The organism is Microbacterium esteraromaticum, assembly GCF_016907315.1.
GTDB lineage: Bacteria > Actinomycetota > Actinomycetes > Actinomycetales > Microbacteriaceae > Microbacterium > Microbacterium esteraromaticum.
Map to the genome: position 1 here is coordinate 2,541,991 of NZ_JAFBBS010000001.1, position 114,864 is coordinate 2,656,854.

Here is a 114,864-nt window from a genome sequence, read left to right on the forward strand (position 1 = left end):
AGACGACGGCCGCCCCTCGATGACCGACGCTCAGCGCAGGACACTGGTGCAGCTCGACGCGTCGGACGAGTTCGATCCGGGCTCTGTCGTGCTGACCGGCGCGAAGCATGGCGTCGAGGCCTGGTACGCGACCAAGACGGCCGACGACAGCGAATGCCTCGTGCTCATCGCGGCACAGGGGGCCGACGCCGCCAGCACATCGGATGGCGCGGCGGATGCCGAGGGCCGGCAGACCGTCTGCCAGAAGACGGGTGAGCCCGACACGTACGGCCTGCAGGCGAACGTCGAGCTGACGATCGACGGTGAGCGGGCGATCGTATGGGCGGTGCTGCTGGAGGACATCGACGGAGAGCGCGTGACGATCATCCAGCGCGAGGTGCTCGCCGATGACGGCACCTACGACTGGCGGGAGCAGTACTCAGGACGCGAGCTCGAGATCGCAGAGTTCCTCGACAGGTCCGGTTACGACGGGAACGCCCTCCAGCTCATCGGGTGGGACGAGACCATACCCGTGTGGATGACCTTCGACGGCGCGCAGTTCTGCCTGCTGGTCGCCGAGCCCACCGCTCTGATCGCCGAGGGCTGCGCGGAGTTCGACTCCTCGAACGGCGGACGCCTGGAGGTCGGCACCGATCGCGGCATCTACCAGCTCAACCTCACGCAGAACGTCGATCCGCGACTGACGATCATCCGCACGCCGGAGTCGATCGTCTGCGACGTCGACTCGGGATACTGCGGGGTCGACGACAAGACCGGCGAGACCGGCGGCTGATCAGACGCGATCGGCGAGGATCGCCACCCGGCCGGCCGGAGTGCGGGTGAGGATCAGCGTCGCGGCCGTCGAGCCCTTGAGGGAGAGCTTCTTGCGGAACGCCGCCGGATCGATGTCCATGCCGCGCTTCTTGATCTCGAGACGGCCGATGTCGGCCCTGCGCAGCGCCTGATTGATCGTCTTGACGTGCGCGGGCATGGTCTCGCGCACGCGGAACGACTGCACGAACGGCGATGTCAGCGCCGCATCGCCCGTGAGATACGCGATCTGCTCGTCGACCATCCCGGCGTCGAGCGAGCGGGCGACTTCGCCGATGAGACGCGCGCGGATGACGGCGCCGTCTGGCTCGTGCAGGAAGGCGCCGAGCTCGCGCACCGGCTCGTCGGCGGCGTCCGCCGCGGCCGTGATCTCGTGCGTCTCGCCACCCTGCGTCACGAGAGCCGAGCGCCGGATGCCGGGGCGGGCCAGCTCGCCGCTCCACAGCACGAGCTCGACCACGCTTCCGTCGGCGCTCACCCACTGCGCCTCGACGTCGTCGGGGATGAGGTCGCGGTCGAGCCCCGGTCCGAGCTTGATGCCGGTCGGATGCCGGCGCGCGACGTCGAAGCACCAGTCGAGCGACGGCGACCAGTCGGCGGGCGAGGTGCGGGTGGTCTCGCTGTGCCCCGCGGTGCGGCGGGCGGGGTCGAGCCAGACGGCGCCGTCGGTCGGAACAGAGGCCTCGGCGGTTCCGTGATGCACGGTCGCGTCGGGGAAGGGGGCCAGGTTGTATGCGGCGATCGCCGAAGTCACCTGATCGGCATCCACTGCCTCGACCATCAGCCCGGCGCCGGCGAAGGCGAGACTGTCGCCGCCGATCCCGCAGCCGAGATCCGAGACGCGCGTGATGCCGGCGCGGCGCAGCCGCACGGCGTGCAGGGTGGCCACGTTCAGGCGCGTGGCCTGCTCGAGACCGGCACGGGTGAACAGCATCCGGTCGGCGAACTCGCCGAACTTCGCCCGCGCCTTCACGCGCAGACGCGCCTGTCCTACAACGGCCGAGACGAGGTCGGGGGAGTGGCCGGCTGCACGCAGCCGCGACACCGAGCGGGCGACGTCCGCAGACGACTCGACGGCGCCCACCTCGTCGAGCAGCGCGAGACCATCGCGCGTGAGCAGTGCGGTCAGCTCAGACATCTCCACAGGAAGAGCCTACGGTCCGCGATCGGGCTGGCACTCGCATTGCATGAGTGCCAACGCTCGGCATACACTGGAGTTAGCACCCTCACCACGAGAGTGCTAACAGTCTTCTGATCTCAAGCACGAAAGAAGAGGTACACCGTGTCGGTTTCCATCAAGCCGCTCGAGGACCGCATCGTCATCCAGCAGGTCGAGGCAGAGCAGACCACCGCAAGCGGTCTGGTCATCCCCGACACCGCGAAGGAGAAGCCCCAGGAGGGCCAGGTCGTGGCAGTGGGCCCCGGCCGCATCGACGACAACGGCAACCGCGTTCCGCTCGACGTCGCCGTGGGCGACCGCGTGCTCTACAGCAAGTACGGCGGCACCGAGGTGAAGTTCGGCGCTGACGAGTACCTGGTGCTCTCGGCTCGCGACGTGCTCGCCGTCGTCGTCCGCTGACGCAGGTCGACAACAGCTCCCAGAGGGCCCGGATGCCACGGCATCCGGGCCCTCTGCCGTACCCCCGCGACGCGTCTCGACCGCCGGCGCCGCCACTAGGCTGAATCGGTGAGCACGAGAAACGGCGGGATCGCCTACACGATCGGCGCCTACCTGATCTGGGGCGTGCTGCCGCTGTACTTCCTCGCGCTCGTTCCCACCGGGGCGTGGGAGGTCGTGGCCTGGCGCGTGCTGCTCTCGTTCGTGTTCTGCCTGCTGCTGCTGACCGTCATGCGCGGCTGGCCGGCCCTCATCGCGATCATGCGTCAGCCTCGGCTGCTCGGCTGGACCGCGCTCGCCGGCGTGCTCATCTACGTCAACTGGCAGACCTTCCTCATCGGCACCCTGACCGGCCACGTGATCGAGACGAGCCTCGGCTATTTCATCAACCCGATCTTCACCGTCCTGCTCGGCGTCTTCGTACTCCGCGAGCGCGTGCGGCGCATGCAGTGGGTGGCGATCGGCATCGCCATGCTGGCCGTGATCGTGATCATCGTCGCCTACGGGAAGTTCCCCTGGATCGCCCTGACGCTCACGGCATCGTTCGGCATCTACGGACTGGTCAAGAAGCAGATCGGGGCGGCGGTCGACGCCACGAGCGGCCTCACCCTCGAATCGTTCTGGCTCATCCCGATCGCCATCGTGACGCTCATCGTCGTCGGGCAGACCGACGGCATCACCTTCGGTCAGGTCTCGCCGCTGCACACCGTACTCGTCGCCGGGGCCGGCATCGCGACCGCCGTGCCGCTGCTGCTGTTCGCCGCCGGCACCAGGCGCATCGACCTCAGTCTCGTCGGGCTGCTGCAGTTCATCACCCCGGTCATGCAGTTCATCGTGGGCTGGGCGCTGCTCGGAGAGCCCATGCCCTTCGAGCGCTGGATCGGCTTCATCCTCGTCTGGATCGCGATCGTCGTGTTCGTCGCCGATCTCCTGCTGCACAGCCGGCGAGCGCACGCCGGATCGCCGATCACCGCGCCCGTCGACCTGGTCTGACCGGCGCTTCTGTGCCCTGACCGGATCGTTAGGCGACCGAGATGGAAGCGATACCACGGGCGGCATATCACCCAATAGGGTGAGAGCACCCGAAGTGGAAATCCACGTTCAGTTACGCAAGGGAGCAACATGAACGCAATGAAGGGCTCGCGTCCCGCGAGGATCTTCGCGGCGGCTGCGATGGTCAGCGCCTCCGCACTCATCATCGCGGGCTGCAGCAGCACGCCCGCCGAGAAGCCCTCCGGTGACGGCGACGGCGGCAAGAAGCCGGCCGCCGACCTCACGCTCAAGCTGGGCTCGCTGCTGCCGCAGACCGGTGCACTCGCCTTCCTCGGCCCGCCCATGGAGTCGGGTGTCGGCCTCGCCGTCAAGGAGATCAACGAGGCGGACGCCGGCATCCAGATCGAGCTCACCGCAGAAGATGAGGGCGACACCGACACCAAGGCGTACGAGACCTCGATCACCAAGCTGCAGGGTGCTGGTGTCACCGCGATGATCGGTGCCGCGGCATCCGGCGTCTCCCGACTGATCCTCGACGGAAACGTCAACGCGGGCGTGCTGCAGATCTCGGCATCGAACACCGGCCCCGACTTCACCGACTGGGACGACAAGGGCCTGTACTTCCGGACCGCTCCCAGCGACCTGCTGCAGGGCGAGGTCCTCGGCAACCTGATCGCCGAGGACAACCGCAAGACGCTCGGAATCATCTACCAGAACGACGCGTACGGCACGGGTCTCGACGCCGCCATCAAGGAGACGTTCGAGGCGGCAGGTGGCGAGGTCGTCGCCGAGGCCTCGTTCAACGTCGGCGACGCGCAGTTCGACGCCCAGGTCGAGACCATCAAGGCCGAGAACCCCGACGCCGTCGCGATCGTCTCGTTCGACCAGTTCAAGACCATCGGTCCGCTGCTGGTCAACGCCGGCATCTCGGCCGACAAGTTCTACATGGTCGACGGAAACCTGTCGGACTACGGTGACGAGATGCAGGTTCCGCTCGAGGGCGCGCAGGGCACCAAGGCCGGCCCGGTTCTCGAAGACGACTTCGTCGAGCGCCTGCAGGCGTACTGGACGGGCGAGGGCAACGCCGAGGTGAAGGACTTCACCTACGCCGGCGAGGCCTACGACGCCGCGATCCTCGTCGCACTCGCGTCGCTGGCCGCCGGCTCGACCGAGGGCGCTGACATCGCCTCGAAGATGCAGGAGGTCTCGGGCGGCTCGGGCGACGGTGAGAAGTGCACCTCGTTCAAGGAGTGCGCCAAGATCATCAACGACGGAGGCACCGCCGACTACGACGGCTACTCCGGCGAGGTGACCTTCGACGAGAACGGCGACCCGCAGGGCGCCACGATCGGCATCTACAAGTACAAGGCAGACAACACCATCGAGCGCACCAACTGACGCTCGCTCACAGAAGGCCCCGGATGCTGGCATCCGGGGCCTTCTCGCTGCCCGTGGCCGTGCATGGCCCGAACGGAGAACGGGGTGGATGCCTGCCGGCATCCACCCCGTCGCTCGATCGGTGCGTCAGGCGGCGTCCTGGCCGAGGGTGCCCAGGTACAGGCCGATGACCTTCGGGTCGTTCAGCAGGTCGCGGCCGGTGCCTTCATAGGCGTCCCGGCCCTGGTCGAGCACGTAGCCGCGGTCGCAGATCTGCAGGCAGCGCCGGGCGTTCTGCTCGACCATGATCGTCGTCACGCCGGCCTGGTTGATGTCGGAGACGCGGATGAACGCGTCGTCCTGCCGCACCGGGGAGAGCCCGGCAGACGGCTCGTCGAGCAGCAGCACCGACGGGTCCATCATCAGGGCACGCGACATCGCGACCATCTGGCGCTCACCACCCGAGAGCGAGCCCGCGCGCTGGTTCAGGCGCTTGCCGAGTTCGGCGAAGATGCTGCTGACGAACTCGAGCCTCTCGGCGTAGATCCTGGGGTTCTGATAGAGCCCCATCTGCAGGTTCTCGGCGATGGTCAGCGAGGGGAAGACGTTGTTCGTCTGCGGTACGAAGGCCACGCCGCGCTTGACGAGCTTGTCGGCCTTGAGCCCGACGATGCTCTCGCCGTTGACGGTGATGTCGCCCTCGCGCACGTTCACCATGCCGAAGATCGACTTCAGCAGCGTCGACTTGCCCGCGCCGTTCGGCCCGATGATGCCGATCAGCTCGCCCTTGCGGGCGACGAGGTTCGCGCCGTTGAGGATGTTCACGCCAGGCAGGTAGCCGGCGTGCACGTTGGTCAGCTCGACGACGACATCGCGCGCGTCGTCCACGGCGTCGCGTGCGGGGGAGGAGTTCTCGGCATCCATCACTTCTTCTCCTCTTCGGCTTCGGCTCCGGGTTCGTCTGCTTCGGCCTCGAGCTCTGCTTCGGCTTCGGCCTCGATCTTCTCGCGGATGCGGGTGGCGGTGACCGCCGCGGCCGCGTCGCCTGCCATCACGGGGATGCGGCCGGTCACGACCCCGAGATCGACGTCCTGGTGTGCGCCCAGGTAGGCGTCGACGACGGCAGGGTCTTCCATGACGGTGTCGGGCGGGCCCTCGGCGACCACTCGACCCTCGGCCATGACGATCACCCAGTCGGCGATGTGGCGCACCATGTGCATGTCGTGCTCGACGAAGAGCACGGTCATGCCCTGCTCCTTCAGGTCGAGGATGTGGTCGAGCAGCGACTGCGTGAGGGCGGGGTTGACGCCCGCCATCGGCTCGTCGAGCATGACCAGCTGCGGGTCGCTCATCAGCGCTCGTGCCATCTCGAGCAGCTTGCGCTGACCGCCGGACAGCGACGCCGCGAAGTCCTTCTCCTTCGCGTCGAGCTTGAACCGGCGCAGCAGCTCGCGGGCGCGCTCCTCGATCTCCGCCTCCTGCCGCCTCCAGAGGGCGGGGAAGAGACTCGCCCAGAAGCCCTCGCCCTTCTGCTTCGTGGCCCCGAGCTTCATGTTCTCGAGCACCGTCAGCAGCGACAGCGACTTGGTGAGCTGGAAGGTGCGCACCTGGCCCATGCGGGCGACCTTGAATGACGGGATGCCCGACAGGTTCTTCCCGTCGAAGCTCCACGTGCCGCTGTTCGGCTTGTCGAAGCCGCACAGCAGGTTGAACAGGGTGGTCTTGCCGGCGCCGTTCGGACCGATCAGTGCGGTGATCGCGCCTCGGGGCACCTCGACGTGCTCGACGTTGACCGCGGTCAGGCCGCCGAAGTGGCGCTCGACCGCATCGACCACGAGGATCGGGTCGACCTTCGCGACGCCGGGGGCGGCTGGTCCCTTCGCGAGACCCGTCGTCTTCGGGCGCCTGACGCTGCCGGTCACCGGTGCGGGTTCCGCGGCGGGAACCTGCTCGGGGGTGTTCTCACTTGACAAAGGTCATCTCCCTCTTGTCTCCGAGGATGCCCTGCGGGCGGAAGATCACGAGCAGCATCAGCGCCACACCCACGAAGATGAACACCAGGGTCGAGGCCTGGCTGTCAGACATGGGCAGGATGCCGTTGCGAGCCATGCTCGGCAGCAGGTTGGCGAGGAACGCGAACACGACCCAGAACAGGATCGCGCCGAGCGTGGGCCCGAAGACGGTCGCAGCGCCGCCGAGCAGCAGGATCGTCCACAGGAAGAAGGTGAGCGAGGTCGTGTAGCTGCCAGGAACGACCGCCGAGGGGAGCACGAAGACGATGCCGCCGGCCGCGCCGATCACCCCGCCGACCACGAGAGCCTGCATCTTGTAGGCGAAGACGTTCTTGCCGAGCGAGCGCACCGCGTCCTCGTCTTCGCGGATGCCCTTGAGCACGCGCCCCCACGGGCTGCGCATGAGCGCCCAGACCAGCAGCACCGCGACAGCCAGGAGGATCACGCCGAACACGCGGTTCCACAGGTCGTTCGCCGTGTAGGTCCACGGGCCGAAGCCGTAGGTGCCGTCGGGGAACGGGTTGGCGTCACGGAATCCGCCGTTGTACTGCGCGAGGCCGTCGGCCGAGTTGGTCCACTCGTCGAACAGCTGCGTCGTGAACAGCAGACGGACGATCTCGCCCGCCGCGATCGTCGCGATGGCGAGGTAGTCGGCGCGCAGGCGCAGGGTCGGGATGCCGAGCAGCACGGCGAACAGCGCTCCGCCCAGCAGTCCGATGAGCATGCCCACCCACCACGGCAGCCCGAAGCTGAGCACCGAGATGGCGTAGCCGTAGCCGCCGATGGCCATGAACGCCGCCATGCCGAAGTTCAGCAGGCCGGCGTAGCCGAAGTGCACGGCTAGTCCCGTGGCGGCCAGGGCGTACGCGATGGTGACCGGGCTGAACAGGTAGACGGCCGTGTTCGAGAAGATGCTTCCGAAGTCCATGGTCAGCCGAGCCTTTCCTTGCGTCCGAGCAGGCCCTGCGGCCTCACCAGCAGGATCACGATGAGCACGACCAGGGCGCTCGCGTACTTGAGATCGGACGGGATCCACAGAGTCGAGATCTCGACCGCGATGCCGACGATGAGCGAGCCGACAAGGGCGCCGAACGCGGTGCCCAGGCCGCCCAGGGTGATCGCGGCGAAGATCAGCAGCAGCATCTGCATGCCCATGTCCCACTTCACTCCGGGGCGGAAGTACGCCCACAGGATGCCCGAGATGGCCGCCAGCACACCCGACAGGATCCACACGTAGCGGATGACCCGGTCGACGTCGATGCCCGAGGCGGCGGCGAGCTGCGGGTTGTCGGAGATCGCCCTTGTGGCCTTTCCGATGCGGGTGCGGGTCAGGAACCACGCCACGGCCAGGATGACGACGATGCTGACGCCCATGGCGACCAGATCGATGTACGACAGCGAGACGGGACCGAACTGGATGGGTGCGGGGCTCGAACCGGGCAGCTGGCGTGTGCCGCCGCCGATCAGGTACTGGAAGAGGTACCGCAGCGCGAGCGAGAGCCCGATGCTGACGATCATCAGCTGCACCACTCCGAGGCCGCGGCGGCGCAGGGGGCGCCAGAGTGCGGCATCCATCGCCCAGCCGAAGAGGCCGCCGGCGATCACAGCGGCAGTGATGCCCACCCAGAGGGGCGCCTGCCAGACGGTCGTCGTGACCAGGGCGACGAGGCCGCCCCACGTCACCATCTCGGCATGCGCGAAGTTCGACAGCCGCGTGGTGCCGTAGATGAGCGCGGCGCCCATCGACGCCAGGGCCAGCAGCAGACCGAAGTTCAGGCCGCCGACGAGGCGCGAGGCGAGCTGGTCGAGCAGCGAGATCGTGATGCGCTCTCCCTCTCCCAGGAAGAGGTTGACGATCTTCGTGCCGGTCAGGCCGAACTCGGCCTCGAACTCACCGCTCGTGCCCGAGACCGGCTCGACGCCGTCTGGCAGGTTCTCGACGTCGACGATGACGCCCTCGGGCAGCGTGTCCTCGTCGACCGCGATCGTGTACTTGTCCTTCTCGGGCACGTACAGACGCCACTTGCCCTCGGCATCGGTCTTGGTCTCGCCCTCGAACCCACCGCCCTTCACCGACAGCTCGACGCCCTCGATGGGCTCGTCGTCGTAGGTGATGTTGCCGGCGAAGTAGAAGTCGGTGACCTCCTGCCCGTCCGGCGTCGTCTCAGCGTGCGCCGCACCGGCTGGCACACCGAAGACGAGGAAAGCGGCGAGCAGGGTCGCGAGCACCGCGACCACGCCGTTTCGGGGGCGCTGAAGCGCCATAGTTCTGAGTCCCACGCATCCTCCACATCGAGTGCATCCAGCGACTTCGGGTCGTCGCTCGGCTTGGACGTCGGACTGAGCGTATCCCGTCGCGGCGTGGGAGCGCACCCATCGTGGCCGGATCGGAATATCGGGAGTGTCACACCGGGCGGTTCTCGGCGTTCTCGGAATAACAGGCCGCGCGGGGCGCTTAGAATCTATACACCCGCGGGGCACGCTCCGTCAGGCCGCAGACGTCCCCGCGCACTCGCCATTCGATCGCGCCTCCGGCGCAGAGGAGCAAGCTTCCATGCAGCAGCACGACCCGTTCGGTTTCGTCGGACTCACCTACGATGACGTGCTCCTGCTTCCCGGGCACACCGACGTCATCCCGAGCGAGGCCGACACCTCCTCGCGGATCACGCGCCGCATCTCGGTCGCGACCCCGCTGCTCTCCAGCGCCATGGACACCGTCACCGAGGCCCGCATGGCCATCGCCATGGCTCGCGAGGGCGGCATCGGCATCCTGCACCGAAACCTGTCGATCGCCGACCAGGCCGCGCAGGTCGACCGCGTCAAGCGCAGCGAGTCGGGCATGATCACCGACCCGATCACCACGACCGCCGACGCGACGGTCGAAGAGGTCGACAACCTCTGCGCCAAGTACCGCATCTCGGGTCTGCCCGTGGTCGACGACGAGGGCACGCTCGTCGGCATCGTCACCAACCGCGACATGCGCTTCGTCTCGGGCTTCGAGCGTCAGACCACCCTGGTGAAGGACGTCATGACCCGCGAGAACCTCGTGACCGCCAAGGTCGGCGTCGCCGCAGGAGAGGTCATCTCGTTGTTCGCGAAGCACCGCGTCGAGAAGCTGCCGCTCATCGACGAAGACGGCAAGCTCGCCGGCCTCATCACGATCAAGGACTTCGACAAGAGCGAGAAGTACCCGCTCGCCACCAAGGACGACCAGGGTCGTCTGCGCGTCGGCGCGGCGATCGGCTTCTTCGGCGACGCATGGGAGCGCGCAGAGGCGCTGCGCGACGCGGGCGTCGACATCCTCGTCGTCGACACGGCCAACGGCCAGTCGCAGGGCGTCATCGACCTGGTCAAGCGACTCAAGGCCGACGAGTCGTTCGCGCACATCGACATCATCGGCGGCAACGTCGCGACTCGCGAGGGAGCCCAGGCGCTGGTGGATGCCGGCGTCGACGCCGTCAAGGTCGGTGTCGGTCCCGGCTCGATCTGCACCACGCGCGTCGTCGCGGGTGTCGGAGTGCCGCAGGTCACCGCGGTCTACGAGGCATCGCTCGCCGCCGGACCCGCCGGTGTGCCGGTGATCGCCGACGGCGGTCTGCAGTACTCCGGCGATATCGCGAAGGCTCTGGTCGCCGGGGCCGACGCCGTCATGCTCGGCTCGCTGCTCGCCGGCACCGACGAGTCGCCGGGCGAGATCGTCTTCCAGTCCGGCAAGCAGTTCAAGCAGTACCGCGGAATGGGCTCGCTCGGCGCGATGCAGACCCGCGGCAAGCAGACCTCGTACTCGAAGGACCGCTACTTCCAGGCCGACGTGCCCAGCGACGACAAGCTGATCCCTGAAGGCATCGAGGGTCAGGTGCCGTACCGCGGGCCGGTCTCGGCCGTCGCCTACCAGCTGATCGGCGGGCTGCGGCAGTCGATGTTCTACGTCGGCGCCCGCACCATCGAAGAGCTCAAGAACCGCGGCCGTTTCGTGCGCATCACCGCCGCCGGCCTCAAGGAGTCGCACCCGCACGACGTGCAGATCGTCGTCGAGGCACCCAACTACAAGAAGTGAGCCGAACGCGGGTCACCGCCGCGAAGCGGCGTTGGCCCGTGCCGACTCAGGGCGAGCGAGCCCACACCTCGTCTGCGAAAGGGGCGGATGCTGCGGCATCCGCCCCTTTCGCGGCATCGGGAGCGGGCGTACCGTGAACGGCATGTGCCGCAGCATCCACACCCTCCACAACTTCGAGCCCGCCGCGACCTCAGACGAGGTGCATGCCGCCGCCCTGCAGTACGTGCGCAAGATCGCAGGCACGACGAAGCCGTCGAAGGCCAATCAGGAGGCGTTCGACCGCGCCGTCGCCGAGATCGCGCACGTCACCCAGCATCTGCTCGGCGACCTGGTGGCGACCCGCCCTCCGAAGAATCGCGAGGAGGAGGCGGCGAAGGCACGGGCGAAGGCCGTCGCGTCGGGCCGCTACGCCGCCTGAGCGTTACACCCCGTGACCGCGTGTTGCGGGCGATGACGAGGCGGGTGGCCGGGCATCCGGATGCCCGGTTACGGTCGCGACATGACTCTTCTCAGCGACCAGATCACCGCAGTCCTCCCCGACGTCACCGCCGATGAGCGCGCCGCACGCCTGGCCGACGCTGGTTCCGCATGGAACGATCGCATCGCCCGTGACGTCGCGAACGCCGCCCTCACATACAGGGTGACGGGCCGCGGGGTCGGTGCGGTCGGCACCGAGATCACCTCGGGCAGGCACCGCTTCCTCGTCGACGAGCCGGCTGGTCTCGCCGGTGACGACGCCGCTCCGAGTCCGGTCGAGTACGCCCTCGGCGCGCTCGTGTCATGTCAGGTGGTCGTGTTCCGCCTCTACGCACAGGCGCTCGGGCTGACGATCGACGACATCGAGATCACCGCGGAGGGCGACCTCGATGTGCGAAAGCTGTTCGGGATCGACGAGTCGGGCCGTGCGGGCTTCCACGATGTGCGCGTGCGGGTCGACATCACGGGCCCGAACAGCGCGGACGACTACGACCGGCTGCGCGCCGTCGTCGATGAGCACTGCCCGGTGCTCGACGTGTTCGCGAACCCCGTCCCGGTGTCAGGGGCGCTCGTCTGACGGCATCCGGCATCCGGCATCCGGCATCCGGCATCCGGCCGCGCTCGCGTCCTCGCGTGTGGCGGATGCCGTGCCGGGGCGGGCCGGTGGGACGCCCGAGGCCGCCACTAGAGTGAGCCCCATGGGCTCAGCGTCGAATCCGCTCTCCAGGGGACAGATCACCCGCTACGCGATCGGGTCGCTCGGCACGGGCGGATTCGCCACGCTCCCCGGACTGGTCCTCGTCTACTACCTCACCGATTCGCTCGGTGTGACCGCACTCGCCGCAGGCGCCATCGTCACCGGCGCAAAGGTATGGGACGTACTGATCGATCCTGTGGTCGGGGGGCTCAGCGACACCGCATTCGCCCGGTCCGGTTCTCGGCGGGGCCTCATGCTCCTGGGCTCGATCGGGCTGCCGATCGCGTTCGTCCTCACCTTCGCCGTGCCGGGAGGAATCGGCCCGACCGCGTCGGCTGTCTGGGTGCTGATCGCATTCATGCTCGCAGCGACATGCTTCAGTCTGTTCCAGGTGCCGTACATCGCGCTGCCGGCCGAGCTGACCGACGACTACCGAGAGCGGACGCGCCTGCTCACCTGGCGCGTCGTCATGCTCACCGTGGCCATCCTGCTGTTCGGCGCCGGCGGACCCGAGATCCGAGGCATGTTCCCCGACGACCCGCTGCTCGGGTACCTGGTGATGGCGGCCGTCGCCGCCGTCCTGCTCGGCGTCGGACTCTTCGTCGCATCTACGGTGGCGCCGAGGCGGCCGCCGTTGCCCGTGCGCCCCGGTGCGTCGATCTCGGCCCACTACCGCGAGGGCATCGTCGCACTGCGCGAGAGCCAGCCGTTCCGGGTGCTGCTCGGCGCGTTCATGCTGCAGGGGCTCGCTACGGGGCTCATGCTCGCCGCCGCGCAGTTCGTGGCGCGCTGGGTGCTGGGTGATGAGGGTGCCGTGACCCCGCTGTTCGTGGCTCTGATCGCGCCGGCGCTGCTGATGGCGCCGGTGTGGAAGCTCGTTGCCGACCGTGTCGGCAAGGAGCGGGGTTTCCGGGTCGCCAGCGCGGTCTTCCTCGTCGCGACGCTCGTCCTCGGACTGATGGTGTGGATGCCGGGATGGTGGATCCTCGCACCCGTGGCACTCGCCGGTGCGGCCTACGCGGGCATGCAGACCCTCCCCATGGCGATGCTGCCCGACGTCATCGCGCACGACCGCTCGTCCGCCGGCAGCGCCAACAGGGCAGGGGTGTTCAGCGGCGTATGGACGGCCGGCGAGACGACCGGCATGGCGCTCGGCGCCACGGTGCTCTCGATCGTGCTCGCGGTCACGGGCTACATCGAGACGACAGCGGAGGTCGAAACCGTGCAACCCGATGCCGCGGTCGCGGGCATCGCGGTGGCGTTCAGCCTGCTGCCGGCCGTTCTCATGCTGCTCAGCCTGGTCGTGCTCGCGCGCTACCGTCTGCGTGAGCACGACATCGTGGGCACGTCGGCATGAACGACGTGCTCGAGCGTCTTCGCCTGCTGCGCGCAGGCGATGCGCCCACGCACGGCGGGCGGGTGCTGTCGTATGTCTACGATTCCGGCCTCGACGAGCTCGACGAGCTGGCGGATGCCGCCGCTCGCCTCGCACGACCGCTGAACGGGCTCGACCCGACGGTGTTCCCGTCGATCGCGGCGATGGAGCGGGATGTCATCGGCTTCGCCCGCCGGATGCTGCACGGCGGCGCATCCGTCACAGGCACGGTGACCAGCGGCGGAACTGAGAGCTGCCTGCTCGCCGTGAAGACGGCGCGGGACCTGTGGCGCCGGTCGCACGCGGAGCCGGGGGCGGTGGTGCGTCCGCGCCTGGTCGCACCCGCCACCGCGCACGCCGCGTTCATCAAGGCCGCGCAGCTGTTCGATCTCGACTTCGATGCGGTGCCCTGTTCGGCCGATGGCGTGGTGGCGGCAGCCGACGTGATCTCCCGGATGGGAGACGACGTCGCGCTCGTCGTGGTGTCAGCGCCGAACTACCCGACCGGAGCGCTCGATCCGATCACCGAGGTCGCGGCAGCCGCATCCGCTCGAGGCATCTCGTGCCACGTCGACTCCTGCTTCGGGGGATTCGTGCTGCCCTGGTGGCCCGTTCCGGCGGCCTGGGACTTCCGCGTGCCGGGGGTGACGAGCATCTCCGCCGACCTGCACAAGTTCGGCTACGCACCCAAGGGCGTGTCGGTGCTGCTGCAGCGCGGAAGGCGGCGGCACCGTGCGCAGTTCTTCGCGACGACCGCGTGGGCGGGGTATCCGGTCGTGAATCCGACTCTGCTCGGCTCGCGATCGGCGTCGCCGCTGGCGGCTGCGTGGGCGATCACGCAGCATCTCGGCGTGGACGGATATCGCGCGCTGACCGAGTCGATCCACCGGGTCGCGCAGGAGATCAGGGAGGCTGTCGAGCGCATCCCCGGCCTGCGGGTGATCGGCGACCCGACCGGACCTGCGATCGCCCTCGGGGCGGATCCCGGCGTGCCGGACTCGCAGCGTGTCGACCCGCACCATCTGGCCGACGCGATGGTCAGGTACGGCTGGAAGATCCAGCACCAACCTGGCCTGACGCAGAGCGATGGTGTTCGTATCGCCCACAGTGCGCACCTGACCCTGACCCCCGTGCTCGAACGGCGGGTGACGGAGTTCGTCGACGCGCTCGCCGCAGCGTCCGGCGACGTGCGCGGCCGCGCACCGTCCGACCCGCGGGCACTGCTGGCGGCGCTGCGGGTTCTCGGCTACGGCGAGGGCGGGCGCGTACCCGGTCCCTCTGCGGCGTGGCGTCTGCTGCGTCTCGCTGGCGCGGGTTCGGTCTCGGCCGAGCAGCCGATGGCGACGCTCATGGCGCTGATCGAGCGGCTGCCGAGACCGGTAGCCGAGGCGCTGCTGACCGAGCTGCTCGCACGCATGTCAGAGCCCTGAGCCGGCGTTGGTCGTCTCTCCGCGGCGGAATGTCTGCCGCCAGAGCAGTCGGGTTGTCCAGAACAGGACGGATGCGGGGAATCCGGCCTGTTCTCGGCGAGTGGTGCGGCCCGGCGCCGCCGACTGATAGCCTGGTCGGCTCGCTGCTCGACAGGGCGGGCGGAAGGAGCCCACGGTGGGCCACATCGATGTCAGCGCCGTCGCGCTGACCCTCCCTGACGGACGTCCGCTGCTCGACGAGGTGACGTTCCGTGTCAGCGCCGGCTCCACCAGCGCTCTGATCGGCCCGAACGGGGCGGGCAAGTCGACCATGCTGCGGATCATCCGCGGCGAGCTCTCACCGGATGCCGGGGTGGTGACGATCGACGGGTCGCTCGGCGTGATGGATCAGTTCATCGGGCACGGTGAGGCGGGGACGACCGTGCACGACCTGCTGATCCGCGTCGCGCCGGGGCGCATCCGAGCCGCGGCCGAAGCACTCGAGGCGGCCGAGAACGCGCTCATCGACGACGACACCGAGCGCACGCAGATGCGATACGCGACCGCGATCGCCGACTACGCCGATGCGGGCGGGTACGAGCATGAGACCGTGTGGGACCAGTGCACGATGTCGGCGCTGGGCATCCCGTTCGAACGCGCGCGGTTCCGCGACCTCGGAACGCTCTCGGGCGGCGAGCAGAAGCGGCTCGCGCTGGAGGCACTGCTGCGCGGCCCCGACGACGTGCTGCTGCTCGACGAACCGGACAACTACCTCGATGTGCCCGGCAAGCGCTGGCTCGAGCAGCGCCTGCGCGAGACACCCAAGACCGTGCTGCTCGTGTCGCACGACCGTGAGCTGCTCGCCCGCGCCGCCGACCGCATCGTGACGCTCGAGGTCGGGGGAGCGGGTGCCGTGGCATGGGTGCACGGCGGCGGGTTCCGCACCTATCACCGGGCGCGGGACGAGCGCATGGAACGGCTCGACGAGCTGCGCCGACGCTGGGACGAGCAGCACGAGAAGCTGCGGAAGCTGGTGGCGACGCTGAAGGTGAAGGCGACCGCGAACGACGGATTCGCGTCGCGGTACAGGGCGGCGCAGACGCGCCTGAAATGGTTCGAAGAGGCCGGTCCGCCCGAGGAGCGTCCGCCCGCGCAGGATTTCGACATGCGGCTGCGCGGTGCGCGTACGGGCAAGCGCGCCATCGTCTGCTCGCGACTCGAGCTGACCGGACTGATGAACCCTTTCGATGCAGAGATCTGGTTCGGCGACCGGGTCGCGGTGCTCGGCTCGAACGGATCGGGCAAGTCGCACTTCCTCCGACTGCTCGCGGGCGGCGGCAGCGATCCCGACCCGTCGCGAGGGCATCTGACCGATGCCGCACAGGCGCTCGACCCGGTCGCGCACACCGGGGCGGCGACGCTCGGCGCGCGGGTGGTGCCGGGTCTGTTCGCCCAGACCCACGCGCATCCGGAGTTCATGGGTCGCACCCTGCTCGACATCCTGCACAGAGGTGACGACCGGCGGGCGGGGATGCCACGCGACGCCGCGAGTTCGGCGCTCGACCGCTACGGACTGGTGCGCCAGGCGCAGCAGGCGTTCGATCAGCTGTCCGGCGGCCAGCAGGCACGGTTCCAGGTGCTGCTGCTCGAGCTGAGCGGCGCGACGCTGCTGCTTCTCGACGAGCCGACAGACAACCTCGATCTCGAGTCGGCCGAGGCGCTCGAGCTGGCCATCGCGCGCTTCGAGGGCACGGTCGTCGCCGTGACGCACGACCGCTGGTTCGCGCGTTCCTTCGACCGCTTCCTCGTCTTCGGGCAGGACGGCGAGGTGTACGAGTCGGAGCAGCCGGTCTGGGACGAACGCCGGGTGGCGCGCGCCCGCTGAGCGGGCTGCTGGTCTGTCGCCGAGGACAGGACAGTCATCGAGGACAGGACGGTCATCGAGGACAGGACGGATGCCCGGAATGCGTCCTGTCCTGAGCAATCGGCCTGTTCTCGGATGGCCGAGCTGCCGTGTCAATGCCGGGGTGCACGATGCAACCCCTGTGCGACGGCGTTGACGATGGTCTGCTGCACGTACCCGGCGTCGAACATGACCTGCTGGTAGTCGAAGCGCAGCACCGTGTATCCGAGCAGCGCGAGCCTGGCATCCTGCCGCAGATCACGGCGACGATCCTTCGCGGCGCTGTGGAACTCGAACCCGTCGAGCTGCACGACGAGCCGCTCGCCGATGAGAGCATCGACCCGATGCCCGTCGATGAGCACCTGCTGCCGCACATCGACGCCGCGGGTCTGACATATCCGCAAAAAGGTCGTCTCGACTCCGGAGTCCGAGAGCGCGCCGACCATCTCGATCACGGTGTCCACCGCAGTGCTGTGCCACGCCGTGCGACGCAGCTGCGGGAGCGTGACCAGACTCCTGTGCAGCGCCGACTCCCAGATCGCCGTCGCGTCTGAGGGTTCCAGGCAGCGGGCGACGTGATAGAGCACGTTCAGGATCGGCTCGTTCACGGCGAATCGTGCGACCGGGGCGGGCCCTGACGCCCAGTGCATGACCCGATTCGGTGCGTTGATCCGGGAGGACGTCGATGGCACGGCGATGTGGATCCTCGTGTCGGGGACTGACCAAAGATCCAATTCCGAGGCAGCGGTGACGCAGGTAACCCGGCCGCTCACGTGAGCGGCCGCACGTCGTGCACGCGAGCAGTGTGCGGAGACCAGCCATGAACGGCGTATCCGCTCGAGCTGTCCAGCATGCACGGCCCGACCGATCTCATGCTGGGTGTAGCCGGCCGCGCGCAGCCGGCTGCTGTGCGCGATTCCGTTGTGCTGCTGCATCCAGGTCATGATCGGAGCCCTCATCCTTCGACGATGGCCGCGGCCGCCCTCGGTCAGAGGGCCGATTCCTGCGATCGGGGGACGAGTCGCTTTCGAGACCGGATGTGCAGGACGAGTTGCGGCAAACGAGAACAGGACGGTTGTCGAGGGCAGGATGGATGCCCGGAATCCGGCCTGTCCTGGATAATCGGCCTGTTCTGGATGACGGAGCAGCGAGCTGCGGAGCGAGAGCAGGGCGCCCGGATCACCACGGGTAGGCTGGAGGAGTGAGCATGGACATCGAGATCGGCCGAGGCAAGCGCGCGCGCCGCGCGTACACGTTCGACGACATCGCGGTGGTCCCATCGCGACGAACCCGCAATCCGTCCGACGTCTCGACGGCGTGGACGATCGACGCGTTCCAGTTCGACATCCCGGTGCTCGGCGCGCCGATGGACTCGGTCGTCAGCCCAGCCACGGCCATCAAGCTGGGCAGGCTGGGCGGGTTGGGAGTGCTCGACCTCGAGGGCCTGTGGACCCGCTACGACGACCCGCAGCCGATGCTCGACGAGATCGCGGCGCTGCCAGCCGAGAGCGCGACCGTGCGCATGCAGCAGCTGTACTCCGAGCCGATCAAGCCCGAGCTGGTCAAGCAGCGTCTGGCCGAGATCCGCGAGGCGGGAGTCACGGTCGCCGGCTCGCTGACCCCGCAGCGCACGCAGGAGCTGTACGAGACCGTCGTCGCCGCAGGCGTCGACCTCTTCGTGATCCGCGGCACGACCGTGTCGGCCGAGCACGTCTCGAGCGCCATCGAGCCGCTCAACCTGAAGAAGTTCATCTACGATCTCGACGTTCCCGTCATCGTCGGCGGCGCATCGACCTACACTGCGGCACTGCACCTGATGCGCACGGGCGCGGCCGGTGTGCTCGTCGGCTTCGGCGGGGGAGCGGCGTCGACCACGCGCGTAACCCTCGGCATCCATGCCCCCATGGCGACCGCCGTGTCGGATGTCGCCGCGGCTCGCCGCGACTACCTCGACGAGTCGGGTGGGCGCTACGTGCACGTGATCGCCGACGGCGGCGTCGGCACGTCGGGCGACATGGTGAAGGCTCTCGCGATGGGGGCGGATGCGGTGATGCTGGGCGTCGCGCTGTCGCGGGCGACCGACGCTCCCGGGCAGGGCTTCCACTGGGGTGCGGAAGCGCACCACCCGGAGCTGCCCCGCGGGCGCCGTGTCGAGGTCGAGCGCGTCGCCGACCTCGAGCAGATCCTCTTCGGCCCGGCGCCCGTCGCCGACGGCACGGCCAACCTCATCGGCGCGCTGCGCAAGTCGATGGCGACCACTGGATACTCCGACCTGAAGGAGTTCCAGCGGGTCGAGGTCGTGCTCGCCCCCTACGAGCTGGGATGACCGAGTCTCAGCCGGTCACGCCGCAGGAGTTCCCGCCGACGCTGCGTGAGGTCATGCTGCGGGGGCGCTGGATCGGCGTGCTCGTGCTGTGCCTCGTCGTCGCCGGCGTCTTCGCCTGGCTCGGCCAGTGGCAGCTCGCCCGCGCCATCGACACCGACCCGCCCGCCCCGGGGGCGACCGAGCAGGTGCGTCCGATCGACGACGTGATCGAGCCGGGGCAGTACCTCCCCGAGCTGCTCGGCGGACAGAAGGTCACGACGAGCGGCGAATGGATCACGGAGGACTTCATCGTGATCTCCTCGCGATTCAACGAGGGTGAAGAGGGGTACTGGGTCACGGGTCAGCTGCGGGTCGCCGATCGCGCGTCGATCGCGGTCGCGCTCGGCTGGGCTCCGACCCGCGAGCGTGCGGATGCCGCGGCGGCGGCGCTCGCGCGTGGGGACGCCTCCGAGGTCGAGCTGACGGGCCGTCTCATCGACGACGAGGGCGTCGAGCTGCCGCCCGCGGACGACATCTTCGCGCTGACAAGGATGTCGCCGGCGGCTCTGCTCGGCCAGTGGCACGACGTCGAGCAGCTCGACGTGTACCGCCCCTATCTGGCATCCCTCACGGCCCCCGCAGGCCTTGTCGACATCCACTCGCCCGCGCCGGCCGAGAAGTCGCCGATCAACTGGCTCAACATCTTCTACGCCGCCGAATGGGCGATCTTCGCGGGCTTCGCCTTCTACCTCTGGTACCGCCTCGCGAAGGACGCGTGGGAGCGAGAGGTCGAGGAATTCGAGGACTCCCGCGCCTGAGGCGTCCACTCGGTGACCATCCGGTGACGGGCCGGCGAAACTGCTTGCCCGATGTCCGGAGTCGGGCCTATGGTCACATTCATGCGCGTGCGCGACCTCGTGCACGCGAAGACGGATCCACGAGCTCCGTCGACCTTCCCTGAACGAGGAGACCGCATACATGATGCCCGACCCCGCTGACCGGAACCGCGCGGTTCCCGTCGCATCACAGAGAAAGCGGGGGCGCATCGCGGCGCTCGCGCTGACGACGGCGTTCACGATGAGTATGGGAACGCTCATCGCCGCCCCCGCCATGGCGAACGTCGCAGGCACGGGCGTCGTGATCAACGAGGCCTACCTGTCGGGCGGCAGCTCAGGCGCCGCCTTCAAGAACAAGTTCGTCGAGCTGCACAACCCGACCGACAAGGATGTCGTCCTCGACGGGATGTCACTGCAGTACCGCTCATCGACCGGCACCGGCGCCTCGAACGGCGTGGTCGCGCTCAAGGGCACGATCAAAGCCGGCGGCTACTTCCTCGTGCAGGCGAACAGCAACGGCACCGCCGGAGCCGACCTGCCGACGCCCGATCAGACCAGCACCCTGACCCCCAGCGGAACCACGGGCACGATCGCGCTGGTGCAGAGCACCACTGCTGTGACGCTGCCCGTCGGCGACGCGGCGGGGGCTGCGAACGTCGTCGACCTGCTCGGCTATGGCACGTCGAACACGTTCGAGGGCGCGGTCGCCGGCGCGCCGGCCGGCAACAGCGACGTCAAGTCGCTGAACCGCACCGACGGCAAGGACACCGACAGCAACAAGACCGACTTCTCGCTCTCGGCATCCATCACGCCCACCAACTCCGGTGGCACCGGCGGCGGGACCGACCCCGGCACCGACCCCGAGCCAGGCGAGAAGGTCAGCATCGCCGACGTGCAGGGCACGACCGACGTGTCGCCGATGAAGGGCAAGACGGTCACGGTCGAGGGCATCATCACGGCCGATCACCGCACCGGCGGCTACGCGGGCATCGTGATCCAGACCGCCGGTTCGGGTGGCGCCGACGACAAGACCCCAGGGGCATCCGACGGCGTCTTCGTGTATCTGAACGGCAAGAGCGTCCCGGGCGCGATCGGCGACCTCGTGTCGGTGACGGGCGTGGTCGACGAGTACTTCGGTCAGACGCAGATCACTCCGGCGGCGGCATCCGGCGTCTCCCTCGTCACTGCCGGCGTCGGCGTGCCGACGCTCACCCCGCTGCCGACCAGCGTCGTCGGCACCGCCCGTGAGGCGTACGAGAGCATGCTCGTGCTGCCCACCGGCGACTACCTGGTGGCGTCCAGCCACCAGCTGTTCAACTTCGGTGCGCTGTGGCTGAACCCCGGCGAGCTGAACGTCAAGGGCACCGAGCTGAAGCGCCCCGGTGCCGAGGCGGACGCCATCGCCGCGGCGAACCGCGCCGATCGCATCCTGCTCGATGACGGATTCAACATCCAGGTGACCAACAGCGGCCACCCGAACGACCAGCCGTACTTCACGAAGGACACGGTCGTGCGCAACGGCGACGCCGTCGACTTCGGCGGCAAGGGACTCGTGCTGCAGTACGGCTTCGACGACTGGCGCCTGCAGCCGGTCAAGCCGCTCGACAGCGCCTCGCCCGCGGCCGAGAAGTTCGGCTTCACCACGAAGAACCCGCGCCCCGAGGTGCCCGCTGTCGGCGGCGATGTGAAGATCGCGTCGTTCAACGTCTACAACTACTTCACGACTCTCGTGAGCGAGGACTCGAACGCACGCGGTGCCAAGACCGCAGCGGAGTTCGCCATCCAGAAGTCGAAGATCGTCTCTGCGATCAACAAGATGGATGCCGATGTCGTCTCGCTCATGGAGATCGAGAACTCGGTCAAGCTCGGCAAGCCCGCCGACACGGCCCTCGCCGACCTCGTCGACGGCCTGAATGCGGCCGCCGGAAGCGATGTCTGGGACTACGTGCCGATGCCCGAAACGCTGCAGAACGCGTCGACCACCGACTTCATCACCAATGCGATCATCTACAAGCCCGCCGAGGTCAAGCCGCGCGGCGATGCGCAGACGATCGACGACGAGACGGTCTGGGGCAATGCCCGTGAGCCGATCGCCCAGGCCTTCGACGCCGACGGTCGAACCGTCACGGTCGTGGCCAACCACTTCAAGTCGAAGTCGGGCAGCGGCACTCAGCCGGCCGACGGGCAGGGCTTCTTCAACGCCGACCGCGTGAAGCAGGCCGAGTCGCTGCTCGCCTTCACCGACCGCCTCGCGGCTGAGCACGGCAGTGACATGCTGCTGATCGGCGACTTCAACGCCTACGGTCACGAGGACCCGATCGACGTGTTCACCTCGAAGGGATGGGTCGACACGGTTCCGGCGCACTCGCCGGGAACCTACACGTACACGTTCGACGGCGAGCTCGGCTCGCTCGACCACGTGATCGCGTCGCCGTCGCTGGCCGCGTCGATCACGGGCGCGAACGCGTGGACCGTCAACTCGCCGGAGTGGAGCGACCGCGGCTATGCCTACGGCGCCACTGAGACCGGCACGCCCTACCGCTCGAGCGACCACGACCCGATCCTCGTCGGCGTCTCGTCGACCCTCCCTCCGGTCAGCATCGACATCGCCACGATCAACGACTTCCACGGCCGTGTCGAGGCCGACGGCAAGGCGGCCGGCGCCGCAGTGCTGGCGGGAGCGGTGAAGTCGCTGCGCGACGCGAACCCCAACACGGTCTTCGCTGCAGCGGGCGACCTGATCGGTGCCTCGACGTTCACCTCGTTCATCCAGGACGACAACCCGACCATCGACGCGCTCAACGCGGCAGGTCTCGATGTCAGCGCCGCTGGCAACCACGAGTTCGACCAGGGCTGGGCAGACCTGCGCGACCGTGTGCAGGACCGCGCCGACTGGGAGTACATCTCGTCGAACGTGTTCCTCAAGGGCACCGACAAGACCGCTCTCGCCCCGTCGTGGGTGAAGGACTTCGACGGCGTCAGCGTCGGATTCGTCGGCGCCGTGACCGAAGAGCTCGACTCGCTCGTCTCGCCGGCCGGCATCGCCGACCTCGAGGTGCGCGGCATCGTCGACTCGGTCAACGACGCCGCCGCCGCCCTGCGCGACGGAGACGAGGCGAACGGCGAGGCCGACGTGATCGTGCTTCTCGTCCACGAGGGTGCGACGACCGTCTCGGTCGACAGCATCACCCCCGAGTCGGCACTCGGCCAGATCGTCTACGGCGTCGGCGACGACGTGAACGCGATCGTCTCGGCGCACACCCACCTCGCCTACAACCACGTCATCGACGGCCGGCCGGTCGTCTCGGCCGGCCAGTACGGCGAGAACATGGGCGTGATGAACGTCAAGGTCGACCCGAAGAAGAAGGAGATCATCTCGATCACGAACGAGATCCGCCCGCTCGCCGGCAACTACCAGCCGGTCGCCGAGGTGCAGGCCATCGTCGACGCCGCCAAGAAGGAGGCCGACGTGCTCGGCGCCGTCAAGGTGGGCGACATCACCGCGAACCTCAACCGTGCACGTCAGGCCGACGGCACCGAGAACCGCGGCGGCGAGTCGACCATCGGCAACTTCGTCGCCGACGTGCAGAAGTGGGCCACCGGCGCCGACGTCGCGCTGATGAACCCGGGTGGCCTCCGCGCCAACCTGACCTACGCCTCGTCGAACGCGAACGACCCCGACGGCAACGTCACCTACCGTGAGGCGGCGACCGTGCAGCCGTTCGCCAACACGCTGGTCACGACACAGCTCACCGGGGCCCAGCTCAAGGCCGTGCTCGAGGAGCAGTGGCAGCCCGCGGGGGCGAGCCGTCCGTTCCTCAAGCTCGGTCTGTCGGAGGGGCTGTCGTACACGTACGACCCCACCGCGACACAGGGGCAGCGCATCACCTCGGTCACGCTGAACGGCAAGGCGATCGATCCCGCCGCCTCGTACACGGTCGCGGCGAACTCGTTCCTCGCATCCGGTGGAGACAACTTCTTCACCCTCGCGAAGGGCACGAGCCCGAAGGACACCGGAAAGATCGACCTGCAGTCGATGGTCGACTGGTTCGCCGCCAACAAGACGGCGAGCCCCGACCTCGACCAGCGTGCGGTCGGCGCGACCATCACCCCCGTTGCGGGAGCGGAGGGGTACAAGACGGGCGACGTGGTCACCGTGGCGCTCTCGTCGCTGGCGTTCAGCGCCGGCGAGCAGGTGCCGACCAGCGTCGAGCTGTCGCTCGGCGGAGCAGTCGTCGGCACGGCGAACGTCGACGCGTCGGTCGTGAGCACGACCGACGAGGTCGGGCGGGCGAGCATCCAGTTCACGGTTCCTGCCGGGGCTGCGGGCAAGGCGCTCGTCGCAACGCCGAACGTGGGCGCAGCGGTCACGCTGCCGTTCACGGTCGCCGAAGATGCTCCTGAGCCGGTCGACCCGACGTTCTCGGCCGGTGCCGACTCGGTGCGGGCGGGCGACACGGTCGATGTGACCGCTGCCGGTCTGAAGCCGGGCGAGGTCGTCACGATCGAGCTTCGCGCGACCAAGGGCAAGGCCGAGGTGTACACCCTGACCACGCTCACCGCCGACGAGAACGGCGAGATCGACTCGTCGGTCGGCATCCCGGTCGCGGCCAAGCCGCACGTGCACGACCTCGTGCTCGTGCGCGCCGACGGCACCGAGATGACCGACTCCGTGTCGATCTTCAAGGGCAACGGCAAGGGCAACGGAAACGGCAAGGGCCCCAAGGCCTCCGCAGCCTGACCCGCGCTCTCCGCAGCATCGGTGCCCGTCATCCCGAGAGGGGTGGCGGGCACCGATGCATGAACGGCGGGCAACCCGGGCTTCTGGCGGTCGCGTGATGGGCGCGGTATCCGGCGGCTAGAATGGAGGGCATGCCCGAGCCCAGAGTCGCCAGCTTTCCGGCGATCCGCGGAGCGCTGAAGTTCTACCAGGTCGCATCGATCATCACCGGCGTCATGCTGCTGCTGCTCTGTGCGGAGATGGTGCTGAAGTACACGCCGATCCACCTCGAACTCTTCCTCGGAGGATCTGGCGGACCGCTCTGGTTCGCCGAGGTCGTCGAGACCGCCAACGGGCTCGAGTCGACCGGCGACGGATTCAACGTGTCCCAGGGCATCCTCGTCGCCCACGGCTGGTTCTACGTCGTCTACCTGTTCGCCTGCTTCCGTATGTGGAGCATGATGCGCTGGCCGTTCGTGCGCTTCATCCTGCTCGCGCTCGGCGGCGTCATCCCCCTGCTGTCCTTCTTCATGGAGACGCGCGTCGCGCGCGACGTGAAGGCCTATCTCGCCCAGCGCGAGGCCGCCGAGCAGTCTTCGGCCCCCGCGACCACCACCCCGGAAGGTGCCCGTTGACCGAGCAGACCGAGACCCAGCAGCGCCCCGCGCTGGTCGTCGACTTCGGAGCGCAGTATGCGCAGCTGATCGCCCGCCGCGTCCGCGAAGCGGGCGTGTACAGCGAGATCGTGCCGCACACCGCGACCGCTGAGGAGATCGCCGCGAAGAACCCCGTCGCGCTCATCCTCTCCGGCGGCCCGTCGTCGGTGTACGAAGACGGGGCACCCCAGCTCGACCCGGCCGTGTTCGAGCTGGGTGTGCCCACGCTCGGCATCTGCTACGGCTTCCAGTACATGGCGCAGACCCTCGGCGGCGAGGTGGCCCACACCGGTCTGCGCGAGTACGGCGCGACCGACGCGCACATCCCCGCCACAGAGAGCACGCTGCTCGCCGGCCAGCCGGCCGAGCAGAACGTGTGGATGAGCCACGGCGACCAGGTCTCGCGCGCCCCGGAGGGCTTCGACGTGCTCGCCACCACCGACGCCACGAAGGTCGCCGCGTTCGCCAACGAGGAGCGCAAGCTCTACGGCGTGCAGTGGCACCCCGAGGTCAAGCACTCCGACCACGGCCAGGCGATCATCGAGAACTTCCTGCACCGCGGTGCGGGTCTTCCCGCCGACTGGAACAGCGACAACGTCATCGCCGAGCAGATCGAGCGCATCCGCGAGCAGGTCGGCGACGCACGCGTCATCTCGGCTCTCTCCGGAGGCGTCGACTCGGCCGTCTCGACCGCTCTCGTGCACAAGGCGATCGGCGACCAGCTGACCGCTGTGTTCGTCGACCACGGACTGCTGCGCAAGGGCGAGCGCGAGCAGGTCGAGAAGGACTACGTCGAGTCCACCGGTGTGCGTCTGATCACGGTCGACGCGGTCGATACCTTCCTCGGTCATCTCGAGGGCGTCACCGACCCCGAGACCAAGCGCAAGATCATCGGCCGCGAGTTCATCCGCGCGTTCGAGCAGGTGCAGCGCGACCTCGTCGAAGAGGCCAAGGCCACCGGCGGCGCTCCCGTGAAGTTCCTCGTGCAGGGCACCCTGTACCCCGACGTCGTCGAGTCGGGCGGGGGAGCGGGCACCGCGAACATCAAGTCGCACCACAACGTGGGCGGTCTGCCTGACGACCTCGACTTCGAGCTCGTCGAGCCGCTGCGTGCGCTGTTCAAGGACGAGGTCCGCGCGATCGGCCGGGAGCTCGGCATCCCCGAGGCGATCGTCGGCCGCCAGCCGTTCCCCGGGCCGGGTCTCGGCATCCGGATCATCGGCGAGGTCACCCGCGAGCGCCTCGAGATCCTGCGCGAGGCCGACGCGATCGCTCGCGAGGAGCTCACCAAGGCGGGCCTCGACCAGACCATCTGGCAGTGCCCCGTCGTGCTGCTCGCCGACGTGCGCTCGGTGGGCGTGCAGGGCGATGGCCGCACCTACGGTCACCCGGTGGTGCTGCGCCCGGTGTCGTCGGAGGACGCGATGACTGCTGACTGGACGCGCCTGCCCTACGACGTGCTCGCGAAGATCTCGAACCGCATCACCAACGAGGTGCGCGAGATCAACCGCGTCGTGCTCGACGTCACCTCGAAGCCGCCGGCAACCATCGAGTGGGAGTGAGAGAAGGGGTCGCGAGAGCGGCCCCTTCTTCCTATCGGGGGCAAGCTCAGCCGAGATTCTTCAGCGCCTCGCGCCGTGACAGGGGCGACAGCTCCGGATGCTCTGAGACGAACGTCCGCACCCAATCCGGGTCGTGCTTGCCGTACTCGCGCAGTGCCCAGCCGATGGCCTTGCGGAGGAAGAACTCGGGGTCCTCGACGCTCGCGAGGATGGCGTACTCGAGCACGTCGAGGTCGGTGGCATCCCGACGTCCGATCTGAGAGATGATCGCCGCGCGCCGCACCCAGAGATCGTCGTCGTCGGCCCAGACGCGCATCTCGACGGCCATGAGCTCGGGGTCGACGTCGAAGATCTCGCGAAGCCGATGCGCGGCCTCGTCGACCAGATCCCACCAGGCGCCGGTGCGGATCATCTCCTCGTGCACCGGCAGCAGCGTCGCGTCGCCGCGCAGCGGCTTCAGGGCGACGAGCACGAGTGCCGCGTAGCGTTCTTCGCGGAAAGCCGCCTCGCGCCACAGCGCGAGCGCGGCATCGAGCAGCTCAGGCGCCTCGATGGCATCCCGAGTGGCCTCCCGCACCAGCGCGCGGACGGCGGGGACCCGCACCCCCAGGAACGGCATGGCCGACTTCATGTACTCCTGCTGACCCGGAGCGATCGACGGGTCGGCAGCCTGACGAAGCGCGGTGCGGATGCTCACGACGAGACTCATCATGAAGAACGATCCCACAGAACCGCGCCCAGGTCGCGGTTCGTCGCGCTTCGTCGACCTGAGCGCGGGCTCCGTCCGGATTCCACCACCCGCACACGCAGTCGCGGCCGCTGCCAAGGCGAAGGCAGCGGCCGCGAGTCGCGGGCCTGGATCAGGCGAGCGATGGTGTCAGGCGCGGCGGCTTCCGCGACCGACGACGAGGCCGTAGATCAGCAGAACGATGATCGAACCGCCGATGGCGAGCAGCCAGGTCTGCAGGCTCCAGAACTCCTCAAGAGGAGCGTTGAAGAGCACGCTGCCCAGCCAGCCGCCGAGCAGAGCGCCGACCACGCCGAGCAGGAGGGTGACGATCCAGCCGCCGCCCTGCTTGCCCGGAAGGATCAGCTTCGCGATGGCGCCGGCGATGAGTCCGAGGAGGAGAAAGGCGAGGAAGCCCATGAGAGTCTCCGATCTGTGAGTGATACCCGGGGTTTTCCCGGATGCCTCAACCCTGCCCGATCCCCGCGAGAATGCGGCATACCCTTGTGTCAACGACCACAATGCGCTAAAAGCACCCGCGTATGCGGAACGGGCCGCCCTCCGAAGAGGGCGGCCCGTTCTCAAATGCTGTGTGATCAGTCGTTTCCGCGAAGAATGGCGAGGATGCGCAGGATCTCGACGTACAGCCACACGACGGTGACCATGATGCCGAATGCGCCGAGCCAGCCGTACTTGCGGGGAGCGCCGTTGCGCACGCCCTGCTGGATCTGGTCGAAGTCCATGACCAGCGAGTAGGCGGCCATGAAGACGACGAGGACACCGATGATGAGGCCGAGCGGGATGCCCGCGATCTCGGCGCTGTACAGGCCGAACGCCTGGTCGCCGGGGAGCACGCCGGTCCACATGAGGATGAGGTTCAGCACCGAGAAGGCCATGTAGCCGAACATCGCGATCATCACGATCTTGGTCATCTTGGCGCTCGCCCGCACCTTGCCGCTCGCGAAGAGGGCGAGGGTCACGCCGACGACGGCGATGGTCGCGAGGGTCGCCTGGATGACGACACCGGGCCAGACGATCTCGAAGAACGCCGAGATGGCTCCCACGAAGAGGCCTTCGAACGCCGCGTAGGTCCAGATCAGGGCCGGACGCACCTTCTTGCGCGAGGTGAAGGTGATGATCATGGCGAGCACGAAGCCGCCGAGCGCGCCGACGATCCACGGGGTCATCTCGGCGCGACCGGTGTTCATGAAGCTCGAGGCGGTCCACACCCAGCCGAGGACGGCGGTGACGAGGAGGATGCCGAAGAGCCCGGCCGTCTTCCAGATCGTGTCCTCGACCGTCATGCGGTCGGTCTCGATCGCGCCGGCGGGGGGAGCGCTGTACATGCCCTCCAGCTGCGCGTTGGCGGCGGCATCCATGCCCGCGTGCTGGAACGACGCGGTTCCGGCCGCGGCACCCGGCGCGGGCGGCGGGGCGTACGTGCCCTGCGACGAACCGGGGTAGGTCGCGACGTTGCGCGGATCCTGCTGCTGGAACGCCGGGTTGTTGAATGCGAAGTTGCTCATGGTGGCCTCTACTCCCGAGGGATCGGTCAACTCTTTCCTCAAAGATACCCGCGAGAACCTATGCAATGGGTGCTTTACGCTGTGAGCGTGCCCAGGAGAACACCGCTCGTCATCGGACACCGCGGAGCCCCCGGCTACCGGCCCGAACACAGCCGTTCATCGTACGAGCTCGCCCTCGCGATGGGGGTGGATGCCGTCGAGCCCGACATCGTCGCGACCAAGGACGGCGTACTCGTGCTGCGCCATGAGAACGAGATCTCCGGAACCACCGATGTCGCGGCCCACCCGGAGTTCGCCGACCGTCGCACGACGAAGCGCATCGACGGCGTCTCGCTGACCGGGTGGTTCACCGAGGACTTCACCTGGGACGAGCTGTCGACCCTGCGCACCCGTGAGCGGCTGCCGAAGATCCGTCTCTCCAGCGCCACGTTCGACGACGGGCAGCCGATCCTGCGGCTGCCCGATCTGCTCGACCTCGTGCGCGCCGGCTCCGAGGAGCACGGCCGCGAGATCGGCATCGTGCTCGAGATCAAGCACGCGACCTACTTCGAGAGCATCGGCCTCGACCTCGCTCCGCTCATCGAGCGCGACCTGCGCGCGGGCGGCTGGGCGGACGGAGAGCTGCCGCTGATCGTCGAGGCGTTCGAGTCGACCATCCTGCACCGGCTGCAGAAGACGGGCATCGCGGCATCGTTCGTGTACCTGATCGAGTCGACCGGCAAGCCGTTCGATCTGGTCACCTCCCTCGGTCGCGACGCGCCGGACTATGCGTCAGCCGTGACTCCCGAGGGGCTCGACCGGCTAGCCGGCACGCTCGACGGCATCAGCGTGAGCAAGAAGATGCTGCTGGCGCCCGGCAACACGATCGTCGCCGACGCGCACGCGCGGGGCCTGCGGGTGTTCACCTGGACGTGCCGGCCCGAGAACGGCTTCCTCGACTCGCGCTTCCGCGCAGGCGGGGGCAAGGCCGCGTTCGGCGACTACGAATCCGAATGGCGCGAGATCGCCGACACCGGCGTAGACGGCGTCTTCGTCGATCACCCTGATCTGGGCGTGTCGTTCTTCGGCGAGTGATCCGGCCCTTCAGGCCCTGAACGCCCCGCTGCGGCTCGGAACGATCTCTTTGCCGAGCGGCATGAGTGAGACGGGAACGAGCTTGAAATCGGCGATCCCCATCGGGATGCCGATGATGGTGATGCACAGCGCGATACCCGAGAAGATGTGCCCGAGCGCGAGCCACCAGCCGGCGAGGATCACCCACACGACGTTGCCGAGAGCCGACCCGAGGCCGGCGGTCGACTTGTCGACGACCTGGCGCCCGAAGGGCCACAGCGAATACCCCGCGATGCGGAACGACGCGATCGCCCAAGGGATCGTGATGATCGGGATGCAGAGCACGATGCCCGCGACGATGTACCCGATGAACAGCCAGAATCCGGCGAAGATGACCCAGATGATGTTGAGGATCGTGCGCATGGCCCGATTCTGTCATCTCCGCCCTCGGTTCAGGCCATGAGTAGGCTCGGGGCATGAGCGGAGTGGTCGCGCAGGGGGTCAAGCGGTCGTTCGGGTCGGTGGATGCGGTGGTCGATGCCACATTCCACGCGACGCCGGGCCGGATCACGGGCTTGGTGGGCCCGAACGGGGCGGGGAAGACGACGTTGCTGCTGATGCTGGCATCGCTGCTCGCGCCGGACGCCGGGCGCATCAGCATCGAGGGGGTCGATCCCGTCGAGGATCCGGCCGCGGTGCGGCGGATGCTGGGCTGGATGCCCGACGCCCTAGGAGCGTGGCCGTCTCTGACGGCACGCGAGAGCATCGTGACGACCGCCAGGCTGCATGACATGTCGATGACGGATGCCAGGATGCGAGCCGATCAGCTGCTGGAACTGGTGGGCCTGGCCGACCATGCCGCGTCACCGGCACGGGTGCTGTCGCGCGGGCAGAAGCAGAAGCTGGGGCTTGCCCGCGCGCTGGTGCACCGGCCGCGCGTGCTGCTGCTCGACGAGCCGGCGTCGGGGCTCGATCCCGAGGCTCGGGTGCAGCTGCGCATCCTGCTGCGCGATCTCGCCGCTCAGGGGACCACGATACTCATCTCCAGCCATGTGCTGTCGGAGCTGGAAGAGGTCGTCGACGACACCGTGTTCCTCGTGGCGGGATCGGTCGTCGCGGGCGCGGCAGCCCCTGCCACCCGCACCTACCGCGTGCGGCTCGCCGCGCCTGATGCTCCGGCGGCGGTGGCGGACGCCCTGGGCATGTCGCGCGAGCTGGTCGGAGTCGACCGGGGCGACGCGCTGCTGGTGGTGGCCGACGAGGCCGCCGCCGTCGAGGCGCTGCGCGGCCTCGTGAACGCCGGACTGCCCGTGATCGAGTACGCGCCGGCGCAGAGCGCGCTCGAGGCGTCGTTCCTGGCGCTCAGGCATCCGAATCCGCCATCCGGGCACCCGGCGCCGCCTGCGGCGCCTCAGGAAGGAGGTGCGGCATGAGCGGCGCGCGCATCCTCACCATCGCGCGGCTCGAGCTGACGCAGCGGCTGCGCAGCGTGGGCTGGTACGTGCTTCTCGGCATCTTCACAGTGCTGATGCTGGGCATCACGGCACTGTCGTTCCTCGTGTTCTCGAGCAACGACCTGCCCGGCGCAGGCGTGTTCTCGATCATCGTCAACTTCGTGCTGCTGCTGGTCGTGCTCGTGTCGCCGACGCTGAGCGGGAACGCGATCAACGGAGATCGCGACGCCGCGACCCTCGCTCCGATCCAGGTGACCGCGGCGACCACGGGTGACATCATGCTCGGCAAGCTGCTTGCCGCAGTCGCGACCGGCTGCGCGTTCCTGCTCATCGCCGTGCCGTTCCTGGCCGTGGGGGTGTTCGGCGGGGGCGTGACACCGGGGATGTTCCTCGTCTCGCTGCTCGTGCTGCTGCTCGAGATCATCATCGTCGCCGCGATGGGGGTCGGGCTGAGCGGGCTCATCGCCAGGCCCCTGTTCTCGATCGCCGCCGCCTACCTCGTGGTCGCTGCACTGGTGATCGGCACTCTGATCGCGTTCGGGCTCGGGGGAGCGGCCGTTCGGACCCCGGTCACCCACTACGAGCGCGGTTGGGACGAATCGGGCGAGCCGGTGTGCGACTCGTGGGAGGAGTACACCTACGAGCAGCCGAGGTACGACTACGTGTGGGGCTTCCTCGCCGCCAACCCGTTCGTGGTCATGGCCGACGCGACACCGAGCGAGTTCGACGCAGACGGCTACCCTCGCGACATGTTCGGTCAGATCAGGTACGGCGTGCGGATGGCGCAGAAGGCCCCGGGCTTTGAGCGCTGGGACATCTGCGACGGCGGATACGACGCGCAGCCCTCGCCCGAGGAGCAGATGCGAGACACCGTGCCCAGCTGGTTCGTCGGCCTCGGCATCCAGCTCGTGATCGCGGGCGGCCTGTTCGCCGGCGGCTGGTCGCGCACGCGGACTCCGGCGCGTCGCCTGCCACCGGGCACCCGCATCGCCTGACCGAGACCGAGACGGGAGAGACGCTTCTCAGCGCATCCGCCGCACCCGGCGCCCGGAGATCGTCGTCGGCGTCAGGCGCAGCAGCAGCGACCGGTCGCCCTCCGCCCACGGCAGGCGGCTCGAGGCTCCCGGAAGTGATGCGAGGTGCTCTTCCGTGATGGTGTCGACCTCGCCGTTGAGCAGCACGCTCCACCCGGAGGCCGCGAGGTTGTCGTGATGGTCGATCTCGAAGGCCACGAGCACCCGGCTCGATGCCAGGGTGCTGAGCGGCCCGTCGGGCGCGGTGCGGATCACGATGCTGCGGTCGTCGAGAAGGAAGTTGACCGGGATGATGAGCACCCGGCCCTCCTGCACGAACCCGATCCGCCCCACGGTCGTCGTGCGCAGGAGCTCGAGGCACTCCTGCTCGTCAAGCTGCGTGATCATGTCGACACCCACCCTTCCGGTAGCTAAGAGAGTACCTCCCGGCCGGATGTCGGGCACCTGCCCGATGGATGTAACGTGTATCGGCGGCTGCACCCCGGCCGTTCTCTTCAGCGTCGAAAGGACCGCCCATGGATGCGGTGCGCATGCACGCCGCCTCGCCGGAGTCGAGGGCCATCGTCGACTCCGTGCTCGACTACTCGCGCCGACGGATGCTGTCTGACGACGTTCCCCTCGACAAGCCGCAATCGCCGGCCGAGCTGCGTCGCCTCGCCGGTCGCACCATCACCGACGATGGTCTCGGCGCGCAGCGCGCGCTCAGCGTGTTCGAGCACATCCTCGCCCCCGCCTGCCTCACCACGAGCCACCCGCTCTACCTGTCGTTCATCCCCACCGCTCCGACCATCGCGGCCATGGCCTTCGACCTGGTCGTCTCGGCATCCGGCCTGTACGGCGGCAGCTGGCTCGAGGGCGCGGGGGCGGTGCACGCCGAGAACGAGGTGCTCTCCTTCCTCGCCGGCGAGTTCGGTCTGCCGGACACCGCAGGGGGAGTGTTCGTCCAGGGCGGCACGATCGGCAACCTCTCGGCGCTCGTCGCGGCGCGCGAGACCGCACGCGAGAAGCTCGTCGCAGCCGGACGCCCCGCACCCGCGCGCTGGAAGATCGTCTGCAGCATCGAGGCGCACTCGTCGAACAAGTCGGCGGCGAAGGTGATGGACGCCGAGGTGGTGGCGGTCCCGGCGGGAGCCGATGGCGTGCTGCGCGCGGATGCCGTGCGAGCGGCCCTCGAAGAGCACGGCGACGCCGTGTGCGCCGTGGTGGCCACGGCCGGATCGACGAATTTCGGCATCGTCGACGACATCGCGGGGATCGCCGCCCTGAAGGACGAGTTCGACTTCTGGCTGCACATCGACGGCGCGTACGGGCTCACCGCGGCGCTGGCTCCCGAGGCGAAGCCGATCTTCGCCGGTGTCGAGCGCGCCGACTCACTGATCGTCGACCCGCACAAGTGGCTCTTCGCCCCGTTCGACTGCTGCGCTCTGATCTATCGAGACCCCGACGGCGGACGCCGCGCGCATACGCAGCACGCCGAGTATCTCGACACCCTCACCGACACCGAGGACTTCAGCCCGTCCGACTACTCCATCCAGCTCACGCGGCGCCCCCGAGGACTGCCGCTGTGGTTCTCGCTGGCCACCTACGGGGTGGAGGCGTACCGGCAGGCCGTGTCGGCGACCATCGCGCTGACGCACCGCATCGCCGAGGAGATCGACCGCCGCGACGGATTCACGCTCGTGCGCGATCCGCAGCTCTCAGTCGTGGTCTTCGAACGCGACGGATGGAGCCGCGCGGACTACGACCGCTGGTCTGCCGATCTGCTCGACGCGCAGCACGCGTTCGTCGTGCCGAGTTCGCACGCCGGGCGCCCGAACACCCGCTTCGCGATCCTCAATCCGCTGACGACGTTCGACGAGCTGGTGGCCATCCTCGACACCATGGGGTGATGCCTCAGCGCACCGTCGCCGGGAGGCCGGTGTCGGTCGTCGCGCCTAGACTCGAAGGGCCATGACCGACGCCCCTCTCATCGTCCCCGCACCCTCCGGCCCCCGTTCCTCCGACGGGCGCGACGAGCTGCTCGCAGGCCTCAACCCGCAGCAGCTCGAGGCCGTCACGCACCGCGGCAGCGCGCTGCTCATCGTCGCCGGCGCAGGCTCGGGCAAGACCAGCGTGCTCACCCGCCGGATCGCGCTTCTGCTGCGTCAGCGCGAGGCGTGGCCCAGCCAGATCCTCGCGATCACGTTCACGAACAAGGCAGCGGCCGAGATGCGCGAGCGCGTCGCCGGCCTGGTCGGCGACGTGTCGCGCGGCATGTGGATCTCGACCTTCCATTCGGCGTGCGTGCGCATCCTGCGGCGCGAGGCCGAGCAGTTCGGGTTCACGAAGTCGTTCACGATCTACGACTCGGGCGATTCCCGCGCGCTGCTCAAGCGGCTGGTGAAGGATCACGAGGCAGACGCCTTCGGCCTCACCCCTGGCTCGGTGCAATCGCGCATCTCCAAGCTCAAGAACGAGCTGACGGATGCCGAGGGCTTCGCGCGCCAGGCCAACCTCAGCGACCCTGCGGAGCGCAAGTTCGCCGACATCTTCACCGACTACCAGCGGGCGCTGCAGAAGGCGAACGCCTTCGACTTCGACGACCTCATCGGGCAGACCGTCTACCTGTTCCGCGCGTTCCCGCACGTCGCCGACGTCTACCGCCGCCGCTTCAGGCACATCCTCGTCGACGAGTACCAGGACACCAACCACGCGCAGTACGCGCTCATCCACGAGCTGACCCGTCCCGTCTCGGGCGCCGCACCCCAGAGCGATGCCTTCGAGATGAACGGCATGATGATCTTCGAGCCCGACCCGGCACCGGCATCCGACACCGGTCTCGAGGGGGCGTCGCTGACGGTGGTCGGCGACTCAGACCAGTCGATCTACGCGTTCCGCGGTGCCGACATCCGCAACATCAGCGAGTTCGAGCGCGACTTCCCCGGGGCGAAGGTCGTGCTGCTGGAGCAGAACTACCGCTCCACCCAGAACATCCTCTCGGCGGCGAACGCCGTGATCGGCAACAACTTCGACCGCAAGGCGAAGAACCTGTGGAGCGACCGCGGCGCAGGCGACAAGATCATCGGCTTCACCGGCTACTCGCAGCACGACGAGGCGCAGTTCGTCGCAGACGAGGTCGAGGCACTGCGCCGCACCGGCATCCCGTACTCCGAGATGGCCGTGTTCTACCGCACCAACTCGCAGTCGCGCGCGCTGGAGGAGATCTTCATCCGCGCGGCGGTGCCGTACAAGATCATGGGCGGCACGAAGTTCTACGAGCGCGCCGAGATCAAAGACGCGCTCGCCTACCTCGTCGCCGTGGCGAACCCGGCCGACGAGATGGCGGTGCGCCGCATCCTCAACAAGCCTCGCCGAGGCATCGGAGACGTGACAGAGACGTCGATCGCACGTTTCGCGGAAGAGAACGGGCTGAGCTTCCGCGATGCACTCCGCAACGCACCGCTGCTGGGGGTGGGACCGAAGATCCAGGCCGCGATCACCCAGCTCGACGCGGTGCTGAATGAGGCGGCTGAGATCCTCACGCCGTCGTCGGGCGAAGTGCCCCCGGCCACCTCGGTCGCAGAGGGGCTCACGGTGCTGCTCAACAAGAGCGGCTACTTCGACATGCTGCGAGCCAGCCGCGACCCGCAGGACGAGGCGCGGCTCGAGAACCTCGACGAGTTCGTCGCCGTCGCGCGTGACTTCGCGCGCAACAACCCCGACGGCGCGATCGCCGACTTCCTCACCGAGGTGGCGCTGGTGTCGGATGCCGATGACCTCGACGACGAGTCCGGCTCGGTGTCGATGATGACCATGCACACGGCCAAGGGCCTCGAGTACGACGCGGTGTTCGTGACGGGCGTCGAGGAGGACCTGATCCCGCACCGCATCTCGGCGGGCGAGCCGGGCGGGCCTCAGGAGGAGCGCCGGCTGTTCTACGTCGGCATCACCAGGGCGCGCAAGCGGCTGCACCTCTCGCTCGCCATGACCAGGGCGCAGTTCGGCGAGGTCACGGTCGCGATGCCCAGCCGGTTCCTGCAGGAGATCCCCGGCGACCTCATCGACTGGCGGCAGTCTCCGGGCGATGTGAACTCGCGTGGCGGTATGCAGTCGCGTGCGCTCAACGCCCGCCGAGCCGGCGGGTGGGGCGGCGGCTCCAGCGGCTCGGGCCAGGGGCGCGACCGCTTCAGCCCGCAGCCGTTGGGCCGCAGCGAGTCGCTCAAGCCGCTGTCGACCGCGATGGACCGCTTCCCGAACAAGGTCACCGGCAAGGTGCGCGACAACGGCGACCTCGAGCTCGCCGCCGGCGACCGCATCCGCCATGATGACTTCGGTGAGGGGCGCGTCGAGGCGGTGACAGGAGAGGGCGCGAAGCGCATCGCGCATGTGCGCTTCGACTCCGCGGGGCAGAAGAAGCTGCTGATCAAGATCGCGCCGATCACGAAGCTCTGACGACGCGCCCGCCGGCGCGGCACGGTCGACTCGTGCCGGTGTCGTGCGGTTAGGCTGACTCATATGGCCCTGTTCTCACGCCGTAAGAAGTCCGTCGACCAGCCGGTCGCCGAAGACGCATCCGCTGCAGAGACCGCATCCGTCACCGCCGACGAGTCCGCGACCCCGGAAGAAGCGGCGACCGAGACAGCGGCTGAGCCTGTTCCCGATGTGAGCATCTCTGTGCAGGCGTTCCGCGGCGTGGGTGCCGAAGCCGGTCCCGAGGTGAGTCTGCCTGCGGAGGGGGAGGCCGCCGCCACCCGGCCTGCACCGCCGAGCAGACCGCTGTCTCCTTCGGCGCAGGGTCTGCCCGGCGAGCAGCAGGGCGCGCCCGCAGATCAGCAGCCCGTGCCCCGCCTGCCCCTCGCGCCGGCGATGCCGCCGGAGCAGACGCACAGCGTCAACGGGCTCAACGACAACATCCTCCTGCGCGAGGCTCTGGCCGAGCTGCAGGAGGGCGCCACGAACGAGCAGCTGCTGGGCGTGCTGCGTCAGTCGCTGCAGGGGCATCTCTATCTGCGGGTGCACGGCGATGCGCGCGAGCAGATCAGCTCGGGCAAGCCGCTGTCGGTCGGCGTGATCCGCGACGGCGACCGCTCGTTCATGCTCGCCTACAGCTCGGGCCGTGCGCTGCAGAACTCGCTCCAGGGCGCTGAGGACGCCGCAGCCATGTCGGCCATCGCGCAGCCGACGACCTCGGTCTACCAGCAGGTGATCGCCGGCGGCTTCAACGGCATCATCGTCGACAACGGCTCCGCGCCGCATCGGGCGGTGTTCCCCACCGAGCTGCTGCAGAAGGCCATCGAGCAGGCCGACGAGCACATGGCGATCAAGACGGCGCTCGCCGCTCCCCGTGACGACCAGAGCGCGGTGCGCGTCGCCGAGGCGCTGGCCAAGACGCGCTGCTGGGTCGCCGTCAACGACGGATCGAACGGACAGCCCGTCGGCATCGCCGAGGCACACGCCACCGACGGTCGGCGGTTCCTGCAGGTGTTCTCGCACCCGCTGGAGGTCGTCGCCCTCGGTCGCAAGGACTCGCCGGTGCCGTTCGAGCCCGAGCAGCTCGCGAGAATCCTCGGCGAGCACTCCGAGATCGCGGGCGTACTGGTCGACATCGCCGGCCCGTCGATCGCGATCGAGCGCGATGCACTGAGCGCGGTGCTGGTGCTCGGAATCGAGATCGGCGACGAGTGATGCTCGCGCGGCAGCCTGCCTGTCGGAGTTCTCGGATCAGATGCTCCACGAGCGGCACGTCGTGGCGCGCCACGCCGTGCGACGATCGTTCGGTCTGAGGCCTCCGACCGAACAGGTCGCAAGCCCCTGTGCTGTGCGCGCCGCACGCCCTAGGGTCGGAGCATGGCCTCTCAACGAGTGAAGCTGACCGTGCAGGATCCCGACGGCGAACGCGTCGTCGACCTCTCGAGCCCGAACAAGGTGGTCTGGCCCACGGACGACGGCAAGGGGATCACCAAGGCCGAGTACGCGGACTACGTGCAGCAGGTGGCGGGTGCGTTTCTGACATCCACCGGCCACCGTCCGGTATCGCTCGAGCGCTTCCGGGACGGCATCGAGGGCGAGCAGTTCTTCTCGAAGAATCCGCCCAAGGGCACTCCCGACTACGTCGAGTCCGTCATGTGCACCTACAACAGCGGGCGGCGCCACCCGCAGATCGTGCTCACCCGCCCGAGCGCGATCGTCTGGGCGGTGCAGATGAACACCGTGGTGTTCCACCCCTGGGCATCCCTCGCCTCGAACACCGACAACCCGGTCGAGTTGCGCATCGACCTCGATCCGCAACCCGGCACCGGCATCGAGCAGGCCGTGCCGGCCGCGATCGAGCTGCGCCAGGTGCTTCGTGAGGCCGGCCTCGATCCGTTCATCAAGACCAGCGGCAACCGCGGACTGCACGTGTTCAGTCCGATCGTGCCGGAGTGGGAGTTCCTCACCGTGCGTCACGCGGTGATCGCCGCAGGACGCGAGCTCGAGCGGCGGATGCCCGATCGCGTCACCACCAGCTGGTGGAAGGAGGAACGAGGAGAGCGGATCTTCGTCGACTTCAACCAGGCCAACCGCGATCGCACGATCGCCGGTGCGTACAGCCCTCGTGCGAAACCCAACGCGCCGGTCTCGACGCCCATCCACTGGGAGGAGCTCGACGACATCGATCCGACCCGGTTCACGGTGCGCACCGTGCCCGCCCGCCTCGCCGAGATCGGCGACCCGTGGGCACCCATGCAGGATTCGCCCGGGCGCATCGACACGCTGCTCGAATGGTGGGACCGTGACGTCGAGAACGGCCTCGGAGAGCTGCCGTTCCCGCCGGAGTTCCCCAAGATGCCCGGTGAACCGCCGCGCGTGCAACCCAGCAAGAAGGTGGCCGGCAACTGGGATGAGAACGGCGAGCGGATCGACGACTGACGCCGTCGTCCGAGCTACTGCAGCACGTCGGCCAGGTCGTAACCCGCGACGGTCTCGAGCTGGTCGTAGGTGCACGATCGGGCATCCCTATCCGGCCGCCAGCGGTCGAACTGCGCGGTGTGCCGGAAGCGGTCGCCCTCGAGCTGGTCGTAGCGCACCTCGAGAACCCGCTCGGGGCGCAGCCTCACGAAGGTCATGTCCTTCGAGCCGGTGAAGCGAGACCTCTCGCTCTCGCCGGTCACGGCATCGCCCGCCTCGTCCCGCACGACGAGCGGAGCGAGGTCGTCGACGAGCTGCCGGCGCATGGCGTCGGTCCATGCGGCGACGCCGCCGACCTGCCGCAGGTTCCCCGCGTCGTCGTAGAGGCCCACCAGCAGCGACCCGACGCCGGTGCCGCTCTTGTGCACGCGATAACCGAGCGCGACCACGTCGGCGCTGCGGGCGTGCTTGATCTTGATCAGCGTGCGCTTGCCCGGCGCATACGGGTCGTCGAGCGGCTTCGCGACGACGCCGTCGAGGCCGGCGCCCTCGAACTCCGAGAGCCAGCGCTGAGCGAGTGCGGGATCGTCGGTCGTGCGGGTGAGGTGCAGCGGATGCGGGGCATCCGCCAGCATCCGCTCGAGCCGGGCCCGGCGCTCGCGGAAGGGATGCTGCTGCAGATCTTCATCGCCTTCCGCGAGAAGATCGAAGGCGATGAACATCGCCGGGGTCTCAGCGGCGAGCTTCGCAACGCGGGAGGCCGCCGGATGGATGCGCTGGCTCAGCGCCTCCCAGTCGAGTCGCTGCGATCCGGCGGGCCCGGTGGCGACGACGATCTCGCCGTCGAGCAGACAGGGTCCTGGCAGGATCGCGGCGAGCTGCTCGACCAGTTCGGGGAAGTAGCGGGTGAGTGGTTTCGCTCCACGGGAGCCGATCTCGAGCATCTCGCCGTCCCAGGCGACGAGGCCCCGGAAGCCGTCCCACTTCGGCTCGTAGAGCATCGGCTTCCTGGACGGGTCGGGGATGGATGCCGCCGCCTTGGCGAGCATGGGAGCCGGGATCTCGTACATGTGCGCGGGTCCTCTCGGTTCGCGTCAGAAGAGGTCGTCGAGGGTGTGCGGAAGATGAGCGTCGCGGAGAGCGGTGCGGGCGGCGTGCCATCCGGCCATGCCGTTCACCCCTGGCCCGGGGGGAGTCGCGGCGGATGCCAGATACACCCCCTGCATGGGCGTGCGCCACGGTGCGCGGGAGAGCACCGGGCGCTTCGCGGCCTGCAGCATCGTGAACGCCCCGCCGAACACGTCGCCGCCGATCTCGCTCGCGTTGAGCATCTCGCGCGCCGATGCAGGCACCGAATGGCTGGCGAGCACGAGGTCGCGGAAACCAGGGGCGAAGCGCTCGACCTGGCGGGTGATGAGCTCGGTGGCGTCGATCTGCGATCCCGCGGGCACGTGGATGTACGTCCACAGCACGGCCTTGCCCGCGGGTGCGCGTGTGTCGTCGAGCACCGAGGGCTGCACGGCGAGCACGTACGGATGCTCGCTGACCGTGCCGCGGGCGACCGCGTTCTCGCTGGCCCACACCTCGTCGCGGGTGCCTCCGATGTGCACGGTGGGGGACTGCGCGACCACCGGGTTCGCCCAGGGGATCGGGCCGTCGAGCGCGAAGTCCACCTTGGCGGCTGCGGCACCGTAGCGGTAGTCGCGTACGGCCCGGGCATAGCCGGACGGCACATCGGGAAGCGTGAGCGCGAGCCGAGGCGACGTGTTGAGGACGAGCAGATCGCCGCGCGCCGGGTCACCCCAGTCGAGGCTGCTCAGGTCGTCGATCCGCTCGCCCGAGCGGATGTTTCCGCCGTGCGCCTCGATGTCGGCGATCATGGCATCGGCGATGCGCTGCGCACCGCCTCGGGGGTACATCCACCCGCCCGCGTGACCGTGGGCGACGAGCAGCAGGCCGGCGGCGGCGGAGCTCAGAGAAGGCATCCGGCTGTTCGCGTGCGCCATCACCCCCGCCAGCAGCGCCGCGCCTTCCTCGGTGCGCAGGGTGAGGCGGGCGAACGGCGTGCCCTGCTCGAGTATCCGCAGCGCGTAGCGCGCGGCGGCGATCGGGTGCTCGGGCATCCGGAACAGCTCGTTGCCTGTGAAATCCACGACCCCGTCGATGCTCTCCGCGAGCGGGCGCGCGAGTGAGAGCCAGGCGCGTTCGTCGGCGCCCAGCTCGCGGGCCGTGCGGTCGACGTCGCGCCAGGCGATGGCCGCGCGCCCGTCATCGAGCGGGTGCGCGTAGGAGATATCCGGCGTGATCCAGTCCACCCGCTCGGCGAGGCCGAACGCGCGGAAGAACGGCGAGCTGAGCGCGGCGGGATGAACGGCCGAGCAGACGTCGGAGATGAACCCGGGCAGAGGGCCGGGCACCGTGCGGACCCCGCCGCCGACCGTGTCGGCTCCTTCGACGACCTCGACCCGGTAGCCCGCCCGCGCGAGGCAGACCGCCGCGACGAGCCCGTTCGGTCCGCTGCCGATCACCGTCGCCCGTGCCATGCGCCCCAGTCTCGCACGCGCCGGGACGTCAGACAGGGGGCCTTGCGGATGAGAGAATGGATGTGATGAACGAAGTACAGGGTCCGACCCCCGCAGGAACCTCCCGACCGTATCGATCGCTGGCCGAAGCGCTGCGCGCGCACCGCATCCCCGCCGAGAATCACGAGTTCATCGGAGCGGTGACCGACGCCGTCGGCATCAGCAGCTTCATCGACCGCGGCCGGTACATCGAGGCCATCCGCCGCACGCCCGAGGCGCCGCTGCACATCGGCCGCACGTACATCAACGGCTTCGCGGAAGATGAGCAGATCACCGTCGGCGGTCGCGTGCTGCCGCTGCTGCCCAGCGAGGGGCGTGCCCCGTACTTCTACGTCAATCAGCCCAGCGGACTGCCCAGCGTCTCGGCGGCGAAGCGCCCGGCGCCCGGTGCGCGCAAGCCCGCGGCATCCCGTCCCGCTCCCGAACCGCGCGCGCCGAAGGCGACCAACCTCGCCGAGCGCGACTACGGCGTGTGCGACGTGTGCTTCATGGTGAAGAACGCGTCGGGCAAGTGCGGCTGCGACGAATGATCGTCGTGCGGGCTTAGGAGAGCTGAGCCTGCACCCGGCGCGAGATCTCGGCGATCGGCATCGACCGCGGGAAAACCGCCACCACCACGTCGTCCGCAGCGGCCTCCGCTGAATCCGGAAGCACTCCGTAGCGACGGCGCACGTCGTCGAGCGCGCTCTGCAGAACGCTCAGCTGAACCTTGTGCCCTCGCAGCAGCTGTCGCAGCACGTGATTGTGCACGGCCGTGATCAGCGCAGAGAAGCCGACCGCGTCGATGGGGGCGAGGCCAGGCAGCGAGTCGCGCAGGTACTGGTCGAACAGCCGCTCGTAACGGAACACCGTCACGATCTCGCGATCACGCAGCACGGGAACGTCGCGCACGATCTCGTACCGTCGGCGGGCGAGCTCGGGATCGCGGGCGAAGTGGGTGAACACGCGCTCGGATGCTTCGCAGACGGCGGCCCACGGGTCGTCGTGCGGCTCGGCGAGGAACGTGCGCAGCTCGTCGAGCAGCGCCTCGTGGTCGGTGAAGACGACATCCTCCTTGCCGCCGAACTGACGGAAGAAGGTCGACCGCGATACACCCGCGGCCTTCGCGATCTGCTCGACCGATGTCGCCTCGAACCCCTGTTCTGCGAACAGATCGATCGCGGCGGCGACGACGCCGGTGCGGAGCTCAGTCGGATGCTGCATAGGGGAGAGCCTAGACCCGCGGTCAGGGGGAGGCCGTCCACGGTAGTAGGCTTTGCAATCGGGTCGAATGATAATCGACACCCGACAGAACTGTCGCGTCCCACCCGCCGCAACCAGCGAAGGACTGCACTGTGGATCTCTACGAGTACCAGGCACGAGACCTTTTCGAATCCTACGGAGTGCCGGTTCTCGCCGGCATCGTCGCCGACACCCCTGAGGAGGTGAAGGCAGCGGCCGAGAAGCTCGGTGGAGTGGTGGTCGTCAAGGCACAGGTCAAGACCGGTGGCCGCGGCAAGGCCGGCGGCGTCAAGGTCGCCAAGAACCCCGAAGAGGCGTACGAGGCCGCGAAGGCGATCCTCGGGCTCGACATCAAGGGCCACATCGTCAAGCGCGTCATGGTGGCCGCAGGCGCCCGCATCGCCGAGGAGTTCTACTTCTCGGTGCTGCTCGACCGCGCCAACCGCTCCTACCTCTCGCTGTGCAGCGTCGAGGGCGGCATGGAGATCGAGCAGCTCGCGGTCGAGAAGCCCGAGGCGCTCGCCCGCATCGAGGTCAACCCGCTGACCGGCATCGACAAGGCGAAGGCGGTCGAGATCGCCAAGGCCGCGAACTTCCCCGAGGACCTCGTCGAGAAGGTCTCCGACGTCTTCGTGAAGCTCTACGAGGTCTACAAGGGCGAGGACGCCACGCTCGTCGAGGTGAACCCGCTGGTCCGCACCGAAGACGGCGAGATCATCGCCCTCGACGGCAAGGTCACCCTCGATGAGAACGCATCCGAGATCCGTCACCCCGGTCACGAGGCCCTCGCAGACAAGGACTCCGAGAACCCCCTCGAGGCCAAGGCGAAGGCATCCGGCCTGAACTACGTCAAGCTCGACGGCCAGGTCGGCATCATCGGCAACGGCGCTGGTCTGGTCATGTCGACACTCGACGTCGTCGCATACGCCGGTGAGAAGCACGGCGGCGTGAAGCCGGCCAACTTCCTCGACATCGGCGGCGGCGCATCAGCGACCGTCATGGCTGCTGGCCTCGACGTCATCCTCGGCGACGAGCAGGTCAAGAGCGTGTTCGTGAACGTCTTCGGCGGCATCACGTCGTGCGTGGCCGTCGCGGACGGCATCGTGAAGGCCCTCGAGATCCTCGGCGACGCGGCCACCAAGCCGCTCGTCGTGCGCCTCGACGGCAACCAGGTCGAGGAGGGTCGCGAGATCCTCGCCGCCGCCAACCACCCGCTCGTCACCCTCGCCGCAACCATGGACGAGGGCGCCGACAAGGCCGCCGAGCTGGCGAACGCCTGACGCGAAGGAATCAACGACATGTCGATCTTCATCAATAAGGACTCCAAGGTCATCGTGCAGGGCATCACCGGCGGTGAGGGCACCAAGCACACCGCACTGATGCTCAAGGCGGGCACCAACATCGTCGGCGGCGTGAACGCGCGCAAGGCCGGCACCACCGTCGCCCACACCGACAAGGACGGCAACGCCGTCGAGCTCCCCGTCTTCGGCTCGGTCGCCGAGGCCATGGAGAAGACCGGTGCCGACGTCTCGATCGCCTTCGTGCCCGGCGCCTTCACCAAGGACGCCATGGTCGAGGCCATCGACGCCGAGATCCCGCTGCTCGTCGTCATCACCGAGGGTGTTCCCGTCGGCGACAGCGCCGAGGCATGGGCGTACGCCACCGAGAAGGGCAACAAGACCCGCATCATCGGCCCGAACTGCCCCGGCATCATCACGCCCGGTGAGGCGCTCGTCGGCATCACGCCGGCGAACATCACCGGCAAGGGACCGATCGGCCTCGTGTCGAAGTCGGGAACCCTGACCTACCAGATGATGTTCGAGCTGCGCGACCTGGGCTTCTCGACCGCCATCGGCATCGGCGGCGACCCGGTCATCGGAACCACGCACATCGACGCGCTCGCCGCGTTCGAGGCCGACCCCGAGACCAAGGCCATCGTCATGATCGGCGAGATCGGCGGCGACGCCGAGGAGCGCGCGGCTGACTACATCAAGGCGAACGTCACCAAGCCGGTCGTCGGCTACGTGGCCGGCTTCACCGCTCCCGAGGGCAAGACCATGGGCCACGCCGGTGCCATCGTCTCAGGCTCGGCCGGCACGGCTCAGGCCAAGAAGGAGGCCCTCGAGGCCGCCGGAGTCAAGGTGGGCAAGACGCCCAGCGAGACCGCTGAGCTGATGCGCGCGATCGTCGAGGCTCTCTGATCTGAGCCGGCTCTGATCTGAGCTAGACTCGTACACGAAGGCCCCGGGCTCCACCCCGGGGCCTTCGTCATGCCCGCTCCGGGGGCGCGGACCGGGTCATTCTGAAGGACGACCGCATTTCTGAAGGATGCTGTGCGGCACAGAGTCCTTCAGAATTCCAGATGTCCTTCAGAGTTCGAGGCACCCGGCGGGGTGCTCTTCGACGTCCTCGAGCCGCTCGCGGAGTTCGCGGCCGCGCACGCCTGAGCCCAGCAGAAAGGACGATCGCGATTCTGAAGGAAGAACCCGGGTCGGGCATCCTTCACAATCGCGATCGTCCTTCAGAAGTGACGATCAGGGTCAGCTGAGCAGCATCTCCACGGGACCGCGGGCGAAGTAGATCAGGAAGCCGGCTGTGACGATCCACAGCAGCGGGCTGATCTCCTTCGCCTTGCCGGAGAACGCACGTGCGGCGACCCAGCCGATGAAGCCCGCGCCGATGCCGTTCGCGATCGAGTAGGTCATCGGCATGACCGACACCGTGAGGAAGACGCCGAACAGGGCGGAGAAATCGGTCAGGTCGATGAAGCGGATCTGGCTCATCATCAGCGCGCCGACGATCACGAGCGCAGCCGCCGCGACCTCGGTGGGCACGATCGACACGAGCGGCGTGAAGAACATGGCGATGAGGAAGAGGCCGCCCGTGATGATGTTCGCGAAGCCGGTGCGGGCTCCCTCGCCGATGCCGGCGCCGGACTCGATGAACACGGTGTTCGACGAGGCGGAGGTCGCGCCGCCCGCGACGGCACCGACGCCCTCGACGATCAGCGCCGACTTCAGGCGCGGGAAGTTGCCGCGCTCGTCGGCGAGATCCGCTTCCTTCGCCAGGCCGGTCATGGTGCCCATCGCGTCGAAGAAGTTCGTGAACACCAGCGTGAAGACGAGCATGAGCGCGGCCAGGGCGCCGATGCGCCCGAACGCTCCGAACAGGTCGAACTGGCCGACCAGCGAGAGATCGGGAAGGCTGACGAGCTGCGCGGGCAGGGCGGGAACCGACAGGCCCCAGCCGCCGGGGTTGTCATCGCCCTTGGCTCCGATGTGCCAGATGGCCTCGACGACGACCGCCAGCACGGTGCCGGTGACCAAGCCGATGAGGATGCCGCCCTTGATGCGGCGCGCGACGAGCACGCCTGTGACGAGCAGGGTCACGACGAAGATCAGCGTGGGCACGGTGGCGACCGAGCCGCCGACTCCGAGTGCGACGGGCGGCGAGGTGGCGGCCGTCACGAAACCGGCGTTGACGAAGCCGATGAACGCGATGAACAGGCCGATGCCGACCGTGATGGCGATCTTGAGCTGCATGGGCACGGCATCGAAGATCATGCGGCGCAGGCCGGTCGCGCTGAGCAGCACGATGATCAGGCCGTTGATGACCACGAGACCCATGGCCTCGGGCCAGGTGACCTCGCCGACCACCGAGAACGCCAGGAAGGCGTTGATGCCGAGACCGGCGGCGAAGCCGAAGGGCAGACGCGCGACGAGGCCGATCAGGATCGTCATGACCGCGGCGGTGAGCCCGGTGACGGCGCTCAGCTGAACGAAGTCGAGCTGCGAGCCGTCTATGTCGGTGCCGCTGGAGAGGATGATCGGGTTGAGGATGACGATGTACGCCATCGTCACGAAAGTGACCACACCTCCGCGGATCTCGGCGGCGAAGGTGGAACCTCGTCGGGTGATCTCGAAGAAGCGGTCGATTGCGCCGCGGGGTTCGGCGTCGGTGCGTGCAGGGGCATCAGTCATCGGGGGGACCTCCGCAGAGAATCTATCGGGTTCCGGCGAGCGCGCGTGCCCCGGGGGTCCGAAGGCGGTGCACGACGTAGGCTCGATCCGTCATGCAACGCCTCATCGTCGCGCTCCTCGCCTCCCTCGATGCCGCCATCGCGGCGGCCGTCGGGCTCGCCCTCGTGCTCGCGCCGTTCACCCTGCTCTGGGCTCTCGCCTTCGGGATCGACGCCGATTGGGGCGCACTCTGGCCCGTGACGGGCTCTCTGTGGCAGTTCGGGCACGGTGTGCCCCTCGAGGTCGTGCTTCCGGATGCCCTGATGTCGAGCCTCGGCATCTCGAAGGAAGCGGCGCGATTCGCCCTCTCGGTTCCGCCCCTCGCGCTGCTGATCTTCACGCTGCTGTTCGCGGCGCGCTCTGGTCGCCGCGCCGCCGTGGCGGGCCGCTGGGTGGCGGGCGCGGCCGGCGGCACGGTCGCGTTCTCGGTGCTGAGCGCCGGCGTCGCCGTGACGGGCTCGTCGGACGTGCTCCGGGCTCCGCTGGTCGCGGCGATCATCATCCCCGCGACGGTGTATGCCGCGGGCATCCTGGCCGGCGGGATCACCCACGCCTGGTCGGAAGGCGACGACGGTCCGATAGACCGCCTGCGAGACGTGGTCGACGGGTGGGGCGAGTGGTCCTCTGTGCCGGGTGAGGCCATCCGCGGTGCCGCCGTCGTCTTGGTCGCGCTGACGGGGGCGTCCGCTGCGGGCATCGCCGTGATGACGGTGCTTCGAGGCGGCGAGGTCGTCGCGCTGTACGAGGCCGCGCACGTCGACGTGCTGGGTGCCGTCATGCTCACCCTCGGTCACCTGGCGTACCTGCCGACGCTGATCGTCTGGGCCGCGAGCTGGCTGGCCGGCCCCGGGTTCGCGCTCGGGACGGGCACGTCTGTGTCGCCCGCCGGCACAGAGCTCGGCGTCATCCCCGGCATCCCGGTGCTCGGTCTGGTGCCGGCGCACGCGTCGATCTGGATGCTGGTCAGCGTGCTCGTTCCCATCGCCTGCGGCGCTGTCGCCGGGTGGATGGTGCGCTCGCGTCTGGTCTGGGAGCGCACGGCGGAGGGTCACGGCCCGCGGGCGGCGATCGCCGTGGGCATCGCCGCGCTGTCAGCAGGCGCCGCTGCGCTCGCCGCAGTGCTCGCATCGGGCTCGATCGGCCCCGGTCGGCTCGCCGAGGCGGGACCGGCGGTCGGCCCGTTCGCGCTCGCGGTGGGCATCGAGGTGCTCATCGGCGCCGGCATCCTGCTGCTCGCGCCGAGGCATCGCGACGAGCTCGCAGAAGAGCGCACCGACCGTTGGAACGAGGAGATGGCGGGGCTCACAGCCCCGATAGACTGACCTGGTGCTGACGCTCGCCGTTCTCATCTCCGGTACGGGCTCGAACCTCCGAGCCCTGCTCGAGGCCGCGAGCCACCCCGACTTCCCCGCGCGGGTCATCGCCGTCGGCGCCGACCGCGACGCGGCAGGCCTCGCGCACGCCGAGGAGTTCGGCATCCCGACCTTCACCGTGCCCTACACCGCCTACGCCAGTCGTGAGGAATGGGGGCACGAGCTCGCCGCGCAGCTGGATGCCTGGCAGCCCGACCTCATCGTGCTCAGTGGCCTCATGCGCCTGCTGCCGCCGGCCGTCGTCGAGCGCTACGCGCCGAACATCATCAACACCCACCCCGCGTACCTGCCCGAGTTCCCCGGCGCACACGGCGTGCGCGACGCGCTCGCCGCGGGGGTCACCGAGACCGGCGCGAGCGTCATCGTCGTCGACGACGGCATCGACAGCGGCCCGATCCTCGCGCAGGAACGCGTGCCGGTGCTGCCCGACGACACCGAGTCGACCCTGCACGACCGCATCAAACCCGTCGAACGACGACTGCTCATCGACGCAGTGCAGCGCATCGCCACAGGCGCGCTGCCCCTCTCCCGCTGACATACACCTCGCCCGAACGAAGGAGCACCCTCATGGCCGGCCCCCGCCTCGATCCCTCGCTGTACCGTGACCGCGATCTCGTGCCCGTCAAGCGCGCGCTGGTCTCGGTGAGCGACAAGTCCGGACTGCTCGAGCTCGCCGAGGCGCTGACGAACGCCGGCGTCGAGATCGTGTCGACGGGCTCGACGGCGCAGACGATTCGGGATGCCGGTCACGAGGTCACCGACGTCGCCGCAGTGACGGGCGTCGCCGAGATGCTCGACGGACGGGTGAAGACCCTGCACCCGAAGGTGCACGGCGGACTGCTGGCCGACCTTCGCCTCGAGGATCACGAGCGCCAGCTCTCCGACCTCGGCATCGAGCCGTTCGAGCTCGTCGTGGTCAACCTCTATCCGTTCGTCGAGACGGTGGCATCCGGTGCCGAGCCCGACGCCATCGTCGAGCAGATCGACATCGGTGGCCCCGCGATGGTGCGTGCCGCCGCGAAGAACCACGCCAATGTGGCGATCGTCGTCTCGCCCGAGTCGTACCCCGCCATCATCGAGGCGGTCGAAGAGGGCGGCACGACTCTGGTGCACCGCCGTGAGCTCGCCGCGCGCGCTTTCGCCCACACGGCGAACTACGACTCGGCCGTCGCGCAGTGGTTCTCGGAGGGCACGCTGCTCGAAGGCGGCGACCTGCCCGCCCACCTCACGGTGAAGGCGGAGCGCCTCGCGACCCTGCGCTACGGCGAGAACTCGCACCAGCGCGGCGCCATCTACACCCGCGCCGGCGGCCACGGCATCGCCCAGGCCACGCAGCTGCAGGGCAAGGAGATGTCGTACAACAACTATGTCGACGCCGACGCCGCGCTGCGCGCCGCCTACGACATGGTGCAGCCGGCTGTCGCCATCATCAAGCACGCCAACCCGTGCGGTATCGCGACCACCGCGCCCAGCGCACTCGATCCGATCGCCAGCGCGCACCTCCGCGCCCATGAGTGCGACCCGGTGTCGGCGTACGGCGGAGTGATCGCCGCCAACGGCACCGTCACGCTCAAGATGGCCGAGAACCTGAAGGACATCTTCACCGAGGTGATCGTCGCGCCGGCGTTCGAGCCCGCCGCGTTGGAGGTCTTCAAGGCGAAGAAGAACCTGCGCCTGCTGCAGCTGCCCGCCGACTGGCGTCAGGAGCGCATGGACGTGCGGCTGGTATCGGGCGGTCTTCTGCTGCAGGATGCCGACCGCTTCCCGGATGACATCGTCTCGGTCGCGAAGAACTGGGAGCTCGTCTCGGGCGAGCGTCCGAACGACGCCGAGATGGAGAATCTCATCTTCGCCTGGAAGGCCTGCCGAGCAGTCAAGTCGAACGCGATCGTGCTCGCGAAGGACAACGCGACCGTCGGCGTCGGCATGGGCCAGGTCAACCGCGTCGACTCGTGCCGCCTCGCGGTCGAGCGGGCGGGCGATCGAGCTGCCGGCTCGGTCGCGGCATCCGATGCGTTCTTCCCCTTCGCCGACGGTCCGCAGGTGCTTCTCGACGCGGGCATCAAGGCGATCGTGCAGCCCGGCGGATCGGTGCGCGACGACGAGGTGATCGACGCCGCTCGCAAGGCCGGCGTGACCATGTTCTTCACCGGGGAACGCCACTTCTTCCACTAAGCGGGAGCGCCAGCGACCGCGAAGGGGAAGAAGTGGCCGCATAAGCGGCGGAGCGAAGCGAGCCGCAGATCGATCGTCGAGCGAAGGCGGCGGAGCCGCAAGAGTCGAGACGTGGTGACCCGATCTCTGAACGGCGGAGCCGCAGGAGTCGAGACGTGGTGACCCGGCCTCGTACGCAGCCGGCGAAGCCGCTGCCTCCGGCCGTCACACGGTCGCGGACGACAGCAGGATGCTCGTCTCGCTGTCGCGGATGCCCTCGATGCCGCGGATGGTTCCCAGGGTCTCGTCGAACGATGCCAGGCTGTCGCAGCTGATGTCGGCGACGAGGTCCCACCGGCCGTTGGTGGTGTGCAGCGCGGCGATCTGCGGCACACCGCGCAGGCTGCGGATCACCTCCCGGGTGTTGCGACCTTCGACGGCGATCAGCATGATGGCGCGCACGACCGAGGCCGCTGCGGCGTCGCGTACGCGCACCGAGAAGCCGACGATCACGCCGCTCTCGACGAGCCGGCGCAGGCGGGTGTCGACCGTGGCGCGCGTGACTCCGAGCCGGCGGGCGAGGTTGACCACCGACTCCCTGCTGTTCGCACGAAGCAGCGACAGCAGTCGCCGGTCGAGGTCGTCGAGAGTGCTCATATACAGAACTTACAGTTTGACTGCACAGTGTGTGCACCCGATCGCGCAAATGATCATTCCTGCTGATTGAAAGTACCAGCGAGCGCTCATAGATTTGAGGTTCAAAGTGAAGGGATGGGCGATGGTCCGTTTTGTCGATGTTCCAAACATGCGCCGCTGGCTGATCGACACGGGGATCGAGCGTGCCATCGAAGGCATCGCCGACACGATCGCCGAGGACTTCCGGCGCTGGGAGCAGTTCGACAAGACCGCCCGCGTGGCCAGCCACTCCGACATCGGCGTGATCGAGCTGATGCCGACGAGCGATGGCGTCCAGTACGGCTTCAAGTACGTCAACGGGCACCCGGCCAACCCCTCCCGCGGTCTGCAGACCGTGACCGCCTTCGGCGTGCTCGCCGACGTCGAGAGCGGCTACCCGACGCTGTGGACCGAGATGACCATACTCACCGCCCTGCGTACCGCGGCCACCTCAGCGACGGTCGCGCGCCTGCTCGCTCCCGAGGGCGCGACGACCATGGCGATGATCGGCACCGGCAGTCAGGCCGAGTTCCAGGCGCTCGCGTTCCGCGCGCTGCTGGGTATCCGCAGCCTGCGGGTGTGGGACACCGACCCCGCGGCCCTCGACGTGTTCGAGGCGAACATGCGTCCGCTCGGCTTCGACATCGTCCGCGCCGAGAGCGCAGCCGAGGCCGTCAGCGGCGCGCAGATCATCACGACCTGCACCGCCGACAAGGCGAACGCCACCGTGCTGACCGACGACATGGTCGTGCGGGGCGTGCACATCAACGCGATCGGCGGCGACTGCCCCGGCAAGACCGAGCTCGACGCACGCATCCTGCATCGTGGCGAGATCTTCGTCGAGTACCCGCCGCAGACCCGTATCGAGGGCGAGATCCAGCAGCTGGATGCCGAGCACCCCGTCACCGAGCTGTGGCGCGTCATGCGCGGTGAGGCGTCGGGCCGCACGGCGGCCGATCAGATCACGATCTTCGACTCGGTCGGCTTCGCGATCGAGGACTTCTCCGCGCTGCGCTACCTCGCCGAGGCGATCGACGGAACCGACTACTTCACGGATGTCGACATCATCGCCGAGCCGGCAGACCCGAAGAACCTGTTCGCGCTCGTCGCCGAGGGTGCCGCCGCGCCCGCCCTGGCGTGAGGGCGGCGTCGGCGCAGGCGCCGAACGCCGTGGTGCTGATCCGTCCGCACCATTTCAGGCCGAACCCGCAGACGGCGGCCGACAACACCTTCCAGCGCGAGACCGACCACGACGTGTCGCGTGCGGCGTTCGAGGCATCCACCCGGGTGGCCGACGTGCTGCGCGGCGAGGGCGTGCGCGTGCACCTGTTCGAGGACGCCGGCGAATCGCATCCCGACAGCGTGTTCCCCAACAACTGGTTCTCGACCCATGCCGGCGGACGCGTCGCCATCTATCCGATGTACGCGCCGAACCGCAGGGGCGAGCGGCGGGCGGACATCGTCGAGATGCTCAAGCGGGAGTATCGCGTGCAGGAGGTCATCGACTACTCGGGCCTCGAGCTCGACGGTCTCTTCCTCGAGGGCACGGGCGCTATGGTGCTCGATCACGTGTCGCGCATCGCCTATGCGGTGCGCTCGCATCGCTGCGACCCGGTGCTCGTCGAGCGGTTCTGCACGGTGTTCGGCTACGAGCCGGTGGTCTTCGACGCCGCTGATGCCGACGGCGTGCCGGTCTATCACACCAACGTCATGATGTGCATCGGCACCGACATCGCCCTGGTCGGTCTCGACGCGATCGTCGGCGATGCGCGCAGGGCCGAGATCGCGCGGCGCATCCGTGACACCGGTCGCGTGCTCGTGGACCTGAGCGCGGAGCAGGTCGCATCGTTCGCCGGCAACGCGATCGAGCTTCGGGATGCCGATGGCGAGCGCATCCTCGTGCTCTCCGAGACAGCCCATCGCAGCCTCTCGGGTGAGCAGCTGGCGACTCTGTCGGCGTCGTGCCGCGTGCTGCCGATCGACGTCTCGCCGATCGAGCTGGCCGGCGGCTCCGTCCGCTGCATGATCGCGGGCATCCACCTCGACCCGCGCTGAGCCGCGTGGTCGACAGCGGGCTCAGCTCTGGGGGAGCTGCTCCGAGCGCTCGATGATGTTCAGCGCTGCATCCCTCGCCGCCTGGCCGTCACCCGCGCGGATCGCCTGGAAGAGCGCCTCGTGCTGGTCGTCCGGCGACTCGGCCAGAGCCATCGAGCCCATGCGTCGCTGGGTGATCGAGTTGCGCAGAGACGTGACGAAGCTCGCGTAGATACCGCCGAGCAGAGCGTTTCCCGACGCCTTCACGACGTAGAGGTGGAACGCCACGTCGTGCTCGACGAATGCATCGCCGTCGCCGCGGTCCGCTGCATCCTGCCGGGCGGACAGTGACGCCTCCATGAGCGCGAGGATCTCGCTGTCGCCGTTCTCGGCGGCCTGGACGGCGGCCAGCGCATCGAGAGCGCGCCGCACGGCGAAGACCTCGCCGGGATCTGCATCGTGCAGGGCGCGACGAAGGGCGACCTCGGTGGGATCGCTCGCCATGACGTAGGTGCCGTCGCCCTGACGGGTCTCGAGCAGACCGAGTTGCGCGAGGGCCCGCACGCCCTCGCGCACGGACGGCCGGCTGACGCCGAGAGCGGCGACGAGCTCGGCCTCGGTGGGGATGCGGGAGCCGACGGGCCACGCGCCCGAGGCGATCTCGGACTGGAGGCGATCGACGACGGTGTCGACCAGGGAGCGGCGCTGAATGGGTTGCACCACGTCATTGTCTCGTAACAGGGGTGACAGCGGAACAGAATTCATCATACAATCTGACAACCGCCGATCGGCGGTCGAGGCGATGAAGCCGAAGGAGCGCTCAGCACGTGGCAGCAGCACTGATCGAACCGATGCCCCTTGCGGCTGCCGGGCTCGTCGACGCGCACATCCACCCCGACAAGACCAGCTGGGGCGACCGGTGGATGACGCGTCGTCCTGCGCACACCCTCGACCAGCTCATCGAGAACAATCTCCTCGCGCTGCCCGAGTACGGCCGCAGCGTCGAGGAACGAGCGCATGCCCTGCTGAGCCACGCGCTGCGCAGCGGCACGCTGGCGATGCGCGCGCATGTCGATGTCGGCTCCGAGATCGGGCTCGCGCACGTCGAGGGCGTGAGAGCCGCAGCAGAGCGGATCGGTCCCGACCTGACGGTGCAGATCGTCTGCTTCCCGCAGTTCGGCCTTCTGACGAACCCGGGCACTCTCGACCTCATGGCCGCATCGCTCGACGCCGGGGCCGACATCGTCGGCGGCATCGACCCGCTCGGCCGCGACGGCGACGTCGCCGGTCACCTCGATGCCGTCTTCGGGCTCTCGGCGCGCAGCGGACGCGACCTCGACATCCATCTGCACGACGGGGGAGAGGAGGGTCTTGCGCAGATCCGCGAGATCGCCGCGCGCACCCGCGCCGCCGGCATGCAGGGACGGGTCACCGTGAGCCACGCCTTCGCCCTCTGCGACGCCGCTCTGCCCTCGCTGCGCGCCACCCTCGACGCCGTCGCCGAGGTGGGGCTCTGGATCACCACCTGCGCACTCGGACCCGACCCGGTGCCCGATCTCGACCTGTTCGAGACGCACGGCGTGCAGCTCGCCGCCGGCTCCGACGGCGTCCGCGACAGCTGGTCGCCGTTCGGCACGGGCAGCATGGTCGACCGGGCGCACCTGCTCGGCTACCGCACCGGAGCGGTCACCGACGCCGACCTCGAGCGCTGCTACCGCATCGCCTCGCGCGAAGGCGGCCGCATGCTCGGCATCCCCGACCTGAACACCGAGGTGGACGCCACGAGCGCCACACGCCTCGAGTTCGACACACCATCGATCGCGCAGCTCGTCGTCGATCGGCCCGCCCCTGCGCGCGTCATCCGTCACGGACGCGTGCTCTGACGATCCCCCACCACACCCTGATCACCCCCCACCCGAAAACACAGGAGTTCTCGTGGTTCTACGCAAGACAGCACTCAGCTCGGCGGCCGTTCTCGCCCTGGCGTCCTTGACGCTGGCCGGCTGCTCGGCCCCATCCGGCACGTCCGATCAGAAGGGGCCGGCCTCGCTCGAGCTCGATCTCGACAACCTCGCCACGACGACACCGGCCGGCACCAAGCCGATCGACGAGGTCAAATGGAACCTGCCGTACGAGCCGTCGTCGATTGACCCCATCTTCACCTGGAACTACGCTGAGAACACGGCGACCGCGAACCTCTGCGAGAGCCTGCTGCGCATGAAGCCGGACCTGTCGCTCGAACCCGGCCTCGCGTCGACGGTCGACCAGCCCGACGACAAGACGTACGTGTACACGATCCGCGAGGGCGTCACGTTCTGGAACGGCAACCCGCTCACAGCCGAGGACGTCGCGTTCTCGCTTCAGCGCCAGATCGGCGAGGACTCGAAGTCGTACTGGGGCGACTACTTCAGCAACGTCGTCTCGGCGGAGGTCACCGGCGACATGCAGGTCACGGTCACGCTGTCGGAGCCCGACGTGCTCTTCGCCCAGGCGATGGGATCGGCTGCGGGCGCGATCGTCGAGAAGGCCGCCGCAGAAGCCGGCGGCGACGCCTTCGGAACGCCGAAGGGCGACCTGCAGTGCACTGGTCCGTACAAGGTCGCGAGCTGGGACTCGGGCAAGCGCCTCGTGATCGAGCGCAACGACGCCTACTGGAACACCGAGGTCAAGCCGCTCGCGAAGCAGATCTCGTTCAGCTTCATCGCCGACGAGTCGACCGCGATCAACGCGCTCAGCACGGGCGACGTCGACGGGCAGTTCTTCTATCTGCCGCCCGCGGGACTGTCGCAGCTGCAGAAGAGCAAGAACGTCACGACCACCTTCGGCGAGTCGTTCGTGTTCTGGACGCTCGCGCCGATCGGCAAGGACGGCGGTCTCGGCGACGAGAAGATCCGTCAGGCGCTGTCGCTGGCGATCGACCGGGAGCAGCTGTCAAAGGTCGTCTTCCAGGGCGCAGCCATCCCGGCGGCCACGATCGCCGGCCCCGCGACCTGGGGCTACGAGGAGGATGCCTTTGCCGAGGCGTTCAAGGAGTTCGACGTGACCGCCGACATCGAGGCCGCGAAGAAGCTCGTCGCCGAGGCCGGCGCACCGTCCGAGCCCATCGTGCTCGCCGTGCAGGGCAGCTCCGCCGTGCACGAGCAGACCGCCAGCGTCATCCAGGCCGCCGGTCAGGCGATCGGACTCAACGTGCAGACGAAGGTGATCCCCGTCGAGCAGTTCGGCAACCTCTACTTCGACCCGGCCGCGCGTGAGGGCCTAGACGGGTTCTTCACCACGAACTACGCCGACTTCGCCGATCCTCTCGGTGTCTACAGCTTCTTCGAGTCGGCGAACTCGCACGACTACATCGGCTGGGACGGTGCCGACGCCGAGATCGCCGAGGCGCTGAAGACCACCGACGATGCGAAGCGCGCCGAGCTGGTGATCGGCATCCAGAAGAAGGTCACCGAGGCGCTGCCGTGGATCCCGCTCGCCTACGAGCCCACCACGATGATCCAGAGCACGCGGATCTCGGGCGCCGTGCCCTCGTTCGCGTACCTGTACGCGCCGTGGGCCGTCTCGATCGGCGGGACCGAGTAAGACCTATGTCCTTCGCGTCCTTCCTCCTGAGGCGCTCTGGGGGGCTGCTGCTGGTGCTGCTGGTGACCTCGTTCCTCGTGTTCGGGTTGCTGTATCTCGCACCGGGCAGCCCCCTTGCCTTCATCCTCGGTCCGCGCGGCGGAACGCCTGAGCAGATCGCCGCGGTGACCGAGCAGTACCACCTGAACGATCCGTTCATCGTGCGCTACATCGCCTGGCTCGGCGACCTCGTGCAGGGCGACCTCGGTCGCTCGCTCGTGTACCGCCAGCCCGTCGGCGACCTGCTGCTCGCCCGTGCGGGCACGACCGCCGCACTGGTCTCGCTCGCTGCGGTGATCATCGCGGTCGTCGGCATCATCGCCGGCACCTGGGCCGCGCTGCGCCGGGGATGGGTCGACCAGGTCGTCTCCACCCTCGCCGCGATCGGCCTGTCGACGCCGGTCTTCGTGGTGGGCGTCGCGCTGATCAGCCTCTTCGCCGTCGGTCTCGGCTGGTTCCCCACCTTCGGTGTGGGCACGGGCGGGCTCGACAGCCTGTGGCACCTGTTCCTGCCTGCCATGGCGCTCAGCGTCGCGAGCGCGGCCTACCTCGCTCGCATCACGAAGACCGCGGTCAACGAGGAGCGCACGCGCGAGCACGTGCAGACCGCGACGGTGCGAGGTCTCGCTCCGGGGCTGATCGTGCGGCGGCACGTGCTGCGCAACGCGCTCATCCCGATCACCACCGTGCTCGGCCTGACGATCGCGACCCTCATCGCGGGCGCTGTGGTCGTCGAGAACGTGTTCGCTCTCGACGGGCTCGGCTCGCTGCTGGTCAAGGCGATCCTGCAGCGCGACTTCGCGGTCGTGCAGGCCGTCGTCCTCGTGCTGGTCGTCGCCTTCGTGGTGGTCAACGCGATCGTCGACGTGCTCTACACCTTCATCGATCCGCGCATCTCGCTCGGGAGCAAGCAATGAGCCTGAAGACGACGACCCTCGCCGTCGCGAAGGACGAGGCCATCCGCGACCGCGAGACCGTCGTGCGCCGCATCCTCGACCGCCTCGGCGTCATCGGCGTGATCGCGGCCGTGGTGCTGACCGTGATCGTGATCGCCGCGACGTTCGCCACCTGGCTGGCGCCGGCCGACCCGAATGCGCCCGACCTCTTCGCCGCCCTGAGCGGGCCGACCTCGGCCCACCTGCTCGGCGCCGATGCGCTCGGCCGCGACATCCTCTCCCGCCTGATGCACGGCGCGCAGGTGACCCTCGCCGGACCCGGTCTGGTGATCGTGCTGTCGACGATCGTCGGCACCGCGCTCGCACTGGTCGCGGCGTGGTGCGGCGGCCGCGTCGATGCGGTGATCGTGTGGGTGCTCGACATCCTGTTCGCGGTTCCTGGAATCGTGTTCGCCCTCATCGCCGTCGCGATCTGGGGGCCGAGCCTCTTCACCGTCGTCTGCGGTCTCGCGGTCGCGTACATCCCGTACGTGGCGCGGGTGGTGCGCGGTGCCGCCCTGCGCGAGCGCAACCTGCCCTACGTGTCGGCGGCATGGCTGCAGGGGCACTCCGGCTTCGGCATCACGACCACGCAGATCCTGCGCAACGTGCAGCCCATCGTCATCGCGCAGGCGGTGTCGTCGCTGGGCTTCGCGGTGATCGACCTCGCGGCCGTGTCGTTCCTCGGCCTCGGCGTGCAGCCGCCCACCGCTGACCTCGGACTCATGGTCAAGAGCGGCTTCGACTCGACGCTGCGCGGGCACCCGGGCGAGGCGATCGCGGCCGGAACCCTGATCGTCCTCATCGTGTGGTGCGTCACCGTGCTCGGCGACCGCCTCACCTCGACCGCGAGGAGCATGTCATGACAACGCCCCTTCTGCGCGTCGACGACGTGCACGCCACCGTGCACCTGCGTCGAAGCAGCCAGAGCCTGCTCAACGGGGTCTCGTTCGAGATCGGCGAGGGCGAGGCGCTCGGGCTGGTGGGCGAGTCCGGCTCGGGCAAGTCGCTCACCACCCGCGCGATCACCCGCATGCTGGACCCGAACTTCACGGTCAGCGGTTCGATCGAGTTCGACGGCACCTCTGTGCTCGGCATGTCGCCTTCGGCCCTGCGTCGCTATCGGCAGACCGACGTCGGGATGATCTTCCAGGACCCGCGTGCGCACGTGAACCCCGTGCACACGGTCGGCGACTTCCTGACCGAGGTGCTGGTACGCGACCGCGGCATGGACCAGAGGGAGGCCGACCGGCGTGCCGTCGCGCTTCTCGACGAGGTCGGCGTGCGCAATCCCGAGTCACGGCTGCGCCAGTACCCGCACGAGCTGTCGGGCGGACTGCTGCAGCGTGTGATGATCGCCAGCGTGCTGCTCGCCGAGCCGCGCCTGATCCTCGCCGACGAGCCCACCACGGCGCTCGACGTCACCGCCCAGTCCGATGTGATGGCGATCATCGAAGAGCAGCGGAAGGCTCGAGGGCTCTCGCTGCTGTTCATCACGCACGACCTCGAGCTCGCCGCCGCATGCTGCGACCGGATCGCCGTGATGTACGCCGGCGAGATCGTCGAGCAGGGAGCTCACGTGTACGAGGCACCAAGGCATCCGTACACGATCGAGCTGCTCGGCGCGAGGCCGAGCATCGAGGAGCGGGTGGACCGTCTGCCCGTCCTCACCTACAACCGAGAGATCCACGAGCAGCTGAAGGCGGGCGCATGAGCGCAGCAGGTGACGCGATCATCGTCGCGCGCAATCTCAAGAAGGTGTTCCCGGCGCCTCGTGGCAGCCGCGGCGAGCCGATCGTCGCCGTCGACGACGTGTCGTTCGAGCTGTTCGAGGACGAGTGCCTGGCCATCGTCGGCGAATCCGGGTCGGGCAAGACGACCGTGGCCCGGATGCTGGTGGGCCTGGAGTCCGTGACGGGCGGCGAGCTCATGGTTCGCGGCGAGTCGCGCGCAGGGGGAGTGCGTCGCCTGGCGGACAGGCGACGCTGGGCGCGTGAGGTGCAGTACGTGTTCCAGGACCCGTACTCGTCGCTGAACGGCCGGCAGCGCATCATCGACATCATCGCGTCGTCGGTGTCGCTGCACGGTCAGGGCAGCGCCACGCCCGCCTCCGTGCGTGCCGGCGCGCAGGGCATCCTCGACAGCGTCGGTCTGGGCGAGCGCTTCTGGCAGAAGTTCCCTCACCAGCTCTCGGGCGGACAGCGTCAGCGCGTCGCGATCGCCCGTGCGCTCGCCGCCGACCCTGGCGTGATCGTGCTCGATGAGGCGGTCGCGGCGCTCGACGTGTCGATCCAGGCGCAGATCCTCAACCTGCTCAGCGACATCAAGGCGCAGCGTCAGGTGAGCTACCTGTTCATCTCGCACGATCTCGCCGTCGTGAACCAGATCTCCGACCGCATGATCGTGATGGAGCAGGGGAGGGTCGTCGACGCCGGCGTGACATCCGAGATCCTCGCCGATCCGGTGCAGCCGTACACGCGAGCGCTGCGTGCCGCAGTCCCGCGTGCAGGCTGGAAGCCGGTCAGACGCGAGCGCCTCGCGGTCTGAGGAGGCTCGATGCGCACGCTGCTCACCGCCGATCACGTCCTCGCATGCGAGGACGGCCGGTTCATCGAGATCCGCTCAGGGGCGGTGCTCGTCGACGGCGGGACGATCGACTGGGTCGGACCTGCCCGCGAGGCGCCGAGCGAGGGCGTCGACGAGCGGATCGACCTCGGTCATTCGCTTCTGATGCCTGGCCTCATCGACCTCGAGGGTCTCGCCGACATCGACCATCTTCAGCTCGACTCGTGGCGCGACGATGACGGCTGGGCTGAGCTGCGGTGGTCGCGCGTGTATGCCGAGAGCGATCCAGTCGGGGCGCTGAGCCCGGCGGATCGCCGGCTGATGCGGCGGTACGCGGTGGCGCAGCTCGCACTGCACGGCATCACCACGTTCATGCCGATCGCCTCTGAGGTGCACACGCCGTGGGCCGAGACCCATGATGACCTCGTCGACGTGGCTCGCGCCGCGCAGGAGTTCGGCCTTCGCGCCTGGCTCGGGCCGTCGTACCGCTCGGGCGTGCCGGTGACCGAGGCAGACGGGTCGCCTGGCGTCGCATGGGATGAAGCGCGGGGCGAGCGCGGTCTCGCCGACGCCGTGCGCTTTCTCGACACGCTCGAGGACTGGGCCGATCCTCTGCTGACCGGGGTGCTGGCCCCGTGCCGCATCGAGCATGTCACCGAGGAGCTGCTGCGCGAGACGGCGCGAGTGTCGGCCGAGCGCGATGTGCTCGTTCGCGTGCACGCCCTGCAGGAACTCGGCGAGCGCGAGCACTTCGACCGGGTCGCCGGCACCACGCAGCTCGGGCTGCTCGAGCGCGCCGGACTGCTGGGGCCCCGGCTCATCGTGGCGCACGGTGTCTACCTCGACGTGCACCCCGACGTGCACGGCGAGGACAGGGGCGAGCTCGCCGCCATCGCCGCGGCGGGCGCGTCGATCGTGCACTGCCCGCTCGCCAACGCCCGCTACGCCTTTCTGCTCGAAGATCTCTCGCAGTACCTCGACGCCGGTGTGAACATCGCGATGGGCACCGACTCGTTCCCGCCCGATCTGATCCGCGCCATCGATCACGGCGTGCAGCTGTCGAAGGCGCAGCACGGCGACCTGTCGCGCGGGATGCTCGCCGAGTACGTCCAGGCGGCGACGCGGGGCGGCGCGAGGGCGCTGCGACGCCCCGACCTCGGCCGCGTCGAGGCGGGTGCTGCCGCCGACCTCGTCGCCTTCGCGCTCGACGACGTCCGCACCGGGGCTGTCGAGGATCCGCTTCGCACCTTGGTGCTCGCCGGCACCGCGCGAGACGCGCGGTTCAGCATGGTCGCGGGTCGCGTGGTGCTGCGCGACGGCGCGCTGCCCGGGGTCGACCTCGACGAGTTGCGCAGGGAGGGGCAGCGCATCTTCGACATCCTGCGCGCCTCGTACGCCGATCGCAGCGCGCGTGAGGCGACGCCGGACGAGATCTTCCCGCCGGTCTTCCCCGTTCGTCGCTGAAGGGCCGGACCCGCACCGAGAACTGCGATGTCCGATTTCCGCCAGCCGGGCGCTCACGGTCGTGACAGCATGGAGGCATGAGCACCACTGAGCACGACGAGCGCTATCGTGCGATCAGCGCGAAGGACACCCGCTTCGACGGGCAGTTCGTCACAGCCGTGCGCTCGACGCGCATCTACTGCAGGCCCAGCTGCCCTGCCCGCACTCCGAAGCCCGAGAACGTCACGTTCTACCCCACGAGTGCGGCCGCGCACGAGGCCGGCTACCGCGCCTGCAAGCGCTGCCTGCCCGAGGCTGCGCCGGGATCGCCCGCATGGAATCTGCGAGGCGACGCCGCAGCCCGCGCTATGCGCCTGATCGCCGCGGGGGTCGTCGAGCAGGAGGGCGTGCCCGGTCTCGCCCGCCGCCTCGGCTACTCGCCCCGGCACCTGACCCGCCTGCTCACCCACGAGCTCGGCGCCGGCCCGCTCGCCCTCGCCCGCGCGCACCGCGCGCACACCGCTCGCATGCTGCTGGTGGGCACCGACCTGCCCATCTCGGAGGTGGCGTTCTCGGCGGGGTTCACGAGCATCCGCCAGTGCAACGACACCATCCGCGAGGTCTTCCAGATGACACCAGGCGACCTGCGCGCCACGCGCCGGGTGGGAGCACCGGCGGCGCACGACGGGATGCAGGGGGCGATCGACCTGCTGCTGCCGCATCGCACGCCGATGGACGCGGCCGGCGTGTTCGCCTGGATGGACGCGCGGGCACTGCCCGGCGTCGAGACCGCGACGCCGACATCTTTCGCCCGGCACCTCCGGATGCCGGGCGGTCCGGCGCACTTCGAGATCAGGCAGACCGAGGAGGGACAGCTGCGCCTGCGCGCGAAGGTCACCCGTCTCGGCGACCTCGCGCCGCTGGTCTCGACCGCACGACGACTGTTCGATCTCGACTCCGACCCGCAGGCGGTCGACGAGGCGCTCTCCGCGCACCCGGAGCTGGCTCCGCTCGTGAGCGCGATGCCGGGCATCCGCGTGCCAGGCGCGGCCGACCCGCACGAGATGCTCATCCGCGCCATGGTCGGACAGCAGATCACCGTCGCCGCGGCCCGCACCGCGCTGACGTCGCTCGCCGAGCAGCTGGGGGAGCGGCTGCCGGACGGTGGGCTGCTCTTCCCGACCATGGCGGCGATCGCCGAGCATGGCGCAGAGGTGCTGCGCGGGCCCGCAGCCCGCATCCGCGCGATCACCGGCGCCGCAGCAGCGCTCGCCGACGGCTCTCTGACCCTCACTGTCGGCGACGACGCCCCCACTCAGCGTGCGGCGCTGCTCGCGATGCCCGGGATCGGCCCGTGGACCGCGGACTACGTGCGCATGCGGGTCATCGGCGACCCCGATGTGTTCCTGCCAGGGGATGTCGCCGTCCGCGCCGGCGCCGCAGCATCCGGACTGCCCGCGGACCCGGCATCCCTCACCGCCTGGGCGGCGCGCATCGCGCCCTGGCGCAGCTACCTGACCGCTCACCTGTGGCGCGCAGCACCGGCTCGGCCGGTCAGGCGCGCCCGCACCGCATCGAAGGAGTCCTCATGACCGCACTCATCCAGACCATCCAGACCGCGGACGGCCCGCTCACGATTCTGGCCGATGACGCGCAGCAGGTGCTGGCCTCCGGCTGGAGCGACGATCAGGGCGCGATCATCGCGCGGGTGCATCCGTCGCTGCGCCCGAGCGCGATCGGCGAAGGCGAGACGGATGCCGCCGACGCGGCGCGTGCGTACTACGGAGGCGATCTGCACGCGATCGACTCCGTGCAGGTGCGCCAGCGCGGCACCGCGTTGCAGGCAGCCGGGTGGGAGGCGCTGCGCCGCATCGAGCCCGGCCGTCCGCTGAGCTACAGCGAGTTCGCCGTCGAGCTCGGCAGCCCGCAGGCCGTGCGCGCCGCCGCATCCATCTGCGCCCGCAACGCCCCTGCGCTGTTCGTGCCGTGCCACCGCGTGCTGCGCAGCGACGGCTCGCTCGGCGGCTTCGCCTGGGGACTGCCGGTGAAGCAGAGCCTGCTCGCCCGCGAGAGCGGCGCGCTCTGACGGAAGCTGCTCCGACTCTCCGCGGACTCTTGCGCAGAAAGCGCCTTCCCCAATAGGCTCGAAGGCTGTCGCGCCGACCGGGCGACGAAGCCGAGCCTCAGGAGGAAGCCATGATCACGACGACTGTCACCACACTCCTCGGCTCGCGCGCACTCCGCCTGCGCGACTGATCGCGCGGCCGGCGACCCGAGTCGCCCGAGCCGCGCCCGCACCGGATGCCCTGGCATCCGCATCCGTCTTCGTCACCCACTCGCCACGCAACCGAGAGTCATGTCTGCCACCTCCTCTTCGTCGTCGTCCCTGTCCACCTTCGCCGCCCTCTGGCGCCTCAAGCCCTTCGTCCAGCCGATCCTCGGCCGTCTCATCGGCGGCGCGCTCAGCGCGCTCGCCGCCGCCGTCATCGCCCTGATGATCCCCATCGTGCTCGAGCAGGTCGTGAAGAACTTCGACCTCGGGCCGGGCGCGAACAGCGCTGTCGGATTCGTGTTCGCCGGCGCCTTCGGCGTGCTCGCGCTCGCGTTCGGCGAGGCGGCGATGGTCTGGCTGCGCCGCTGGTTCATCCTGACTCCAGCCACCGAGGTCGAGTTCCAGATGCGTGCCGAGCTGTACTCGCGGCTGCAGAACCTGCCGGTCGCGTTCCACGACCGCTGGCAGTCGGGCCAGCTGCTCAGCCGAATGATGCAGGACATCGGCCTCATCCGGCGCTGGATCGCCTTCGGGCTGATCCTGCTGGTGGTCAACGTGCTGACGATCATCATCGGCGCCGTGCTGCTGTTCCGCTGGCACTGGCTGCTCGGAGTGATCTTCCTCGTCACGGGCGTGCCGATGTGGATCCAGGGATACCTGTTCGAGAAACGCTACGGCACCCTCGCCAGACGCAGTCAGGACCAGGCCGGCGACCTCGCCACCAGCGTCGAGGAGAGCGTGCACGGCATCCGGGTGCTCAAGGCGTTCGGCCGCGGCAAGCACGCGCTGTCGCGCTTCAGCCATCAGGCCGAGACCCTGCGCGAGACCGAGCTGAGCAAGGCGCGCGCGATCGCCGAGATCTGGTTCTGGCTCGACCTCATGCCGCAGATCGCGTTCGGCCTCAGCCTCATCTCGGGGATCTGGCTGATCGCCCAGGGTCAGATCGACGTCCCGCAGCTGTTCGCGTTCTTCGCCATGGCGGCCGTGCTGCGCTGGCCGATCGAGTCGATCGGCTTCCTGTTCTCGTTCATGCTGGATGCCCGCACCGCCACCGACCGCGTGTTCGACATCTATCAGGAGACGAACACCATCACCGACCCCGAGAACCCTGTGCGGCTCGGGCAGGCGCGCGGAGAGCTCGCGTTCGAGGGTGCCCACTTCCGCTATCAGGACGCCGGCCCCAGCGAACGCGACCTGCTCGACGGCATCGACCTCGTGCTGCGGCCCGGTGAGACGATGGCGCTGGTCGGCCTGACCGGATCCGGCAAGACCACCCTGACCACGCTGCCTGCTCGTCTCTACGACGTGACAGCGGGGCGGGTCACGCTCGACGGCGTCGACGTGCGCGATCTCGAGCTCGCCGAGCTGCGGCGTCACGTGGCGATGGCCTTCGAGGACGCGACACTCTTCTCCGCATCCGTCCGCGAGAACGTGCTGCTCGGTCGAGCCGATCTCGACATCCACGGCGAAGAGGGTGAGCGCGTGCTGCGCGAGGCTCTCGACGTCGCCCAGGCAGGGTTCGTCGACACGCTGCCGGACGGCGTCGAGACGGTCATCGGCGAGGAGGGGCTGAGCCTCTCCGGCGGCCAGCGCCAGCGTCTCGCGCTGGCGCGCGCGGTCGCCGCCGACCCGAAGGTGCTCGTGCTCGACGATCCGCTGTCGGCGCTCGACGTCGACACCGAGGCGCTGGTCGAAGAGGCGCTTCGGCACGTCCTCGCAGAGACGACGGCGCTGATCGTCGCGCACCGGCCGTCGACGGTCGCGCTCGCCGACCGCGTCGCGCTGCTCGAACGCGGCCGCATCACCGCGGTGGGCACGCACTCCGAGCTGCTGCGCACGAGCTCGCACTACCGCCACGTCATCTCGAGCCTCGAAGCCGAGGAGGCGGCGCGCACCGGCGCGATCGACATCATCACCGACGCGAGCATCGACGCGTCGACGAACGAAGAGGAGGTGCAGGCATGAGCATCGCAGGCACCCAGGGCGAAGACCGCTCCAACTACACCAAGGCCGAGAGCCGGGCGATCCGCCAGCGATCGCTGCGCCTGCTCGGTTCGCTCGTCGAGCCGCTGAGACTGCGCATCGTGATCGCCGCGCTCGTGCTCGTCGTCTCCACGGCGCTGCAGGTCGCGGGGCCGATCCTCATCGGCGTCGCTCTCGACCGTGCGCTGCCGCATCTGCTCGAGACGGCCGACTGGATGCCCGCGATCACCGTCACGATCGTGTACCTGGTCGCCGGCATCACCGCCTCGGCGCTGATCGGCCTGTACGTCGTGCTCGCCGCGCGTATCACCCAGGCGGTGCTGCTCGACCTGCGCAAGCGCATCTTCCTGCACACGCAGCGGCTCAGCCTCGAGTTTCACGAGTCGTACACGTCGGGCCGGATCATCTCGCGCCAGACCAGCGACCTCGACTCCATCCGCGAGCTGCTCGACGGGGGACTCAACAACCTCGTCTCCGGCGTGCTGTTCGGTCTGTTCACCTTCATCGCGCTGGTGATCGCCGACTGGCAGTCCGGTGCGATCCTGCTGATCGCGGGCATCCCGCTCCTGCTGCTGATGCGCTGGTTCTACAGCCGCTCTCAGGTCGTGTACCGCGAGTCGCGCGTGATCAGCGCCAAGGTGATCGTGCAGTTCGTCGAGACCATGACCGGCATCCGAGCAGTGAAGTCGTTCCGCAAGGAGCCCCGCAACGACGAGACGTTCCGCAAGGTCGCCGGCGACTACCGCGACATCAACCGCCGGTCGATGGTGCTGTACGGCACCTTCGAACCGGGGCTGATGGCCATCGCGGCGCTGACCCTCGCCGGCGTGGTGCTGTGGGGCGGTTTGCGGGTGGCCGACGGCGCACTGGGCGTCGGAGTCCTGCTGGCCACCGTGCTGTATGTGCGCAACTTCTTCGCACCCATGCAGGAGATCGCGATGTTCCTCAACTCGTACCAGTCGGCCACAGCCGCGCTCGAGAAGGTGTCGGGCGTGCTCGAAGAGCAGCCGACCGTGCCCGATCCCGAGAAGCCGGTCGATCTGTGGGAGTCGCGCGGCGCACTGCGCTTCGAGGACGTGCGGTTCGCCTACAGCAACGACAAGACGATCCTGCCCGACTTCACGCTCGACATCCCGGCGGGGCAGACCATCGCCCTGGTCGGCACCACTGGTGCCGGCAAGTCGACCCTCGCCAAGCTCGTCTCGCGCTTCTACGATCCGACCGAGGGCCGGGTGACCCTCGACGGCGTCGACCTGCGGATGCTGCATCCGAAGGACCTCCGCCGCGCCATCGTGATGGTCACGCAGGAGGCCTATCTGTTCAGCGGAACGGTCGCCGACAACATCGCGCTCGGGAAGCCCGACGCGACGCTCGACGAGATCCGCGCTGCCGCCCGGGCCGTGGGGGCCGACGAGTTCATCTCCGCCCTGCCCGACGGATATGGTACCGACGTCAACAAGCGGGGCGGCCGGGTGTCGGCCGGGCAGCGTCAGCTGATCTCTTTCGCGCGTGCGTTCCTCGCCGATCCCGCGGTGCTCATCCTCGACGAGGCGACGGCTTCTCTCGACATCCCGTCGGAGCGGCTCATCCAGGAAGCGCTGCAGACGCTGCTCGCCGATCGCACGGCGATCATCATCGCGCACCGCCTGTCGACGGTCGCGATCGCCGATCGCGTGCTGGTGATGGAGCATGGCCGCATCATCGAGGACGACACCCCTGCGGCGCTGATCGGCGGCACCGGCAAGTTCGCTCAGCTGCACGCGGCCTGGCAGGAGACGCTGGTCTGAGATTAGGTTGAAGAGGTGGAACCGATCCTGCTTCTGGCCGCCGAGCTGTGGTGGGTCGCACCTGCGGCGGCCGGAGCAGGGGCCACCGGTTATGCGATCGTGCGAAGGCGGGGGACGGTGAACGGCAGAAGACTGGGCTATGACGCGGCGCGATTCGAGCTGCGCCGGGCGCAGCTCGATGCACGCGCCGCCGCGGATGCGGCTCGGGTTGCACGGGCCGACGCCGCGCGGGTGGCGGCCGAGAGGGCTGCGGCCCGTGCGGACGCCGCGGCCCTGGCATCCGCCCGCCGTGCTCTGCGCGAGGCGCAGCTCGCGTCTCGCGCAGCCGTCGCGCGGGTGAAGGTGAGCCGAGTGCGGGTCTCGACCGAGCGGTCGGCGATGACCGCCGGCGGGATGCTTCCGCTGGAGCGTCTGCGCGCAAGACACGATGCCCTGCTCGCACGCTGGATGGAGTACGAGACCGACGCTGCGCGTGCGATCGCCTTTCCCGGGATGAGCGACGGGCGTCAGCCTGCGACCGCCGCCTTCCTCGCGGCACTCGAGCGGGCACGCGACGCTCGACCTCGGCCGGAGTCGCGGGTGACGGCGGAGGAGTTCGCCGGTTACCGGGCCGCCGTCGACGATCTGGAGCGCACCTTCGACGTGGCCGAGCGGGCGGCCCGCGGCGAGCAGGTGCACCCCGAGCTGCCGGATGCGCTGTGGGACGCCGCTCGGACCTTCGCGATCCGCACGTCCGACTCGGTGATCGCCTGGACGCGCAAGCGCCGCCCGTAGTCGCCTACGAAGGACCGCCGCAGTTCTGAAGGACCTTGAAGCCGACATAATCCTTCAGAGCTGCCGGAGTCCTAGATTCGTTCGCGTGTCGGTGTGGGGTGCAGATGCAGCCCACGGCTGATCGCTGCCGCGAGCGTGCGCTCGACGTGGTTCCAGTCGTAGATGATCTGCGAGTACGAATACCGGAACACCGTGTAGCCACGCAGTCGAAGCTCTGCATCGTGCGCCAGGTCTCGAGTCCGGTCGGCAGAGGATGAGTGGAACGACCAGCCGTCGACCTGGACCACAAGGTGGGTGCCGATGAGGAAGTCGACCGGATGCCCGGCGAGCTGCACCTGGAATCTCAACCGCACGCCCCACGCGCTCAGCCGTACATGGAATACGGTCTCGAGCGACGAGTCGGTGCCACCGCGCGTGTGCTGCAGGCACCGGCGCGAGGCTGCGCTGCGCCAGGGGACCTGTTGCAGGGCGTCCAGGCTGATCGCCTTCGTGCGGACCGCGGACTCCCATATCGCGACCGCCTGATCCAGCGCGAAGCACTGCGCGACATCGGCGAGGGCATCTTCGACGGTGGCCTCGAGCCGCCGCGGCCGTGACGGCCCGAACGACGTCGCCCAATGCGCCGTGGTCCCATCCTGCCGGACGACGCCGTTACGGGGCATCCGGAGATGCACCCGGCTATCGGCATCCGGCGGCACCCACCATCCGCGCCGCCGTGCGAGACTCACGCAGCTGACCTGACCTCCGCTTTCGGCGGCCGCCAGGTGGTCGAGGGCTGCCCCATCCGACGCTATCCACTTCGCGCGGATTCGGTTCACGCGGCCCGCGCGGATCGCTGATCGCACGTGCGCGGTCGAGTAGCCCGCATCTGCAGCGTCGTCGCGATTGGCGATGCGTCCGCGCGTCTCCATCCAGCTCACGAGATCCATCGCACCACCGTGCCTCAACGAGGAGACGCCCTGACGCGTGGATCCCAGGAATGGGGGACGGGCGGCCGGCGTCGTCCGGTTGTGGAGGATCAATCCTGAAGGACGTCCGCACTTCTGAAGGACTTCAGGCCGGACGGCTTCCTTCAGAACCGCAGCCATCCTTCAGAAGCGGAGTCGGGGGCTCGCGGTGCGGCGCGCGGGAGCGCTCTCAGGCGTAGCGGCGACGAGGTCTCGATGGGGGAGGGGATTCGAGACCCCGCCGCCGGTTCAGTCCGTGACGCGGATCTGTGCGACGACCTCGCCGTACTCGGTCTCATCGACCGGTTCGAAGCCGACGCGGCGGAAGAACGCCTCGGGGCCGCCCTCACCGGCCTCGTAGATCACGTTCACGTGATCGACGCCGCGCGCCCGCGCCTCGTCGATCAGAGCCTCCACGGCGAATCGCCCGACGCCTCGCCGCTGGTCGTCGGCATCGACGTTGATCCGCCACAGCACGCTGCGGAAGTGCTCTTCGGGTGTGTCGGCGTCGAAGCTCGCGCTCACGAAGCCGACCACCTCGTCGCCGTCGAGGACGACGCGCTGCCACGACGTCTGCGGGTTCACGACTGTCGCGGCGATGCCGTACGACACAGGAGCGAGGAACTGCTCCTGTCCAGGACGCAGGGACAGATTGTTCACTGCGACGATCGTCGCAGCGGAGAGTTCTTCCACGCGCAGTTCCGACATGACCCCAGGCTAGCGCGTCGTCGGCGCTGCGTGTATTAAGACGACGTGAACCCGGCGGGGCTCGCCGGGGAGACTCGGGTATCTTGGTATCGAGATAAATCTTGCCCTCGCGAACGGAGATCCCGGTGACCGACGACGCCATCATCTACACCTACACAGACGAGGCGCCGGCTCTGGCCACCGCTTCCTTCCTGCCGATCATCAAGGCCTTCACCGGCCAGGCGGGCATCGAGGTGGAGACCCGCGACATCTCGCTGGCGGGTCGCATCCTCGCCGCCTTCCCTCAGAAGCTCGCTCCCGAGCAGCAGGTCGGCGACGCGCTCGCCGAACTCGGCGGCCTCGCCACGCTGCCCGAGGCGAACATCATCAAGCTGCCGAACATCTCGGCGTCCATCCCGCAGCTCAAGGCCGCCATCGCCGAGCTGCAGGAGAAGGGCTTCGACGTACCCGACTACCCCGACGAGCCGCAGTCGCTCGACGAGAAGGATGTGCGCGCCCGCTACGACAGGATCAAGGGCTCGGCCGTCAACCCGGTGCTGCGCGAGGGCAACAGCGACCGTCGCGCACCGCTCGCGGTGAAGAACTACGCCAAGAAGCACCCGCACCGCAACAAGCCCTTCGCCGAAGGGTCGAAGACCCGCGTCGCGACCATGGGCCACGACGACTTCAAGAGCAACGAGCGCTCGTGGGTGGCTGCTCACGATGACGTGCTGAGCTTCCAGCACGTGGCCGCCGACGGCACCATCACGGTGCTCAAGGAGGGGCTGAAGGTCCTCCCGCGCGAGATCATCGACGCCACCTTCCTCTCGGCCAGGGAGCTCGACGCCTTCCTCGCCGAGACCCTCGAGCAGGCCAAGGCCGATGACGTGCTGTACTCGGTGCACCTCAAGGCGACCATGATGAAGGTCAGCGACCCGATCATCTTCGGGCACGTCGTGAAGGCCTTCTTCGCGGATGTCTTCGCCCAGTACGGCGACAAGCTCGCCGAGGCCGGGCTGAGCGCCAACGACGGACTCGGCTCGATCCTCGCCGGGCTGTCCGAGGTCGCCGGCGGTGACGAGATCGCCGCCGCATTCGACAGGGCGATCGACGACGGTCCCCGCCTGTCGTACGTCAACTCCGACAAGGGAATCACCAACCTGCACGTGCCCAGCGACGTGATCGTCGACGCCTCGATGCCCGCGCTCGTGCGCAACGGCGGCAAGCTGTGGGGCGAGGACGGCGGCGAGGCCGACACCATCGCGGTGATCCCCGACTCGTCGTACGCCAGCGTCTACCAGGCGGTGCTCGACGACGTGATCGCCAACGGTCCGCTCGACCCGGCGACCATCGGCACCGTGCCGAACGTCGGCCTGATGGCGCAGGCGGCGGAGGAGTACGGCAGCCACGACAAGACCTTCGAGATCGCGTCGGACGGCATCGTGCAGGTGCTCGACAGCGAGGGAACCGTGCTCATCGAGCACACGGTCGGCGCCGGCGACATCTGGCGCGCCACCCAGACCAAGCACATCCCCGTCATGGACTGGGTGAAGCTCGCGGTGACCCGCGCACGCGCGACCGGCGCGCCCGCGGTGTTCTGGCTCGACGCGAACCGCTCGCACGACGCGCAGATCATCGCCAAGGTGCACCAGGGCCTCGCCACGCTCGATACGAAGGGCCTGACGATCACGATCCTCGCCCCCGAAGAGGCGACCCGCTACACGCTCGCGCGCATGCGCCACGGCCTCGACACCATCTCGGTCACGGGCAACGTGCTGCGCGACTACCTCACCGACCTGTTCCCGATCCTCGAGGTCGGCACGAGCGCCAAGATGCTCAGCATCGTGCCGCTGCTCGCCGGCGGCGGTCTGTTCGAGACGGGCGCGGGCGGCTCGGCCCCCAAGCACGTGCAGCAGCTGGTCAGCGAGAACTATCTGCGCTGGGACTCGCTGGGTGAGTTCTTCGCGCTCGCCGCCTCGCTCGAGCACTTCGCCGACCGCACCGGCAACGAGAAGGCACGCGTTCTCGCTGAGACGCTGGATGCCGCTACCGGAACCTTCCTCGAAGAGGACCGTTCACCGGGTCGCGCGCTGGGCACGATCGACAACCGCGGCAGCCACTTCTACCTCGGCCTCTATTGGGCACAGGAACTCGCGAAGCAGACGAAGGACGCGGAGCTCGCTGCCGCATTCGCTCCGATCGCCGAGACCCTCGCAGCCAACGAGCAGAAGATCGTCGGCGAGCTGAACGCCGTGCAGGGCCAGCCGATCGACATCGGTGGCTACTACCGCCCCGATGCCGCGAAGGTCGACGCCGCGATGCGTCCGTCGGAGACGCTGAACGGCGTGATCGACGCGCTGTGATCTGAGAAAGAGAAGAGGCCGGATGATCAGCATCCGGCCTCTTCTCGTATGTCGGCGCCTGCGTTGCGCAGTCGCCCGCAGATCAGTCGTGCACCCAGACCTCGGTGCCCTTGGTGGTCCACTCCCACACGAACTTGGCGGCGTCGATGGGCATGTTCACGCAGCCGTGGCTCATGGGGGTGCCGAAGTTGGAGTGCCAGTAGGTGCCGTGCAGGGCCTCGTCGCCGTTGTAGTAGGTGACGTACGGCACGTTGGGCGTGTAGTAGAACGGCTTGACGGTGGTGTCTTCGCGGCCCATGTTCTGCGAGCGCAGCTGCGCGTACACGCGGAAGCGGCCCTTGTCGGTGGGGGTGGCGCCCTTGCCCGACGAGATCGACCACGACTTCACGAGCTTCTCGTTCTCGTAGAGGTAGGTGCGCTGCTCGCTGAGGTCGACCTCGACCCGGCGGAACAGGTTGGTCGACTCGAAGGGAGTCGAGGTCACCGGCAGTGCGAAGGCGGAGTCGCCGCCGCCGAGCTTCTCGGCGAAGTCCGACGCGGTGTTCGACGTGTCGCCCAGCACCCGGCCTTCCTTGCCCTCGGTGATCGCCTTCAGCACCTTGCCGTCGGAGTCGACGATGTTGCGCGCGTTGACGACCTCGCGATCGACCTTGGCAGGCAGGGTGTCGACCACGGCCTGGATCTTCGCGGCATCTGCGGTGATCTTGAGCTCGCCCTCGACGGCATCGACGGTGAGCCACGACGCGGCCACCTCGGGCGCGATCGGCACCGTGCGCTCGTCGCCCACATAGAAGCCCGCCTTGGCCAGCATGCCGTTGAGCTTCTCGACCGTCGCGGCGGCCTTCTCGTCGGTGATCAGCGGTGCGACCTCGGCGGGGTCGCCGGAGTAGGTGAACGATGTCTTGCCTGCGGCGAGGGCGGCGGTGAACTCGGTGGTCAGATCGTCGACCGAGATGCCCACGCCCGGTTCGGCAGGGGTGGCCGCGTACTTCTTCGCCGCAGCATCGAACGCGACCGTGGCGTCGGTCGCGGGGGTGTAGCTGGCGGGAACGGCGGCGCGGAGCGCGCTGTCGGCGACCTCGGGATCGAGAGTCACCTCGGCGTCGATCGGGTCGCCCATCCAGGCGCCGAGGTTCCACATCGGCCGGTCGGCGAATGCCTGGTCCGCGAGCCGGGTCGCGTCCACACCGGCGCCGAGGTCGGCCCCGTCGACACGGGCGCCGTCGCCGGCCCCGGTGAGCTGGACCTCGGTGGACGCCAGGCGGGCGCTGACGGCCTCGGCTGCCATGCCCGGGGTCATGAACCCGACCGGTACGCCCCCGATGGTCGTTCCTGGGGCGATCAGCAGCAGTGAAGCGCCCGCCGCGGCGATGGCGAGGGCACCGACGCCCAGGCCGATCCACAGGCCGAGGCGCCGCTTCTTCGGCGCGGGCTCCATGGGGGCCCACTCGATTGGCTGGGACCCGTCGATGGGCGGTTGCACGGCGGTCTCGTCATCCGCCGAGACGGCGTTCGACTGGCCAGTGCCCGGTCCGGAGATCAGGTCGGTCACGGACTCACCCCCCTAGATGCTGCGTGACGTGTCTTTTCATGGTACGGGACAGGGGGTAACGGGGAGGCAACGTCTGCCGCGGAGTACGGTGACGGGGGTAACGTTTCGGTAAAGCGACGCTCGGATCGGTCGGTAGCCTTGCGTTCGGGTGGGTTCGTAAGGTCTACTAACAAATGTGGAACTCCCCAGCGAGCAGCGCGCCGCAGCAGCGGCCCAGAGCGTTCTGACCGGCTCTTTCGGCGGGGGGAGGGGCTTGCGCACGGCCGGGAAGGTGCTGCCAGAGCAGGCCCGTTCGCACAACCGCTCCCTGGTGTTGCAGACGCTGTACCACCGGGGCGAGATGAGCCGCGCCGACCTGTCGCGCGAGACCGGGCTGACGCGCGTCACCATCTCGGATCTTGTGGCCGAGTGCATCGCCGATGGCATCGTGCGCGAGATCGGAGTGCGCGAGGTGGCGGGCCCCGGCAAGCCGCCGATCGTGATCGACATCGACCGCGAGGGTCATCAGATCATCGGGGTGGATCTCTCGGGCACCGCGTCGTTCCAGGGCGCCGTGCTCAACCTCGACGGCCACATGCTGCACCGACGACACGTCTCGCTGCCCGTCGATGCCGATCCCGAAGAGGCGTACGCAGCCGTCGTCGAGCTCGTGCGCGGACTCATTGCCGCGGCTGATCGTCCGGTCCTCGGCATCGGAGTCGGCAGCCCGGGGATCGTGCGCCCGGACGGAACGGTGCTCAGCGCCCCCAATCTCAGCTGGAGCGATCTTCCCCTCGAGCAGCGGCTGCACGACGAGTTCGCCATGCCGGTGCTCGTCCGCAACGATGCGAACGCCGCCGTGCTGGCCGAGTACACCTTCGGGGCGGCACGGTCCGATCTCATGCTGATCCGCATCGGGCGGGGAGTCGGCGCCGGTCTCATCGCCGGCGGGCAGGCCGTGATCGGCGGCCGCTTCGCCGCTGGCGAGATCGGCCACGTCGTCACCGGCACGGACGACGGTCCGCTCTGTGCCTGCGGCAACCGCGGATGCCTGGAGGCCTGGGTCAATGCGCCGCACCTGCTGGCGCTGATCGAAGCGGACCCCGCGCGCCGGGGCGAGATCCTCGCGCAGGCCGGCCGGCGCCTCGGGATCGCGATCGCGCCCATCGTCGCCGCCCTCGACCTCTCGCAGGTCGTGCTCGCCGGAGCGCCCGACCTGCTCGGCGGCGAGTTCGTCGCGGCGGCCACGAAGACGCTGCACACACGGACGCTGGACGGGGTCTTCGAAGACGTGGAGATCCTGCTGACCGAGCAGCGCGACATCGTCCTCAGAGGAGCAGCCGTGATGGTGCTCTCGGCCCAGCTGGGAGTGTCATGACCCCGATTCCCGACGGCGGCGTGCGCATCGGTCTCGACGTCGGAGGCACGAAGATCGCCGGGATCGCTCTCGCAGAGGACGGCACGCCGCTCGCGGGTGTCCGCAGGCCGACGGGCTGGGGCGACGCCGAGGTGCTCGACGGCACGGTGGCGGCAGTGACCGAGCTGGTCGGGCAGCTGGACGTGCCGCTCCACGGCATCCGCTCGGTCGGCATCGGGATCCCCGGTCTCGTCGACGCGGAGGAGGGACTCGTGCTGCACGCGGTGAACCTGGGCGTCGCGTCTCTTGCTCTCGCCTCACATATCCGGGATGCCCTGGGCATCCCCTGCTTCGTCGAGAACGACGTCAAGGCCGCCGCGCTGGGGGCCGCCTCCCTGCGCCAGGATGCAGATCCGATGGCCTACCTCAACCTCGGCACCGGGGTCGCCGCGGGCCTCATCATCGGCGGTCGCATCTGGCGCGGCGCCCGCGGCACGGCAGGTGAGGTGGGACACCTCGTCGTCGACCCGCGGGGGCGCCTGTGCGGCTGCGGGCAACGCGGCTGCATCGAGACCCTGTGCGGCGGCGGTGCGCTCGCGCGTGCCTGGGGGCGGGGAGGCGATCTGCCGGTCAGAGACATCCTCGACGCGGCGGACGCGGGAGACGCGTCCGCCGTGCTCCTGCGCGACGACCTGTTCCGCGGCGCGGCAGCCGCCGTGCGCGCACTCGTGCTCTCCGCCGATGTCGAGACCGTCGTCATCGGCGGCGGGCTCACCGCGCTCGCGCCGCGGATCGAACCAGGCATACGCGCCCAGCTGCGCGACGACGCCGCCCACTCGCCGTTCCTGCAGTCACTGCGTCTCGATGAGAGAATCGAGCTGCTGTCGCCCGAATCCCCCGTCGCCGCGATCGGCGCTGCGCTGCTGGGTCCTGTGATCTCAGGTTCCCACCCCCTCGAGAAGGAGATGCCCGCTCATGGCTGAAGTCGTGATCCTCGACAGCAGGGATGCCGCAGGCGCCCTCGTCGCCGACGAGATCGTCCGCCTCATCGACGATGTGAAGAGCCCCGTGCTCGGTCTCGCCACGGGGTCGACCCCTCTGCCCGTGTACGAGGCGCTCCGCGAGCGCCTGGCCGGTCACGACGTCTCGCACGTGCGCGGCTTCGCACTCGACGAGTACGTCGGGCTCGACGTCTCGCACCCCGAGAGCTATCGCTCGGTCATCACCCGCGAGGTCATCGAACCACTGGGCCTCGACCCCGAGCTGATCCGCGTGCCCAACGGCAGCCTCGAGACGATCCGGCACGCGGGCGACGACTACGAGCGCGACATGATCGAAGCCGGGGGCGTCGACCTGCAGCTGCTGGGTATCGGCACCGATGGTCACATCGGCTTCAACGAGCCTGGCTCGTCATTCGCCTCCACCACCCGCCTGAAGACCCTCACCGAGCAGACGCGCGAAGACAACGCCCGCTTCTTCGATTCGCTCGACGAGGTTCCGCGGCACTGCATCACCCAGGGTCTCGGCACGATCCTGCGCGCCCGTCACCTGGTGCTGCTCGCCTTCGGCGCGGCCAAGGCGGATGCCGTCGCCGCCGCGCTCGAGGGGCCCGTCAGCGCCATGATGCCCGCCTCGGCGGTGCAGCTGCATCCGCATGTCACGGTCGTCCTCGACGAGGATGCGGCGTCGAAGCTCGCGCTCGCCGACTACTACCGCTACAGCTACGACAACAAGCCCTCCTGGCAGGGCATCTGACGCACGGCCGACTGCTGCCGACCGCCGCGCTCAGGCCCAGGCGATCGGCAGCAGGTGCTCGCTGCTGAGCGGCGCGAGCGGGACGCTCGTCCAGTCGCCGGGCTCCAGCCAGCGGAGCTCGGCGAGCTCGGCCTGCACGACGACATCCGTCGGCTGCGCCCGCAGGGCGAACGCATCGGCGACCACACGATGGTCCGGCTCGTTCGCCGCGGCTGATACGAAGGTGCCGAGCGGAGTGAGGTCGGCCTCGTCGACCCGCAGCGCCAGCTCCTCCTCCAGCTCGCGGATCAGGGTCGCAGCTGCGCTCTCGCCCGCCTCCGGCTTGCCGCCGGGCTGCATGAAGCGCGTCGTGCCGTGCTTTCGCACCACCAGGGCGTGGCCGCGGTCATCGACGATGACGGCGGCGCTGACGTGGATGTCAGGCATCGGGGAACACCTTTCCCGGGTTCAGGATGCCCTGCGGGTCGAACACGCGCAGGATCTGCTGCTGGATGTGCCATTGGTCGTCGCCGAGCTCTTCGGCGAGCCAGCGGCTCTTGAGGAGGCCGACACCGTGCTCGCCGGTGAGCGTGCCGCCCAGTCGGATCGCGGCGCGGAACAGCTCATCGGCGGCGGCCCAGATGTGCGGTGGCACGGTCTCGCCCTCGAAGACGAAGTTCGGATGCAGGTTGCCGTCACCGGCATGGGCCACGGTCGGGATGCGGACCCCGAACTCGCGCTCGATCCTGGCGATCTCATCGAACATCGCCGCCATCGCGCTGCGGGGCACGGCGACATCCTCGATCAGGGTCGTTCCGAGAGACGCCATCGCAGGGTGCATGGAGCGGCGGACGGCGAGCAGCCGCTCACCCTCGGCCGGGTCGTCGGACACCGTGACGACTCCGCCCGCGGCCTCGAGAACGGCGGCGATGTGCTCGGCCTCGTCGCGCGCGGCGGGCCCGTCGGTCTGAATGGTCAGCTGGGAGGTGCCCGGCGTCGGGGCCGGGAGGCGCAAGAGTGCGTGCACCGCGCTGAGGGATGCCGCATCCATCAGCTCCATGATGGCGGGCTGCACGCCCGCGGCCGTGACCGCGGCAGAACCCGCGGCTGCAGCGCGGACGGTCGGGAACGAGGCGACGATCGTGCACACGGCTCCCTCGACGAGCCGGCGCAGCTTGAGAGTCGCGCCCACGATGATGCCCAGCCGGCCCTCCGAGCCGATCACAAGCGAGGTGAGGTCGAGGCCAGTGACGCCTTTTACCGTGCGATGGCCGAGTCGCAGCATCCGGCCGTCGGCGAGCACGATGTCGACGCCGAGCACCGCGTCGCGCACCACGCCATACTTCGCGCAGAGCAGCCCGCCGGCTCCGGTTGCGATGTTGCCGCCCACCGTGGAGATCTCACGGCTGGCGGGGTCGGGGGCCCACCACAGGCCGTGAGCGGCGAGCTGTGCGTTGAGATCGGCATTCAGGATGCCGGGTTCGACCACGGCGAGCAGATCATCGGCACTCACCTCGAGTACACGGTCCATCCGTGCAGTCGACAGCACGATCTCGCCTGGGCCCGCGTTCGCCGCACCGGCGAGGCCGGTGCCCGCACCGCGTGTGACCACCGGGGTGCCGGTCGCCGAGGCGATGCGCATGACGGTCTGCACATCGTCGACCGAGCGCGCGTGCACGACCGCGAGGGGAGCGCCGGGGGAGCGATGCCCGCTGCGGTCTGCGCGGGCCGCCTCGAGCACCCCTGCCGAAGTGTCGACGATGTCGCCGAGTTCTCGCGCGAGGCGCTCGAGGACGGTCATGAGACGGTCGCGACCCGAGAGATCAGCCGAGGGTGCGGCGCCCGGCGATGACGCCCGAGGCGACGGCGACGACAGCGAACGCGATGCCGGCCCAGGCCTGGCCGATCGACCACCAGGCGAGAGTGACGCCGACGTAGATGAGCACCTCGACCAGAGCACGCAGGAACGGATGCAGACGCAGTACGGGGCGCGGTGAGAGGAACAGTGCCCAGACGAGGAGCGTGAGCAGCGGCGCGCCGATGCCGACGACGATGTTCCACGGCGTGGCCCACTCGCCGAAGCCCCACAGGGCCAGCGTGGCGAGGGCTGCGAGCAGCACGAGTACGCGGACGATGTCGAGCGGGGTGACGGCAGGACGCTGCACGCCCGGTTCGGCGACGATGGGCTGGGACATGCTCCCAGTCTATTCGGCCGGGACCGGGGCGAACGGCTCGAGGTCGGTGAGCAGCGAGAACAGATCGATGATCGTCGCGTCGGTGGTCACACCGTCGACGAGCTGCAGGAAGGTGAGCTGAGCGTTCTTGGTCAGCTCGGCCTGATTCGGCTGAATGATCAGAGAGCCGTCGCCGTCCTCATCGAGGACCGTCTCGGATTGGGGGCGGCCTTCGGCCCGCATCCACACCTGAGCTGTCGCGCCCGGGGTGCCGCTGACGGGAACCGTGTACAGATTCTCGCTACCGGGGATGGGAGCGTACACGGTGAGCCCGGTCGGCTCCGGCTCGGGTGACGGGGTCTCTGTCGGCGTCGGCGTCGGCGTAGGCGTCGGTGTCGGCGTCTCGGTCGGGGGCGGGGTGGTTGTCGGCGTCACCGTCGGCGAGGGCGACGGGCTCGCACTCGGTTCCGGAGAGAGCGACTCGGACGGATCCGGCGTCTCGTCCGCCGACGGCAGAGGCGACGGGGTCGCGAGCGCCGGGCGCGGTGCCTTCGCCGCCGTGTCATCGATCGGCGTGACGGGCGCGACGGGAGCCTTCGGGGCGGGAGCGGCCTGACGATCGTCGTCGACCTCGACCATCACCGGCTCGCCTGCCTTCATCGAATCGTCCGGTGCGACCTCGGACGCGATCGACGACGAGTCCGGGTCGGAGGCACTGGGGCGCGAAGTGGCGGGGCTGGCCGCCATCATCGCGGGCACGACCGCTGCAGCGGCGACGACTCCGGCGACGATGAGAGCGGCGGATCCGGCGCCGACGAGAGCGCCGATGCCAGAGACGGAACCGGAGCCCGACGAGGCTCCTGCGCTCGCAGTCGCGCCTGCACCTGCCGGTGCACCTGCGCCCGCGGAGGTGACTGCCGCGCCGCCGGCGCCGCTGACCACGACGGCACCTTCGACAACGCTGCTCGGCATCGCGGCGAGCGCGACGACGGGCGCAGATCCGGTCTGCAACGAGGCGAGGTAGGCGCTTGCACCGCTGACGCCGAGCACGAGGGGAAGCAGCACGAGGGCGAGACGATTCGAGACGTCCTGCGCTTCGGCGGCGACGATCATGCAGCGTGCGCACGACTCGAGGTGGCGGTCGACGCGCTGCTGTGCGCGCGCTCCGAGGTTGCCCCGCGAATGCGCACCGAGGTTCTCGATGGTCCAGTGGCATTCGGAGTCTTCGCCGGCGTTGCGGAGGTGTGCTTGGATCCAGGCTTCGCGGAGGCCTTCGCGGGCTCGGAAGCTGAGCTGGGAGACGGCGCCGGTGCTCATGCCGAGCAGTGGGGCGATCTCGGAGGGCTTCATCTGCTCGATCTCGGAGTACCAGAGCACTTCCTGCCAGCGGGAGGGCAGGGAGCGGAATGCCTGTGCGGTGAGTCCGCGGTCGAGGGCCTCGTCGGCGGCGGATTCGGTCGATGACGGGTCGGCGACGGTGTCGAGTTCGTCGATGGGGGTCTCGCGGCGGGCGCGGCCCCAGGCGGCGGCGGTGTTGCGGATGCTGGTGAACAGGTAGGCGCGGAAGGATCCGTTGGGACCGCCGCCTTTCAGGATCGCCTGGTAGATGCGGGCGTAGGACTCCTGCACGAGGTCGTCGGGGTCGATCGAGGAGGTCACCGATCGTGCCACCGTGATCCCGGACGGGTAATGGCGACGCCACAGCTCACCGAACGCCTCAGCATCACCCGACCGCGTGCGCAGCACGAGATCAGCGTCAGCCAGCACCTCGCTGCCCGTATTCTCTATCGTCACGCCCTGTCCTCACCTGCGGGAACGCTCTCACAAGAAGAGACGCGTGATTGCTCGATTCATCACGCGTTCTTCTCATTCTCGCTCGAAATCGTCTGACAGGCCACCCCTGTGGAGAACTCGAAGGAGCGCTCCCACGGATCTTCGGCCCTCTTTTGTGGGATTCGTGAACGTGCTCGGTCACGGAATGCGGTCGTGATCGAGGTGTCAGTGAATGCCGGCGTCGGTCCCGGGCACCTCGCTGGTGGCGGTCGTCAGGGTCGGCCACGTGACGTGATCTTCCCTGTACATCGTGAGCGCAGGGGCGGCGTCTGCCTCGGGGGCAACGGGCGTCTCCTGCTCGGGTTCCGAGGGCAGTTCGGGTTCCGAGGGCAGCGCGGGTTCCGAGGGCACCGCGGGTTCGGCGGGTGTCTCCGTCCCGGTGGGCGTTTCGGGTTCGGCGGGTGTCTCGGGTTCCACGGGTGTCTCCGGTTCGGCGGGTGTCTCCGGCCCGGTGGGCGTTTCGGGTTCGACGGGGGTCTCCGGCCCGGTGGGTGTGCCGGGATCGGTGGGTGTGCCGGGCTCGGCGGGCGTGCCGGGCTCGGTGGGTGTGCCGGGGTCGGGCGGCGTGCCGGGCTCGGTGGGTGTGCCGGGTTCGGCGGGCGTGCCGGGCTCGGTGGGTGTGCCGGGTTCGGCGGGTGTGCCGGGCTCGGTGGGTGTGCCGGGTTCGGCGGGTGTGCCGGGGTCGGTGGGGGTCGCGGGCGCATGGAGAGCCCACAGCCGGACGCTCTTCCACGCACCGGGGACCCCGTCGACCACATACCGGAACCGCACCAGTGCGTTCTTCGCGAGCTCGGCCGCACTGGGCCGGATCTCTGCGACACCGGCGCCGCTCTCATCGAGAACGATCTCATCGCCGCGTGCGCGATTCTTCTCGAACCACACCTGCACGGTCGCCCTGGGAGCGCCGTGCACAGGAATGACGTAGATCGAACGCCCACCCTCGTGACGCACCGTCACGTGGTCCCAGGTGATCTCCGAGAGTGCGGGCTGCGCGGGCACCTCCGGTGCAGGAGCAGGACTCGTCGGCGCGGCCGACGCGTCCTCGACCCTGGGGGTGCGCGGAATAGGCTTCGGGAGAGGCCATGTTTCAGCTTCCGGAATCGGCGCCGGTGCGCCAGGTGCTGGTGCGACGGGTGCCGGTGCGACAGGTGCCGGGGTTTCATGACCCGGTTCAGCGGGAGCAGACGCCTGGGCCTCGGGTGTCACCTGCGCAGACGGCGGGGCGAGCACCGATGGTGATGCGGCAGGCGCAGGCTCGCTCACCCCGGTGGGCTCGAGCGGGAGCACGGATGCGGCCGCCACGACACCCGCGACGATCACCGCAGCCGAACCCAGGCCCACGAGCGCACCGATGCCGACATGGGCGCCGCCGATGCCCGCGGCCGAAGCGCCGGCGGATGACGAGGCAGGCGTCGGCAGGTGCGCGGGTGTCGCGGTGGCTGCCAATCCGATGGAAGAACCCGCCGCCTCCGTCGCGACCACACCGCCGACCACGCTGCTGGGCATCGCGGCGAGTGCGACGACCGGCGCACCGGCGCCCTGGGTCGACGCGAGGTACGACGATGCGCCGGCGATGCCCGTGACCAGCGGGAGGATGACGAGGGCGAGGCGGTTCGAGAGCTCGGTCGCCTCTCCGGCGGCGATCATGCACCGCGGGCAGTCGGCGATGTGACGCTGCGCCCGCAGCTGTGCGCGAGCGCCCAGATTGCCGCGCGCATAGGCGCCGAGACGTTCGACCAGCCAGTGGCATTCGGAGTCTTCGCCGGCGTTGCGGAGGTGTGCTTGGATCCAGGCTTCGCGGAGGCCTTCGCGGGCTCGGAAGCTGAGCTGGGAGACGGCGCCGGTGCTCATGCCGAGCAGTGGGGCGATCTCGGAGGGCTTCATCTGCTCGATCTCGGAGTACCAGAGCACTTCCTGCCAGCGGGAGGGCAGGGAGCGGAATGCCTGTGCGGTGAGTCCGCGGTCGAGGGCCTCGTCGGCGGCGGATTCGGTCGATGACGGGTCGGCGACGGTGTCGAGTTCGTCGATGGGGGTCTCGCGGCGGGCGCGGCCCCAGGCGGCGGCGGTGTTGCGGATGCTGGTGAACAGGTAGGCGCGGAAGGATCCGTTGGGACCGCCGCCCTTCAGGATCGCCTGGTAGATGCGGGCGTAGGACTCCTGCACGAGGTCGTCGGGGTCGATCGAGGAGGTCACCGATCGTGCCACCGTGATCCCGGACGGGTAATGGCGACGCCACAGCTCACCGAACGCCTCAGCATCACCCGACCGCGTGCGCAGCACGAGATCAGCGTCAGCCAGCACCTCGCTGCCCGTATTCTCTATCGTCACGTTCATCCCCCAAGTGCTCGTCTGCGGCGTGCATCTATACCCTGAGATGCGATCGGTGTCGCGTGATCACGCGAGTCGACGAAGATGGCGCGTATCGCGCGGGGCGTGGCGCTACATGGAGTGTTGACGACGGCTCGAGAAGTTTTTGCCGGACTCGCGTAATGAACGAGCGGGCGTGACGTCTCTTCAGGCGGAGCAGGTCCGATGCACCACCGGGGGGCGGATGCGGAGGGCTCTCGGCGAACGGGTATCGCGCCGCGACACGCTCGGTCGAAGTCCTCGGGGGAGGAGCCTTCGGCCGCAGTCGGCTCCGGGGGACGCGAGGGCCGCCGCTCTGGGGAGTGCGGCGGCCCTCATCCGTCTCCGGGATCTCAGCGCGTCGGCGCGGAGCCCACCCACACGGCTGCGACCTCGTGATCCGATCCGAGCAGCACGGCATCTGCGACGAAGCCCGGCTGCAGCATCCCGAGTGACTCGCCGAAGCCGACGGCCGCGGCCGGCGTCGCCGTCAGAGCGCGCACGGCATCGACCAGAGGAACATCCGCCTCGACGGCGCGGCGAAGCGCGACGTCCTGCGTGAGCGTCGATCCGGCGATCGATCCGGTGTCATCCCTGCGCGCCATGCCGTCCTTCACCGTCACCTTGACCGCGCCGAGGTCGTAATGCCCGTCGGCGCTGCCGGCGGCAGCCATCGCGTCCGTGACCAGGGCGACCCGCCCCGGCGCGATGTCGAAGAGCAGCTTGATGACGGACGGCGCGAGGTGGAAGTTGTCGGCGATGCCCTCCAGTACCACTCGATGATCGGCGGCCGCGGTGAGGATCGGGCCGGGGGCACGGTGGTGGATGCCGTTCATCGCGTTGAACGCGTGAGTGAGGATCGACGCTCCGGCCTCGAAGGCCTGACGCGCGATCGCGGCGTCGGCGTCGGTGTGCCCGACCGCGGCGGCGGCGCCGGCCGCGACGATGAGACGAACAGCCTCGAGTCCGCCGGGAAGCTCCGGTGCGATCGTGACCTGCCTGACCGTGCCCCGACCCGCCTCGAGAAGACGGGTCACGTCAGCCGGGTCCGGATGCCGGAGCAGCGACGGCTCGTGCGCCCCCTGGTGCCCCGGGTCGAGGAAAGGGCCCTCGAGGTGGCTGCCGAGGACGTCGGCATCCGTGCCTGCGAGGTCGGCGATCATCGCAACCTGCTCGGCGAGCTGGTCGACACTGGCTGTGACCAGCGAGATCACGGCGCGAGTCGTGCCGTGAGAGCGGTGCATCGCACGACCGCGGCGGATCGCGTCCACGCCGTCGTCGTAGGCCGCGCCCGCGCCGCCATGGCCGTGGATGTCGATGAAGCCTGGAGTCAGCACGGCATCCGGCCCAGCCACGGCTGCCGCGTCGACCACCTCATCGGCCGGAATCCAGTCGCCGCCGGTGCCGCGCGCGGCGATCCGGCCGTCCTCGAAGCGCACCCAGCCGTTCTCGATGACGGTGCCGTCGCCGTCGACGATCCGTGCGGAGTGGATGACGCGCGAGCGGCTGGTATCGGTGGTGATCGCGGGCTCGGGGGTCATCGTGCACTCCAGGGGATCTCGTCGACGGGATGGAATCGGATGCGCTCAGACTGCCACAGCGGCGAGAGCCTGCCCAGACGGGTTCGGAACTCCTCCCAGCTGTGCTGGTCGGAGCCCGCCCGCGACCAGGCGAGCTCAGCGGCGGCCGCGATGCGCGGGTACATCAGCAGCTCGGCATCGGGCAGGCTGCGCACGGTCTCGGTCCACAGCGGCGCCTCGATGCCGGCGATCGCATCCGCAGGAACGTCGAGCAGCGCGGTCGGATCCCACCCATGCGCCCTTTCCACGCTCACCGTGCCCGCCCACGCGAGACCGAGGGGGAAGTCGGCGTCATACTTCATGTCGAGGTACACGGCGTCGGCCGGAGAGAGCACGACCTTGCCGCCGCGTGCGACGAAGCGGGCCGCGTGCGACGCGTGCGTCGCTTCTGGCTCGAGCAGGCCCCAGTACTGCCCGACCGAGCCGTCGGCCAGTGCAGGCGCGGCCCCCGCCTCGTGCCATGCGATCGGGGTGCGACCGAGGTCGCGCACGATCGACGTGGCGCGCTCGATCGCAAGGGCGAAGTCGTCGGCGGAGGTGCCGAGCGACTCGTCGCCGCCGATGTGGATCCAAGGGCCTGGTGAGATCTCGGCGATCTCGGTGAGCACGTCGCGCACGAAGTCCCAGGTGCGCTCCTCGTGGATGCGCAGGCTCGAGTGGCCGACACCCCAGCCGATGTAGGGCTCGCCCTTCACCGGGAGCGCGTGGCCGAGTCGTTCGGCGTCGGCGAGCAGAGCCGGGTGCAGATGCGGCTCTTCGACGAGCTCAGGGTAGGCGACTCCGACGGCATGGGTATGGCCAGGCAGGTCGATCTCGGGGATCACGACGACGTGGCGGGATGCCGCGTGCGAGACGATCTCGCGGAAGTCCTCTTTCGTGTAGAAGCCGCCCTGGTCGCCGGGGTCGGCCGCGAACCCGGAGGCGCGCTCGGTGAGCAGGGGCCAGGAGTCGATCTGGATCCGCCAGGCCTGGTCATCGCTGAGATGCAGGTGAAGGCGGTTCAGCTTGAGCGCGGCGGCACGATCGATGACGGTCTTCACCTCGTCGACGGGGAAGAAGCGGCGCGCGACGTCGATCATGACGCCGCGATGTTCGAATCGCGGCGCGTCCGCGATGCGCGCGGTGGGCCATGCCCAGCCCTCATCGCCGTCGGTCAGCAGCTGCAGCAGGGTCTCGACGCCGTAGAAGACGCCGGCATCAGCGCCGCCCGCGATCTCGACGCGATCGCCGACCGTGAGCGTGTATCCCTCGGCATCCGCGATGTCGGCGTCCACGCGCAGGACGACGGCGGCCTCGGCCGGGTCGTCTGCGAGCTGGAGGCGGATGCCGGTGCGCCGCGCGACAGCATCCCGAAGCCTTTCCGATGCGGACGACGGGCCCGTCACGGTCATGCCGGGCAGAAGGGGCAGGACGCCGTCGCCGATGGCGACGGACGAGGGCGCAGGCACGAGCCCCGCCACAACAGGAAAGACCATGAACAAAATGTATCCCGCTCCGCGATGATTATGACGTCGCGGGATCGGACCCGGGGGAGACGATCCGCTAAGCTTCTTGCGTCGCGACTGGCGTCTGGGTGGGTCACCACCGGGGAGCGGCCTCATAGGAATCGACCGCGCGCCTGGGCCGATGAGGAACACCCCTAATTCCCGTGTGAACAGGAGACTGTCATGACCGACCGCTACTTCAACGCCCCGCTCGCCGAGGTCGACCCCGAGATCGCCGAGGTGCTCGACCGGGAGCTGAAGCGCCAGCAGACGTTCCTCGAGATGATCGCATCCGAGAACTTCGTGCCAGTGTCCGTGCTGCAGTCGCAGGGCTCCGTTCTCACCAACAAGTACGCCGAGGGCTACCCGGGGCGTCGCTACTACGGCGGGTGCGAAGAGGTCGACGTCGCCGAGGAGCTGGCGATCGCCCGCGCCAAGCAGCTGTTCGGCTCGGAGTTCGCCAACGTCCAGCCGCACTCGGGCGCCACGGCCAACGCCGCCGTGCTGCACGCCATCGCCCGCCCCGGGGACACACTGCTCGGCCTCTCGCTCGATCAGGGCGGCCACCTGACGCACGGCATGAAGATCAACTTCTCCGGCCGCCTGTACGACATCGTCGCCTACGGGGTGAACCCCGAGACCTCGACCATCGACATGGACGAGGTGCGTCGCCTGGCCATCGAGCACAAGCCGAAGGTCATCATCGCCGGGTGGTCGGCGTACCCCCGCACCCTCGACTTCGCCGCCTTCCGCGCGATCGCCGACGAGGTCGGCGCGCTGCTCTGGGTCGACATGGCGCACTTCGCAGGCCTCGTCGCCGCCGGCCTGCACCCCAACCCCGTGCCGCACGCGCACGTCGTCTCGTCGACCGTGCACAAGACCATCGGCGGCCCGCGCTCGGGCTTCATCCTCACCAACGACGCCGACATCGCCAAGAAGATCAACTCGGCCGTGTTCCCCGGTCAGCAGGGCGGTCCGCTCATGCACGTGATCGCCGCGAAGGCGACCGCGTTCAAGATCGCAGGAACCCCTGAGTTCAAGGAGCGCCAGGAGCGCGTGCTGCGCGGCGCGGCGATCATCGCCGACCGCCTCTCGCAGCAGGACGTCAAGGAGGCCGGCATCGCCGTGCGCTCGGGCGGCACCGACGTGCACCTCGTGCTCGTCGATCTTCGCGACGCCGAGATCGACGGCAAGCAGGCCGAAGACCTGCTGCACGAGATCCACATCACCGTGAACCGCAACGCCGTGCCGAACGACCCCCGCCCGCCGATGGTCACCTCGGGCCTGCGCATCGGCACCCCGGCGCTCGCGACCCGCGGGTTCGGTGACGCCGAGTTCACCGAGGTCGCCGACGTGATCGCCCTCGCCCTGCAGCCCGGAGCCGACGTCGAGGCGCTGCGCGCCCGCGTCGACGCCCTCGCCGGCGCGTTCCCGCTCTACCCGGACCTGCAGCAGTAAGCATCCGGATACGTCGAACTCACCCTCCCTCGCCGGGACTTCCGTTCCGCACGGGACAGCGCGCACGACCAGCTGTCCCGTGCGGGAGGACGAGTCTCGCGGAAAGCAGGCAACATGACCGCGAAGATCCTCGACGGGAAGGCGGCCGCCGCCGCCATCAAGAGCGAGCTGACCGAGCGCGTAGCGGCGCTGCGCGAGAAGGGCATCGTCCCCGGCATCGCGACCGTCCTCGTCGGCGCCGACCCGGCGTCGCAGCTGTACGTCGGCATGAAGCACAAGCAGTCCGAGGCCATCGGCATGAACTCGATCCAGCGCGAGCTGCCGGCCGACGCCACGCAGGCCGAGGTCGAAGCGCTGATCGATGAGCTCAACGCCGACGACAGCTGCCACGGCTACATCGTGCAGCTCCCGCTGCCCAAGCATCTCGACACCGATGCGATCCTCGAGCGGATCGACCCGGCGAAGGATGCCGACGGGCTGCACCCCACCAACCTGGGGCGCCTCGTGCTGAACGTCAACGGACCGATCCACACGCCACTGCCGTGCACGCCACGCGGCGTGATCGAGCTGCTGCTTCGCAACGATTACGACCTCAAGGGCAAGCACGTGGTCGTCGTGGGCCGCGGTGTGACCATCGGGCGCCCGATGGGACTGCTGCTCACCCGCCGCGCGATCAACGCCACCGTCACCCAGGTGCACACCGGCACGCCCGACATGTCGCCCTTCCTGCGCCAGGCCGACGTGATCGTCGCGGGCGCGGGCGTGAAGCACCTCATCAGGGCCGAGGACGTCAAGCCGGGCGCCGCGGTGCTCGACGTGGGCGTGACCCGCGAGACCGATGCCGAGACCGGTGCGTCGAAGGTCTACGGCGACGTTCACCCTGATGTCGCCGAGGTGGCGGGCTTCGTCTCGCCGAACCCCGGGGGCGTGGGGCCGATGACCGTCGCGCTGCTGATGACGAATGTCGTCGAGGCCGCCGAGCGGCTGGTGACCTCCGACTGATCACGGGTCGCCACCCGCATCGCGGTGTCGCGGCGGCGGTCGCCGGGCTCAGCTCCTGACGGTCGCCGCCTCGACTCGTCCCATCCTCCAGACAGAGGGCACGAAGGTGGTTCCGACGGCGATGACGGCGTACAGGATGCCCGAGGTGATCAACACCGTCGAGGGCTCGGCGTGCGTGATCAGCCACCCGTACACCAGCGTTCCGATCGGCATGACGACGAAGCTGCCGAGCATGTCGTAGCTCGAGACCCGGCTGAGCTTGTCGAGCGGGATGTTCTCCATCATCGCGACGTTCCATCCGGTGCTGAACACCTCGGCGCCGGCACCGGCGAGGAACGCCGCGATCGCGACCAGCACGACCGCGGGATGCACGCCGAGCATGGTCAGCGGGATCGCGAAGAGGCTCATACCAAGCATCCCGAACCGGAGCGGGCGCTTCAGCGGCAGCCACATCAGCACCAGCGTCATCAGCAGCACGCCGACGCCCTCGGCGCTGACCACCCACCCCCAGCCGGCGATGCCGAGACGCTCGTCGTTCTTCGCGATGTACGGACCGACGACGCCCCACGCTCCGACGTGGATGGCGTTCATGATCATGAACGCCAGCACGACGGCCACCAGCCAGGAGCGGCTCCAGAACTCGGTCCACCCGGTGCGCAGGTCGGAGAAGAGCGAGAATCCGCCGTCGCCGGCGGGCGGCGGCAGCTTCACCATGGCCAGGATGGGGATGGCGACCAGCCATCCGGCCATCTGCACGAGCATCGCCCAGGCGGGCCCCACCGTCGTCACCAGGATTCCCGCGATGACGGGACCGCCGATCGTCACGGCGGACCGCACGAACGAGAGCATGGCGTTCGCCTGCTGCAGGTTCTCGGGGCTCGTCAGCTGCGGGATGATGCCCTGCATCGCCGGCATGACGAATGCGGTCGACGCCCCGTTGAGCGCCGCGAGCGCGGCGACCGCGGGCACCGTGGCGGTCTCGGTGAACAGCAGCACCGCGATCGTGCCGATCGAGAGGATGTCGAGCACGTAGCAGACCTGGATCACCAGTGCGCGGGGGAGGCGATCGGCGACCACTCCGCCGAACAGCACGAAGACGATGTTCGCGAGGGTGAACGCCGTGAGCACCAGGGACAGGCTGAACGGGTCGTTGTCGATCTCGAGCACGGCGAACGCCAGCGCGATCGACGACATCGACCCGGTGACCATCGTGATGGCCCGAGCGAGGAAGAACCAGCGGAAGTTGCGATCGGTCATCGCTGCGAGCCCGCGGCTCACGGCGTCATCCTCGAATGCAGCATCCGTTCATCCTGGCACGCCGTCACAACTCCGGAGAACCGCACGCGAAGGACGCGGAACAGTGCGATTCGCACGGGTTCGGGCTGATTCTCCGGAGCTGTGCGGTCAGGCAGTCAGTACGTGTCCGTCTCGGCCGCGGCGGATGCCCTGGCGAACCGCGCTGCGAGCGCCTCGGCGCCCCTGGCGAGGATCGTCACGTCGGCGCTCGCCGAGAGGAAGTGCGCGCCCGCGTCGAGGAACGCGTCGGCGTCCGACGGATCGAAGGCGTTCACGCCGACCTTCTTCCCGGCTGCTGCGACCACCTCGAACACGTGGTGCACGGCGGCGAGCACGTCGGGATGCGACTGCTGCCCGGGGAAGCCCATCGATGCCGCGAGGTCGGCCGGCCCGACGAGCACGCCGTCCACCCCGTCGACAGCGGCGATCTCAGCCGCCGCGGCCACGGCATCAGCCGATTCGATCTGCACGAACAGGGAGATCGTCTCGGACGCGTTCGGAACGTATCCGGCCACCCGGCCCCAGCGTCCGCTGCGGGCGAGGCCCGATCCGACGCCGCGTACGCCTAGCGGCGGGTACCGCACTGCTGCGACGGCCGCCTGCGCCTCTGCGGCTGAGGCCACCATCGGCACGAGCAGGTTCTGCGCGCCGGTGTCGAGCACCTGCTTGATGGTCACGGTGTCGTTCACCGGCACCCGGACGATCGTGGGCACCCGATACGCGGCGATCACCTGAAGCTGCTGCTGCACTGTGACGATCGTGTTCGGGCCGTGCTCCATGTCGATGAGCAGCCAGTCGATACCCGAGCCGGCGCAGATCTCGGCGTTCAGGGTGGTGCCCGTGCTCAGCCACATGCCGATCAGCGGGCGGTCGGCGGCCGCGAGCGCGTCACGGAAGGTGGGTTCTAGACGAAGCGGCATGCGATGGTTCCCATCTCGCGATAGTCGCACAGCACCTCGTCGCCGCGCTCGACCCACATCGGCCGTGTGAACGATCCTGCCAGGATGATCTCGCCGGCCTCCAGTCGCGCACCGTGCTGGTGGAACTTGTTCGCCAGCCAGGCTACGCCGGTCGCCGGATGCCCGAGGACCCCGGCTGCGACGCCGGTCTCTTCGATCTGGCCGTTCTTCGACAGCACACCGGGCACCCAGCGCAGGTCGATCTCATCGGGACGCAGGTGCACGTCGCCCAGCACCATCGCGCCGTAGGCGGCGTTGTCGCTGATCGTGTCGACGATCGTGCGGCCCTCGAGCTCGATGTGCGAGTTCAGCACCTCCAGCGCGGGCACGGCGTAGTCGATGGCCGCCAGGGCGTCGTCGAGCGTGCAATCAGGGCCCTCGAGGGGCGACTTCAGCACGAACGCCAGCTCGACCTCGATGCGCACGTTCGAGAAGTCGTCGAACGGGATCTCATCGCCCGAGCGGTACACGGTGTCGTCGAACATCACGCCGTAGTCGGGCTCTGTGATCCCGGTGGCCTGCTGCATGGCGCGCGACGTCAGCCCGATCTTGCGTCCCACCAGGCGGCGCCCGGCGGCGACCTGCGAGTCGCGCCAGACGCCCTGAATGGCGTAGGAGTCCTCGATGGTGGCATCCGGATACCGGGCGGTGATGCGGGGCATCACCCCGCGCGTGCGCTCGGCCTCGGCGAGCTCGGCGGCGAGGGCTGCGAGCGTCTCGGCGGGAAGCGTCACAGCTGGTGTCCGAGCTTGTACTCGCCCTGCTTCCACTCGGGCATCGACTCCTCGCCCTCGTCGGGGCGGGTGTACGAGAAGCCGTCGGCGCCGATGGTCACAGCCATCTCGCTCGAGTCGGTGCGGGCGCGCACCGGCTGCGGGTTGCCGTCGAGGTCGAGCACGAGCGACGCGTCGGTGTACCAGCTGGGAACGACGGGGTTGCCCCACCAGTCGCGACGCTGGTTGTCGTGCACGTCCCACGTGACGACGGGGTTGTCGGGGTCGCCGGTGTAGTAGTCCTGCGTGTAGATCTCGACGCGGTGGCCGTCGGGGTCGCGCAGGTACAGGTAGAACGCGTTCGAGACGCCGTGGCGGCCGGGGCCGCGCTCGATCGCGTCGGAGCGGCGCAGGGCTCCGAGCTTGTCGCAGATCGCGAGGATGTTGTGCTTCTCGTGGGTCGCGAAGCACACGTGATGCATGCGCGGGCCGTCGCCGCCGGTCATGGCGGTGTCGTGCACGGTGGGCTTGCGGCGCATCCACGCGGCGTACACGGTGCCCTCGGCGTCCTGGATGTCCTCGGTGACGCGGAAGCCCAGGTCCTGCATGAAGCGCACGGCGCGCGGCACGTCGGGGGTGACCTGGTTGAAGTGGTCGAGGCGCACCAGCTCGCCGGGGATGTGCAGGTCGTAGCGCCATGACATCCGCTCGACATGCTCGCTCTGGTGGAAGAACTCGTACGGGAACCCGAGCGGGTCGACCACACGCACCGAATCGCCGATGCCCTTCACGAAGCCCTCCGCATTGCGGCGGACATCGCAGCCGAGCTCGGTGTAGAACTCCATCGCGCGGTCGAGGTCCTCAGGGGTGCGCACACGGTACGAGAACGCGGCGACAGCTGCGAGCTCGCCCTTGCGCAGCACGAGGTTGTGGTGGATGAACTCCTCGGTCGAACGCAGGTAGATCGTCTCGTCGTCCTCTTCGGTGACATACAGGCCGAGCACGTCGACGTAGAACTGCCGCGAGGCGGCGAGGTCGGTGACCACGAGCTCCATGTACGCGCAGCGCAGGATGTCGGGCGGCGTCGCGACGGGAGTGGCGATCGGGTCGTCGGTGTGGATCGGCGCCTCCTGGCTCACGTAGAAGCCGGAGGAGGTGAGGGTCTTGCCAGCGTGGTTGGTCATGTCAGCGTCCTTGCTCTGTGTGTTCGGGCGGCCGGGTCAGCGGGGGTCCGGGTCGTCGAGGTCCTGCTTGCCGAAGGCGGGGTTGTGGGGCTCGCCCAGGGTGATGTGCACGCTCTGCTGATCGGTGTAGAAGTCGATCGAGCGGTAGCCGCCTTCGTGTCCGAGCCCGGATGCCTTGACGCCGCCGAACGGGGTGCGCAGGTCGCGCACGTTGTTCGAGTTCAGCCACACCATGCCGGCTTCGACGGCGCCGGCGAAGTTGTGCGCGCGCTTGAGGTCGTTGGTCCAGATGTACGCCGCGAGGCCGTAGCGCGTGTTGTTCGCGAGCTCCAGCGCCTCCTCGTCGGTGTCGAAGGGGGTGATGGCCACGACGGGTCCGAAGATCTCCTCCTGGAAGATCCGGGCATCCGGCGCCACATCCGCGAACGCGGTCGGCGCGACGTAGTTGCCGGTGGGGAAGCCGTCGGGGCGCCCGCCGCCGGCGATCAGGCGGCCCTCGGTCTTGCCGATCTCGACGTAGCTCATGACCTTCTCGTAGTGCTCGGGGTGCACCAGAGCGCCGACCTCGGTCTTCGGGTCGTGCGGGTGGCCTACCTTGACGCGCTTCGCGATCGCGGCGAACCGCTCGACGAACTCGTCGTAGACGCCGCGCTGCACCAGGATGCGGCTGCCGGCCGTGCAGCGCTCGCCGTTGAGCGAGAACACGCCGAAGACACAGGCGTCGACGGCGGTGTCGAGGTCGGCATCGTCGAACACGACGGCTGGGCTCTTGCCACCCAGCTCCATCGACAGGCCCTTCAGGAAGGGGGCCGCGTTGCCGAAGATGATCTGGCCGGTGCGGCTCTCGCCCGTGAACGAGATGAGCGGCACGTCCGGATGCTTGACCAGCGCGTCACCGGCGTCTTCGCCGAGGCCGTTGACGAGGTTGAAGACGCCCTTCGGAAGGCCGGCCTCTTCGAAGATGCCCGCCCAGAGCGATGCCGAGAGCGGGGTGAACTCGGCGGGCTTGAGCACCACGGTGTTGCCCGTCGCGAGCGCAGGACCGAGCTTCCACGACTCGAGCATGAACGGGGTGTTCCACGGCGTGATGAGGCCGGCCACGCCGATCGGCTTGCGGTTGACGTAGTTCATCTGCTTGCCGGGCACCTTGAAGGCGTCGTCCGCCTGCGCGACGATCAGGTCGGCGAAGAAGCGGAAGTTCTCGGCGGCGCGGCGGGCCTGGCCGAGCGCCTGCGTGATCGGCAGACCCGAGTCGAACGACTCGAGCTCGGCGAGGCGCGCATCGCGCGACTCGACGATGTCGGCGATGCGGTGCAGCACGCGCGAGCGCTCGCGCGGCAGCATCCGCGGCCAGGGGCCCTCGGTGAAGGCGCGGCGGGCTGCGGCGACCGCGCGGTCGATGTCGGCCTTCTTGCCCGCCGCGGCGTGCACGTAGGTCTCGTTGGTGACCGGGTTGAGCACCTCGAACGTGTCGCCGTCGATCGAGTCGACGAACTCGCCGTCGATGTAGTGCTGGATCTTCGAGGGCAGGTCGGCGGGGGTGTAGACGTCGTTCATCATCGTCCTTCTTCGCTGGAGTGGGAGTGCCGGGCAGCCAGGAACGCGTCCAGGGTGCGCCAGCGGTGGTGTCGTGCAGACAGCTCGATCTCGAGCGGCGTGGCGCCGTCGCGGATCAGGCTGAGGATCTGGTCGTGCTCCTCGACCGAGTGCCGGGCCCGGCCCGGCACGAAGGCGAAGGTCGAATCCCGGATGCCCGAGAGCCGACCCCACCCGCGATGCACCAGGTCGAGGATGTGCGGATTGGGGCACGGTTCGAACAGCACCGAGTGGAACTGCTGGTTCAGCTGGGTGAACCGGTGCGCGTCGAAGTGCTCGAGCAGCTCGCGCATCTGCTCGTTGATCGCCGCGGCCCGATCGAGCGCATCGTCGTCGAGCAGGGGAGCCGAGAGCGCGGTGGCGGAGCCCTCGACCAGGCCGAGAGTCTGCATCGTGTGCGCGTACTCGTTCTCGTCGATCAGCGCCACGTGGGCGCCGACGTTGCGCTCGAAGGTCACGAGCCCCTCGGCCTCGAGCCGGCGGATCGCCTCGCGCACCGGGACCACGCTCATGTCGAGCTCGCGTGCTATCGCGCCGAGCACGAGGCGGTAGCCGGGGCCGTACGCGTGAGACGCGATGCGCGCGCGCAGCCATGTGTAGGCCTGCTCGGACTTGCTGCCCTCGCGGACGAGGGTGCTCACTTCGCCTCGCTAGCCTGATCGCGGGCGTCGTACTTCGCGCGCCACTCGGCGTTCATCGGGAACAGCCCGTCGACGGGGTGGCCCGCGGCGACCTGCTCGGCGATCCAGACATCCTCGTGCTCCTGCGCGATGGCCTCGTCTGCCACCTCGTCGGCCAGGTGCGCGGGAATGACGATCACGCCGTCGCCGTCGCCGACGATGACGTCGCCCGGCTGCACGGTGGCGCCGCCGCAGCCGATCGTGACGTCGAACTCCCAGGGCACGTGCTTGCGGCCGAGCACCGAGGGGTGCGCGCCCTTCGAGAACACCGGCAGGCCGATCTCGGCGACTGCGTCGAAGTCGCGCACGCCGCCGTCGGTGACCACTCCGGCCGCGCCGCGTGTCTTGGCGCGGAGCGCGAGGATGTCGCCGAGCGTGCCGGTGGTCTCGTCTCCGCGGGCCTCGATCACGATGATCTCGCCCTCGCCGACGGCGTCGAACGCGCGCTTCTGCGCGTTGTACCCGCCGCCGTGGCTCTTGAAGAGGTCTTCGCGCGCGGGCACGAAGCGCAGCGTCTTGGCGGTGCCGACGATCTTGGCGCCGGGGAGGTTGGCCGAGAGGCCGTCGATGAAGCAGGAGTGCAGGCCGCGTTTGCGGAGCTGGCTGGACAGACCGGCGGTGGGCGCCTCGAGAAGCTTGGCGCGAAGCTCGGGGGAGAGCCGCGCGGTCTGCTCGACGGGCGGGAGGCCGGCGAGCTCGCGCGATCCCCATGCCTCCGCTCGCTGCAGGTCGTCGACGGCGGGCATCGAGCCGAGCGAAGGATCGAACTCGACCTCGCCCTGGGTCACCGTGGTGCGCAGGCGTCCGGATGAGGGCGCGCCGGGGGCATCCGGAGCATCCACCTCGATCTCGACGACGTCGCCCGGCACGATCACGCTGGAACCGGCTGGCGTTCCCGTGAGGATGATGTCGCCCGGTTCGAGCGTGAAGTGCTGCGAGAGGTCGGCGACGAGCTGCGGCAGAGGGAAGAGAAGACCGGCAGTCGTGTCGTCCTGCGCGAGCTCGCCGTTGACCCACGCGCGCACACGCAGAGCGGCGGGGTCGACAGCGGCGGCGTCGATGAGCTCGGGTCCGACGGGGGTGTAGCCGTCACCGCCCTTCGAGCGCACGTTCGACCCCTTGTCGTTGGCGCGCAGATCGTAGAGGCCGAGGTCGTTCGACGCGGTGACATAAGCGACGTGCGCCCACGCCTCGGAGGTCGGGACGCGGCGGGCGGCGGTGCCGATGACGAGGGCGATCTCGCCCTCGAACGCGAGGAGCTCGGTGCCGGCGGGGCGCTCGACGACGCCGTCGGTGCCGGCGACGGAACTGGCCGGCTTGAAGAAGTACGACGGGGCGGCGGGTCGGCGTCCGCGCTGGTCGGCGCGGGAGACGTAGTTGAGGTGGATCGCGATGATCTTGCCAGGGCGGGTGAGCTCGGGCATAGGGCGCCTCCTTGCGTTGTGCACGGGCGACTCGGGGAGTCTTGTGCGTCGTATTCGAAATCGTATATGATCCTCGAACGGGTGGCAAGCATCCCGACGCCACCCGGACGACGGTGTCACACAGGTGTCACAGCAGAGGAGCTGACATGGGCGCACAGCCAGAGGGTGGACTCACCCCGACCGGAACCATCGCGAGCGGGGCCGACCGACGCCGCGTCATCTTCGCGACAGTGGTCGGCACGACCATCGAGTGGTACGACTTCTTCACCTACGCAGCCATGTCCGGCCTCGCGTTCGGTGTGCTGTTCTTCGAGCCGGCCGGCCCGGAGTTCGGACGCATCCTGGCGTTCCTCACGGTGGGCCTCAGCTTCCTCTTCCGGCCCCTCGGCGCCTTCCTCGCCGGTCACTTCGGCGACCGGATCGGTCGCCGGAAGGTGCTCGTCATCACGCTGTTCGGCATGGGCGTCGCGACCGCCCTCATCGGACTGCTGCCCACGTACCAGGCGATCGGCGTCGTCGCGCCTGTGCTGCTCGTGCTGCTGCGCGTGCTGCAGGGCATCTCGGCCGGCGGCGAATGGGGCGGGGCTGTGCTGATGGCCGTCGAGCACGCGCCGCGTTCGCGCCGAGGAGCCTACGGCGCATCGCCGCAGGTGGGAGTTCCGCTCGGCCTGCTGCTCTCGAGCGCCGTGATCGCCATCATGTCGATGGTGGCTCCCGGCGATGCGTTCCTCGAGTGGGGCTGGCGCGTGCCGTTCCTGCTCTCGGTCGCGCTGATCCTGGTCGGCTGGTGGATCCGACGCAGCGTCGAGGAGAGCCCCGTCTTCACCGAGATCGCTGAGCGCGCCGCGCAGACCAAGACCCCGATCGTCGCACTGTTCCGCAACTACGGCCTGGTCGTCGTGATCGCCGCGCTCGTATTCGCGGGCAACAACGCCGTTGGTTACATGACCACGGGGGGCTGGATCCAGGGCTACGCGACCAACGGCCTCGGCCTCACCCGCCCCGAGGTGCTCTGGGCGGTCGCCTTCGGCGCGATCGTCTGGCTGGTCTCGACGTGGTTCGCGGGCGGGCTCTCCGACCGGATCGGCCGCCGCAGCACGTACCTCCTCGGCTGGGCGCTGCAGCTCGTGGGCGTCTTCACGCTCTTCCCGCTCGTCAACACCGGAGAGCTGGTGCCCTTCGCGCTCGGTCTCATGATCCTGTCGATCGGACTCGGCTTCACCTACGGTCCGCAGGCGGCGTTCTACGCCGAGATCTTCCCGGCCTCGGTGCGCTTCTCCGGCGTCTCGATCTCGTACGCCCTCGGCGCGATCCTCGGTGGCGCCTTCGCGCCGACCGTCGCCGAGTGGCTCGTGCAGACGACCGGGGGCACCGACTCCGTGACCATCTACCTCGCGGTCATGACCGTGATCGGCCTGCTCGCCACGCTCGCCTTCCGCGATCGCTCCGGCCTTCCGCTCGGCATCGATCACGAGACCGAGCAGGCGCGCACCCCGCTGCAGGGTGTCGGGGTGACCGACTGAGCGTCGCCCCTCTCTGAAGGTCTGTGCAGGCCTGGAGGACGATCCGCAGGGGTCGCCTTCCAGGCCTGCCTGCGTCGGGGCGGTCAGCCGTCGAGGGATGCCCGGATGATGCTCGCCGAGCGCTGCAGGCGGTCGGCGATCTCGGCATCCGGAACCCGCGAGGCCACGTGCACGACGGCGAGTGCCGCCGGGCGCTTGCCTCGCAGCGACAGTGGTACGGCGATCGACCTGAGGTTCGGGATCACCTCGTCGTGGCTGAGCGCGTAGCCGCGCTCCCGGGCTGAGAGGACCTCGGTGCGCAGCCCCTCGTCGATGGACGGCCACTCGCCGTCGGGCAGCTGCGCGAGGATGGCCTTGCCCGGTGCGCCGACGGTGATCGGATGCCTGGTGCCCGGCCGCTGTGCAACATTCGCGACCGCGTGGCGCGGCTCGACACTGGTCAGCGTGATGACCTCGTCGCCGTCGAGGACGGCGAGGAAGGCGGTGTGGCCGAGCTCGTTCGCCACCGCGGTGAGCTCGGGTAGTGCCTCGGCCTGCAGGTCGTGCGCGACGCCGGCGGCGAGGGCGGCCATGCGCGGGCCGAGCGCCGTGCGCCCGGTCGCGTCGCGGATCACGAGGCGGTGGTCTTCGAGCGTCCGCAGCAGCCGGTACGCGATAGAGCGGTGCACCTCGAGACGCGCAGCGACCTCGTCGATCGTCAGCGGGCCGTCCGCCAGGATCTCGAGGATCCGGATGCCGCGACTCAGCGTCTGCGATGCAGGGGCTGGCATGCGCCCTCCTCTTGTCTGGGCGTCGCCGCCTCGGATACGATGTGTTCAATAGTAGAACTTTGTGTTCGAATATAGAACACTCTGGAAGGAATCAACGACGATGCAGTTCCACCACCGCGGTTATGTCTCCCACGACCCTCGCGTGCTCGACGCCGAAGGTCTGGGCATCGACCGCCCCGCTCGGCTCCCTGACGAGACCGACGTGCTGATCGTCGGCTCCGGGCCCGCCGGCATGCTCCTGGCGGCGCAGATGTCGCAGTACCCGAACGTCTCGACGCGCATCATCGAGAAGCGTGAAGGGCGCCTCGTGCTCGGCCAGGCCGACGGCATCCAGCCACGCAGCGTCGAGACCTTCCAGGCGTTCGGCTTCGCCGAGCGCATCATCGCCGAGGCGTACAACATCGGCTGGATGAACTTCTGGGGACCCGACCCCGAGAACCGTCAGAACATCATCCGCACCGCCCGCACCGCCGACTACGCGTACGACATCTGCGAGTTCCCGCATCTCATCGTCAACCAGGCCCGCGTGCTCGACTACTTCGCCGAGGCCGCCGCTCACGGCCCCGGCCGCATCGTGCCCGACTACGGCATCGCCTTCCTCGGGCTCACCGTGCACGACGAGGGGGAGTACCCCGTCGAAGTGCGCGTCGACGACAACGGCACCGAACGCACGATCCGCGCCAAGTACGTCGCGGGCTGCGACGGGGCTCGCAGCGGGGTGCGACAGGCCATCGGCCGCACGCACGTCGGCGACATGGCCGCCCACGCCTGGGGTGTCATGGACGTGCTCGTGAACACCGACTTCCCCGACTGGCGAACCAAGTGCGCGATCAACGCCGAGGCGGGCAACATCCTGCACATCCCGCGCGAGGGCGGCTACCTCAGCCGCATGTACATCGATCTCGGCGAAGTCGCCGCCGACGACGACCACCGCGTGCGCAGGACGCCCATCGAGGCGATCATCAAGAAGGCGAACGAGATCCTGCATCCGTACACGATCGACGTGAAGGACGTCGCCTGGCACAGCGTGTACGAAGTGGGGCACCGCGTGACCGACGGCTTCGACGACGTGAGCGACGACAGCAGCCGCACTCCGCGCGTGTTCCTCACCGGCGACGCCTGCCACACGCACAGCGCCAAAGCCGGGCAGGGCATGAACGTGTCGATGCAGGACGGCTTCAACCTCGGCTGGAAGCTCGGCTCGGTGCTCACCGGCCGCAGCCCCGAGTCGCTGCTGGCGACCTACGGCGCCGAGCGCCGCCCCGTGGCCCAGCAGCTCATCGACTTCGACCGCGAGTGGTCGAGCCTGATGGCGCGCAAGCCCGAGGACATCTCCGACCCGCAGGAGCTCGCCACCTTCTACCTCGGCACCGCCGAGTTCCCCTCCGGCTTCATGACGCAGTACACCTCGTCGATGATCGTGGGCAGCGACAGGCACCAGGCGCTCGCAGCCGGGTTCCCGCTGGGCAAGCGCTTCAAGTCGGCCGAGGTCACCCGCGTCTGCGACGGCAACGTCATCCACCTCGGCCACCACGCCAAGGCCGACGGCCGCTGGCGGGTGTACGCCTTCGGCGATGCCTCGGGCGACGGCCTGAACGCGTGGGCGTCCGAGGCGGCAGATGTCTTCGCGCGCTTCACCCCGTCAGACGCCGACGTCGACTCGGTCTTCGACGTGAAGGCGATCCACCAGGGCTCGTACGAGGACGTCGAGGTGACCACGGTGCCCGAGCTGTTCGCCCCGAAGACCGGGCCGCTCGGCCTGACCGACTGGGAGAAGGTCTATGCCTCGGCGCCGAGCAAGTGGAACGAGACCGACATCTTCGAGGCGCGCGAACTCTCTCGCGACGGCGTCGTGATCGTGGTGCGCCCCGACCAGTACGTCGCCGCCATCCTGCCGCTCGACGGCGTCGACGAGATGGCCGCGTTCTTCGAGGGGGCGCTGCTGCCGGCATCCTGATCCCGCGGCGCCATCGCGCGCGGAATGCGGGACTTCACGCGAAACGCAGGAGCCGATCTCGATTCGGCTCCTGCGTTTCCTGCGTTCTCCTGTGGCCCGTGCGAGCCCGGATGCCGGGTCAGGAGTTCACGCGGATGATCTCCTGCTGGTACGGAGCGACGACCTTGCCCGAGATGCGCAGGTCGAGCACGAGGAAACGGCGCTCGGCCGGGTTCTCAGCTGCCCAGGTGCGCAGCCGCTCGAGGTCATCGAGCGTGCGCACGACGACGCCCTCGGCGCCCACCGCGCCGGCGAAGGCCGCGAAGTCGACCTCGGGAATCAGCATGGGCCCCTCGGCGAGGCCCTTCAGGCCGTACAGATTGACCTCGGCGCCGTAGGCGGCGTCATTCCACACCACCGCGACACCGCGCCCTGCAGCCGCGCGCACGGCAGACTCGAGGTCGGCGATCGCCATCAGGCCGCCGCCGTCGCCCGAGGTCAGCACGATCGTCTGCTCGGGGCGTGCGCGCGTCGCGCCGACCACGCTGGGCCAGCCCTGGCCGATCGACTGGAAGGCGGTGCCGACCATCATCATGCGGTCGGGAGCGGCGACCGGCCAGTACATGTTCGCCCACCCGATGAAGTGCCCGCCGTCCGAGACGACGACCCGGTCCTCCGGCAGCAGCTCGGCGATGCGGCGAGCTGCCGAGCGGGGGTCGAGTCGGCCGTCGGCTGCCAGCTCGTCGCCCTCCGCGTACGCGCGGGCTGCGGCGACGTCGACCGACTCGCGCCAGGCGGAGTGCGCTCCGCGCGGAGATGTGCGCTCCGCGCGGATGGATTCGGTCGATTCGTCCGCGGCAGGAGTACTTTCCCGCGCGGAGCGCGCAGCACCGGATGCCTGGGCGATCCGCTCGACGAGCGCTTCGGCGGCCACGCGGGCGTCGGCGCGGACGAATCCGCCGACGTGCGCGTGCGTCGCCGCGGGCGCGACGTCGATCTGGAACACCCGGGTGCCAGGCGCGAACAGCTCTCCGAAGCGCATCGTGAACTGGTTGAGCGACGCTCCGAAGACCACCGCAACGTCGGCATCGCGCACCAGCTGCATGGCGCCGTCGGCGCCGAAGCCGCCCGTCACGCCCAGGTCGTAGCGCGTGTCGGGGAAGACGCCGCGGCCGAGGGCGGTGGATGCCGTGAGCGCACCGGTCTTCTCGGCCAGGGCTCCGAGGGCGTCGCTCGCGCCGGCGAGCCAGGCACCGCGGCCGGCGAGCAGGAACGGACGCTCGGCCGAGATCAGCGCGTGGGCGATCTCATCCAGCATCCCGTCGGCGAATTCGCCCCGCGGGGCGAGCGGCTCCGGGATGCGCGGGGCAGGCGCCTCGGCGACAGGACCCGCCTCGAGGGACGCGACGTCGTACGGGATCGCGAGCACCACCGGCACGCGGTAGGTCAGGGCGTGCTCGATCGCGATGACGGTGGTGGCCGCGGCGTCTGCATGCCCGGTCGTATACGTGCGTGCGCCCACGGCCGATGCCATCGCGATCTGGTCGACGTCCCACGGACGGGGGCCGGAGGTCGGCTCGTCTCCGACGACGAGAACGAGCGGCACGTGCGCCTGCACGGCCTCGGCCAGAGCGGTCAGGGTGTTGGTGAACCCCGCGCCATAGGTCGAGGTGGCGGCGGCGATGCGACCGGATGCCCGGAAGTGGGCGTCGGCGGCGACCACGGCGCCCTGCTCGTGGCGGACGGCGGTGAAGACGGCATCGGTCTGCTTCTCGATCGCGTCGAGGAAATACGCGTTGCCGTTGCCCATCACACCGAAGACATGGTCGATGTGCCGAGCCAGGGTGAGGGCGACGTGAGCGGAGACAGTGGGCATGCGGAAGCGCCTTTCAAGACAGGGAACGGAGGGATCCGTATGTGTCTCGCGTCTCGCGCTGCATCGCGGAGTGCTTCGTGCCCCTTTTTCGAGCATCGGCCAGTGCGTGGCCGGACCATTCGATAGTAGCGCCGAGGCGATCGGACGTTGCGCTGCAATATAGCCCTCCCGGTGCCGGGCGTCGAGGCGGTGGTGCAGACGAGCGTGGCATCGGAGAGTGGGGCCTCTCGCAGGATCGCACAGCAGTACGGAGGGCACCATGTCGGGAAATCTCGAGCAGCCGGCGTCGCAGGGTGACGCCGAGAGCAGCACGGCGAAAGAGCGACACGCGCCGCAGCCGGACGACCCCCGCAAGCCGCAGTCGCCGCCCCAGATCGACAAGCCCTCGTGGAAGTACGCACTCAAGCGGTCGCTGGCGGAGTTCTCGCGTGACCGATGCACCACGCTCGCCGCTGCCCTGACCTACTACAGCGTGCTCGCCATCTTCCCCGCCCTGCTCGCCGTCGTCTCGCTGGTCGGCCTGTTCGGGCAGGCGCAGCAGACGACCGATCTGCTTCTCGGAGTTCTGCGCCGCGTCACCGACGAGTCGATGGTGCAGGTGCTCCGCCAGCCGATCGAGCAGCTCGCGCAGTCGGATGCCGCCGGCCTCGCTCTCGTGATCGGCCTGGCCGGTGCCATCTGGTCGGCCTCGGGCTACGTCAGCGCCTTCTCGCAGGCGATGAACACGGTGTACGAGATCGACGAGGGCCGGCCGTTCTGGAAGCTGCGTCCGATGGTGCTGCTGCTGACCGTCATCCTGCTGATCATCGCGGTGGCGATCGTGCTGCTGCTGATCGTCTCGGGGCCGATCGCGGAGGCCATCGGCGAGGCCGTCGGTCTCGGCGAGGTCGCCATCACCGTGTGGAGCATCGCGAAGTGGCCGGTCATCGTGATCCTCGCGGTGCTCGCCCTCGCGATCCTGTACTACGGCAGCCCCAATGTGAAGCAGCCGAAGTTCCGCTGGATGAGCCTGGGTGCGTTCGTCGCGCTCGTCGTGATGGCGATCGCCTCACTGGGCTTCTTCTTCTACGTCATCAACTTCGGCAACTACCAGAAGACATACGGGAGCATCGCCGGCGTCATCATCCTGCTGCTGTGGCTCTGGATCGTGAACCTCTCACTGCTCTTCGGAGCGGAGTTCGACGCCGAGATGGAGCGGGGCCGTCAGCTGCAGGCCGGTATCGAGGCCGAGAAGAGCATCCAGCTGCCCCCTCGCGACGACAGGCAGAGCAAGAAGATGCAGGAGAAGGAGCAGAAGACCGTCGACGAGGGCCGCGAGCTGCGGCTCAAGGCGCAGCGGAACGGCGCAGGTGACCACGACCGGAACGACGAGCGCCCGGAAGGCGACGCCTCGCGCTGATCGGCTCAGGCCGAGCCGCTCCACGGGGCCGGCGAGAGCGCCCAGATCACCTCGGCGGGCTCGGACGAGCTGTTGACCCACGTGTGCGGCTGATGCCCGGGGAAGGTGAGCGTGTCGCCGGCGCGAAGAGCGTGCTCGTCGCTCACGAAGCGCACGGTCACCTCGCCTTCGAGCACGTGCAGCACCTCCACGCTGCAGTTGATCGCGTAGAGCTCGTCGCCTCCGGATGCCCCCGGCTGCAGCGACGAGCGCAGCAGCTGCACCTCGGCCTGGCCGCGGGGAGTGATGAGCCGGTCGACGGTTCCCGAGCCTCCCATGTTGATGCGGGGCGCCGCCTGGGCGGTGACCAGCGCGCTGGTCGCTGGTTCGAACAGCGACCCCACCGGCAGTGACAGAGCCTCGCACACCGCCACGAGGGTCGCGACGCTGGGTGAGGTGTCGTCGCGTTCGAGGCGGCTGACGAAGCCCTTGCTCAGGCCGGTCGCGGTCGCGAGCTGCTCGATCGTCAGGCCCTGAGCGAGCCGGGTCGCGCGCAGCTTCGCGCGTCCGCGACGACGAGCGCCACGGACGCGCTCGCGAGCTGCTCGCTGTCTGGGCCGCTCCGAACGTGAGTGTGCTGAACTTCACGATCGGCGCGACGCTCACCCTCGTGCTCGGCCTGGAGATCTGGCAGGCCCTGCTCGTCGTGCTCGCCTCGCAGCTGCTCTGGATCTTCCCCGGCATCGTCGCCATCAGCGGCCCCGCCGCGGGAACCTCGGGATCCGTCGTGCAGCGCGCCATGTACGGCGTGCACGGCAACCGCATCGTCATCGCGCTCTTCGGATGGTTCATCTCTGGCGTCCTCCTCGCGCTGAACTGGGTCGCCTCCTCATTCATGGGCGCTGAGCTGCTCAGTCGCTGGGGGATGTCCGATCACACGCTCGCGCTCGTCATGGTCACCCTCGTCGTCTCGGCGGTCACCGTGCTCGTCGCCGTCTTCGGACACGCGCTCATCCTGCGCTCCTACATGGTCGTGACCGTGGCTCTGCTCGTCGTGTTCCTCGCCGTCGTCGGCTTCATCGCTCCGCAGATCGACTGGTCGTTCGCGCAGCCGGAGCCCCTCACCGGTGTGGCGCTCTGGTCGAGCATCACCATCGCCTTCGCGATCCTGGCATCCACCCCGCTGTCGTACTCGAACAGCGCCGACATCGCCCGCTACCCGCCGCGATCGACGAAGCCCTCGCACACCATCGCGGCGACCGCCTTCGGCGGCGCCATCCCGTGCCTGTTCTTCACCGGCGTCGGCGTGCTGCTCGGCGGCGCCGTCGATCCGGCATCCATCGACATCGGCGTCGAGTATGCGCTGCTCGAGATGATCCCCGCGTGGCTCGGGCCCATCTTCGTGCTCGCCGTGATCGTGAACACGATCGCGCTGAACGGCATGACCACATACACCGCGAGCATGGCGCTGCAGGCCATCGGCGTGCCGATCCCGCGCATCCCCTCTGCGATCCTCATCGGCATCCTCGGCACCGTCTTCACGCTCGTGCTCGTCACCTCCACGAACCTGATCGACGCGGTCAACCTGCTGCTGCAGTTCCTGCTGGTCATCTCCGCACCCACGATGGCCGTATACGTCACCGACATCATCCTGCGCCGCAACCGGTACGACAGCGAGGGTCTGTTCGACACCACCCGCACCGGACCGTTCTGGTATCGCGGAGGATTCGGGATCGCTGGGCTGGCGGCGGCGATCCTCGGCGGCGTCGGTGCTGCGCTGTTCCTGTCGACCGACATCTGGACCGGCCCGCTCGCCGAGGCCCTGGGCTTCATCGATCTGTCGGCGCCCGTCGGCATGGTCGTGGCGAGCGCGGCCTACACGCTGCTCGCAGGGCGACAGGTGCGCGAGCAGGTGATCCGGTGACGGGCGCCGCTGAGAGGGTGCCTCGCGCTCCCGGCGCGCCCGGCGGTGAGCCCAGCCTGCGCACGTGGCAGGAGCCGGCGTACAGCCGGTGGGCGTTCACCCACCTGCCCGAGCTGATCCCGACGGCGACGATCGCCCGATCGATCGCGCCTGCCGACGCGACGCGACGGCTCGACGCGTTCGCATCCGCACTGCCCGACTTCGAGCGGAGGCTCGTCGACACCCACACCGATGCGTTCCTGGTGCTGCGCGGCACCGAGGTCGTCGCCGAGTACTACGCACCGGGATTCGGGCGCGACAGCAGGCACCTCCTCATGAGCGTGTCGAAGTCGCTGTGCGCCATGGTCGTGGCGTCGCTGATCGACTACGGTCTCGTCGATCCGGAGCGCCGGGTGGTCGACTACCTGCCGGCGCTCGCCGGATCGGTCTACGACGGCCCGCTGGTGCAGCACGTGCTCGACATGCAGATCGCGATCGACTACTCCGAGGACTACCTCGATCCGGCGTCGGAGGTGCAGGCGCACGACCGCTCGGGCGGGTGGCGACCACCGCGCACCGGCGATCCCGCCGACGATCGCGCGTTCCTCGCCACGCTGAGGGGGAGCGGCGAGGTCGGAGCGTTCCAGTACTGCTCGGCGAACACCGATGTGCTCGCCTGGCTGGTCGAACGGGCCACGGGCGAACGGTACCCCGACGTGCTCGCGCGACGACTCTGGTCGAAGCTCGACGCAGACCACGACGCGCTGATCACGGTCGACTCGACCGGGTTCGGCTTCGCCAACGGCGGCGTGCTGTGCACCGCGCGCGACCTCGCCCGCGTCGGCCGCGTGATGCTCGACGGCGGATCCGCTGCCGGCGGACGCGTCGTCTCCGAGCAGTGGGTGAGCGAGGTGATGGCGGGCGGGACCCGGATGCCATGGTCGACCCCGGTTTCAGCGCCGCCTTCCCCGGTGGGTCGTACACCCGGCAATGGTGGTGCTACGGCAACGAACGGGGCAACGTCGGCGGCATAGGCATCCACGGTCAGAACCTCTGGCTCGACCCGTCCACCGACTCCGTCATCGTCAAGCTGTCGGTCTGGCCCGAGCCCGACACCGCCGAGTGGCACGACCTTCAGACCGCCATCCTGCTCGACGTGAGCGCGGCGCTCGACACCCTTCCCTGATCACGACAGCAAGGACCCCCATGCCTCTCGGCCCCATCGACAGCTCCCTCATTCCTCGGTACGCCGGACGCGACGGCTTCGCCCGTCTGCCGCGAATCGACCAGATCGACCGGGCAGACATCGTCGTCGCCGGAGTGCCCTTCGACACCGGTGTGTCCTACCGGCCGGGTGCGCGCTTCGCTCCGACCCAGATCCGCGAGGCGTCGCGGCTGCTGCGCCCGTACAATCCCGCCCTGGACGTCTCGCCTTTCGAACGCGTGCAGGTGGCCGATGCAGGCGACATCGCCGTCAATCCGTTCAACATCGGCGAGGCGATCGACACGATCCAGCATGCCGCGTCTGACCTCACCCGCTCCGGCACGCGCCTGGTCACCCTGGGCGGCGACCACACCATCGCACTGCCCCTGCTGCGCGCCGCCGCAGCCGTGCACGGTCCGGTCGCCCTGCTGCATTTCGACGCCCACCTCGACACCTGGGACACGTACTTCGGTGCGGAGTACACGCACGGCACGCCGTTCCGTCGCGCCGTCGAGGAGGGCATCCTCGACACCGAGGCGCTCTGCCATGTCGGCACGCGAGGACCGCTGTACGGCAAGCGCGACCTCGACGACGACAGGCGCTTCGGCTTCGGCATCGTCACGAGCGCCGACGTCTACCGCCAGGGAGCGGACGAGGTCGCGGCGAGGCTGCGCGATCGGATCGGATCGAGGCCCCTGTACATCTCGATCGACATCGACGTGCTCGACCCGGCGCACGCACCGGGCACGGGGACGCCAGAGGCCGGCGGGATGACGAGTCGCGAGCTGCTGGAGATCATCCACGGCCTGCGGGGCGCCGATCTCATCGGCGCCGACGTCGTCGAGGTCGCGCCCGCGTACGATCACGCCGAGCTGACCAGCATCGCCGCGTCGCACATCGCCTATGACCTCATCTCGCTGCTGGCGCTGCGTGCCGAGGAGCGGCAGGCGCAGGCGGGTCAGGCGGGCAGTGCGGTGAAGGCCTCGAGCTGAAGGGTGCGCACCGATCGGTCGGCCACGCTGATCGAGGTCACCGACTCGGCCGGCAGCGGCGTCCAGCCGTCACCGGCGACACCGGTCGAGCCGACCGTGATCGTGCCGTCGGCGCCCTCGCGCCAGCGCAGCGCGAAGTAGTCCTCGTTGTGCTCGCTCGGCAGCACGTCGGCCAGCGGAGCGAGACGGGAGAGATCGTGCTCGGTCAGGGTGCTGGTCGCGCTGGCGTGCACGACGATCAGCTCGTCGCCGTCGAGCAGCAGCGCGTTGAGGCTGGCGAGCGGGAACAGCTCGCGCAGCATTGCCGCCACGCGGGTCGTCGCCTCGTGCAGGCTGAGACCCTCTGCGACCTGTTCGCGGATGAGCGCGAAGTACATCTCACTGTCTGTGGTGCCGGTGAGAGCGGCGACGCTCGCGGGCGAGAGCAGCGACTGCAGCCGGTCGAGAGGCTTGACGGTGCCGTTGTGGCAGAACGCGACGCCGTCGGCCTCGAAGGGATGCGCGTTGCAGTCGAGCACCGGCAGGCCCGCCGTAGCCCAGCGGAGGTGAACGATGGCGGCGCGGCACTCGGCATCCATCGCCTGATCGAACTGCGCGTCGCCGATCGCCGACCGTGCCGAACGCCGGGCGTCCGGGTCGCTGCCGGGCTCGGCGACGCCCGCCCAGCCCCATCCGTCACCGTGCAGTCGCGCCAGGGAGAGCAGGCTCTCCATGCCGTCGTGACCGAGCTCGCGGCGGGCGGTGGAGTGGTCGGGAGAGACGAAAGCGAACAGGCGGCACATGATGGAAGACCTCGGAACTCGGAGCGAGGGTGCGGCGGGCGACGCATCCCCTCCCTCGTTTCTACCCCATTCGAGCTGAAGAGGGGCGGAATCCGTTCCCCTGGTATGCCATTCATGTAACAGAATGGGACGGTGACTGAGGCACTGATCGAGCGCGAGACGCTCACCTGGGACGGATTCGGCGACGCCACACGCGATCTCGCTCGAGACATCATCGACAGCGGCTTCGTGCCGGAGGTGGTCGTCGCGATCGCCCGCGGCGGTCTGCTGCCCGCCGGTGCCATCGCCTACGGACTGGGTGTGAAGAACTGCGGTGCGATCAACATGGAGTTCTACACCGGCATCGGCACCGTGCTCGACGCACCGGAGGTGCTGCCACCCGAGCTCGATATGGAGTACCTGAACGGCCGTCGCGTCCTTCTCGTCGACGACGTCGCCGATTCCGGGCGCACCCTGGCGCTCGCCGTGCAGCTGCTCAAGGAGAAGGGCGCCGATGTGCGCTCGGTCACCATCTACACGAAGCCGTCGACCATCATCCAGCCCGACTACGCCTGGAAGGACACCGACCGGTGGATCAACTTCCCGTGGTCGTTCAAGGGCACGGTGGTCGAGGAGGACCAGGGGCTGCCGCCGAGCGCCTGAGCCCGGTCAGCCGCGCAGCAGGGCCCTGAGCGACTGGATCGTGTCTGCCTCTGCCGCCGGCTTGTCGTGCCGGTAGCCCTTCACCCGCGCGAATCGGAGTGCGATGCCGCCGGGGTAGCGGGGCGAGCGCTGCACGCCGTCGATCGCTATCTCGACCACCACCTCGGGTCGCACGAAGACCGTGCTCTGCGTGCGTCGCGTCTCGAGGGCGGGGAAGATCTCGGTCTGCCACCGAAGCAGCTCGTCGGTGAGCCCCTTGAACGTCTTGCCGACCATGACGAAATCGCCCTGGTCTCCGTACTCGCCCTCGGGGTCGCGTGCGCCGAGGTGCAGGTTCGACAGCATCCCCGTGCGCCGGCCCGAGCCCCATTCGACGCCGAGCACGACGAGGTCGTAGGTGAGCACCGGTTTCACCTTCACCCACGACTTGCCGCGGCGCCCGGCCGTGTAGGTCGATTCCAGCGCCTTGACCAGCACTCCCTCATGACCGGCGGCGAGCGCCTTGCGCGACAGCCGTTCGGCTTCATCGGCATCGTCGGTCACGATTCCGGGCATGCGCCACTCGCCGGCGATGCGTTCGAGCTCCGCCAGCCGCACGCTGAGGGGCTCGTCGATGAGATCGCGGCCGTCGACGTGGAGGATGTCGAAGAACCAGGGGCGCAGCGCCACTTCGCGTGCGACGTCGGCCCCGAAGCGCGACATCGTCTCCTGGAACGGCCTGGGTGCGCCGTCTTCGTCGAGCGCCAGCGTCTCGCCGTCGAGGATGATGTCGTCGGCGGGAAGGGAGCGCACGATCTCGACGAGCTCGGGAACCCGGTGCGTCACGTCGGCGAGGCTCCGGGTGTAGACACCCACCTCGTCGCCGTGACGGTGCACCTGGATGCGTGCGCCGTCGAGCTTGTACTCCACCGACGCCCTGCCCGTGATCTCCAGGGCTGCCGTCGGGGTGGCGGCGGTCGATGCGAGCATGGGCATCACGGGGCGTCCGACCGCCAGCCCGACGTCGTCGAGGTCGTCCTCGTCTCGGGTCAGGGCGATCACGGCGGTCTCGCCGAGGTCGCCGGAGAGCATCGCCGCGCGCCGCACGGACGTGACCGGGCGGTCGGACGCGCGGGCGATCGCGTCGAGCATCACGCCGCCGAGCGCACCGGTGCGCAGCTCGCCCATCATCGCGCGCGTCAGCAGGTCCCACTCCGCGGGTGTCGCCTGCGAAGCCAGACCCTGCAGCAGCCTCTGACGTGCGGCGGCGGAGCCGGTTCCGGAAGCACCGGCCAGGGCATCCAGCGCCTGATCCACCTCGGCGATCGTGAGCGAAGGAGCGTCGGCGTGAGACGACTCGAGACCGGCGAGCGTGCGCCAGCCCACGCCCAGCCTGCCCTGCCGCGGCGCGGCGAGCAGCAGTCCGATCAGCGGGCGGATCTCGTCGGGATGCGCCGACGAGAGCAGCCCGGCGAGGGCGTCGATCTTCGCGAGCCGGGATGACGTCGCAGCGACCTGTTCGGCGGTGGTGACCAGCTCGGAGAGCATCATCTCTGCATCCTGTCACCAGCCCCGGACATCGACCCAGGGGGTTGCGCCGGCGTGGGCTCAGCGACCGTGGAACTCCGGTCTGCGCTTCTGCTGGAACGCGGCGAAGCCCTCGCGGTAGTCGTCGGTGTCGCAGAGCGTGGCCTGCGCGGCGTTCTCGATGTCGACGGATTCCCACAGGGCCAGGCGCTCGTCGCGCATGCGGGCGATCAGCCGCTTGCTCGCTAGAAACGCCGCGGTCGCACCGCGGGAGGCCGCGCGGACGGCATCCTCGGCCGCCGTCCGCACCTCGTCGTCGGGGAAGACACGGGAGAAGAGACCGGATGCCACGGCCTCGGCGCCCGACATGAGCCGGCCCGTGTAGATCAGATCGAGGGTCTTGTGCGCACCGAGACGGTCGGCGAACAGGGCATGACCGCCGGAGTCGAGCGTGGCTCCGAGCGCAGCGAAGGGCGAGCCGATCTTCGCGGACTCGGCGACGTAGACCACGTCGCTCGCGATCAGCAGGCCGAGGCCGACGCCCAGGCACGCGCCGTGCGCGACGGCGAAGGTCGGCGCAGGGAAGGCGGCCATGCGCTTGAGCAGCGGTGTCACGATGCCGCCGAGGTAGCCCATCACATCGTCGTCGCGCGGATCGACGCCGGAGATGTCGCGCCCCGCGCAGAACGCCCGGCCCTCGCCGCGCAGCAGAAGCGCGCGCACTCCGGCGCGCTCCGCCTCGTCGTACGCGGCATGCAGCCCGTGCAGCGCCTGCTCGTCGAGCGCATTGAGGCGCTCGGGCGCGTTCAGGGTGATGTGCGCGATGTCGTCGGCGATGCGGATGTCGATCATGGCTGCTCCTGAGTCGGGTCAGACGTCGTAGTCGACGACGATGCGGTCGCTGGTGGGGTGGGATTGGCAGGTGAGCACGTAGCCGCGCTCGATCTCGTCCGGTTCGAGCGCGTAGTTCTCGGTCATCGTCACGCTGCCCTCGAGCACACGTGCCCGACACGTGCCGCAGACACCTCCGGAGCAGGCGAAGGGAGCGTCGGGACGCACGCGCAGAGCCGCATTCAGCACCGACTCGTGCGCGTCGACCGGGCTCTCCACGGTCGACGAGACGCCGTCGAGGTTGACCTCGATGCGATACGCCTTCTCTCCTGCACGCACCTCGACCCGGCGGGGGCCGCGCTCGGCGGGAGCGTCACCGGTGGTGAACAGTTCGAAGCGCACGTGCTCGCGCGGCACGCCGAGATCGGCGAGCACCTCGCGGCACAGATCGACGAGCGCGAAGGGGCCGCACAGGAACCACTCGTCGACGGTCTCGGGCAGGATCAGCGAGCCGAAGATGGTGCGCAGTCGCTGCTCGTCGATCCGGCCGGACAGCACGGGTGCGGTGCGCTGCTCGCGCGAGAGCACATGATGCAGCACGAGCCGGGTCGGGTAGCGGTCTTTCAGGTCGGCGAGGTCTTCGAGGAACATGACGTCGCTGGTCGACCTGTTCGTGTACAGCAGGGTGAAGCGCGTGCTGTCGGATGCCGTGAGAAGGGTGCGGGCGAGCGCCATCATGGGCGTGATGCCCGAGCCGGCGGCGATGCCGACGACGTGCGTTCCCTCGAGTTCTTCGAGGCCCGAGGTGAAAGTGCCCTGCGGGCTCATCACATCGATCTCGAACCCGGGCGTCAGCCCCGTCTGCGCCCAGGTCGAGAACAGGCCGCCCTCATCGCGCTTGACCGCGAGGCTGAGGCTCGTGGCGCCGTCGCGCACGGCGGTCGGCGGACGGCAGAGGGAGTACGAGCGGCGCACCTCGACGTCGTCGAGGCGCGCCCGCAGCGCGACGTACTGGCCAGGCAGATAGGCGTACTCATCGGCGAGGTCCGCCGGCACCGTGAAGCTCACCTCGATGGCGTCGTCGGTGAGCCGTCGAACCTCCGAGACCGTGAGGGTGTGAAATCGCGCATGATGACGGTCGCCCGCCGGGTGAGGTGCGGCGTCCGCGCTGACGGGGGCTGCCGGCATCCGGAACAGCGACATCAGATCACCTTGAAGTGGTCGAAGGGTTCGAGGCAGACGCGGCACTCGAACAGCGACTTGCACGACGTCGAGCCGAAGCGCGAGATCTCCCGGGTGTCGAGCGACCCGCAGCGGGGGCACTTCACCGCCAGGGCGAGCCGAATCGGCCCCTCCCGGTGAGCAGCCGCGCCGGACGGAGGCGCGATGCCGTACTCGACCAGCTTGCGCTTGCCGTCGTCGCTCATCCAGTCGGTGGTCCACGCGGGAGAGAGCACGAGTCGCACCTCTACGTCGGCGAAGCCCTCAGCCGTCAGCGCGAGCACGATGTCATCGCGGATGGCGTCCATCGCCGGGCATCCGGAGTAGGTCGGGGTGATGTCGACGACGATCCGCTCCTCGTCGGCCCGCACGTCGCGCAGCACCCCGAGGTCGTCGATCGTGAGCACGGGGATCTCGGGATCCGCCACGCGCGCCGCGATCTCGCGAGCGCGTGCCAGCCGAGTGGGGGCCGAGGTCACCATGTCGCCCCCGGATGCCTTCTGGCGAGCACCTGCATCTCGGCCAGCAGGTGGCCGAACGGGGTCGCGTGCGAGCCGTGGCGGCCACCGGCGCGGGACGCCTTGGCAGCCGGAACCTCGAGGTCGGCCTCGGCGAGCACGGTCTGGATGACGGCGTCGAACCCTGCGCGCAGCATCGACGGGCGCGCGGCAACGCCCTCGAGCCGGTCGATGAGCGGCTCGTCGCGGAACAGCTCGTCGACGTAGGGCCAGACGTCGCCGAGCGCACGGATCATCTTCTCGCGAGAGAGCTCGGTGCCGCCGGCCAGGCGCAGCACCCACTGCACGGCGTGGTCGCGGTGGTAGTCGACCTCTTTCAGCGACTTGGCGGCGATCGCGGCGAAGGTCTCGTCGGTCGACGTGCGCAGAACGGAGTACAGCTCGTACATGTACGTCGACGCGATCAGCTGACGCGCGATGGTCTGCGCGAAGTCGCCGTTCGGCTGCTGCACGATCCACGCGCAGCGGAAATCGGGTTCGTCGCGGAAGTACGCCAGATCGTCTTCGCTGCGGTCGTCCCATGTGCCG

100 protein-coding genes, 1 pseudogene and 1 riboswitch (2 of these 102 cut by a window edge) are annotated in these 114,864 nt (G+C 69.1%); of the genes and pseudogenes, 56 read left to right on the top strand and 45 right to left on the bottom strand.

Features of this window, described 5'->3' with window-relative positions; genetic code table 11:
• Window positions 1–772, top strand: partial view of a hypothetical protein gene (locus JOE67_RS12150; RefSeq protein ID WP_204975810.1) — the 3' portion only. Its footprint begins 398 nt before the window's first position; 772 of the gene's 1,170 nt are visible here — the last part of the coding sequence; its start codon lies off the left edge, out of view; it ends in the stop codon at window positions 770–772.
• Here the strand turns inward: JOE67_RS12150 and JOE67_RS12155 are convergent, their stop codons facing one another.
• A complete protein-coding gene (locus JOE67_RS12155; RefSeq protein ID WP_204975811.1) occupies window positions 773–1,954 on the bottom strand; it encodes a THUMP-like domain-containing protein in 1,182 nt (393 codons plus the stop codon). It lies immediately after the preceding gene.
• Window positions 1,955–2,092: 138 nt separating this feature from the next.
• Between JOE67_RS12155 and groES the strand changes: the two genes are divergently transcribed.
• From groES to JOE67_RS12170, 3 genes are all read left to right on the top strand, one after another.
• Window positions 2,093–2,389 (top strand): co-chaperone GroES, encoded by a 297-nt coding sequence (groES, locus tag JOE67_RS12160; RefSeq protein ID WP_099196502.1) that lies wholly within the window; start codon window positions 2,093–2,095, stop codon window positions 2,387–2,389.
• A 108-nt stretch (window positions 2,390–2,497) separates the two neighbouring features.
• Window positions 2,498–3,421, top strand: coding sequence for an EamA family transporter RarD (rarD, locus tag JOE67_RS12165; RefSeq protein ID WP_204975812.1), 924 nt, complete (start codon window positions 2,498–2,500; stop codon window positions 3,419–3,421).
• A 129-nt stretch (window positions 3,422–3,550) separates the two neighbouring features.
• Complete coding sequence (locus JOE67_RS12170) at window positions 3,551–4,819, top strand: ABC transporter substrate-binding protein (RefSeq protein WP_204975813.1); 1,269 nt, start codon at window positions 3,551–3,553, stop codon at window positions 4,817–4,819.
• Window positions 4,820–4,945: 126 nt separating this feature from the next.
• Here JOE67_RS12170 and JOE67_RS12175 read toward each other — a convergent pair whose 3' ends face one another.
• The 4 genes from JOE67_RS12175 to JOE67_RS12190 are packed head-to-tail and all read right to left on the bottom strand — an operon-like array spanning window position 4,946 to window position 9,075.
• Window positions 4,946–5,722 (bottom strand): ABC transporter ATP-binding protein, encoded by a 777-nt coding sequence (locus tag JOE67_RS12175; RefSeq protein WP_204975814.1) that lies wholly within the window; start codon window positions 5,720–5,722, stop codon window positions 4,946–4,948.
• A complete protein-coding gene (locus tag JOE67_RS12180; RefSeq protein WP_338041643.1) occupies window positions 5,722–6,720 on the bottom strand; it encodes an ABC transporter ATP-binding protein in 999 nt (332 codons plus the stop codon). The genes JOE67_RS12175 and JOE67_RS12180 overlap by 1 nt, the downstream gene beginning before the upstream one ends.
• A 40-nt stretch (window positions 6,721–6,760) precedes the next feature.
• Window positions 6,761–7,738 (bottom strand): branched-chain amino acid ABC transporter permease, encoded by a 978-nt coding sequence (locus tag JOE67_RS12185; protein ID WP_204975816.1) that lies wholly within the window; start codon window positions 7,736–7,738, stop codon window positions 6,761–6,763.
• 2 nt (window positions 7,739–7,740) lie between these two features.
• On the bottom strand, window positions 7,741–9,075 hold the full coding sequence (locus JOE67_RS12190; protein WP_204976982.1) for a branched-chain amino acid ABC transporter permease: 1,335 nt from the start codon (window positions 9,073–9,075) through the stop codon (window positions 7,741–7,743).
• Between the two features lie 289 nt (window positions 9,076–9,364).
• On the opposite strand from JOE67_RS12190, the gene guaB reads away from it, so the two are divergent.
• The 3 genes from guaB to JOE67_RS12205 all read left to right on the top strand — a co-directional run bounded on the left by guaB (window position 9,365) and on the right by JOE67_RS12205 (window position 11,921).
• A complete protein-coding gene (guaB, locus tag JOE67_RS12195; RefSeq protein WP_204975817.1) occupies window positions 9,365–10,867 on the top strand; it encodes an IMP dehydrogenase in 1,503 nt (500 codons plus the stop codon).
• Window positions 10,868–11,009: 142 nt separating this feature from the next.
• Window positions 11,010–11,285, top strand: coding sequence for a DUF2277 domain-containing protein (locus JOE67_RS12200; RefSeq protein WP_204975818.1), 276 nt, complete (start codon window positions 11,010–11,012; stop codon window positions 11,283–11,285).
• Window positions 11,286–11,366: 81 nt separating this feature from the next.
• Window positions 11,367–11,921, top strand: a complete 555-nt coding sequence (locus JOE67_RS12205) for an OsmC family protein (protein WP_204975819.1) — start codon at window positions 11,367–11,369, stop codon at window positions 11,919–11,921.
• On the opposite strand, the gene JOE67_RS12210 is transcribed toward JOE67_RS12205, so the two are convergent.
• Window positions 11,904–12,044 (bottom strand): hypothetical protein, encoded by a 141-nt coding sequence (locus JOE67_RS12210; protein ID WP_204975820.1) that lies wholly within the window; start codon window positions 12,042–12,044, stop codon window positions 11,904–11,906. The genes JOE67_RS12205 and JOE67_RS12210 overlap by 18 nt on opposite strands.
• Between JOE67_RS12210 and JOE67_RS12215 the strand changes: the two genes are divergently transcribed.
• The 3 genes from JOE67_RS12215 (at window position 12,043) to JOE67_RS12225 (ending at window position 16,710) form a co-directional block, all read left to right on the top strand.
• Window positions 12,043–13,398 carry an MFS transporter gene (locus JOE67_RS12215; RefSeq protein ID WP_204975821.1) on the top strand — a complete coding sequence of 452 codons (1,356 nt, stop codon included), beginning with the start codon at window positions 12,043–12,045 and terminating at the stop codon, window positions 13,396–13,398. The two genes, JOE67_RS12210 and JOE67_RS12215, sit on opposite strands and share 2 nt — an antisense overlap.
• Complete coding sequence (locus tag JOE67_RS12220) at window positions 13,395–14,846, top strand: pyridoxal phosphate-dependent decarboxylase family protein (protein WP_204975822.1); 1,452 nt, start codon at window positions 13,395–13,397, stop codon at window positions 14,844–14,846. Before JOE67_RS12215 ends, JOE67_RS12220 begins: the two co-directional genes overlap by 4 nt.
• 175 nt (window positions 14,847–15,021) lie before the next feature.
• Window positions 15,022–16,710 carry an ATP-binding cassette domain-containing protein gene (locus JOE67_RS12225; protein WP_204975823.1) on the top strand — a complete coding sequence of 563 codons (1,689 nt, stop codon included), beginning with the start codon at window positions 15,022–15,024 and terminating at the stop codon, window positions 16,708–16,710.
• A 131-nt stretch (window positions 16,711–16,841) separates the two neighbouring features.
• Here JOE67_RS12225 and JOE67_RS15590 read toward each other — a convergent pair whose 3' ends face one another.
• Window positions 16,842–17,336, bottom strand: a complete 495-nt coding sequence (locus JOE67_RS15590) for an endonuclease domain-containing protein (RefSeq protein ID WP_338041595.1) — start codon at window positions 17,334–17,336, stop codon at window positions 16,842–16,844.
• Between the two features lie 599 nt (window positions 17,337–17,935).
• On the opposite strand from JOE67_RS15590, the gene JOE67_RS12235 reads away from it, so the two are divergent.
• The 5 genes from JOE67_RS12235 to guaA all read left to right on the top strand — a co-directional run bounded on the left by JOE67_RS12235 (window position 17,936) and on the right by guaA (window position 26,807).
• Complete coding sequence (locus JOE67_RS12235; RefSeq protein WP_204975825.1) at window positions 17,936–19,054, top strand: GuaB3 family IMP dehydrogenase-related protein; 1,119 nt, start codon at window positions 17,936–17,938, stop codon at window positions 19,052–19,054.
• The gene (locus tag JOE67_RS12240; protein WP_239528129.1) at window positions 19,051–19,851 is read left to right on the top strand and encodes an SURF1 family protein; all 801 of its coding nucleotides are present in this window, start codon (window positions 19,051–19,053) and stop codon (window positions 19,849–19,851) included. Before JOE67_RS12235 ends, JOE67_RS12240 begins: the two co-directional genes overlap by 4 nt.
• Window positions 19,852–20,011: 160 nt before the next feature.
• Entirely contained in the window at window positions 20,012–24,610 is a 4,599-nt protein-coding gene (locus tag JOE67_RS12245; RefSeq protein ID WP_204975826.1) for an ExeM/NucH family extracellular endonuclease, read from the top strand.
• 131 nt (window positions 24,611–24,741) lie between these two features.
• Window positions 24,742–25,224, top strand: coding sequence for a DUF3817 domain-containing protein (locus tag JOE67_RS12250; RefSeq protein ID WP_204975827.1), 483 nt, complete (start codon window positions 24,742–24,744; stop codon window positions 25,222–25,224).
• Window positions 25,221–26,807, top strand: a complete 1,587-nt coding sequence (gene guaA, locus JOE67_RS12255) for a glutamine-hydrolyzing GMP synthase (RefSeq protein WP_204975828.1) — start codon at window positions 25,221–25,223, stop codon at window positions 26,805–26,807. Before JOE67_RS12250 ends, guaA begins: the two co-directional genes overlap by 4 nt.
• A 46-nt stretch (window positions 26,808–26,853) precedes the next feature.
• Here guaA and JOE67_RS12260 read toward each other — a convergent pair whose 3' ends face one another.
• The 3 genes from JOE67_RS12260 to JOE67_RS12270 all read right to left on the bottom strand — a co-directional run bounded on the left by JOE67_RS12260 (window position 26,854) and on the right by JOE67_RS12270 (window position 29,060).
• Complete coding sequence (locus JOE67_RS12260) at window positions 26,854–27,519, bottom strand: DNA alkylation repair protein (RefSeq protein ID WP_338041596.1); 666 nt, start codon at window positions 27,517–27,519, stop codon at window positions 26,854–26,856.
• Between the two features lie 165 nt (window positions 27,520–27,684).
• Complete coding sequence (locus JOE67_RS12265; protein ID WP_099196557.1) at window positions 27,685–27,954, bottom strand: GlsB/YeaQ/YmgE family stress response membrane protein; 270 nt, start codon at window positions 27,952–27,954, stop codon at window positions 27,685–27,687.
• A 176-nt stretch (window positions 27,955–28,130) separates the two neighbouring features.
• Window positions 28,131–29,060, bottom strand: coding sequence for a Bax inhibitor-1/YccA family protein (locus JOE67_RS12270; RefSeq protein WP_204975829.1), 930 nt, complete (start codon window positions 29,058–29,060; stop codon window positions 28,131–28,133).
• 87 nt (window positions 29,061–29,147) lie between these two features.
• Between JOE67_RS12270 and JOE67_RS12275 the strand changes: the two genes are divergently transcribed.
• Complete coding sequence (locus tag JOE67_RS12275; protein WP_338041597.1) at window positions 29,148–30,134, top strand: glycerophosphodiester phosphodiesterase family protein; 987 nt, start codon at window positions 29,148–29,150, stop codon at window positions 30,132–30,134.
• Between the two features lie 9 nt (window positions 30,135–30,143).
• Here JOE67_RS12275 and JOE67_RS12280 read toward each other — a convergent pair whose 3' ends face one another.
• Window positions 30,144–30,536 (bottom strand): YccF domain-containing protein, encoded by a 393-nt coding sequence (locus JOE67_RS12280; RefSeq protein WP_204975831.1) that lies wholly within the window; start codon window positions 30,534–30,536, stop codon window positions 30,144–30,146.
• Window positions 30,537–30,589: 53 nt separating this feature from the next.
• Between JOE67_RS12280 and JOE67_RS12285 the strand changes: the two genes are divergently transcribed.
• On the top strand, window positions 30,590–31,546 hold the full coding sequence (locus JOE67_RS12285; protein ID WP_204975832.1) for an ABC transporter ATP-binding protein: 957 nt from the start codon (window positions 30,590–30,592) through the stop codon (window positions 31,544–31,546).
• Window positions 31,543–32,562 carry an ABC transporter permease gene (locus JOE67_RS12290; RefSeq protein WP_204975833.1) on the top strand — a complete coding sequence of 340 codons (1,020 nt, stop codon included), beginning with the start codon at window positions 31,543–31,545 and terminating at the stop codon, window positions 32,560–32,562. Before JOE67_RS12285 ends, JOE67_RS12290 begins: the two co-directional genes overlap by 4 nt.
• A 27-nt stretch (window positions 32,563–32,589) precedes the next feature.
• Here the strand turns inward: JOE67_RS12290 and JOE67_RS12295 are convergent, their stop codons facing one another.
• Window positions 32,590–32,988, bottom strand: coding sequence for a pyridoxamine 5'-phosphate oxidase family protein (locus JOE67_RS12295; protein ID WP_204975834.1), 399 nt, complete (start codon window positions 32,986–32,988; stop codon window positions 32,590–32,592).
• A 128-nt stretch (window positions 32,989–33,116) separates the two neighbouring features.
• Between JOE67_RS12295 and JOE67_RS12300 the strand changes: the two genes are divergently transcribed.
• The 4 genes from JOE67_RS12300 to ligD all read left to right on the top strand — a co-directional run bounded on the left by JOE67_RS12300 (window position 33,117) and on the right by ligD (window position 39,489).
• On the top strand, window positions 33,117–34,490 hold the full coding sequence (locus JOE67_RS12300; RefSeq protein ID WP_204975835.1) for a pyridoxal phosphate-dependent decarboxylase family protein: 1,374 nt from the start codon (window positions 33,117–33,119) through the stop codon (window positions 34,488–34,490).
• Between the two features lie 61 nt (window positions 34,491–34,551).
• A complete protein-coding gene (locus tag JOE67_RS12305; protein ID WP_204975836.1) occupies window positions 34,552–37,032 on the top strand; it encodes an ATP-dependent helicase in 2,481 nt (826 codons plus the stop codon).
• Window positions 37,033–37,095: 63 nt separating this feature from the next.
• Window positions 37,096–38,265, top strand: coding sequence for an SseB family protein (locus JOE67_RS12310; RefSeq protein ID WP_204975837.1), 1,170 nt, complete (start codon window positions 37,096–37,098; stop codon window positions 38,263–38,265).
• Window positions 38,266–38,427: 162 nt separating this feature from the next.
• Entirely contained in the window at window positions 38,428–39,489 is a 1,062-nt protein-coding gene (gene ligD, locus JOE67_RS12315) for a non-homologous end-joining DNA ligase (RefSeq protein WP_204975838.1), read from the top strand.
• A 14-nt stretch (window positions 39,490–39,503) separates the two neighbouring features.
• Here the strand turns inward: ligD and JOE67_RS12320 are convergent, their stop codons facing one another.
• Window positions 39,504–40,538 carry an ATP-dependent DNA ligase gene (locus JOE67_RS12320; protein ID WP_204975839.1) on the bottom strand — a complete coding sequence of 345 codons (1,035 nt, stop codon included), beginning with the start codon at window positions 40,536–40,538 and terminating at the stop codon, window positions 39,504–39,506.
• 24 nt (window positions 40,539–40,562) lie between these two features.
• Complete coding sequence (locus JOE67_RS12325) at window positions 40,563–42,011, bottom strand: phytoene desaturase family protein (RefSeq protein ID WP_204975840.1); 1,449 nt, start codon at window positions 42,009–42,011, stop codon at window positions 40,563–40,565.
• Window positions 42,012–42,076: 65 nt separating this feature from the next.
• Here JOE67_RS12325 and JOE67_RS12330 point away from each other — a divergent pair, with 65 nt between their 5' ends.
• Window positions 42,077–42,580: a hypothetical protein gene (locus JOE67_RS12330; RefSeq protein WP_204975841.1), complete on the top strand. Its 504-nt coding sequence runs from the start codon at window positions 42,077–42,079 to the stop codon at window positions 42,578–42,580.
• Window positions 42,581–42,593: 13 nt separating this feature from the next.
• On the opposite strand, the gene JOE67_RS12335 is transcribed toward JOE67_RS12330, so the two are convergent.
• Window positions 42,594–43,253, bottom strand: a complete 660-nt coding sequence (locus JOE67_RS12335) for a TetR/AcrR family transcriptional regulator (RefSeq protein ID WP_204975842.1) — start codon at window positions 43,251–43,253, stop codon at window positions 42,594–42,596.
• A gap of 131 nt (window positions 43,254–43,384) precedes the next feature.
• Between JOE67_RS12335 and sucC the strand changes: the two genes are divergently transcribed.
• Complete coding sequence (gene sucC, locus JOE67_RS12340; protein ID WP_204975843.1) at window positions 43,385–44,551, top strand: ADP-forming succinate--CoA ligase subunit beta; 1,167 nt, start codon at window positions 43,385–43,387, stop codon at window positions 44,549–44,551.
• Between the two features lie 18 nt (window positions 44,552–44,569).
• Complete coding sequence (sucD, locus tag JOE67_RS12345) at window positions 44,570–45,472, top strand: succinate--CoA ligase subunit alpha (protein WP_204975844.1); 903 nt, start codon at window positions 44,570–44,572, stop codon at window positions 45,470–45,472.
• Window positions 45,473–45,811: 339 nt separating this feature from the next.
• Here the strand turns inward: sucD and JOE67_RS12350 are convergent, their stop codons facing one another.
• Window positions 45,812–47,251: an NCS2 family permease gene (locus tag JOE67_RS12350; RefSeq protein ID WP_204975845.1), complete on the bottom strand. Its 1,440-nt coding sequence runs from the start codon at window positions 47,249–47,251 to the stop codon at window positions 45,812–45,814.
• A 92-nt stretch (window positions 47,252–47,343) separates the two neighbouring features.
• On the opposite strand from JOE67_RS12350, the gene JOE67_RS12355 reads away from it, so the two are divergent.
• From JOE67_RS12355 to purH, 3 genes are read left to right on the top strand one after another with little or no spacing between them, the layout of a single operon-like run.
• On the top strand, window positions 47,344–48,612 hold the full coding sequence (locus JOE67_RS12355) for a cell division protein PerM (protein WP_204975846.1): 1,269 nt from the start codon (window positions 47,344–47,346) through the stop codon (window positions 48,610–48,612).
• Between the two features lie 4 nt (window positions 48,613–48,616).
• A complete protein-coding gene (gene purN / locus JOE67_RS12360; RefSeq protein ID WP_204975847.1) occupies window positions 48,617–49,198 on the top strand; it encodes a phosphoribosylglycinamide formyltransferase in 582 nt (193 codons plus the stop codon).
• Between the two features lie 32 nt (window positions 49,199–49,230).
• The gene (purH, locus tag JOE67_RS12365) at window positions 49,231–50,838 is read left to right on the top strand and encodes a bifunctional phosphoribosylaminoimidazolecarboxamide formyltransferase/IMP cyclohydrolase (protein WP_204975848.1); all 1,608 of its coding nucleotides are present in this window, start codon (window positions 49,231–49,233) and stop codon (window positions 50,836–50,838) included.
• 204 nt (window positions 50,839–51,042) lie between these two features.
• Here purH and JOE67_RS12370 read toward each other — a convergent pair whose 3' ends face one another.
• Entirely contained in the window at window positions 51,043–51,474 is a 432-nt protein-coding gene (locus JOE67_RS12370) for an Lrp/AsnC family transcriptional regulator (RefSeq protein WP_204975849.1), read from the bottom strand.
• A gap of 121 nt (window positions 51,475–51,595) precedes the next feature.
• Between JOE67_RS12370 and JOE67_RS12375 the strand changes: the two genes are divergently transcribed.
• The gene (locus JOE67_RS12375) at window positions 51,596–52,633 is read left to right on the top strand and encodes an ornithine cyclodeaminase (RefSeq protein WP_204975850.1); all 1,038 of its coding nucleotides are present in this window, start codon (window positions 51,596–51,598) and stop codon (window positions 52,631–52,633) included.
• A gap of 29 nt (window positions 52,634–52,662) precedes the next feature.
• Window positions 52,663–53,547, top strand: a complete 885-nt coding sequence (gene ctlX, locus JOE67_RS12380) for a citrulline utilization hydrolase CtlX (RefSeq protein ID WP_338041598.1) — start codon at window positions 52,663–52,665, stop codon at window positions 53,545–53,547.
• Between the two features lie 21 nt (window positions 53,548–53,568).
• On the opposite strand, the gene JOE67_RS12385 is transcribed toward ctlX, so the two are convergent.
• A complete protein-coding gene (locus JOE67_RS12385) occupies window positions 53,569–54,246 on the bottom strand; it encodes an FCD domain-containing protein (protein ID WP_204975852.1) in 678 nt (225 codons plus the stop codon).
• A gap of 107 nt (window positions 54,247–54,353) precedes the next feature.
• On the opposite strand from JOE67_RS12385, the gene JOE67_RS12390 reads away from it, so the two are divergent.
• The 12 genes from JOE67_RS12390 (at window position 54,354) to JOE67_RS12445 (ending at window position 68,906) form a co-directional block, all read left to right on the top strand.
• Window positions 54,354–55,409 (top strand): amidohydrolase family protein, encoded by a 1,056-nt coding sequence (locus JOE67_RS12390; protein WP_338041599.1) that lies wholly within the window; start codon window positions 54,354–54,356, stop codon window positions 55,407–55,409.
• A 52-nt stretch (window positions 55,410–55,461) separates the two neighbouring features.
• Window positions 55,462–57,108 carry an ABC transporter substrate-binding protein gene (locus JOE67_RS12395; RefSeq protein WP_204975853.1) on the top strand — a complete coding sequence of 549 codons (1,647 nt, stop codon included), beginning with the start codon at window positions 55,462–55,464 and terminating at the stop codon, window positions 57,106–57,108.
• A gap of 5 nt (window positions 57,109–57,113) precedes the next feature.
• Window positions 57,114–58,064 carry an ABC transporter permease gene (locus tag JOE67_RS12400; protein ID WP_204975854.1) on the top strand — a complete coding sequence of 317 codons (951 nt, stop codon included), beginning with the start codon at window positions 57,114–57,116 and terminating at the stop codon, window positions 58,062–58,064.
• Window positions 58,061–58,948, top strand: coding sequence for an ABC transporter permease (locus JOE67_RS12405; protein WP_204975855.1), 888 nt, complete (start codon window positions 58,061–58,063; stop codon window positions 58,946–58,948). The genes JOE67_RS12400 and JOE67_RS12405 overlap by 4 nt, the downstream gene beginning before the upstream one ends.
• A complete protein-coding gene (locus tag JOE67_RS12410) occupies window positions 58,945–59,796 on the top strand; it encodes an ABC transporter ATP-binding protein (RefSeq protein ID WP_204975856.1) in 852 nt (283 codons plus the stop codon). The genes JOE67_RS12405 and JOE67_RS12410 overlap by 4 nt, the downstream gene beginning before the upstream one ends.
• A complete protein-coding gene (locus JOE67_RS12415; RefSeq protein WP_204975857.1) occupies window positions 59,793–60,629 on the top strand; it encodes an ATP-binding cassette domain-containing protein in 837 nt (278 codons plus the stop codon). The genes JOE67_RS12410 and JOE67_RS12415 overlap by 4 nt, the downstream gene beginning before the upstream one ends.
• 9 nt (window positions 60,630–60,638) lie before the next feature.
• Complete coding sequence (locus JOE67_RS12420; RefSeq protein ID WP_204975858.1) at window positions 60,639–62,111, top strand: chlorohydrolase family protein; 1,473 nt, start codon at window positions 60,639–60,641, stop codon at window positions 62,109–62,111.
• A gap of 77 nt (window positions 62,112–62,188) precedes the next feature.
• Window positions 62,189–63,682, top strand: a complete 1,494-nt coding sequence (locus JOE67_RS12425) for an Ada metal-binding domain-containing protein (RefSeq protein ID WP_204975859.1) — start codon at window positions 62,189–62,191, stop codon at window positions 63,680–63,682.
• Window positions 63,679–64,176 (top strand): methylated-DNA--[protein]-cysteine S-methyltransferase, encoded by a 498-nt coding sequence (locus tag JOE67_RS12430; RefSeq protein ID WP_204975860.1) that lies wholly within the window; start codon window positions 63,679–63,681, stop codon window positions 64,174–64,176. Before JOE67_RS12425 ends, JOE67_RS12430 begins: the two co-directional genes overlap by 4 nt.
• A gap of 270 nt (window positions 64,177–64,446) precedes the next feature.
• Window positions 64,447–66,327 carry an ABC transporter ATP-binding protein gene (locus JOE67_RS12435; protein WP_204975861.1) on the top strand — a complete coding sequence of 627 codons (1,881 nt, stop codon included), beginning with the start codon at window positions 64,447–64,449 and terminating at the stop codon, window positions 66,325–66,327.
• Complete coding sequence (locus tag JOE67_RS12440; protein WP_204975862.1) at window positions 66,324–68,132, top strand: ABC transporter ATP-binding protein; 1,809 nt, start codon at window positions 66,324–66,326, stop codon at window positions 68,130–68,132. The genes JOE67_RS12435 and JOE67_RS12440 overlap by 4 nt, the downstream gene beginning before the upstream one ends.
• 15 nt (window positions 68,133–68,147) lie before the next feature.
• Window positions 68,148–68,906 carry a hypothetical protein gene (locus JOE67_RS12445; RefSeq protein WP_204975863.1) on the top strand — a complete coding sequence of 253 codons (759 nt, stop codon included), beginning with the start codon at window positions 68,148–68,150 and terminating at the stop codon, window positions 68,904–68,906.
• 71 nt (window positions 68,907–68,977) lie between these two features.
• Here JOE67_RS12445 and JOE67_RS12450 read toward each other — a convergent pair whose 3' ends face one another.
• Window positions 68,978–69,835, bottom strand: coding sequence for an endonuclease domain-containing protein (locus JOE67_RS12450; RefSeq protein WP_204975864.1), 858 nt, complete (start codon window positions 69,833–69,835; stop codon window positions 68,978–68,980).
• A 267-nt stretch (window positions 69,836–70,102) separates the two neighbouring features.
• Window positions 70,103–70,561 carry a GNAT family N-acetyltransferase gene (locus tag JOE67_RS12455; RefSeq protein ID WP_204975865.1) on the bottom strand — a complete coding sequence of 153 codons (459 nt, stop codon included), beginning with the start codon at window positions 70,559–70,561 and terminating at the stop codon, window positions 70,103–70,105.
• A 125-nt stretch (window positions 70,562–70,686) separates the two neighbouring features.
• Between JOE67_RS12455 and JOE67_RS12460 the strand changes: the two genes are divergently transcribed.
• The gene (locus JOE67_RS12460) at window positions 70,687–72,903 is read left to right on the top strand and encodes an NADP-dependent isocitrate dehydrogenase (protein ID WP_204975866.1); all 2,217 of its coding nucleotides are present in this window, start codon (window positions 70,687–70,689) and stop codon (window positions 72,901–72,903) included.
• Window positions 72,904–72,985: 82 nt separating this feature from the next.
• Here the strand turns inward: JOE67_RS12460 and JOE67_RS12465 are convergent, their stop codons facing one another.
• Window positions 72,986–74,455: a L,D-transpeptidase family protein gene (locus JOE67_RS12465; RefSeq protein ID WP_204975867.1), complete on the bottom strand. Its 1,470-nt coding sequence runs from the start codon at window positions 74,453–74,455 to the stop codon at window positions 72,986–72,988.
• 175 nt (window positions 74,456–74,630) lie between these two features.
• Between JOE67_RS12465 and JOE67_RS12470 the strand changes: the two genes are divergently transcribed.
• From JOE67_RS12470 to JOE67_RS12480, 3 genes are read left to right on the top strand one after another with little or no spacing between them, the layout of a single operon-like run.
• The gene (locus tag JOE67_RS12470) at window positions 74,631–75,812 is read left to right on the top strand and encodes an ROK family protein (RefSeq protein WP_204975868.1); all 1,182 of its coding nucleotides are present in this window, start codon (window positions 74,631–74,633) and stop codon (window positions 75,810–75,812) included.
• The gene (locus tag JOE67_RS12475; RefSeq protein ID WP_204975869.1) at window positions 75,809–76,774 is read left to right on the top strand and encodes an ROK family protein; all 966 of its coding nucleotides are present in this window, start codon (window positions 75,809–75,811) and stop codon (window positions 76,772–76,774) included. Before JOE67_RS12470 ends, JOE67_RS12475 begins: the two co-directional genes overlap by 4 nt.
• Window positions 76,767–77,546, top strand: a complete 780-nt coding sequence (locus tag JOE67_RS12480; RefSeq protein WP_204975870.1) for a glucosamine-6-phosphate deaminase — start codon at window positions 76,767–76,769, stop codon at window positions 77,544–77,546. Before JOE67_RS12475 ends, JOE67_RS12480 begins: the two co-directional genes overlap by 8 nt.
• Before the next feature lie 30 nt (window positions 77,547–77,576).
• Here JOE67_RS12480 and JOE67_RS12485 read toward each other — a convergent pair whose 3' ends face one another.
• The 7 genes from JOE67_RS12485 to JOE67_RS12515 all read right to left on the bottom strand — a co-directional run bounded on the left by JOE67_RS12485 (window position 77,577) and on the right by JOE67_RS12515 (window position 86,933).
• Complete coding sequence (locus JOE67_RS12485) at window positions 77,577–77,972, bottom strand: NUDIX hydrolase (RefSeq protein ID WP_204975871.1); 396 nt, start codon at window positions 77,970–77,972, stop codon at window positions 77,577–77,579.
• Window positions 77,965–79,326, bottom strand: a complete 1,362-nt coding sequence (locus tag JOE67_RS12490) for an FAD-binding oxidoreductase (protein WP_204975872.1) — start codon at window positions 79,324–79,326, stop codon at window positions 77,965–77,967. Before JOE67_RS12490 ends, JOE67_RS12485 begins: the two co-directional genes overlap by 8 nt.
• A 22-nt stretch (window positions 79,327–79,348) precedes the next feature.
• Window positions 79,349–79,720 (bottom strand): YrdB family protein, encoded by a 372-nt coding sequence (locus tag JOE67_RS12495; RefSeq protein WP_204975873.1) that lies wholly within the window; start codon window positions 79,718–79,720, stop codon window positions 79,349–79,351.
• Between the two features lie 9 nt (window positions 79,721–79,729).
• Window positions 79,730–81,493 carry a sigma-70 family RNA polymerase sigma factor gene (locus JOE67_RS12500; protein WP_204975874.1) on the bottom strand — a complete coding sequence of 588 codons (1,764 nt, stop codon included), beginning with the start codon at window positions 81,491–81,493 and terminating at the stop codon, window positions 79,730–79,732.
• Window positions 81,494–81,697: 204 nt separating this feature from the next.
• On the bottom strand, window positions 81,698–83,860 hold the full coding sequence (locus tag JOE67_RS15710; RefSeq protein ID WP_204975875.1) for a sigma-70 family RNA polymerase sigma factor: 2,163 nt from the start codon (window positions 83,858–83,860) through the stop codon (window positions 81,698–81,700).
• Between the two features lie 371 nt (window positions 83,861–84,231).
• On the bottom strand, window positions 84,232–85,419 hold the full coding sequence (locus tag JOE67_RS12510) for an N-acetylglucosamine-6-phosphate deacetylase (RefSeq protein ID WP_204975876.1): 1,188 nt from the start codon (window positions 85,417–85,419) through the stop codon (window positions 84,232–84,234).
• Window positions 85,416–86,933: a beta-N-acetylhexosaminidase gene (locus JOE67_RS12515; protein WP_204975877.1), complete on the bottom strand. Its 1,518-nt coding sequence runs from the start codon at window positions 86,931–86,933 to the stop codon at window positions 85,416–85,418. The genes JOE67_RS12510 and JOE67_RS12515 overlap by 4 nt, the downstream gene beginning before the upstream one ends.
• Window positions 86,934–87,006: 73 nt before the next feature.
• Window positions 87,007–87,089, top strand: a riboswitch (ZMP/ZTP riboswitch).
• Between the two features lie 36 nt (window positions 87,090–87,125).
• Between JOE67_RS12515 and glyA the strand changes: the two genes are divergently transcribed.
• A complete protein-coding gene (gene glyA, locus JOE67_RS12520; RefSeq protein WP_204975878.1) occupies window positions 87,126–88,400 on the top strand; it encodes a serine hydroxymethyltransferase in 1,275 nt (424 codons plus the stop codon).
• Between the two features lie 114 nt (window positions 88,401–88,514).
• The gene (locus JOE67_RS12525; protein WP_204975879.1) at window positions 88,515–89,402 is read left to right on the top strand and encodes a bifunctional methylenetetrahydrofolate dehydrogenase/methenyltetrahydrofolate cyclohydrolase; all 888 of its coding nucleotides are present in this window, start codon (window positions 88,515–88,517) and stop codon (window positions 89,400–89,402) included.
• Window positions 89,403–89,450: 48 nt separating this feature from the next.
• Here the strand turns inward: JOE67_RS12525 and JOE67_RS12530 are convergent, their stop codons facing one another.
• From JOE67_RS12530 to JOE67_RS12560, 7 genes are all read right to left on the bottom strand, one after another.
• Entirely contained in the window at window positions 89,451–90,680 is a 1,230-nt protein-coding gene (locus JOE67_RS12530; protein WP_338041600.1) for an MFS transporter, read from the bottom strand.
• Window positions 90,681–90,814: 134 nt separating this feature from the next.
• Window positions 90,815–91,618 (bottom strand): HpcH/HpaI aldolase family protein, encoded by an 804-nt coding sequence (locus tag JOE67_RS12535; protein WP_204975880.1) that lies wholly within the window; start codon window positions 91,616–91,618, stop codon window positions 90,815–90,817.
• Window positions 91,603–92,391 carry a fumarylacetoacetate hydrolase family protein gene (locus tag JOE67_RS12540; RefSeq protein WP_338041601.1) on the bottom strand — a complete coding sequence of 263 codons (789 nt, stop codon included), beginning with the start codon at window positions 92,389–92,391 and terminating at the stop codon, window positions 91,603–91,605. Before JOE67_RS12540 ends, JOE67_RS12535 begins: the two co-directional genes overlap by 16 nt.
• Complete coding sequence (gene hpaD, locus JOE67_RS12545) at window positions 92,388–93,554, bottom strand: 3,4-dihydroxyphenylacetate 2,3-dioxygenase (protein WP_204975881.1); 1,167 nt, start codon at window positions 93,552–93,554, stop codon at window positions 92,388–92,390. Before hpaD ends, JOE67_RS12540 begins: the two co-directional genes overlap by 4 nt.
• 36 nt (window positions 93,555–93,590) lie before the next feature.
• On the bottom strand, window positions 93,591–95,111 hold the full coding sequence (hpaE, locus tag JOE67_RS12550) for a 5-carboxymethyl-2-hydroxymuconate semialdehyde dehydrogenase (protein ID WP_204977009.1): 1,521 nt from the start codon (window positions 95,109–95,111) through the stop codon (window positions 93,591–93,593).
• On the bottom strand, window positions 95,111–95,791 hold the full coding sequence (locus tag JOE67_RS12555) for an FCD domain-containing protein (RefSeq protein WP_204975882.1): 681 nt from the start codon (window positions 95,789–95,791) through the stop codon (window positions 95,111–95,113). Before JOE67_RS12555 ends, hpaE begins: the two co-directional genes overlap by 1 nt.
• Window positions 95,788–97,254 (bottom strand): fumarylacetoacetate hydrolase family protein, encoded by a 1,467-nt coding sequence (locus tag JOE67_RS12560; RefSeq protein WP_204975883.1) that lies wholly within the window; start codon window positions 97,252–97,254, stop codon window positions 95,788–95,790. Before JOE67_RS12560 ends, JOE67_RS12555 begins: the two co-directional genes overlap by 4 nt.
• A 146-nt stretch (window positions 97,255–97,400) precedes the next feature.
• On the opposite strand from JOE67_RS12560, the gene JOE67_RS12565 reads away from it, so the two are divergent.
• On the top strand, window positions 97,401–98,777 hold the full coding sequence (locus JOE67_RS12565) for an MFS transporter (protein WP_204975884.1): 1,377 nt from the start codon (window positions 97,401–97,403) through the stop codon (window positions 98,775–98,777).
• Window positions 98,778–98,860: 83 nt separating this feature from the next.
• On the opposite strand, the gene JOE67_RS12570 is transcribed toward JOE67_RS12565, so the two are convergent.
• On the bottom strand, window positions 98,861–99,547 hold the full coding sequence (locus tag JOE67_RS12570; RefSeq protein ID WP_204975885.1) for an IclR family transcriptional regulator: 687 nt from the start codon (window positions 99,545–99,547) through the stop codon (window positions 98,861–98,863).
• A gap of 100 nt (window positions 99,548–99,647) precedes the next feature.
• On the opposite strand from JOE67_RS12570, the gene JOE67_RS12575 reads away from it, so the two are divergent.
• A complete protein-coding gene (locus JOE67_RS12575) occupies window positions 99,648–101,504 on the top strand; it encodes an FAD-dependent monooxygenase (RefSeq protein ID WP_204975886.1) in 1,857 nt (618 codons plus the stop codon).
• 118 nt (window positions 101,505–101,622) lie between these two features.
• Here JOE67_RS12575 and JOE67_RS12580 read toward each other — a convergent pair whose 3' ends face one another.
• Window positions 101,623–103,359 (bottom strand): thiamine pyrophosphate-binding protein, encoded by a 1,737-nt coding sequence (locus JOE67_RS12580; protein WP_204975887.1) that lies wholly within the window; start codon window positions 103,357–103,359, stop codon window positions 101,623–101,625.
• A 259-nt stretch (window positions 103,360–103,618) separates the two neighbouring features.
• Between JOE67_RS12580 and JOE67_RS12585 the strand changes: the two genes are divergently transcribed.
• Window positions 103,619–104,758 carry a YihY/virulence factor BrkB family protein gene (locus JOE67_RS12585; protein ID WP_204975888.1) on the top strand — a complete coding sequence of 380 codons (1,140 nt, stop codon included), beginning with the start codon at window positions 103,619–103,621 and terminating at the stop codon, window positions 104,756–104,758.
• A gap of 5 nt (window positions 104,759–104,763) precedes the next feature.
• Here JOE67_RS12585 and JOE67_RS12590 read toward each other — a convergent pair whose 3' ends face one another.
• Together JOE67_RS12590 and JOE67_RS15805 are read right to left on the bottom strand one after the other, a co-directional pair.
• Window positions 104,764–105,165 (bottom strand): cupin domain-containing protein, encoded by a 402-nt coding sequence (locus JOE67_RS12590; protein WP_338041602.1) that lies wholly within the window; start codon window positions 105,163–105,165, stop codon window positions 104,764–104,766.
• Between the two features lie 18 nt (window positions 105,166–105,183).
• Window positions 105,184–105,294 (bottom strand): annotated as a pseudogene (locus JOE67_RS15805) (helix-turn-helix domain-containing protein); the annotation flags it as partial.
• A gap of 44 nt (window positions 105,295–105,338) precedes the next feature.
• Between JOE67_RS15805 and JOE67_RS12595 the strand changes: the two are divergent.
• Genes JOE67_RS12595 through speB form a run of 4 tightly spaced genes read left to right on the top strand, consistent with a single transcriptional unit; the run spans window position 105,339 to window position 108,836 of the window.
• Window positions 105,339–106,661, top strand: coding sequence for a purine-cytosine permease family protein (locus JOE67_RS12595; RefSeq protein WP_204977015.1), 1,323 nt, complete (start codon window positions 105,339–105,341; stop codon window positions 106,659–106,661).
• Window positions 106,658–107,674, top strand: a complete 1,017-nt coding sequence (locus tag JOE67_RS12600) for a serine hydrolase domain-containing protein (RefSeq protein WP_338041603.1) — start codon at window positions 106,658–106,660, stop codon at window positions 107,672–107,674. The genes JOE67_RS12595 and JOE67_RS12600 overlap by 4 nt, the downstream gene beginning before the upstream one ends.
• Window positions 107,578–107,826: a hypothetical protein gene (locus JOE67_RS15715; protein ID WP_274606825.1), complete on the top strand. Its 249-nt coding sequence runs from the start codon at window positions 107,578–107,580 to the stop codon at window positions 107,824–107,826. The genes JOE67_RS12600 and JOE67_RS15715 overlap by 97 nt, the downstream gene beginning before the upstream one ends.
• Before the next feature lie 20 nt (window positions 107,827–107,846).
• A complete protein-coding gene (gene speB, locus JOE67_RS12605) occupies window positions 107,847–108,836 on the top strand; it encodes an agmatinase (RefSeq protein ID WP_204975889.1) in 990 nt (329 codons plus the stop codon).
• On the opposite strand, the gene JOE67_RS12610 is transcribed toward speB, so the two are convergent.
• Entirely contained in the window at window positions 108,803–109,618 is an 816-nt protein-coding gene (locus JOE67_RS12610; RefSeq protein WP_204975890.1) for a class II glutamine amidotransferase, read from the bottom strand. The genes speB and JOE67_RS12610 overlap by 34 nt on opposite strands.
• Window positions 109,619–109,750: 132 nt before the next feature.
• On the opposite strand from JOE67_RS12610, the gene JOE67_RS12615 reads away from it, so the two are divergent.
• Window positions 109,751–110,260 (top strand): phosphoribosyltransferase family protein, encoded by a 510-nt coding sequence (locus JOE67_RS12615; RefSeq protein WP_204975891.1) that lies wholly within the window; start codon window positions 109,751–109,753, stop codon window positions 110,258–110,260.
• Between the two features lie 6 nt (window positions 110,261–110,266).
• On the opposite strand, the gene JOE67_RS12620 is transcribed toward JOE67_RS12615, so the two are convergent.
• The 5 genes in view from JOE67_RS12620 to paaC are tightly spaced (at most 57 nt apart) and all read right to left on the bottom strand, a layout consistent with a single transcriptional unit that may run on beyond the window.
• Complete coding sequence (locus JOE67_RS12620) at window positions 110,267–111,790, bottom strand: ATP-dependent DNA ligase (protein ID WP_204975892.1); 1,524 nt, start codon at window positions 111,788–111,790, stop codon at window positions 110,267–110,269.
• 57 nt (window positions 111,791–111,847) lie between these two features.
• Window positions 111,848–112,618 carry an enoyl-CoA hydratase/isomerase family protein gene (locus JOE67_RS12625; protein WP_204975893.1) on the bottom strand — a complete coding sequence of 257 codons (771 nt, stop codon included), beginning with the start codon at window positions 112,616–112,618 and terminating at the stop codon, window positions 111,848–111,850.
• 18 nt (window positions 112,619–112,636) lie between these two features.
• Window positions 112,637–113,785 carry a 1,2-phenylacetyl-CoA epoxidase subunit PaaE gene (gene paaE / locus JOE67_RS12630; RefSeq protein ID WP_204977018.1) on the bottom strand — a complete coding sequence of 383 codons (1,149 nt, stop codon included), beginning with the start codon at window positions 113,783–113,785 and terminating at the stop codon, window positions 112,637–112,639.
• A gap of 14 nt (window positions 113,786–113,799) precedes the next feature.
• Window positions 113,800–114,300, bottom strand: coding sequence for a 1,2-phenylacetyl-CoA epoxidase subunit PaaD (paaD, locus tag JOE67_RS12635; protein WP_204975894.1), 501 nt, complete (start codon window positions 114,298–114,300; stop codon window positions 113,800–113,802).
• Window positions 114,294–114,864 carry the 3' portion of a 1,2-phenylacetyl-CoA epoxidase subunit PaaC gene (gene paaC / locus JOE67_RS12640; protein WP_204975895.1) on the bottom strand. The gene runs 245 nt beyond the window's last position, so 571 of the gene's 816 nt are visible here — the last part of the coding sequence; the start codon falls outside the window, past its right edge; it ends in the stop codon at window positions 114,294–114,296. Before paaC ends, paaD begins: the two co-directional genes overlap by 7 nt.

Bases quoted from the DNA above. Each gene is read 5' to 3' on its own strand.
- JOE67_RS12325 (WP_204975840.1), bottom strand. From the start codon at position 42,011: ATGGCACGGGCGACGGTGATCGGCAGCGGACCGAACGGGCTCGTCGCG.
- JOE67_RS12535 (WP_204975880.1), bottom strand. From the start codon at position 91,618: ATGCCGCTTCGTCTAGAACCCACCTTCCGTGACGCGCTCGCGGCCGCC.
- JOE67_RS12175 (WP_204975814.1), bottom strand. From the start codon at position 5,722: ATGGATGCCGAGAACTCCTCCCCCGCACGCGACGCCGTGGACGACGCG.
- ligD (WP_204975838.1), top strand. From the start codon at position 38,428: ATGGCCTCTCAACGAGTGAAGCTGACCGTGCAGGATCCCGACGGCGAA.
- JOE67_RS12510 (WP_204975876.1), bottom strand. From the start codon at position 85,419: ATGACCCCCGAGCCCGCGATCACCACCGATACCAGCCGCTCGCGCGTC.
- paaE (WP_204977018.1), bottom strand. From the start codon at position 113,785: ATGCCGGCAGCCCCCGTCAGCGCGGACGCCGCACCTCACCCGGCGGGC.
- guaB (WP_204975817.1), top strand. From the start codon at position 9,365: ATGCAGCAGCACGACCCGTTCGGTTTCGTCGGACTCACCTACGATGAC.
- JOE67_RS12405 (WP_204975855.1), top strand. From the start codon at position 58,061: ATGAGCCTGAAGACGACGACCCTCGCCGTCGCGAAGGACGAGGCCATC.
- JOE67_RS12410 (WP_204975856.1), top strand. From the start codon at position 58,945: ATGACAACGCCCCTTCTGCGCGTCGACGACGTGCACGCCACCGTGCAC.
- sucD (WP_204975844.1), top strand. From the start codon at position 44,570: ATGTCGATCTTCATCAATAAGGACTCCAAGGTCATCGTGCAGGGCATC.
- JOE67_RS12270 (WP_204975829.1), bottom strand. From the start codon at position 29,060: ATGAGCAACTTCGCATTCAACAACCCGGCGTTCCAGCAGCAGGATCCG.
- JOE67_RS12320 (WP_204975839.1), bottom strand. From the start codon at position 40,538: ATGTACGAGATCCCGGCTCCCATGCTCGCCAAGGCGGCGGCATCCATC.
- JOE67_RS12310 (WP_204975837.1), top strand. From the start codon at position 37,096: ATGGCCCTGTTCTCACGCCGTAAGAAGTCCGTCGACCAGCCGGTCGCC.
- JOE67_RS12265 (WP_099196557.1), bottom strand. From the start codon at position 27,954: ATGGGCTTCCTCGCCTTTCTCCTCCTCGGACTCATCGCCGGCGCCATC.
- JOE67_RS12375 (WP_204975850.1), top strand. From the start codon at position 51,596: ATGGTCCGTTTTGTCGATGTTCCAAACATGCGCCGCTGGCTGATCGAC.
- hpaE (WP_204977009.1), bottom strand. From the start codon at position 95,111: ATGAACGACGTCTACACCCCCGCCGACCTGCCCTCGAAGATCCAGCAC.
- JOE67_RS12490 (WP_204975872.1), bottom strand. From the start codon at position 79,326: ATGACCGTCCTCGAGCGCCTCGCGCGAGAACTCGGCGACATCGTCGAC.
- JOE67_RS12290 (WP_204975833.1), top strand. From the start codon at position 31,543: ATGAGCGGCGCGCGCATCCTCACCATCGCGCGGCTCGAGCTGACGCAG.
- JOE67_RS12215 (WP_204975821.1), top strand. From the start codon at position 12,043: ATGGGCTCAGCGTCGAATCCGCTCTCCAGGGGACAGATCACCCGCTAC.
- JOE67_RS12370 (WP_204975849.1), bottom strand. From the start codon at position 51,474: ATGAGCACTCTCGACGACCTCGACCGGCGACTGCTGTCGCTGCTTCGT.
- JOE67_RS12475 (WP_204975869.1), top strand. From the start codon at position 75,809: ATGACCCCGATTCCCGACGGCGGCGTGCGCATCGGTCTCGACGTCGGA.
- JOE67_RS12335 (WP_204975842.1), bottom strand. From the start codon at position 43,253: ATGCAGCATCCGACTGAGCTCCGCACCGGCGTCGTCGCCGCCGCGATC.
- JOE67_RS12450 (WP_204975864.1), bottom strand. From the start codon at position 69,835: ATGGATCTCGTGAGCTGGATGGAGACGCGCGGACGCATCGCCAATCGC.
- speB (WP_204975889.1), top strand. From the start codon at position 107,847: ATGCCTCTCGGCCCCATCGACAGCTCCCTCATTCCTCGGTACGCCGGA.
- JOE67_RS12610 (WP_204975890.1), bottom strand. From the start codon at position 109,618: ATGTGCCGCCTGTTCGCTTTCGTCTCTCCCGACCACTCCACCGCCCGC.
- JOE67_RS12280 (WP_204975831.1), bottom strand. From the start codon at position 30,536: ATGCGCACGATCCTCAACATCATCTGGGTCATCTTCGCCGGATTCTGG.
- JOE67_RS12515 (WP_204975877.1), bottom strand. From the start codon at position 86,933: ATGGTCTTTCCTGTTGTGGCGGGGCTCGTGCCTGCGCCCTCGTCCGTC.
- JOE67_RS12170 (WP_204975813.1), top strand. From the start codon at position 3,551: ATGAACGCAATGAAGGGCTCGCGTCCCGCGAGGATCTTCGCGGCGGCT.
- JOE67_RS12220 (WP_204975822.1), top strand. From the start codon at position 13,395: ATGAACGACGTGCTCGAGCGTCTTCGCCTGCTGCGCGCAGGCGATGCG.
- JOE67_RS12295 (WP_204975834.1), bottom strand. From the start codon at position 32,988: ATGATCACGCAGCTTGACGAGCAGGAGTGCCTCGAGCTCCTGCGCACG.
- JOE67_RS12235 (WP_204975825.1), top strand. From the start codon at position 17,936: ATGGACATCGAGATCGGCCGAGGCAAGCGCGCGCGCCGCGCGTACACG.
- JOE67_RS12400 (WP_204975854.1), top strand. From the start codon at position 57,114: ATGTCCTTCGCGTCCTTCCTCCTGAGGCGCTCTGGGGGGCTGCTGCTG.
- JOE67_RS12570 (WP_204975885.1), bottom strand. From the start codon at position 99,547: ATGCCAGCCCCTGCATCGCAGACGCTGAGTCGCGGCATCCGGATCCTC.
- hpaD (WP_204975881.1), bottom strand. From the start codon at position 93,554: ATGACCAACCACGCTGGCAAGACCCTCACCTCCTCCGGCTTCTACGTG.
- JOE67_RS12495 (WP_204975873.1), bottom strand. From the start codon at position 79,720: ATGTCCCAGCCCATCGTCGCCGAACCGGGCGTGCAGCGTCCTGCCGTC.
- JOE67_RS12210 (WP_204975820.1), bottom strand. From the start codon at position 12,044: ATGGGGCTCACTCTAGTGGCGGCCTCGGGCGTCCCACCGGCCCGCCCC.
- JOE67_RS12575 (WP_204975886.1), top strand. From the start codon at position 99,648: ATGCAGTTCCACCACCGCGGTTATGTCTCCCACGACCCTCGCGTGCTC.
- JOE67_RS12430 (WP_204975860.1), top strand. From the start codon at position 63,679: ATGACCGCACTCATCCAGACCATCCAGACCGCGGACGGCCCGCTCACG.
- JOE67_RS12305 (WP_204975836.1), top strand. From the start codon at position 34,552: ATGACCGACGCCCCTCTCATCGTCCCCGCACCCTCCGGCCCCCGTTCC.
- JOE67_RS12620 (WP_204975892.1), bottom strand. From the start codon at position 111,790: ATGATGCTCTCCGAGCTGGTCACCACCGCCGAACAGGTCGCTGCGACG.
- JOE67_RS12580 (WP_204975887.1), bottom strand. From the start codon at position 103,359: ATGCCCACTGTCTCCGCTCACGTCGCCCTCACCCTGGCTCGGCACATC.
- JOE67_RS12525 (WP_204975879.1), top strand. From the start codon at position 88,515: ATGACCGCGAAGATCCTCGACGGGAAGGCGGCCGCCGCCGCCATCAAG.
- JOE67_RS12420 (WP_204975858.1), top strand. From the start codon at position 60,639: ATGCGCACGCTGCTCACCGCCGATCACGTCCTCGCATGCGAGGACGGC.
- JOE67_RS12245 (WP_204975826.1), top strand. From the start codon at position 20,012: ATGATGCCCGACCCCGCTGACCGGAACCGCGCGGTTCCCGTCGCATCA.
- purH (WP_204975848.1), top strand. From the start codon at position 49,231: ATGGCCGGCCCCCGCCTCGATCCCTCGCTGTACCGTGACCGCGATCTC.
- JOE67_RS12190 (WP_204976982.1), bottom strand. From the start codon at position 9,075: ATGGCGCTTCAGCGCCCCCGAAACGGCGTGGTCGCGGTGCTCGCGACC.
- paaD (WP_204975894.1), bottom strand. From the start codon at position 114,300: ATGGTGACCTCGGCCCCCACTCGGCTGGCACGCGCTCGCGAGATCGCG.
- JOE67_RS12240 (WP_239528129.1), top strand. From the start codon at position 19,051: ATGACCGAGTCTCAGCCGGTCACGCCGCAGGAGTTCCCGCCGACGCTG.
- JOE67_RS12625 (WP_204975893.1), bottom strand. From the start codon at position 112,618: ATGATCGACATCCGCATCGCCGACGACATCGCGCACATCACCCTGAAC.
- JOE67_RS12435 (WP_204975861.1), top strand. From the start codon at position 64,447: ATGTCTGCCACCTCCTCTTCGTCGTCGTCCCTGTCCACCTTCGCCGCC.
- JOE67_RS12330 (WP_204975841.1), top strand. From the start codon at position 42,077: ATGAACGAAGTACAGGGTCCGACCCCCGCAGGAACCTCCCGACCGTAT.
- JOE67_RS12185 (WP_204975816.1), bottom strand. From the start codon at position 7,738: ATGGACTTCGGAAGCATCTTCTCGAACACGGCCGTCTACCTGTTCAGC.
- JOE67_RS12480 (WP_204975870.1), top strand. From the start codon at position 76,767: ATGGCTGAAGTCGTGATCCTCGACAGCAGGGATGCCGCAGGCGCCCTC.
- JOE67_RS12300 (WP_204975835.1), top strand. From the start codon at position 33,117: ATGGATGCGGTGCGCATGCACGCCGCCTCGCCGGAGTCGAGGGCCATC.
- JOE67_RS12585 (WP_204975888.1), top strand. From the start codon at position 103,619: ATGTCGGGAAATCTCGAGCAGCCGGCGTCGCAGGGTGACGCCGAGAGC.
- JOE67_RS12260 (WP_338041596.1), bottom strand. From the start codon at position 27,519: ATGATGAGTCTCGTCGTGAGCATCCGCACCGCGCTTCGTCAGGCTGCC.
- JOE67_RS12485 (WP_204975871.1), bottom strand. From the start codon at position 77,972: ATGCCTGACATCCACGTCAGCGCCGCCGTCATCGTCGATGACCGCGGC.
- JOE67_RS12415 (WP_204975857.1), top strand. From the start codon at position 59,793: ATGAGCGCAGCAGGTGACGCGATCATCGTCGCGCGCAATCTCAAGAAG.
- JOE67_RS12425 (WP_204975859.1), top strand. From the start codon at position 62,189: ATGAGCACCACTGAGCACGACGAGCGCTATCGTGCGATCAGCGCGAAG.
- JOE67_RS12285 (WP_204975832.1), top strand. From the start codon at position 30,590: ATGAGCGGAGTGGTCGCGCAGGGGGTCAAGCGGTCGTTCGGGTCGGTG.
- JOE67_RS12560 (WP_204975883.1), bottom strand. From the start codon at position 97,254: ATGCCCGAGCTCACCCGCCCTGGCAAGATCATCGCGATCCACCTCAAC.
- JOE67_RS15715 (WP_274606825.1), top strand. From the start codon at position 107,578: ATGGTCGACCCCGGTTTCAGCGCCGCCTTCCCCGGTGGGTCGTACACC.
- JOE67_RS12200 (WP_204975818.1), top strand. From the start codon at position 11,010: ATGTGCCGCAGCATCCACACCCTCCACAACTTCGAGCCCGCCGCGACC.
- JOE67_RS12250 (WP_204975827.1), top strand. From the start codon at position 24,742: ATGCCCGAGCCCAGAGTCGCCAGCTTTCCGGCGATCCGCGGAGCGCTG.
- JOE67_RS12440 (WP_204975862.1), top strand. From the start codon at position 66,324: ATGAGCATCGCAGGCACCCAGGGCGAAGACCGCTCCAACTACACCAAG.
- JOE67_RS12455 (WP_204975865.1), bottom strand. From the start codon at position 70,561: ATGTCGGAACTGCGCGTGGAAGAACTCTCCGCTGCGACGATCGTCGCA.
- glyA (WP_204975878.1), top strand. From the start codon at position 87,126: ATGACCGACCGCTACTTCAACGCCCCGCTCGCCGAGGTCGACCCCGAG.
- JOE67_RS12205 (WP_204975819.1), top strand. From the start codon at position 11,367: ATGACTCTTCTCAGCGACCAGATCACCGCAGTCCTCCCCGACGTCACC.
- JOE67_RS12355 (WP_204975846.1), top strand. From the start codon at position 47,344: ATGCAACGCCTCATCGTCGCGCTCCTCGCCTCCCTCGATGCCGCCATC.
- JOE67_RS12565 (WP_204975884.1), top strand. From the start codon at position 97,401: ATGGGCGCACAGCCAGAGGGTGGACTCACCCCGACCGGAACCATCGCG.
- JOE67_RS12350 (WP_204975845.1), bottom strand. From the start codon at position 47,251: ATGACTGATGCCCCTGCACGCACCGACGCCGAACCCCGCGGCGCAATC.